Consider the following 110,651-nt stretch of genomic DNA (forward strand, 5'->3'; position numbering starts at 1 on the left):
GAGCTGGAGCTTGCTCGTGCCGAACGCGCTCGCCGGCGTCGCGTCCGTGGGCCTGCTCTACCTCGCCGTGCGGCGGCTGTCCGGTCCGGGCGCCGGCCTGCTCGCCGGGGCCGGGCTCGCGCTGACGCCGGTCGCCGCGCTCATGTTCCGCTACGACAACCCCGACGCCTTCCTCGTGCTGCTGCTCGTCGCCGGCGCGTACTGCGTCGTGCGCGCGCTGGAGCACGCGAGCACGAAGTGGCTGCTGCTCGCCGGGGTCGCGGTCGGGTTCGGCTTCCTCGACAAGATGCTGCAGGCCTTCCTCGTCCTGCCCGCGTTCGTGCTGGCCTACGCGGTCGCGGCCCCGACGTCGCTCGGGCGCCGGATCGGCCAGCTGTTCGCCGCGGCCGGCGCGGTGCTCGTCTCCGCGGGCTGGTGGATCGCCGTCGTCGCGCTGTGGCCGGCGGCGGACCGGCCGTACATCAGCGGCTCGACCGACAACACCGTGCTGGAACTGGCCTTCGGCTACAACGGTCTCGGCCGGATCTTCGGCGAAGGCCGGGGCGGCGGCGGGGGCGCGTTCACGCCACCGTCCGGAGCCGGCGGCCGCGGTTTCGGAGGCGGCTTCGGCGGCGAAACCGGCCTGACGCGGTTGTTCGGCGGCGAGTTCGGCGGCGAAGCCTCGTGGCTGCTGCCCGCCGCGGTGCTCGGCCTGGTCGCCGGATTGTGGTTCACCCGGCGCGCGCCCCGCACCGACCGGACCCGCGCGGCGCTGCTGCTCTGGGGCGGCTGGCTGGTCGTCACGACGCTCGTGTTCAGCTACATGAGCGGCATCATCCACCCGTACTACACGGTCGCGCTGGCCCCGGGGATCGCCGCCACGCTGGGGATCTCCGCGCGTGAGCTCTGGCGTGGCCGGGCGAACTTCGCGGCCCGCGCGGTGCTGGCCGTCATTCTCGCGGTCACCGCGGTCTGGGGCTTCGTGCTGCTCGCCCGGACGCCGGACTGGCAGCCGTGGATCCGCTACGCGCTGCTCGTGCTCGGCGCGGCCGGGGTGCTGGCGCTGCTCTTCGGCGCCGACCGGTTCCGGCGCTTCGGCCCGGCGGTGGCCGTGATCGGCCTCTGCGGCGCGTTGCTCGGGACGGCGTCCTTCACGCTGGCCACGGCGGCGACCGCGCACTCCGGCGGTACGCCGTCGTCCGGCCCGGCTGTCGCGAGTGGACGCGGGTTCGGCGACCGAGGCGGTTTCGGCGAGGGGCAGACCGACACCGCGGTGATCGACCTGCTGAAGAACACGACGACGAAGTGGGCCGCGGCGCAGAGCGGCGCGATGCAGTCGGCCGGGCTGGCGCTGTCGAGCGGACGGCCGGTGCTCGCGATCGGCGGCTTCAGCGGCAGCGACCCGGCACCGACGCTGGCGCAGTTCGAGCAGTACGTCGCCGCCGGCGACATCCACTACTTCGTCGCCGGTGGCCGCGGCGGCTTTGGCGGCGGCCGCGGCACCTCGGGGGAGATCCAGACCTGGGTCGAGCAGAACTTCGCGCCGCGGACGGTCGGGAGCACGACCATTTACGACCTCACAAAATCTGTCGGTTGATCGAAATGCCGACCATTGTTTCCGGCGTGTTAACAGTCGAGGAATCATTCGCGGATCGGGGGCTCGTGCGATATCGGCGGAGGCGTACACCTGTTCGATCGCAGTCTTGGGGAGTGACGCATTCCGAACGATTGTTCACTTCCGGGGAATAGCGCTCGGTGATGATCACGGCGGGACGTAACGACGAGGGACTACAGCCCGTGCAGCTGCACGGGCTCACAACCGCGATCTTGGCCGGGCGGCCGACAGAAAGCCGGTCGTCGAGGACCGTCGAAACCGTCGATGACGCTGGTTGGCCCGGCCGGGGATCACTCGTTTGGCCGCAGGCCCCAGCCATTGTGGTGATCTTGGGGCCCTCGCTAGGCTCTCCGCCGGGTGAGGGACAAGGGGTAGCCGATCCGGTGCGCTGAGGGACCGGATCTCACTGGGTGTGGGTGATCCCTGTCCGCGTTCTCTCATCCGTGACCCGATCAGGCGCGTCTGGAAGAGGGCAGCGATGACTGTGCGCTTTCGGCGCCGCAACACTCCACTTCCCCCGCCTTTTGGAGTTTCGCTGTGACTTCCCGCCCCCGCCGGCTGACGGTGCTCCTGACCTTGCTGACCCTCGCCGCGGTCACCGCGCTTTCCGGCTGCAGCGACAGTTCCGCGAGCGGCAGCGGCGACAAGATCACCCTCGGGTTCAGCGCCTGGCCCGGCTGGTTCCCCTGGCAGGTGGCGCAGGAACAGGGCCTGTTCGCGAAGAACGGCGTGAACGTCGACCTGAAGTACTTCGACAACTACACCGACAGCATCAACGCGCTCTCCAGCGGGGCCATCGACGCGAACAGCCAGACCCTCAACGACACGCTCTCCTCGGCTTCCGGCGGCGCGAAGCTGTCGATCGTGCTGGTGAACGACAACTCCACCGGCAACGACAAGATCATCGCGCGCGACGGGATCACCGCGGTCGCCGACCTCAAGGGCAAGAAGGTCGCGGTCGAGCAGGGGACGGTCGACCACTACCTGCTGCTGCTCGCGCTGCAGGAGGCGAAGCTGACCGAAAAGGACATCGAGCTGGTCAACCTGCCGACCGACGCCGCGGCGGCCGCGTTCGTCGCCGGCCAGGTCGACGCGGTGGGCGCGTTCGCGCCCTTCACCTCGAAGGCCCTCGAGCGCCCGGGCAGCCGCGCGATCTCGACGTCGGCCGAGTTCCCGGGCGCCATCCCGGACCACCTCGTCACGTCGCAGAAGCTGGTCAAGGACCACCCGAAGGACGTCCAGGCGCTGGTGAACACCTGGTTCGAGACGCTCATCTGGATCAAGAACAACAAGGACGCGGCCGTCGGGATCATGGCCAAGCGCGGCGGGGTCTCCGACGCCGACTACAAGTCCTACGACGCCGGCACCACGATCTTCACGCGCCAGCAGAACATCGACGCGTTCACGCCCGGCGTCACCGCGCAGCACCTCGACTTCCAGGCGAACAAGATCGTCGACTTCATCGTCGGCACCGGGCTCGCCCAGCAGCGGCCGTCGCTGGACGGGCTGTTCGACGACCAGTTCGTGAAGGCCGCGCCGCAGTGACCGGTCCGACCCAGCGCACCACCCCGGCGGTCACGGACGGCGACCGGGCCGCCGAGGCGCTCGAGGCCGAGCAACGGCTCGCCGAGGAGCAGGAGGCCGGCCGGGGGCGCCCGGCCTGGGCGCCGCTGCCGCGCCGGGCCGCACCCAAGGCCGCGTCGCCGCTCTTTTCGTTGCGCACGCCCACTTCCGCGCCGACACGCTGGACGCTGGCGGTGCTGTCGTTCGCGATCCCGTTCCTCGCGTGGATCGTGCTGAGCCTCAGCGGGGTCGTCGACTCGACCTTCCTGCCGTCTCCGGCCGCGGTGGTCAAGGCCGGGGCGGACATGGCGAGCACCGGCGAGCTCTTCGACGACCTCTGGGCGACGACCCAGCGGGTGCTCGAAGGCTTCGGCCTCGCCGTGCTGGTGTCGGTGCCGCTCGGCATCCTGATGGGCGCGTTCACCGCGGGGCAGGCGTTCTTCGAACCGCTGATCGGGCTGCTGCGCTACCTGCCGGCGAGCGCATTCATCCCGTTGCTGATCATCTGGCTCGGCCTCGGGGAGCCGTCGAAGATCGCCATCCTCTTCATCGGGACGGTCTTCTTCAACACGCTGATGACCGCCGACGTCGTCCGCGGCGTGCCGCGCGAGCTGCTCGACGTCTCCTACACCCTCGGCGCGCGCCGGGGCGAGGTGCTGCGCAAGATCGTCGTGCCGCATTCGCTGCCGGGCATGATCGACGCGATCCGCGTCAACGCCGCCGCGGCGTGGAACTTCGTGGTCGTCGCCGAGCTGATCAACTCCTCGGCGGGCCTCGGCTACCGGATCGTGCGGGCGCAGCGGTTCCTGCAGACGGACAAGATCTTCGCCGTGCTCGTGGTCATCGGGATCGCCGGGCTGGTCATCGACGTCCTGCTGCGCCTGCTGCGCACGCGCGTCGGGAAGTGGGCGGCATGACGCTGGAACTGCGGAACGTCGCGAAGGACTACCGCGTCCGCGGCCGGGTGACGCGCGCGCTCGACGGCGTCGACCTCGAGGTGCTGCGTGGCGAGTTCGTCTGCGTCGTCGGCGCGAGCGGCTCGGGCAAGTCGACGCTGCTGTCGCTGGTGGCCGGGCTCAGCCGGCCGACCGAGGGCGAGATCGTGCTCGACGGCGTCCCGGTGACCGGCCCCGGCCCGGACCGCGGGCTCGTCTTCCAGGCCGGCGCGCTGTACCCGTGGCGCACCGTCGAGAAGAACGTCGCGTTCGGACTCGAGCTGCTGCCGGTCGACGCGGCCGAGCGCGCCAAGCGCGTGGACTGGTACCTCGCCGAGACCGGGCTCCACGCCGTGCGCAAGTCGCTGCCGAAACAGCTTTCCGGCGGCCAGAAGCAGCGCGTCGCGATCGCGCGTGCGCTCGCCTGTGAACCGGACGTCCTGCTGCTGGACGAACCCTTCGGCGCCTTGGACGTCCAGACCAAAGAGGACATGCAGGTGCTCATCCGCCAGGTGTGGGCCGACACCGGCACCACGGTGCTGATGGTCACCCACGACGTCGAGGAAGCGGTGTTCCTGGGCGGCCGGGTGGTGGTGCTCGCCTCCGACCCCGGCCGGATCGCCGCCGACGTCGAGGTGACGCTGCCCGCCGAGCGGGACCTGGCGGTGAAGCGCGAGCCGCGGTTCCTCGCGCTGCGCGCCCGGATCGAGGACCTCGTCCGGGAGCAGCACCGCGGCCACGTCGGCCGGGTGGCCGTGGACGGGTGAGAACGGAAGACGGGAAGGTGCGGGGATGAGGCACGGCAGGGCGACCGCGGACCGGGCGGGCGGCGGGGGACTCCTCGCCCGGCTCGGCATTCGCGGCAAGCTGAACCTGCTGCTCCTGCCCCCGTTGGCCGCGGTGGTGCTGGTGTCGGTGCCGTTCGTGCTGACCCAGGCGAGCAGCGCGGCGGCCGCGACGCAGTCGGCCACCGTGGCGCGCCAGGCCCAGCAGCTCGGCGGGCTGGTGTGGCAGCTGCAGCGCGAGCGGCTGCTGACGGGCGCGTTCGTGGCGACGCCGTCGGCGAGCCCGGACCAGATGCTCCAGCAGCAGAAGGTGGTCGACCGGACGATCGGCGAGGTCCGCGCGTCACTGGGTGACGACGCTCCCGACGAGCTTTCCGCGGCGCTGACCCGGATCGGCTCGCTCGGCGAGCTGCGGCAGAACGCCGCGAGCCGCGGCGTCGCGCTCGACAGCGTGGCGCGCACCTATCACGCCGTGATCGACGCGGTGATCGACTCCCTGCGCCTGGTCCCGCAGCTCACCAGCGACGCCGAGGGCACCCGGGAGCTGACGGCGCTGGACGCGCTGCTGCGGGCGAACGAGGAAAGCTCGCTGCGCGCCATGGCCCTCATCGTGACCGCCGTGTCGCCGGAAGCCGGCCGGTCCATCCTGGACGACGCGACCCAGCAGGTGCCCATCTTCATCGACCGGTTCGTCAAGCAGGGCGACGACGGTGACGACAGCGAGCGGGCCGCCCTGGTCGTCCGGGTCGAGCAGAGCGACGCCGGCCGGCGCATCGACGACCTGGCCGCCCAGGTCGGCAACCCGCGGGACGCGGCGGGCACCACTCGCTACGTCACCGACGTGCTCGCCGCGGCGGAAAGCCATGCGGGACAACGGAAGATCGTGCAGGAGCGGGCCACCGGCGAGATCGCCGGCTCGGCGACCGGACGAGCCGACGCCGGCACCCGGCTGGCGTGGCTGGTCGGCGTCGGCGCGGGCCTGCTGTTCCTGCTGGTCGCCTTCCTCGCCGTCGCGGTGTCCCGGTCGATCGCCCGGCCGCTGCGGCGGCTGACCACCGCGGCGACGTCGGTCGCCGACCTCGCCGGCACCGAGCTCGTCCGCGTGACCGACACCGAGGAAGCCGAGGAGCAGGTGCCGCGGCTGGCCACCATCGACGTCGTCTCGAGCGACGAGCTGGGCGAGCTGGCCGCCGCGTTCAACCGCGTCCAGACCACCGCGGCCGAGCTGGTCGAACGGCAGGCGCTCACCCGCCGCAACACCAGCCTGATGTTCGCGAACGTCGCCAAGCGCACGCAGAACCTGGTCGGCCGCCAGCTGGCGCTGATCGACGAGGTCGAGCGCAACGAGCAGGACACCCGGCTGCTGGCCAGCCTCTACCGGCTCGACCACCTCTCCACCCGCCTGCGCCGCAACGCCGACAACCTGCTCGTGGTGTCCGGGACGCGCGACGAGACGCGCATCGCCGGCCCGATCGAGCTGTCCACGGCGCTGCGGTCCGCGCTCGCCGAGATCGAGGACTACCAGCGCGTCAAGCTCGGTGTCATCGCGGAGATCCTGCTGTCCTCGGCGCTGGGCGCCGACCTGGTGCTCGTGTTCGCCGAGCTGCTCGAGAACGCGACGTCGTTCTCGCCGCCGGGCTCCGTGGTCGAGGTCGACACGATGTTCCTCGCCGACGGCGCCTGCCTGGTCAGCATCGTCGACCACGGCATCGGCATGACCGAGCAGAAGTTCGCCGAGGAGAACCAGCGGCTCGTCGAGCGCGAACGGCTCGAGCTGGCGCCGACCAGCGTGCTCGGCCTGTTCGTGGTCGGCCGCCTGGCGCGGCGCCACGACCTGGGCGTCGAACTGCTCGCGACGCCGACCACCGGCGGCGTGACCGCGCGGCTGACGATCCCGTCGTCGCTGTTCAGCCACCGCGCGGGAGTGCGCGTGAAGCCGGTGCCGGTGATCCCGGCGCAGGCCGTGCCCGAGGCGCGCCCCGCCGAAGCCGTCGCGGTGTCCACATCGGACCACTCGCCGCCGGTCCCGCTGCCCTCGCCGGCGATCCCGGCGCTCCTCGGCTCCCGCGCCGGCTTCCGGTGGTTCAACCAGCTGGAACCGGTGTGGCCGGACGCCGAGCCGGACGTCGTGGCCGAGCAGGAGGCGCAGAGCCGGGGCGGGCTCAAGCGGCGCGTGCGCGGTGCCCAGCTGCCGAGCCCGGGCACCACCGCGCCGGTGTCGCCGGAGCCGCGGCACGACCCCGAGGCGGCCAAGACCGCCATGGACGGGTTCCAGGACGCCTTCGTGCGGGCCGCCGAGGTCTCCGCGCCGGCGAGCGACGGCGCGTCGCTGCCGGTCCGCGTGCCCGGGGGCTCGGCGATGGCCGCCGAAGCTCCGGTGCCGGCGCCGCGGACCGTCGTCCCGGAACCCGTGCCCGTCCCGGCCGGGATCCCGGCCGCGCCGCAGTCCCGGGACGGCCTGGTCCGCCGGGTTCCCGGGGCCCAGCTCGCCCCCGGCCTGCGTCAGCAGGCCGCCGCGGGCCGGCCGGCCGCCCGGCCCGGCGTGGACCGCGGCAAGCGCGACCCGGCGGCCGAGCGGGCGGCGTTCGACTCGTTCGCCGCCGGCCTGGCCAAGGCGGACGAGATGACGGCGGACAGCCCGCCGCGAGGCGTGGTCGCCGGTCGTGTGACGGAACGAGAAGAAGAGAGCAGGAAATGAGCATCCCCGCAGCTGGTGTCAGCGTCGAAGCCCAGAACTTCAACTGGCTGGTGAGCCGCTTCGCGCAGCACACCGCGGGCGCGATCGCCGCCATCGCGGTCTCGGCCGACGGCTTGCTGATCGCGGTGTCCTCGGAGCTCGAGCGCTCCAACGCCGACCGCCTCGCCGCGATCTCGTCCGCCATGCTGGGCCTCGCCCACGGCGTCTCCGAAAGCCACCCGCTCGGCTCGCCCGACAAGGTGATCATCGAGCTGCAGCACGGGTACCTGCTGGTCTGCACCATCAGCATCGGCTGCTCGCTGGGCGTCCTGGCCAACAAGCAGGCCAGCCTGGGCACGATCGCCTACGAGATGGCCATGTTCGCCAACCGCGCCACCGAAGTCCTGACGCCGGGCCTGATCGAGGAGCTCAAGAACACCGTGGGGTCGTGATGACCGAAGAACCTTCGCTGCTGCGGCCGTACCTGATGACATCGGGGCGCGCCCAGCCGGTCGACCAGAGCCTCGAGATCGAGGCGCAGGTCATGACGTCCCGCCTCGGGGCGGCGTCGCACCCGAAGCTCACGTTCGAACGGCAGGAGATCGTCTCCCTCTGCCGGAGCACCGTGTCGGTCGCCGAGGTGGCCGCCGTGCTCGGCCTGCACATCGGCGTCGCCCGGGTGCTGGTGGCCGACCTCGCCGAGCAGGGCTACGTCGTCGTCCGGCGGCCGGCGAGCAACTCGCACGACCTCGGCATGATCGAAAGGGTCATTCGTGGACTCGAAGCCATTCACTGAACCGGCGGCCCGCCCGCCGGCCCCGGTCAAGATCGTCATCGCGGGCGGCTTCGGCGTGGGCAAGACGACGGCGGTGTCGTCCATCTCGGAGATCAAGCCGCTGACGACCGAGGCGGCGATCACGTCGGTGGCGGCTTCGGTCGACCGCACGGGCCACGTCCCGGGCAAGACCACGACGACGGTCGCCCTGGACTTCGGCTGCATCACGATCGACGACGAGGTCAAGCTGTACCTGTTCGGCACGCCCGGCCAGGACCGCTTCGGCTTCATGTGGCAGGACCTGGTCCACGGCGCACTCGGCGCGCTGGTGATCGTGGACACCCGCCGCATGGACGACTGCTACCCGGCGGTCGACTACTTCGAGAACGCGGGCCTGCCGTTCGTGGTGGCGGTCAACATGTTCGACGGCTCGCTGGGACACAACCTCGAGGACGTGCGGTGGGCACTGGCGGTGAGCGAGGACGTCCCCCTGATCACGTTCGACGCACGGGAGCGGCTTTCGGTCCGGGACGCCCTGCTGGCGGTCCTGCACAACACGTTCAAGAAGGCCCGCGCCCAGGCGGGCGCGGGGGCTTGAAGGCCCGCTGGCCCACCGAGAGTTCTCGGCGGCTACACTGATCCACGGACCCCGCGCGGCGTCCACCCTGTGAACCTCCCCAGGGCCGGAAGGCAGCAAGGATAAGCAGGCTCTGACGGGTGCGCGGGGTCCCCTTCTTTTCGGCTCCGGCTCTCGGGGCTTCGCCCCTTCGCCGGGCCTTCACTTCGTCCTTTTGCCCGGGGGCCGAGCCCCCGGACCCCCACGGTGCCTCTGGTGCGCCCTGGGTGGTCTGCCGTGGCCGCCTCTGGCGTGAGCTGGGTGGTCTGCCGTGGCCGCCTCTGGTGGGAGCTGGGTGGTCTGCCGTGGTCGCCTCTGGTGGGAGCTGGGTGGTCTGCCGTGGCCCTCGCCCGGCTTGGGTGGGCTTCTTCTCAGAACAGGCCCAGCACGTCTTCCGGGGGCTGGGGTGACGGTGGGCGGTCGTCGTCGGTTATCGGGGTGGCCCTGCCTGCCAGCTTTCGCAGCTCCGCGCCCTCCACGCACCTCGTCGGGAACGCCGCCGAGGCCGTCCGGCGGGCGAGCTCCGCCGTCGGCAGCGGTGAGGCCGAGGCTGCGAACACCAGGTTGCCGAAGCGGCGGCCCTTCAGCACCGCCGGGTCCGCCAGCACCAGGACCTCGGGGAACACCTCGCGCAGCGTCGCCAGGAAACGGCGGGCGAACGGGAGGCCCGCGCCGTCCGTGATGTTGGCCAGGTACGTCCCCGGCGGCCGGAGGATCGCCGCGATCGCCCGGGTCGCTTCCAGTGTGGCCAGGCCGCCGGCCAGGGTCGCTCGCTCGAACGCGTCGACCACCACCAGGTCCGCCGTGTCCTCGCGTCTCGTCGTCAGCCCGGAACGGCCGTCCGTCACCCGGACACGTACCCCGGGCACCCGCAGCCCCAGCTGGGCGCGGACCAGCTCGACCAGCTCGCCGTCGGCGTCGAACACCAGCTGCCGCGACCCCGGCCGGGTCACCGCCACATAGCGCGGCAGCGTGCATGCCGCCCCGCCGATGTGCAGCGCGTCCAGCGGGCCCGGCGGCAGCTGGTCCACCACGTCGCCGAACCGGCGGACGTAGTCGAACTCCAGGCTGGCCGGGTCGTCGAGGTCGACGTACGACTGGGCGACGCCGTCCACCGACACCAGCCAGGCGTTGCCGCGGTCGACGTCGCGGAGGAGCTCCGCCGTCCCGAACCTGACCGGGTACCGCCCGGGCACCGGACCGGGCTTTCGCGTGCGGCTCACGGAGTCCGAGGTTATCGGAAACATTCCGACCGGCCCGCCGACAAGGGAGCGGAACGATCATCGATCGAGGGGGTTTTTGCGGGCGAACGCAGTACCGGCGACGAAGTCCGCCGCGCAGCAGGCGCTGGACGGCACCGTCGCCGATGTCCGTGCGTTCCTGGCCACGGGTCAGTACGTCGCGCGGACGCACGACCTGCGCATCCGGGTGGCGCAGACGCTGTCGGAAGGGCCCGAGGTCACGGCGGTCGCGCAGGGCGTCCTGGACGGCCCGGACTCGTACCTGCAGCCGTACCTCGACAACGACCTGGCCAAGGCGCGGGCGCGCGACGCCTTCACCGCGGAGCACGTCGCCAAGGTGAACGCGCTCCTGCTCCAGCTGCCCTGACCCGCACGGCGAAGGTTGTCGGAGGTCCCCGGTAGTCTCGCGGCGTGGCTCTAGCGCTGTACCGCAAGTACCGTCCGGCAACCTTCGCCGAGGTCGTCGGGCAGGAGCATGTGACCGAACCCCTCCGCACGGCGCTGTCCGCCGGGCGGATCAACCACGCCTACCTCTTCTCCGGCCCGCGCGGCTGCGGCAAGACGTCCAGCGCGCGCATCATGGCGCGCTCGCTGAACTGCGCCAAGGGACCGACGCCGGACCCGTGCGGCGAGTGCAACTCGTGCAAGGCGCTCGCCCCCGAGGGGTCGGGCAGCGTCGACGTCACGGAGCTCGACGCCGCCAGCCACGGTGGCGTCGACGACGCCCGCGAGCTGCGCGACAAGGCGTTCTACGCGCCGGCCGAGTCGCGGTACCGCGTGTTCATCATCGACGAGGCGCACATGGTCACCACGCAGGGCTTCAACGCCCTGCTGAAGATCGTGGAAGAGCCGCCCGAGCACGTCATCTTCATCTTCGCGACCACCGAGCCGGACAAGGTGCTGACCACCATCCGCTCGCGGACGCACCACTACCCGTTCCGGCTGATCCCGCCGGGCGCGATGCGCACGCTCCTGGAGAGCAACGTCGCGGCCGAGGGCGTCGAGGTCGAGCCGGCGGTGTACCCGCTGGTCATCCGGGCCGGCGGCGGTTCCGCACGCGACACGCAGTCGGTGCTCGACCAGCTGCTCGCCGGCGCGGGCCCGGACGGCGTTTCGTATTCGCGCGCGGTGGCGTTGCTGGGTGTCACGGACGTCGCGCTGATCGACGACATGGTGGACGCGCTTTCGACCGAGGACGCCGCGACCGTGTTCGGCACGGTCGAGAAGGTCACGGAGGCCGGGCACGACCCGCGCCGGTTCGCGACGGACCTGCTCGACCGGCTGCGCGACCTGGTGCTGCTGCGCGCGGTGCCGGATTCCGCGGGCGGACTGGTGTCGGCGCCGGAAGAAGAGCTGTCGCGGATGGTCGCGCAGTCGGAGCGGATCGGCCTGGCGACGCTCTCGCGCTACGCGGACATCGTCCACAATGGACTCCTGGAGATGCGCGGGGCGACGTCGCCCCGGCTGGTGCTGGAGCTGTTGTGCGCGCGGATGCTGCTGCCGTCGGTGACGGAGGCGGAGAACGCGCTGCTGGCCCGGCTCGAGCGCCTCGAACGCCGCGCGACGCTGGCCGGTGGCGGTGGCGCGCCCGCCGAGGGTGGCGTGGAGCCGCCGATGCGGGCGGCGGCGCCGGATCGGGCGTTTTCCCGGCCTTCGCAGCGCTCGGCATCGGCCGGCCCGGCGCCGGTCGCGGCCCCGGAGCCCGCTCGGGCCGAGCCGGAACCTGCTGCGCCGGCAAAGCCCGCGGACGGCGGCTGGGGCACTTCGCGCACGCCCGGCGGCGCCGCGGCTGCAAGCGCCGATGCTTCGGCGGGGTCTGGCGCTCCGGCGAGCCGGAGCGCTGATGCTGGCTGGGGCGCTTCGCGCACGCCAGGCGGCGCCGCGCCGGCTCCCGCGGCTGCGGGCGCCGATGCCTCGGCACCGGCGGCCCGTCCCCCTGCTGCGGGCAACTCCGCCCAGTCCGCGGACGGCGGCTGGGGCACGCCACGCACCCCGGGCGGCGGCACACCCGCCCCGGCCGCGGCAAGCGCGCCGGAAACCGGCGGCCCCGCTCCGGCGGCCACTTCGGCACCCGCGGCGGCCCCGGCGTCCGGTGGTCTGGATGCCGCCGCGATCCGGAACGTCTGGCCGCAGCTGATGACCGCCCTGCGCAAGTTCACCGGCGGCCGGAGCCTCGAGGCGATGCTCACGCAGGCCACGGTCGCGACCGTCGAGGGGCACGCCCTCACGCTCACCCACAAGTCCGAACCGCTGGCCCGCCGCCTGTCCGACCAGGACAACGCGCGCAAGATCGCCGGCGCGCTGGCGGACGTCGTCGGGGGTGAGTGGCAGGTCCGCTGCGTCCACGGCAACGCCCCGGCCGCGCCCGCCGCGCGCGCGCAGCAGGCCGCGCCCGCGCCGGAACGGTCGTTCACCCGGCAGTCGGCGGCTCCGGCCCCGGCGGCCGCGCCCGCCGAAGCGCCCGCCCGCCCCGCCCCGGCGCCGGCCGCACCCGCCCGGCCCCGAGTGACCACGGCCGAGCCGGACATCCCGCTGCCCCCGGAACCCTCCGACGAGGACGACGAGGACCTCTACAACGAGGACGCCAGCCCCGCCCCGCCACCCCCTCCGCCCCCGCCGGACCAGGACCCGGACGAGCTGGCCCGCAAGCTGATCTCCGACCACCTCGGCGCCCGCCCGCTGGACTGAGCAAAGTCCGTGAATGTCGCATTGAGGGACTTGAAGTCCCTCAATGCGACATTCACGGCTTTCAGCACCCCTCGGGCCGATCCACGTCTGCTCAGGAAGCCAGGTAGGCCTCGATCGCCACCGCGATGGCCGACGCGTACTGCTGGCGGCCTTCCGCGCTGGTCATCCGGGCGGCCTCCGCCGCGTTGCGCATGTTGCCGCACTCGACGAGCACCGACGGCCGCGTCGAAAGGTTCAGGCCGCCGAGGTCCGCGCGGGCCGAAAGGCCGTTGCCGCCGATGTAGTTCGACGTGCTGAAGCCGCTCGTGCGCAGCGTGTCCCGCACGGTCTGCGCCAGCCGCGTCGACGGCGGCCCTTGCGCGGCGTTCAACGGCGGCGACGAGTACGCGACGTGGAAGCCGTTCGCGCCGGCCGCGGTCGAGCCGTCCGCGTGGATGGAGACGACGGCGTCGGCGTTCGCGTCGTTGCCGATCGCCGCCCGCTTGTCGACGCAGGGGCCGACGCCGGTGTCGTCCTGTCGCGTGTAGACGACGCGGATTCCCTTGGCCGTCAACGCTTTCCCGACCCGCTGGGCGACGTCGAAGGTGAACGCGTGCTCGGGGTAGCCGGCGTTGGTCGCGGTGCCGGTCGTGTTGCACGGCTTGGTCTGCCCGCGCCCCGCGGGCACCTGCCGGTTGATCTCCGCCGGGTGCGCGCCGTTCCCGCCGTTGTGGCCGGGGTCGAGCACGACGACCTTCCCGGACGCGGCCGGCGGCGCGGCGGCCGAGGACGGCGGCGGGGAAGGCGACGGGGGCGGTGTCACGGTCGTCGGTGCCGGCGTGACCGTCCGGGTCGTCACGGGAGCGGGCGCGGGAGCGGGAGCTGCCGGGGTGTCTTCTTCGCAGCCGGTGAGCAGCAGGGCACCGGCCAGCAGGAGGGGGACAATCGCGCGTCGCACGGCGACCACGGTGCCACACCCCGGGCCCACCCGTGGCGCGACTACCCTGGCGGAGGACACAGGCGTGCAGAGAGGACCGAGTGCGATCATGGTGCAACCCGGCGGCGGCTTCGACATTTCCCAGCTGATGCAGCAGGCGCAGCAGATGCAGCAGAAGCTCGTCGAGGCCCAGGAGGAGCTCGCCAACACCGAGGTCACCGGCACGGCCGGTGGCGGGCTGGTCACCGCGACCGTCTCCGGTGACAGCCAGCTGAAGAGCCTGCAGATCGACCCGAAGGTCGTCGACCCGGACGACGTCGAGACGCTGTCCGACCTGATCGTGGCGGCGGTCCGCGACGCGTCGGCGAGCGCGCAGAAGCTCACCGAGCAGAAGCTCGGCCCGCTGGCCGGCGGCCTCGGCGGCGGTGGCGGCATGCCGGACCTCGGCGCCCTCGGCTTCGGCGGCTGACGAACTTGTACGAAGGTGTCGTCCAGGACCTGATCGACGAGCTCGGGCGGCTGCCCGGGGTCGGGCCGAAGAGCGCCCAGCGGATCGCGTTCCACCTGCTGGCCGCGGACCCGGTGGACATCTCGCGGCTGCAGGACGTCCTCGGCAAGGTCAAGGAGGGCGTCCAGTTCTGCGAGGTGTGCGGCAACGTCTCCGAGCAGCAGAAGTGCCGCATCTGCCGCGACGAGCGCCGCGACCTCACGGTCATCTGCGTGGTCGAGGAGCCGAAGGACGTCCTGGCGGTCGAGCGCACGCGCGAGTTCAAGGGCCGCTACCACGTCCTCGGCGGCGCGCTCGACCCGTTGTCGGGCATCGGGCCGGAGCAGCTGCGGATGCGCGAGCTGCTCAAGCGCATCGGCGAGGCGGACATCACCGAGATCATCATCGCGACGGACCCCAACACGGAGGGCGAAGCGACGGCGACGTACCTGGTGCGGATGCTGCGCGACTTCCCGGGCCTGAGCGTGACGAGGCTGGCGTCGGGGCTCCCGATGGGCGGTGACCTGGAGTTCGCGGACGAGCTGACGCTCGGGCGCGCGCTCTCGGGCCGCAGGGTGCTCTAAGCGACGTCGAAGCGGCGCAGGTCGTAGAGGTCCATCAGCCTGATCACCTTGTTCGCGTACTCCGGGTCGGTGGCGTATTTCCGCGCCACCGCCCGGATGAACGCGTCCGGGTCGTCGCGCACCGGCAACGCCGCCGCGTAGTTCGACGACGTCGTCAACAGCCGCCCGTAATCGCGGAACGAGTCGAAAACAGACGCGTACGACCGGAAAAACGCATCCACCGGATGACACGGCGCCGGAATGCACTCCGTCGTCGGATACCGGGCACACCGCACCGCGATGGGTCCCGGGCTCGTCGGCGTCACGCACTTGAAGCCGAAGTGGTTCAGCTCGGCCGTCGACAGCTTGCTGCGGCCCCAGTTCGACTCCAGGATCGACTGCGCCACCGTCACCGAGGCCGGGATGTCGTACACCGCGTGGATCGCGCGCGCGATCGGGCCCGCCTCGCCGACGTACGCCTCCTGGAAGCCCGAGGAAAGCGCCGCGTCACGCACCGACGCCTGGTCGATGGGCGGCGGGACCACCGCCAGCAACGCCGCCAGTCCGATGTGGATCATGGCGACACTCTGCCCGGCTCACCCCCGGAGAAACCCGAGGTCACCCGAACGAAGGACTCAGCAGTAGCCGAGCTGCGCCAGCGTGTCCACGACGATCTCGGACGGGTGGTACTTGTCCATCCAGGACTCGCCGCGGCGGTTCTGGTACGTGTCGAGGAAGTTCTGCAGCTTGTCGCCGCGCATCTCCGTCAGCACCACCGTCTCGCCGAGGTGCTGCGGCGTCTCCGTGCGCTCGCGGTGCACCGCGCACGGCAGGCCGAGGTAGTAGCACTCCGCCGAAAGACCACCCGAGTCGGTGACGACGTACTCGGCGCGCGCCACCAGCGGGAGGAACTTCAGGTAGCGCATCTTCGGCTGGACGATGAACTGGTCGTCGAAGATGTTCCCGATGCCCAGCGCGCGGATCTTCTCGCGCTCCGGCGCCCCGGCCATGTACAGGATCGGCATCTTTCGGCTCTGCTCGCGCAGGATCTCCAGCGCCTCGCGGTACTTGTCTGGGCGCGAGACCAGCTCGAAGCGGTGCAGCGTGGCCAGGCCGAACTTCTCCGGCAGGTTCGGCACGTCCAGCGGCTGGTTGATCGCCAGCCGCATCGCGTCGATCGCCGTGTTCGCCTCGGTGTCGACGACCACGCCGCGGGCGTTGCGGAGGTTGTTCACCTCACGCGCGCTCGGCGCGAAGTGGATGTCGACGATCTTCGCCGCGATCTTGCGGTTGAGCTCCTCCGGCAGCGGCGACAGGATGCTGCCCGACCGCGCGCCCGCCTCGACGTGCCCGACGCGGGACTTGAGGATCCGCTTCCCGATCAGCGAGCCGTACGGCGTGGTGAACGTGTCGCCGTGCACCAGCACCAGCGGGGGACGGCCGTCCTCGGTCAGCGCGGCGCGCAGCTCGTGGCGGCGGCTCCACGCGGTGCGCATGACCTGCGCGGCCCAGCCCGGCACCTGCGCCGGCGACTCGAGGTTGTGCGCCTTCTCCTCCGGCACCAGCCAGACGTCGGGCGCCGGCATGTCCAGGTCCGCGAGGACGTCCGCGACCTCGTCGACGTGCTGCGCGGTGAACCAGATCTTCGGCCGCATCCCGCGATCGCGGATCCCGTGGTAGACCGGCGCGATCTTGATCAGTTCCGCGGTGGTGCCGAGAATGAAGGAAATCACCGTGAAGGCCCATTTCTGGTCGGGTGCGGTGGCGCAAGGATACTGGCCGACCCGCCGCGGGGGCCGCCGGGTAGCCTCGGCCCGGTGAGTGCGAACCCGCTCCTCCCCTCGCTCAGCGTCGTGATCCCGGTCTGCAACGAGCAGGACTGGATCGAACGCAGTGTCGGCGCGCTGCTCGCCTCCGCGACGGAGGCCAGCTGGCCGATCGAGGTCGTCGTCGTCGACGACGGCAGCACGGACGCCACCCCCGCGCGGCTCGACGAGCTGCGCGAACGCCACGGCATCACCGTGCTCAGCCAGGCCAACTCGGGCCGCTTCGAGGCGCGGCGGGCGGGGATCGCCAAGGCCGCCGGGAACCAGATCCTGCTGCTGGACAGCCGGGTCGTCGTGGACATCGGCGCGCTGACCTTCCTGCGCGACCAGCTGGTCGACCACCCCGAGCGGACGGTCTGGAACGGCCACGTCAACGTCGCTTCCGAAGACAACCCGTACGCGGGTTTCATGGCCGGGCTGGTGAAGATTCCCTGGCGCCGGTACTGCGCGAATCCGCGCCTGATGTCCTTCGGCATCGAAGAGTTCGACCTGTTCCCGAAGGGCACCGGATTCTTTTCCGCGCCGCGCGCGGTTCTCGAGTCGGCTTCGGACGCTTTCGTTTCCCTGTTCGACGACGTGCGCTTCGCCAGTGACGACACCGGTGTCCTGCGCTGGATCGCCGAGCGGCACCGCATCTTCCTCGCGCCGGAGTTCTCCGCGACCTACCACGGGCGCGAGAGCTTCAAGAAGTTCGCCGCCCAGGCGTACTTCCGCGGGACGACCTTCGTGGACTCCTACCTCGGCTCGCCGGGCCCGGCCCGCAACGGCCTGTTCGCCGCGTTCGGCGTCGGTGTGCTCGGCCTCGGCCTCGCGCTGCGGAAGCCGAAGACGGCCGTGGTGCTCGCGGCCGCCGGGTCGGCCGCGGCCGGGGCGGCCGTGACGCGCTTCGGCGCGACGAACGCGGAGGCCAAGGCCGTCGCGAAGCTGGCCCCGGTCTTCGGCGCCGGCTTCGGCGCCGGTGCCGTCCGTGGCCTCGTCATGGCGCTGCGTGCCCACCGGCGGCGGGGACGATGAGCTCACCGGTGACCCACGAGTCCGACGAAGCCGACGGGCGCAGCCTGGCGAAGGAAACCGGGCGCTCGGCCGGCAAGATCGGCATCTCGCTGCTCGTCGCGATCGCGCTCGGCTACGTGCTGACGCTGGTCGCCACCCGCTGGCTCGGGCCGGAGAACAGCAAGGTCTACCTGTCGTTCTGGGGCATCCTGATGGGCCTCGGCAGCGCGCTGTCCCCGCTGGAGCAGGAGCTGTCCCGCCAGTCCGCGGTGGCCGCGCTCGACGGTGGCAAGGCCGGAAAGCCCGCGCTGCGCGCCCTGACCGTCGGGGCCGCGACCGTGGCGGTCGTCGCCGGGCTGACCCTGGTCGTGCCGGTCCTCTCGGACCGGCTGTACGCGGGGAACACCGCCCTCGGCGTCATCGTGCTCTGCGGGGCGGTCGCGTTCGCCTGCCAGTTCGCCGCCCGCGGCCTGCTCGTCGGGCAGCAGCGGATCAAGCCGTACTCGGGGCTGGTCGTCGCCGAGGCCGCCGTCCGCGTGGTCGTCCTGTTCGGGATCGCCGCCGCCGGCCTCACCGGCGTGACGTCGTTCGCGGTCGCGGCCGCGACCGGCTCGTTCGCCTGGCTGCTGTTCGTCAAGCCGGTCTCCGGGCTGGTCGACCCGCACGCCGACGGTGAAGGCTGGGGGCCGGTCACCGCCCGGATCCTGGTCCTGCTGACCGGCGCCGCGCTGACCGCCAGCGTCATCACCGGCTACCCGGCGATGGTCAGCCTGCTCGCCCCGGGCGGCTCCGACGCCGACGTCGGCGTCCTCTTCGCGACGCTCACCGTGTCCCGGGTGCCGCTCCTGCTGCTTTCCCCGCTGCAGGCGCTCGCGGTGCCGACGGTCGTCCGGCTTTCCGGCACCGAGGAGGGCACACGCCGGCTGCGGCGGCTCCTCGCGCTCGGCGCGCTCGGCACGGTCGCCCTCGGTGTCGTCGGCGCCCTGGTCGGCTGGCTGATCGGACCGTGGCTGGTCTCGCTGCTCTACGGCTCGGACTTCGTCGCCCGGGGCTGGTGGGTGGCGTGGATGGTGTGGGGCGCGGTGCTGCTCACCGCGCTGCAGCTGATGACGGCCGTGCTCGTGGCCCGCAAGGAGGCGAGCAAGGTCCTCGTCACCTGGGCCGTGGTCGCGGTCGCGACGGCGGCGACGCTGCTGCTCGTGCCGGGCGACCCGATCCTCAAGGCGGTCGCCGGGCTGGCCGGGGGGCCCACGCTGGGTCTCGTGGTCGTGTTGATGTTCGTCTTGCGACGTCCGGGCAACGTGCGGCCCGCCCCGGACGTCCCAGTAGGGTGACCCCGGCCGGACCGGGGACAGGAGTCGGCGGGGTATCGCCGGTGAGGTTGGACAGCGGAAAACCATGAACGTACTTCTGGTCGTGCTCGCCTTCTGGCTGCCGGGCCTCGTCTTCGGCGCCGCGATCCGGCTGCGCGGCTGGCTGCTCGCCGCGGCCGCGCCGATCCTGACGTTCGGCATCGTCAGCCTGGGCGTGCCGGTGCTCGGCGGGCTCGGCATCCGCTGGTCGATGCTCGAGGTCGCCCTGTGGACGCTCGTGCTTTCGGTCGCCGGCTTCGGGCTCTCGTTCGCCGTCCTGCGCTTCTCCGCCCGGCGCCACCCGGACTGGGCGGAGAAGGACGCCGCCGCGGCGGCCCCCGCCCGGTCCCTGCGCGAGCACCTGCTGATCGGGGCCGGTGTGCTGGCCGGCAGTCTCGTCGGCATCGTCACGTTCCTGCGCGGCGCCCGCGGCCTGAACCAGGTCCAGCAGGGCTGGGACGCGCCGTTCCACGCCAACCTGGTCCGCTGGATCGCCGAGCACGGCGACGCCCGGCCGTCGACCGTCGGCACCATCGCGAACCTGCCGGACCAGACGAACTACTTCTACCCGGACACCTACCACGCCCTGCTCGCGCTGGTCTTCGACAAGGCCGGCCTGGCGATGATGCCGACGCTGAACATGGGCGCCCTCACGGTGATCCTGTGCGTGCCGATCGGCGTCGCGGCGATGTGCCACGTGTGGCGGATGCCGGCGCTCGCGGTCGCCGCGGCCGCGGCGGTGTCGGCGTCGTTCACCAACTTCCCGTACGACTCGCTCTGGCGCGGCCCGCTCTGGCCCTACGTCGCCGGCGTCGCGCTGATCCCGGTGATGCTCGCGCTCGGGCGCCTGCTGCTGGAGCCGCGCGGGCTCGCCGGCCCGGTCGCGATCGGCATCGGCGTCGCCGGCCTGATCGGCCTGCACACCAGCGTCGCGTTCGTCGTCGTCGTGTACTTCCTGCTGATCCTGCTCGCCGTGCTGTTCCGGTTCGAGCGGATCGACTGGCGCCGGTCGGGGGCCTCGCTCGGGGCCACGGTCGTGCTCGCCGCCGTCTGCGGGCTCCCGCTGGCGTTGCCTTCGCTGTACAACGCGGGTGGCGTGACGAGCGCGTTCTGGGCGTCGGAGGCCACGGTCAGCGGCGGGCTCGGGGAGACCCTCACCTTCTCGCCGATGGCCGCGTTCCCGCAGTGGTGGATCGGCGTGCCCGCCCTGATCGGCATCTTCCTGCTGGTGAAGCACCGCCGGATGCTGTGGATGGTCGCCGCCTACGTCGTGTTCGGCGGGCTGTTCGCGGCCACCGTGTCGCTGGAGACGCCGCTCATCCACACCCTCACCGGCATCTTCTACAACGACCACTGGCGGATCGGCGCGCTGGTCCCGCTGGCCGGCGCGGTCGCGTTCGGCGAGTTCACCGACACCGCCGCCCGCTGGATCGGGCGCAAGGCGGGCGGCCGGCTGCCGAACGTCTCCCCGGCGACGCTCACCACGGTCGGCGTCGTGCTGCTCGTGGTCGTCATCGGCGGACTGAGCCGCGGTGGGTACATCGGCCGCAACGCCGCCCGCCTGCAGCAGAACTACAGCGGCGGCCCGACGGTCAGCAACGACGAGCGCCAGGCGTTCGACTGGCTCGCCGCGCACGTCGCGCCGGGCGAGCGGGTGATGAACGGCAAGGCCGACGGCTCGGTCTGGATGTACGCGCTCGACGGCGTCCAGCCGGTCGAATGGACCTTCTACGGTGCCGAGCTCGACACCCCGGCCGGGTACCTCAGCATCTACCTCGACGACATCGACCAGTTCCCGCACGTGCGGGAACTGCTCACCGACCTCAAGGTGCGGTACGTCTTCGTCGGCAAGGGCAAGGTCACGAAGGACACCAACAGCGGGCCCGGCCTGAGCCACCTCGACACCACGCCCGGCTTCAAGCTCGTCTTCCAGAACCCCGGCGCGTCCGTCTACGAGATCGAAGGCCAGCAGGGCGTCGTCGCGGCTGGTGCGGCTCCAGGGTCCGGGGCCGGTAACCGGTAGTGAAAGGCTAGAGTGATCGCGTGTCCAGCACCTCCGTGACCAGCCGCCGCGTGCTCATCGTGATGCCCGCGCTGAACGAGTCCGCGAGCGTCGCTTCGGTCATCGAGCAGGTGAAACGCGCCCTGCCGGGCGGTGACCTGCTGGTCGTCGACGACGGCTCGGTCGACGACACCGCCAAGCTCGCCCGCGCGGCCGGGGCCGAGGTGGCCCGCCTCGCGGTGAACCTCGGTGTCGGCGGCGCGATGCGCACCGGCTTCCGCTACGCCGCCGCCCGCGGGTACGACGTGGTCGTGCAGGTGGACGCGGACGGCCAGCACGACCCCGACGAGCTCGACGCGCTGCTGCGCGGCCTGGACGACGCCGACATCGTGATCGGCTCCCGGTTCGCCGGGAAGGGCTCGTACAAGGCGAGCGGGCCGCGCAAGTACGCGATGGTCGCGCTCTCGCTCGTGTTCTCGCGGCTGGCGAAGACCAAGCTCACCGACGTCACGTCGGGGTTCAAGGCGATGGGCCCGCGCGCGATCCGGCTGTTCGCCGGCTACTACCCGGCGGAGTACCTCGGCGACACCGTGGAGTCGCTGGTGATGGCCATCCGGGCCAAGCTGACCATCAAGGAGATCCCGGTCGTCATGCGGGAGCGCGCGGGCGGCACGCCCAGCCACTCGCCCGTCAAATCGGCCGTCTACCTGAGCCGGGCCGGGCTCGCGCTGCTGCTGGCGCTCGTGCGCCGCCGGCCCGCGGTCGACTCCTCCGACTCGGCGTAAGGGGAACTGCAATGGACGGTTGGCGCATCCTCAGCATCGTCGTCGCGTGCGTCGTGCTGTTCGTCGTCCTCGAGATGATGCGGCGGCGGAAGCTGCGGGAGAAGTACGCGGGCGTCTGGCTCGTGGTCGCCTCCGGCGTCGTCGTCCTCGCGGTGCTGCCGCAGGCGGCCGAGTTCCTCGCCAAGCACACCGGCGTGCAGACGCCGTCGAACTTCGTCTTCCTCCTCGCCGGCGTCGTGCTGGCCCTGGTGTCGCTGCACCTGTCCACCGAGGTCGGGCACCTGGAAGAAGAGGTGCGCACGTCGGTCGAGGAGACCGCGCTGCTGCGGTGCGAGCTCGAGGACGCCAAGCGCGAGCTGGCCGCCCGGATCACCGAGCTGGAGGCGCGGACCACCGCGCCCGACGACGTCAAAGGGCTTCCCGAGGTCGAGCGCGTCAGCAAGTGACCGGGTGATCGAAGCCCTGCTCGCCGCGCCGGCCCGGTTGGGGGCGGTGCGCCTGCTGGCCGTCGACGGCCCGTCGGGCGCCGGGAAGTCCACACTGGCCGCTCGGATCGCCGCCGGGCTGCGTGCGCGCGGGTGCCGGACCGAGCTGGTGAGCACCGACGCCTTCGCGACGTGGGACGATCCGGTTTCCTGGTGGCCACAGCTGGTCGACGGCGTCCTGAAACCCCTCGCGAACGGCGTCGAAGGCGCTTACCGGCGGATGGACTGGACAGGTGGGGCACCCCGGCCGGGTGAGCTCGTCCGGGTGCCCGTGCCGGAAGTCCTGGTGCTGGAAGGTGTCTCGTGCGGCCGCACTTCGGTAAGACCCCTGCTTTCGCACCTCTGCTGGCTCTCCGGCGGTTCGGAGAGCGCGCGGCTGGCCAGGACAGTGGCGCGCGACGGCGAGGCCGCACGGGCCGAACTGGGCCGCTGGCAACGGTTCGAGCGTGGCTGGTTCGCCGTCGACGGCACCGCCGCGGCCGCCGGTACCCGACTTTCGTCGGAACCGAGCCGTCACGGTGCGTGAACAGACCGCTATGGATCGATCAAGACAAGTCGCCCCGGCCAACACGACCGGGCTAACGTTGGTACCGCCATCTGAGTTAGTGATCCGCCACCAGGCGGAGTGGTCGGCCGCAAATGGTCACAGTCTGTCGTGATTTACGGACACATTGCGGTCAAATCGACGCCCACGTAGCGCGATCGTAACCTCACGTACTTAAGCCTGGGGCGAGTTCCCGCTAGTGTCGGCGAGCACACCGATCGTCCGTCGAGTTCCTGACCGACCGGACGGTGACTTTGAACCCGAACATCTCCCAAGGGGTGCCAGATGCAGCAATTGCGGCTGACCCGAACACGCCGCGTGGCCCTGATCGGGCTCGCCGGCGCGCTCGCGGTTTCGCTGTCCGCCTGTGCGGAATCCAAGCGTGATGAGGGCGCCGGGGGTGGTACCGGAGGCACGATGATCTTCGGTGCGGCCGGTAACCCGAAGATGTTCGACCCCACGTTCAACGACGAGGGCGAGACCTTCCGGATCACGCGGCAGATCTACGACACGCTGATCCAGAACAAGCCGGGCACCGCCGACCTCGAGCCTTCTCTCGCCGAGAAGTGGGAGTCGAGCAACGAGGGCAAGACCTGGACGTTCTCCCTCAAGTCCGGCGTGAAGTTCTCCGACGGCACCCCGATGGACGCCACGGCGGTCTGCTTCAACTTCGACCGCTGGTACAACATGAAGGGCGCCGCCGCCCAGAGCCAGATGATCTACTACGGCGACGTCTTCGAGGGCTTCGCCAAGAACGAGGGCGACGCGAGCGGCGACCCGGTCTACAAGAGCTGCGAGGCGAAGGACCCGACGACCGCGGTCCTCAACCTGAACAAGGCCAAGGGCGCGTTCCCGGCGGCGTTCACGCTGCCGTCGTTCTCCATCGAGAGCCCGACCGCCCTCAAGCAGTACAACGCGGACCAGGTCACCCAGAGCGGCGACTCGTTCACCTACAGCGAGTACGCGAACAAGCACCCGGTCGGCACCGGCCCGTTCAAGTTCGAGAGCTGGGACCAGGCCAAGGGTGAGATCACCCTGGTGCGCAACGACACCAGCCCGTCGCCCGCGAAGCTCGACAAGCTGATCTTCAAGGTGATCCCGGACGAGAACGCCCGCAAGCAGGCGCTCAAGGCCGGCGACATCAACGGCTACGACTACCCGAGCCCGGCGGACTACGGCCTGCTGCGCAACGACGGCGAGCAGGTGCTCATCCGCCCGTCGTTCAACGTGCTGTACCTGGGCATCAACCAGGCCAACAACCCGAAGCTCAAGGACGTCAAGGTCCGCCAGGCGCTGGCCTACGGCATCAACCGCGAGCAGTTCGTGAAGTCGAAGCTGGCCGAGGGTTCCGAGGTCGCGACGGAGTTCGTCCCGAAGGTCATCTCGGGCTACACCGACGACGTCACGAAGTACCCGTACGACGTGAACAAGGCGAAGAGCCTGCTCAAGGAAGCCGGCGCGGAGAACCTCACGCTGAAGTTCTACTACCCGACCGAGGTCAGCCGGCCGTACATGCCGAACCCGGCGGACACCTTCACGGCGATCTCCGAGGACCTCAAGAAGATCGGTGTCACGATCGAGGCCCACGCCGAGCCGTGGAACGGTGGCTACAAGGACGACGTGCAGAAGGCCGGCAAGCAGGACCTCCACCTGCTCGGCTGGACCGGTGACTACAACGACGCGGGCAACTTCGTCGGCACGTTCTTCGGCCGCGAGAAGAAGGAGTTCGGGTTCAACAACCCGGAGCTCTTCGCGGCTCTGAGCGCGGCGGACGCTTCGCCCGCCGGTGACGCTCACGCCAAGGCGTACCAGGAAGTCAACAAGAAGATCATGGACTTCCTCCCCGCCATCCCGATCGCGTACCCGACCCCGGCCATCGTGGTCGGCCCGAAGGTGAAGGGTCTGGTGGCGAGCCCGCTCACCGACGAGCGCTTCAACACCGTGACCGTGAGCTGACGAAGGATTTCAGCCAAAGGCAGGGGGTGGGTGCTACCGCACCCACCCCCTGCGCCTGATCCCGGGCTGGCAACAAAGGACTGCAAGTGCTCCGTTTCCTCGTGCGTCGGCTGCTACAAGCGATCCCGACGCTCTTCATCCTGTCCATCCTGGTCTTCGCCTGGCTCCGGTCCCTGCCCGGTGGTCCCGCCGCCGCCCTCCTGGGCGACAAGGCGACGCCGGAGAAGATCGCCAACCTCAACCACGTGCTCGGCCTCGACCAGCCGATCTTCGTGCAGTACTTCGGATTCCTCGGCCGGGCGCTCACCGGCGACTTCGGCAACTCCCTGGTGTCGACCCAGCCCGTGATGGGCGAGATCGTCACCTTCCTGCCGGCGACCATCGAGCTCGGTCTTTCCGCGATGATCATCGCGATCGTCATCGGCATCCCGGCCGGCTACCTGTCCGCGCGGTACCGCGGCGGGCCGGTTGACAACGGTGTCATCGTGCTGAGCCTGATCGGCGTCGCGGTGCCGGTCTTCTTCCTCGGCTACATGATGCAGGACCTCCTGGCCGCGCCGCTGGGCCTGCCGTCCCAGGGCCGCCAGGCTGCGGGGCTCGACGCCACGGCGATCACGAACTTCGCCATCCTCGACGGCATCATGACGAGCGAGTGGGACGCCGTCTGGGACGCGATCAAGCACCTGATCCTGCCCGCGTTCGCCCTCGCCACCATCCCGCTCGCGGTGATCACCCGGATCACCCGCGCGTCGGTGCTGGACGTCCTCAACGAGGACTTCATCCGCACGGCCAACTCCAAGGGCCTGACCCAGCAGGTGGTGCGCACCCGGCACGTCCTGCGCAACGGCCTGCTGCCGGTGGTCACGACCATCGGCCTGCAGACCGGCGCGCTCCTCGGCGGCGCCGTGCTGACCGAGCGGGTGTTCAACTTCCGCGGCCTCGGCTTCCTGCTGGCCGAAGGGATCGAACGGCGTGACTACCCCCGGCTGCAGGCACTCCTGCTGTTCGGTGCCGTGGTCTACGTCCTGGTGAACATGCTGGTCGACATCTCGTACGGGATCATCGACCCGAGGGTGCGTGTGCGATGAACACTCTGCTCAACAAGAAGAAGGAACCGATCGACAAGCTCGCCGCGGCGAGCGGGCGCAGCCTCGGTGCGGACGCCATCCGCCGGATGCTGCGCAGCCCGGTCGCGATCACCGGCGCCGTCATCACCGGCGTGTTCCTCATCGTCGCGATCTTCGCGCCCCTGCTGGAACCGAAGGACCCGGACGTCCACTACCTCGGCGACCAGATCCGGCCGAACTTCATCCCGGGCGCACAGGCCGGGTTCCCGCTCGGCGTGGACGACTTCGGCCGCGACTTCCTGTCGCGGCTGATCGCCGGCGCGCAGCAGACGCTGATCGTCGGGGTGCTCGCCACGATCGTCGGTGTGATCATCGGTGTGATCATCGGTGGTCTCGCGGGCGCGTTCGGCGGCTGGGTCGACACCGTCCTCATGCGACTGGTCGACGTCATGCTGTCGTTCCCGTCGCTGCTGCTGGCCATTTCGATCGCGGCGCTGTTCGCGAAGCCGAGCCAGTGGACGGTCATCCTGGCCGTGTCGATGATCGGCGTGCCGATCTTCGCCCGGCTGCTGCGCGGTTCGATGCTGTCGCAGCGGGACGCCGACCACGTGCTGGCGGCGACGTCGCTCGGGGTCAAGCGCGGGGCGATCGTGTTCCGGCACATGCTGCCGAACTCGCTCGGCCCGGTCATCGTGCAGGCGACCCTCACGCTGGCCACTTCGATCCTGGAGGCCGCGGCGCTGTCGTTCCTCGGTCTGGGCGACCCGGACCCGTCGCGGGCGGAGTGGGGGCTGATGCTGGGCAAGGCCTCGCACCAGTTCCTCGACGTCCGCCCGGAGCTCGCGTACTACCCGGCGATCGCGATCATCATCGTGGCGCTCGGGTTCACGCTGCTCGGCGAGTCCCTGCGTGAAGCCCTCGACCCGAAGAACAGGCGGTGAGAAACCATGGCACTCCTTGAAGTCCGTGACCTGAAGGTCGACTTCGTCCGCCGTGGCGAGCGGCCGTTCACCGCGGTGGACGGCGTCAGTTTCGACGTCGAACCGGGCCAGACCGTCGGCCTGGTCGGCGAGTCCGGCTGCGGCAAGTCCGTGACGTCGCTGGCGATCATGCGGCTGCTGGCCCGGCGCGGCAACAAGGTCAGCGGTTCGGTGCGCTTCGAAGGCACCGACCTGCTCAAGCTGTCCGACAAGGACATGCGCGACCGCCGCGGCCGCGACCTCGGCATGGTGTTCCAGGACCCGCTGTCCTCGCTGAACCCGGTCATCCCGATCGGGCTGCAGATCACCGAGGTGCTGGAGCGCCACCGCGGGATGTCCCGCAAGGCGGCGACGGCCGAAGCGACGGACCTGCTCGACAAGGTCGGCATCCCCGACCCGTCGCGCCGGCTTTCCGAGTACCCGCACCAGCTTTCCGGCGGGATGCGGCAGCGCGCGCTGATCGCGATCGCGCTGGCGTGCCGGCCGCGGCTGCTCATCGCGGACGAGCCGACCACCGCCCTGGACGTCACCATCCAGGCGCAGATCCTCGCCCTGCTGCGGGAACTGGTGCAGGACACCGGCACCGCGCTGATCATGATCACGCACGACCTCGGTGTGGTCGCCGGGCTGTGCGACGAGGTCAACGTGCTCTACGGCGGCAAGATCGTGGAGCGGGCGCAGCGGCACCAGCTGTTCGCCGAGCCGCGGCACCCGTACACGCACGGCCTGCTGGCCTCGATCCCGCGGCTCGACGCGGGCCGCGGCGAAAAGCTGGTGCCCATCCGCGGTTCGGTGTCCGACAACATCCCGTGGGACCACGGGTGCGCCTTCGCACCGCGCTGCCCGAACGCGCTGCCGGTCTGCCGCGAGGTCCAGCCGCAGCTGGCGCCCGACCAGGGCGGCCTGCTGCGCTGTCACAACCCCGTGCGGCCGGCGGTCGCGGCGGGAGGAGGAGCCCGATGACCCGTCCTGCTGGTGACGTGCTGCTCGAGGTCAGCGACCTCAAGGTGCACTTCCCGATCAAGAGCGGGGTCGTGTTCGACCGGACGGTCGGCCACGTCTACGCGGTCGACGGTGTCGACCTGTCCATCCGCCGCGGCGAGACCTACGGCCTGGTGGGCGAGTCCGGGTGCGGCAAGTCGACGCTGGGCCGGGCGATCCTGCGGCTCAGCGAGCCGACCGCCGGTTCGGTGGTCTTCGACGGCACCGACGTCGCCAAGCTGAAGGGTGAGGAACTGCGGAAGGCCCGGCGCCGGATGCAGATGATCTTCCAGGACCCCCTGTCCAGTTTGGACCCGCGGCAGTCGGTGGAGTCGATCCTGCTCGAGGGCATGCACGCGCACGGCCTCGACAAGGACAAGGAAGCCACCCAGCGGCGGCTGCGGCAGCTGCTGTCCGCGGTCGGCCTGCCGGAGACGTCGCTGCGGAAGTACCCGCACGAGTTCTCGGGCGGGCAGCGCCAGCGCATCGGCATCGCGCGGGCGCTGGCGGTGGAGCCGGACCTGATCGTCGCCGACGAGCCGGTGTCCGCCTTGGACGTTTCGGTGCAGGCCCAGGTGGTGAACCTGCTGGAGGACCTGCAGGACCAGCTCGGCCTGACGTACGTGGTGATCGCGCACGACCTCGCGGTGGTGCGGCACATCTCCGACCGCATCGGCGTGATGTACCTCGGCGCGCTGGTCGAGGAGACCGACGCGGACTCGCTGTACCGGGAACCGCTGCACCCGTACACGCGGGCGCTGCTGTCGGCGATCCCGGTGCCGGACCCGCAGGTGGAGGACACCCGCGAGCAGATCCTGCTCGCCGGTGACCTGCCTTCGCCGGCGAACCCGCCGTCGGGCTGCCGCTTCCACACGCGCTGCCCGTGGAAGCAGGCGAGCCTGTGCGACACCGACCGCCCGCAGCTGCGCGAGATCGGCGGCGGTCACCGGGTGGCGTGCCACTACGCCGAGGACATCCGCGACGGGCGCATCCAGCCGCACGAGGTGAAGGCGGAGCTGGTCGAGCTCACCGGGGCGCTGAACCCCGACCTGGGCCCGCCGGACGTCGGAACGTCCGCCGAGATCCTCTGAGGTTCTCTTCGGGTGACCGGCCGGGATTCGTCCCGGCCGGTCACCTTTTTCACGGCTTGAGGTCGAGCGCGGCGCTCATCGTGGCGTCCATGTAGAACGGCGTCGAGTCGTGCACGTGGGTGATCCGCCACTCGCCGTCCTGCTTGCGGAAGCCGAGGGTCGAGCGGAACCACAGCTCGAACGGCTGCGGCATGCCCTTCGGCGTCGTCGAGAGCCGGTTGAGGGCGTGGCTGAAGGCGACGTCGCCACCGACCGTGACCTCGAGGTCGCGGACTTCGTACTCGATCGGGCCGTCGAAGCTCGCGAACCAGGCCTTGCGGGCCTCGACGTCTTCGCCGTGGTGCACCAGCGGCGGGGCCAGGGTGAACGCGCGGAGGTCCTTCGCGCTTTGTGCGGCGAGCGCTTCGGCGTCACGCTCGGTCATCGCCGTCGCGCGGGCGGCCACCAGTTCGCGAATCCGCTTGTCGTCCTGCTCGGTCATGCCATCCTCCTGGGGTGTGGTTGCCTGTCGGAGGGGACGTAGGCGCCGCCACGCGGATTTCGACATCGACCGGGAGACTTTCGTGAAATACGTGGTCCTGATCTACGGCAACCCCGAGTCCCGGGCGGCTTGGGAGGGGATGAGCGCCGAGCAGCGGGCCGCCGGGCTGGCCTACTACCAGCAGCTCAGCGACGACCTCGACGCGTCGGGCGAGCGCATCGTCTCCGAGCGGCTCGCCTTCCCCGAGCTCACCACGCAGGTCAGCGTGGGCGAGCACGGCACGACGACGACCGACGGGCCGTTCGCCGAGGCCAAGGAGTTCCTCGCCGGCTTCTACCTGCTCGACTGCGAGAGCCGCGAACGCGCGATCGAGATCGCGGCGCGGATCCCCGAAGCCGCGTTCGCGGTGGTCGAGGTGCGGCCGGTGATGGGGCTGCGGTGATCGTCGACCTGCTGCGCACGCTCGCGCCCGAGGTCCTCGCGGCGGTCGTCCGGCGCTACGGCGATTTCGAGGCCTGCGAGGACGCCGTCCAGGAGGCGCTGCTGGCGGCGTCGCAGCAGTGGCCGGCTTCGGGCATCCCGGATCACCCGAAGGGCTGGCTGATCACGACGGCGTCCCGGCGTCGCATCGAGCAGTGGCGCAGCGAGACGGCCCGGCAGCGGCGTGAAGAAGCGGTGGCGCTGGCCGAGCCGCCGGACCCTTCGCCGGTCGCGGTGGACGACACGCTGACGTTGCTGCTGTTGTGCTGCCACCCGTCGCTTTCGCGGGATTCGCAGGTGGCGTTGACGCTGCGCGCGGTCGGCGGCCTGACGACGGCGGAGATCGCCCGCGCGTTCCTCGTCCCGGAGGCCACGATCGGCCAGCGGATCAGCCGCGCGAAGCAGAAACTCCGCGGCTCGCGCCTCACCCGGGACGGCGGTCCGGAGCGGCTGGCGGCGGTGCTGCAGGTGCTGTACCTGATCTACACGGAGGGCCACACGGCGAGTTCGGGCGACGAGCTGAACCGCGTCGAGCTGACGACGGAGGCGATCCGCCTGGTCCGCAGGCTGAGCGCGGAGCTCCCGGACGACGGCGAGGTGACGGGCCTGCTGGCGTTGATGCTCCTGACGGACGCCCGCCGGCCGGCCCGCGTCTCCCCGTCGGGCGCGCTGGTCCCGCTGGCGGACCAGGACCGCACACGCTGGAACCGCCCCTTCATCGAGGAGGGCATCTCACTGATCACGGGCGCGTTGTCGACTTCCCCGGTGGGGCCGTACCAGCTCCAAGCGGCGATAGCGGCGGTCCACGCCGAGGCCCCGACGGCCGCCGAGACGGACTGGGCCCAGATCCTCACGCTGTACGACCTGCTGCGGGTGGTGGCGCCGGGGCCGATGGTGACGTTGAACCGGGTGGTGGCTTTTGCGCAGGTCCATGGGGCGCAGGCGGGTTTGGCGGAGCTGGCGGGCGCGGAGTTGAAGGAGCACCACCGGGTGGACGCGGTGCGGGCGCACTTGCTGGAGTTGTCGGGCGATGTGGCTGGGGCGAGGGAGGCGTACTTGGTCGCCGCTGGGCGGACGTTGAGCCTGCCGGAGCAGGCTTACCTGCAGTCACGGGCCGCGGATCTGACGCCTTGACCGCTGGGCCTCGCCCTATCCCTGGTGTTGGCGTGGTCGCGGTGTCTTGAATGACTCATTCACCTCGTCGGACGCCATGAATGAGTCATTCAAGACGTTCGGTCCTGGCCAGCCGGGACCCAGCTGCGCTTTCCGACATACCGCGGCGCTGCCTGGGCGGGTTGTTTCCGGGCTTGGGGCGAGCCTGTGGCGCCTGCGCATCGACTGAGCGAACGCGCGGTCGCGCCGCCGAGACGCTGTGAAAGACCCCGTTCACCTCGTCGGACGCCATGACGGGTCTTTCAGGACATTCGTCCGCCGTCGACTGTGGGCCCCCCGTCCGCGCCATCCCGGCCCCACCGAAACCCCGCCCTTCCCTGGCAGGGTTCCGGCAATGTCTTTGGCCTGATTGCAGGGCGGGCACGACCCTCGTTGATCATGTGAGTGTCTAGGTCCCATGATCGTGTGAGAGAGCCGTGCCCGCTGACCTGCGAAAACATCTGGCCGAGGTGCCTGATCCACGAGATCGGCGTGGTGTGCGGCACCCGATCGGCTCGATTCTGGCGCTCGCCGCCGCAGCGGTCGTGGCGGGAGCCCAGTCGTTCACCGCGATCGGCGAATGGGCCGCCGACGCACCTCAGCCAGTCCTAGCCGCTCTCGGCGCCCGGTTCGATTCCCTTCAGAACCGGTACACAGCACCCGATGAGGCCACCGTGCGCCGCGTGACCGGACGGATCGACGGCGACATCCTCGACGACGTGATCAGCAACTGGCTCGCCGGACACGACACCAGCAACACCGACCCGCCCTGCTCGGAATACCTGCCTGAACAGCACAAAGACTTTGCCGGAACCCCGCCCTTCCCTGGGGGGCGTGCCCACGTCCAGTCTATCGGTGGCAACCGACCAAACCCGCAGGTCGACGCCCACCATCCGAAGTTGTCCACATGGGGGTGAACCCTGTGGACAACTCCGGCACCGGGCAGACCCGCCCCACCTGCGGGAGGATCACCTCATGCAGGTCACCGTGCTGGGGGCGTCAGGGCGAACCGGGATCCACGTGGTCCGCCTGCTCGCCGCGAGAGGTCACCAAGTGCGCGCCGGCCTGCGGAGCCGGCAGCGGGCCGATGTCCTCCGGGACGAACGCGCGAAAACCGTCGTCGCCGATGTCACCGCCGATCGGGATGAGCTCGTCGAAGCCCTCAAGGACTCCGATGTCGTCATCACCACCATCGGCGCGCCCGATCCGGAACCCGAGTCGGTGAACCTCGTCGACCGGGACGGGGCCATCGCCGCCATCCGGGCCGCCGAAGTCGCCGGGGTGCCGCGCTTCATCCAGCTCTCCGCGCAGTTCGCCGATTCACCCGATCAGGGCGACCGGCTCGTGCGGTCGATCCTGCTCGCCAAGCAGGTGTCCGACAGCGTCCTGCAGAAGTCCGCGCTGACCTGGACCATCGTCCGGCCCGGGACGCTCACCGACGGCCCCGCCACCGGCCGCGTCAAGGTCGCCGGCCACCTCGAACCCGGGCGGATCACCCGGCGGGACGTCGCCGCCGTGCTCGTCGGGGTCCTCGGGGAGCCGCTCACCGAGAACCGCGGCTTCGACGTCGTTTCCGGGGATTTCCCGGTCGGTCCGGCCCTCGCGACACTCGACTGACCCCGACTCAAGTCGTACCCCTGGCAATACCTGAGTAGGCCGCGCCCGGCGCACTTCCCCCGGTACCCTGCGGAAAGCAGATTTCCGAACGCGCAGGGGGTACGGGCAGTGCACATCGACCAATGGCTGGAGGCGATCCCGCCGCTCTCGGTGTACCTGATCGTCGGCGCGGTGATCATGATCGAAAGCCTCGGCATTCCGCTGCCCGGCGAGATCGTGCTGGTCAGCGCGGCTTTGCTGGCCTCGCAGCACAGCAACCTGAACCCGCTGTGGATCGGCGTCCTGGCCAGCGCCGGCGCCATCATCGGCGACAGCATCGGGTACTTCATCGGAAAGACCGGTGGTCAACGGCTGTTCGCCTGGGCCGGCCGGAAATTCCCGAAGCATTTCGGCCCGACGCACCTCGCCAACGCCGAACGGATCTTCAACAAACGCGGTGTGTGGGCCGTCTTCCTCGGCCGGTTCATCGCGTTCCTGCGCATCCTCGCCGGCCCGCTCGCGGGGTCACTGCGCATGCACTACCCGAAGTTCCTGCTGGCGAACGCGGCCGGCGGCATCGTGTGGGCGGGCGGCACGACCGCGGCCGTCTACTACCTCGGCGTGGTCGCCGAAGAGTGGCTCGGCCGGTTCTCCAAGTTCGGCCTGGTCGCGGCGGTCGTGATCGGCGTCGTCGTCTTCTTCGTCATGAAGAAGCGGCTCGGCCGCAAGCACGACGACGCCGAGACGGCCACCGTCGAGGAGAAGCCGGTCAACGAGCCGACGGTCTAGACCGCGACGAGCTCGCGCTTCCGAGCCGGCCGCAGCGACCCGAGCAGCACCCCACCGATCACGACGACGGCAGCGCCGACCTCCAGCCAGGTCGGCCGCTCGCCGAGCAGCAGGAACGACGCCGTCAGCCCGACCACCGGCACGAGCAGCGAGAACGGCGAGACGACGCTCGCCGGGTTGCGCCGCATCAGCGTCGTCCACACGCCCGACCCGACGACGGTGCCGATCAGCACGACGTAGGTCAGGCCACCCAGCGCCGTCAGCCCGGTCGGTGTCCCGAGCGTCGTCAGCGAGCGCCACTGCGCGGCCGGCCCTTCCATGACCAGGGAAAGCGCGAACATCGGCAGCGGCGGCACCACGGACATCCACAGCGTGAAGTGCAGCGGGTTGTCGGGCTCGGCCTTGCGCGTGCTCAGGTTGCCGAACGCCCAGCTCAGCGCGGCCAGCAGCGTCAGGAGCATCGGCAGCAGGGCCGCGTGCCCGGACTGCTGCCACGCGATCGCGACCATCCCGGCGACGGCCAGCGCGATCCCGGCCAGCTGGTGCGGCGTGACGCGTTCGCGCAGGAAGACGGCGCCGAGCAGCACCGTGAACGGCGCCGACGCCTGCAGGACCAGCGAAGCGAGCCCGGTCGGCATCCCGGTGTCCATCGCGATGAACAGGAACGCGAACTGCCCGGTGCCGAAGCCGAGGCCGTAGCCGAGCAGGTGCCGCACCTTCACCTTCGGCCACGGGACGAACAGGATCGTCGGCACGGCGATCACGGCGAACCGCAGCGCACCCGCGAACACCGGCGGGAACTGGCCGAGCGTGGCGTGGATGGCGAGGAAGTTCAGGCCCCAGAGGACGGCGACGAGCACGGCGAGCAGGCGGTCACGGGTGGGCATGCCTCCACTCTGTCAACGGCCATCGTGAAGGACCAGCGATATTATCTGCACGGACCTTGTAGCCGGACTTCACATATGCTGGGTCCGTGGATCTGGGCCGGTTGCGCACGCTGCGGGAGTTCGCCGACCGCGGGAGCGTGACGGCCGCGGCCCGGGCGCTGCACTGCACGCCGTCCGCGGTTTCCCAGCAGCTGCGGGCCCTGCAGGGCGAGGTCGGCCTGCCGCTCACCGAGCCGGCCGGGCGGGGACTGCGGCTGACCGACGCCGGCCGCGCGCTGGTCGCCCGCGCCGACGAGGTGCTGGCCGCGCTCGATCGCGCCGAGTCCGAACTGGACACCTACCGCAGCGCGCCGCGCGGGCGCGTGCGGATCGCGATCTTCCAGTCGGCCGGGCTGATGCTGCTGCCCGGCCTGCTGACCCGCGTCGCCGGGTACGAGGGGCTGGAGGTCGACGTCCGCGACGTCGACATGACGCCGTCCGAGGTGCCCGGCCTGGTCGCGGACTACGACATCGTCGTCGCGCACCGGGACGAGCACGCGCCGGAGTTCGACGCCGGCCGCCTCGACGTCGTGCCGCTGCTGCGCGAACCGCTCGACGTCGCGCTCCCGGCCGGGCACCGGCTGGCGAGCCGGCGCCGCGTCGAACTGGCGGACCTGGCCGACGAACGCTGGATCAGCGTCGACTTCGGCTTCCCGGTGGACGACGTGCTGCGCTCGCTGACCATCCGCACCGGCGTGCGGCCGGTGGTGGTGCAGCGGATCAACGACTTCCGGATCACCGAGCGGCTGGTGGCGGCCGGGCACGGGATCGCGCTGCTGCCGCGATACACGATGGACACCGGGCGCGGGCGCGGCTTGGTCGCGCGGCCGCTGGCCGGGATCCGCGCGGCGCGGCTGGTGGAGGCGGTCTGCCGCACCGGCGCGCTGCAACGTCCGGCCGTGGCGAAGGTGATCGACGAACTGCGCGCGGAGGTCGCTCAGCTCACGGCGTGACCGCGGAGGTAGGCCAGCGCGATGCCCAGCGCGTCCTCGAGAGCCGTGATGTCCTGCCGGAGGTGGGCCAGCAGCAGTCCACCTTGGACGGACGTCATCGCCGCCTGCGCCAGCCGCGCCGGGTCGGCGTCGGGACGCAGCTCTCCCTTGTCCCGCAACGTGGTCAGCCCGCGTACCAGGTGGGACTCCCACGTCCGGTAGGCCTGGTCCACCAGCGGCGCGAGCTTCGGGTTGTCGCCGACCTCGCCGGCGAGGTTGCCCAGCGGGCAGGCGATCGGGCCGCCCGCGCGCCGCTGGACGTCGAGCAGCTGCTCGGTCCACGTCTCGAAGTCCGCCCAGGACGTCAGCTCGAAGATCGCGGGCTGGTTGGCCAGGATCTGCTCGAGGTACCGGTCGATCACGGCCTCGACCAGCTGGTCCTTGTTCTTGAAGTAGTGGTACATCTGCGATTTCCCGGCCCCGCTGGCGGCCAGCACCTTGTCGACGCTCGTGCCCGCGACGCCGTCCACGTACATCAGCTGGGCCGCGGCGTCGACGATCGCGTCGCGCGTCCGTTTGCCGCGCGGGGTCGAGGCGGCCGCTTGCATCTCCATGTACCGAATAGTACAGTCGGCCTCACTGTACCAATCAGTACAAGAAGTTTGGGGGAACCAAATGACGCTCGAAACCGCCCTGACCGGGTTGAACGACCAGCTCCGGGCCGCCCTGCCGCCGGAAATCGCCGAGGTCCTCGACGCGGATCGGCGCCGTGCCGCCGGAGCGAAGTTCGCCGAGGTGGGCGCCGAGATCGAGGACTTCGAGCTGCCCGGCGCCGACGGGACGCCGACGAAGCTGGCGGAGCTGGTCGCCCAGGGGCCGGCGGTGCTCGTGTTCTACCGCGGCCAGTGGTGCCCGTACTGCAACCTGACCCTGCGCGCTTATCAGCAGGAAGTCGTCCCTGAGCTGGGCAAGTACGGCGCAACGCTGGCCGCGATCAGCCCGCAGCGCCCGGACGGCTCGCTGCCGGTGGAAGACCTGGAGTTCCCCGTGCTCTCGGACGCCGGCAGCACGGTCGCGCGGGGGCTCGGGCTGAGCTACCCGGTGTCGGCGCCCGTGCGCGAAGCCATGCAGACGCTCGGCACGGACCTCGAAAAGGTGAACGGCACCTGGGAGCTGGTCCACCCGGCGGTGCTCGTGGTCGACCGGGACCGCGTGCTCCGGTTCGTCGACGTCCACCCGGACTTCGTCACGCGCACCGAACCCGCGGAGATCCTCGAAGCGCTCAAATCGCTTTAGCGCCACGCTTCACGCCGTAGGTGATCACCGAACCCAGGACCAGCGCCACGCCCAGGGAGACCAGCATGCTGATCCCGGGTTCGGTGATGATCTGGCCGCCGGCGTAGCCCAGGAAGGCCACGTAAGACGTCCAGAGCGTGACGCCGACGGCTGACGCGGTGAAGAACTCCGCCATCGGCCAGCGGAGCGAACCGGCGAGCAGGGCGCCGACCGTCCCGCCGGACGGCAGCCAGCGGGCGACCACCAGCACCGGCCGGGGGTGGCGCTGCAGCCGTCCGTCGAGCCAGCCGATGCCGGCGGCGATCTTCTTCCGCCGGCTCAGCCGGTTCAGCGCCGCCCGGCCACCGAACCGGCCGAGGGCGTAGAGCGCCTGGTCGGAGACCAGGCACCCGGCCGAGGCCACGGCGATCACCAGTGCCAGCGACGTCCCGCCCTGTGCCGCCGCGACGCCCATGCCGAGGATCGTCACCTCGGTGGGCAGCAGGGGCACGAGCGCGACGACGAACAGCACCAGCAGCCCCGCCGTAGTCGCATCCACACCTCCATTAACCGCCTGCCGGGCGCGGAAACTCCGGATCACGGAGGACTCACAGCAACCCGACAGGCGGCCCACAGGTTCAGCGGTTGGCGCGGTTCACCGCCGAGACGACCGCGCGCAGCGACGCCGTGACGATCGACGGGTCGATGCCGATGCCCCAGAACACCCGGTCCGAGATCGCGCACTCGATGTACGACGCGGCGCGCGCGTCGTCGCCCGGCGAGAGCGTGTGCTCGGAGTAGTCCAGCAGGCGCAGGTCGAAGCCGACGGTCGACAGCGCGTCGAAGAACGCCGCGATCGGGCCGTTGCCGCGGCCGGTGACCTCGTGCTCGTCGCCTTCGACGCGGACGGTCGCGGTGATGTCGTACTCGCCGTCCCCGTTGTCCTGGACGTGCTGGCGGACCAGCTCCAGCGGCGTCTTCAGCTCCAGGTACTCGGCCGAGAAGGCGTTGTACATCGTGGCCGGGTCGACCTCGCCGCCCTCGGTGTCGGTGTAGCGCTGGATGACCTTCGAGAACTCGATCTGCAGGCGCCGCGGCAGGTCGAGCTGGTGCTCGGCCTTCATGATGTAGGCGACGCCGCCCTTGCCGGACTGCGAGTTCACGCGGATGACGGCCTCGTACGTGCGGCCGACGTCCTTCGGGTCGATCGGCAGGTACGGGACCTCCCACGGGTACTCGTCCAGCGGCACGCCCTGCTTGTCGGCGGCGTCCTTCAGCGCGTCGAGGCCCTTGTTGATCGCGTCCTGGTGGCTGCCGGAGAAGGCGGTGAACACCAGGTCGCCGCCCCACGGCGAGCGCTCGGGCACGGGCAGCTGGTTGCAGTACTCGACGGTCCGCTTGATCTCGTCCATGTCGGAGAAGTCGATCTGCGGGTCGATGCCCTGGCTGTAGAGGTTCATGCCCAGCGCGACCAGGTCGACGTTGCCGGTGCGCTCGCCGTTGCCGAACAGGCAGCCTTCGATCCGGTCGGCGCCGGCCTGGTAGCCCAGCTCGGCGGCGGCGATCCCGGTGCCGCGGTCGTTGTGCGGGTGCAGCGACAGGATCACCGAGTCCCGGCGGTCCAGGTTCCGGGACATCCACTCGATCGAGTCGGCGTAGACGTTCGGCGTCGCCATCTCGACCGTCGCCGGCAGGTTCAGGATCACCGGCTTCTCGGGCGTCGGCTGCCAGATCTCGGTGACGGCGTTGCAGACCTCGAGCGCGTAGGACAGCTCGGTGCCGGTGTAGGACTCCGGCGAGTACTGGAAGCGGAAGTCGGTGTCCGGCTGCTTCGCGGCCAGCTCGACGACCATTTCCGCGGCCTGGGTCGCGATCTTCTTGATGCCCTCGCGCTCCTCGCGGAAGACCACGCGGCGCTGCAGGATCGAGGTCGAGTTGTAGATGTGGACGATGGCCCGCGGCGCGCCTTCGAGGGACTTGAAGGTCCGCTCGATCAGCTCGGGACGGCACTGGGTCAGCACCTGGATGCTGACGTCGTCCGGGATGGCGTGCTCTTCGATGATCTCGCGGACGAAGTCGAAGTCGGTCTGGCTCGCGGCCGGGAAGCCGACCTCGATCTCCTTGTAACCCATGCGTACGAGCAGGTCGAAGAACTTCCGCTTGCGCGCGGGCGACATCGGGTCGATCAGGGCCTGGTTGCCGTCCCGCAGGTCGACGGCGCACCACAGCGGCGCGCGGTCGATGCGCTTCGTGGGCCAGGTGCGGTCGGGCAGGTCGATGTTCTCGACGAGGTCGTACCAGGGGCGGTAGCGGTGGACCGGCATGGACGTGCCGCGCTGGGTGTTCCAAGCGGGCTGGTCAGCGGGCGCGGGACGCGAAGGCTTGCGGATCTTGCTCATGGTTTTGAGGGTGTCTCCAGCTAGACGGGTGCGACCGGCACCACGAAGCCCCGCGACGGGGAGCCGGTCCGGTCAGGCCCCGTCGCGGCAGCGAAGCAGGAGAGCACGCGCCACGACTCCACCATAACCAGGGAACACCGCACGGGGAAAGCCGGGCGTCTCCTCCTGGGGGTTACCTGTGGGTAGCAATCGGACGGTGCCCGTGCGAAACTTCGAGCATGGGTGAGCACACGGAGTCGTCTTCGACGTCGTCGGCGTCGTCGGAGGAGACCGAGGTCTCCCGCCGGGCCCCGGTCGACTGGCGCGCCACGGGCGGCCGGATCGCCTCGATCGTGGCGTCGATCGTCCGCTGGGTGGGGCTGATCTTCGCGGCGCTGCTGGTGATCCACGTGATCTTCACGGTCGGCTCGGCCAACCCGGACAACGGCATCGTCTCGTTCGTCAAGTCCTGGGCGGACGGCCTGGCGCTGGGGTTCAGCGACCTGTTCACCCCGAGTGACGCGAAGCTGCGAGTCCTGGTGAACTACGGCATCGCGGCGATCTTCTGGCTCGTGGTGTCCGGGGTACTGGCGAAGATCATCCGCCGGGTGGGCGGCGCTTCCTGATTCCGCGGTGATCACGATCGGCGCACTCTCGTAACGCACTGTCGCCGCCGGGCCAGGGCTCTTCGCGTGGGTTCCGTTCGTCCACGCCGCGGTGCGGCTCGGCCGGAAGCCGCTCTACGCGCGCGCCGCCGTCTTCGGAGCGGCCGCCGCGGTCATGTCCACGCTGCTGTCCCTCTCTCCGAAGGACGCCGCGGGCAAGACGGTCGGCACCGCGGGCAACCTGCTCACCTGGGTTGCTGTGGTCATCGGCCTCGTCGTGGTCGCGGTCGCCTGCGTGCAGCAGGCCAAGCTGCGCCGCGAAATCCTCCGCCACGTTCCCGGCGAGCGCCTTGACGGCCCGGATCCGGCCGTCGCCGCCGCGCTGGCCGCGCGGGAGCGCCGCACCGAAGCCCGGAAGCTCGTCGCCGAGGAGCCGCTCATCGCGCGTGACCTCCGGATCGGCCGTCCCGACCTGGTGCGGGACTACGACGACGGCGGTCTGGTCGACCTGAACAACGCGCCGGCGGAGGTGATTGCGTCGGTTTGCGGGCTCGATGCCGCTACCGCCGAAGCCATCGTCGACATCAGGACGACCGTCGGCGGGTTCAGCGCCGTCGACGACGTCAGCACCGTGGTGCCCTTCACGGCGCTGGACCGCGTGCGGGACCGGGCCGTCGTCCTGCCGGGCTAGAGGGCCGGCGTGCCCCACTGGCCGGTGAACGCGAACTCCTCCAGCGGGATCCGCTGCCGCTCCGCCTTCTCGCGCTCCACCCGCCAGTCCTCCTCCAGCACCTCGGGCGCGGCCGGCTTCCCCACCGCGATCGCCACCTTCGGTACCGCGTCGTCCGGAAGGCCGAAAGACGCGCTCACGTCGGGAGCGGAAAACCCCGCCATCTGGTGCGCGACCAGGCCCAGCTCCACCGCCTGCAGCACGAGGTTCTCCGACGCCAGCCCCAGCCCGTACTCCGCGTACGGCACCGAACCCTTCGCGTTCGTCGTCACCATCACGCCGATCAGCAGCAGGCTCGCCCGGTGCGCCCACGCCCGGTTGCCCGAGTTGAGCGTCGCCAGGATCGCGTCGAACGACGGCGTCCCGCGGAGCCCCACCAGGTAGCGGGCCGGCTGGGTGTTGCCGAACGACGGGGCCCAGCGGGCCGCCTCCAGCAGCGCCCTCACCTGCTCCGGGCCGACCGAAAAAGACGCGTCCAGGGCCCGCGGGCTCCACCGCTCGGCCATCAGGGCAGCGATCGGGACGCTCGTCACAGCTGGCTTTCGCACGATCTTGACGATACCCAGGCGTGCGCTGCATCACTCGGGAGGAAGGGCTCCGCGCATTTCGTTGGTGTTACGGAAGATTTACTTCCGCACCGTCCGCGCACGGGCCCCGCCCCACGTCAAGAGGGTGGCGGGCCGCTGGAGCCCCGGTAGGCTCCTTCTCAAATATGGGACGCGGGGGCTCCTCGGTGCCCACCAGGGAGCAGACCCGGCCCGTCTAGGAGGTTCGGGCGTGGCCCTCGTGGTCCAGAAGTACGGCGGATCGTCGCTGGAAAGTGCCGACCGGATCAAGCGCGTCGCGGAACGGATCGTCGCCACCAAGAAGGCCGGCAACGACGTCGTCGTGGTCTGCTCCGCGATGGGTGACACCACCGACGAGCTGCTCGACCTGGCGCAGCAGGTCAACCCGGCGCCGCCGGAGCGGGAGATGGACATGCTGCTCACCGCGGGTGAGCGCATCTCGAACTCGCTGGTCGCCATGGCTATCGCGGCCCAGGGTGCCGAGGCCTGGTCGTTCACCGGTTCGCAGGCCGGCGTCGTCACGACGTCGGTGCACGGCAACGCACGCATCATCGACGTCACGCCGAGCCGGGTCACCGAGGCCCTCGAGCAGGGTTACGTCGCGCTGGTGGCGGGCTTCCAGGGCGTCGCGCAGGACACCAAGGACATCACCACGCTGGGCCGCGGTGGCTCGGACACCACGGCCGTCGCGTTGGCCGCCGCGCTGAACGCCGACGTCTGCGAGATCTACTCCGATGTGGACGGTGTGTACACGGCCGACCCGCGGGTGGTGCCGGACGCGAAGAAGCTCGACACCGTGACCTACGAGGAGATGCTGGAGCTCGCCGCCAGCGGGTCGAAGATCCTCATGTTGCGGTGCGTCGAATACGCGCGCCGCTACGGCGTCCCGATCCGAGTGCGCTCTTCCTACAGTGACAAGCCGGGCACGACGGTGACCGGTTCTATCGAGGAGATCCCCGTGGAACAAGCCCTGATCACCGGTGTGGCGCACGACCGCTCCGAAGCGAAGATCACGGTCACCGGGGTACCGGACCACGCCGGTGCCGCGGCCCGGATCTTCCGCGTGATCGCCGACGCCGAGATCGACATCGACATGGTGCTGCAGAACGTGTCCAGCACGGTGTCCGGCCGCACGGACATCACCTTCACGCTGTCGAAGGCCAACGGCGCCAAGGCGGTCAAGGAACTGGAGAAGGTCAAGGCGGAGATCGGCTTCGAGTCGGTGCTCTACGACGACCACGTCGGCAAGGTTTCGCTGGTCGGCGCCGGGATGCGCTCGCACCCCGGTGTCACGGCGACGTTCTGCGAAGCGCTGGCCAACGCCGGCGTCAACATCGAAATCATCAACACCTCGGAAATCCGGATCTCGGTGCTGATCCGCGACGCGCAGCTCGACGACGCCGTGCGCGCGATCCACGACGCGTTCGAGCTCGGTGGCGACGAGGAAGCTGTGGTCTACGCGGGGAGTGGTCGCTGATGGCGGACGGGTTGCGGGTCGGGGTGGTCGGCGCGACCGGCCAGGTCGGCGCGGTGATGCGCAAGCTGCTGGCGGAGCGGGAGTTCCCGATCGCCGAGCTCCGGTACTTCGCTTCGGCGCGCTCGGCGGGTTCGACACTGCCGTGGCGCGACACCGAAGTCACGATCGAAGACGCGTCGACGGCGGATCCGTCCGGTTTGGACATCGCACTGTTCTCCGCGGGCGGGTCGACGTCGAAGGCGCAGGCGCCGCGGTTCGCCGAGGCGGGCGTGACGGTGATCGACAACTCCTCGGCGTTCCGGATGGACCCGGACGTGCCGCTGGTCGTCAGCGAGGTCAACCCGCAGGCCATCAAGGAAGCGCGGAAGGGGATCATCGCGAACCCCAACTGCACCACCATGGCCGCGATGCCGGTGCTCAAGCCGCTGCACGACGAGGCCGGGCTGGTCCGGCTGGTGGCGTCGACGTACCAGGCGGTGTCCGGCAGCGGGCTGGCCGGCGTCGACGAGCTGGCGGGTCAGGTTCGCGCCGCCGCCGAGCACGCGGCGCTGCTGACCCACGACGGCGCGGCGATCGACTTCCCGAAGCCGGAGAAGTACGTCCGGCCGATCGCGTTCAACGTCCTGCCGATGGCCGGGTCCATTGTGGACGACGGTGAGCTCGAGACGGACGAAGAGAAGAAGTTCCGCAACGAGAGCCGCAAGATCCTGAGCATCCCGGGGCTGGGCGTGTCGTGCACGTGCGTGCGCGTGCCGGTGTTCTCGGGGCACTCGATCTCGGTGAACGCGGAGTTCGCGCAGCCGCTGACGCCTGCGCGGGCGACGGAGCTGCTGGCGCACGCGCCGGGCGTCGAGCTGTCGGAGGTCCCGACCCCGCTGCAGGCGGCGGGCAACGACCCGAGCTACGTCGGCCGCATCCGCGTCGACCAGGGCGTCGAGGGCGGCCGCGGGCTGGCGCTGTTCATCTCGAACGACAACCTGCGCAAGGGCGCGGCGCTCAACGCCGTGCAGATCGCGGAGCTGATCGCCCAGTCCTGACGCCGAGCGTTCCGAAGGCCCCTCGCCGCGGGTGGTGAGGGGCCTTCGCCGTGTCATGCTCGGGTCCATGGGCGTGACACGGCTGATCCTCGCACCGTCCGACTCCGGCCGCCGCGACTGGCGGATGGGCGCGGGCCCCACCGACCTGCTCCGCCACGGCGCGGCCGAACGGCTCGGAGCCGAGGTCGTCACGGTGGCGGAGAGTGGTTACGAAGAGGTCCAGCGGGCGGTCGCCGAGCAGGTCCGGCGCGCGGTCGCGGACGACGTGGCCCCGATCGTGCTGGCCGGCAACTGCGGTGCGTCGGTGGGGGTGGTGGCCGGGCTGGCGGCGAGGGATGACCTGGCGGTGGTGTGGCTCGACGCGCACGGCGACCTGAACACGCCGGAGACGACGACCTCGGGTTTCGTGGACGGCATGGGCCTGGCGATGCTCACCGGCCGCTGCCGGACGACGGTGCCCGGGTTCCGTCCGGTACCCGACGAGCACGTCTTGCTGGTAGGAGCCCGCGACCTCGACCCGGCGGAGCGGGCGGTGCTGGACGAGTCGCGCATCCGCCTGCTGCCGGCCCGGGCGGCCGAGGTAGCGGCGGCCGGGTTTCCGCCGCGGGTACGACGGGTGCACCTGCACGTGGATTTCGACGTGCACGACTCACGGCTGGTCGGCAGCGCGAATTCGTACGCGGCCTCGGACGGCCCGGACGCGGCGGAGGTCCGGCACATCGTCGAGGCGGTGAGTGCGAGGTGGCCGGTGGTGAGCGCAACGTTCGCGGCTTACGACCCGGCTTGTGACGGTGACGGCGGAGTGCGGGCGGCGGCGTTGGAGCTGATCGAGCTGACCGGCACGGTGCTGACGTGACCGGTCACTGCCTCCACAGTGGACGATCGGAAATCGCCTTGTCCGATCGGCCGTCACCGGTCATCCTTGGCCCGCAAGCAATTCAGGGGAGGAATCATGTACACCGCTGTCGAAGGGTCCCGCGTCCCGATCCGGATGTGGGCGGACCCCGCCTCGGTCGAAGACCAGGCCATGCGGCAGCTGCACAACGTCGCCAACCTGCCGTGGGTGCACGGTGTCGCCGTGATGCCCGACGTGCACTACGGCAAGGGCGCCACCGTCGGCAGCGTCATCGCCATGCGGGACGCCGTTTCGCCCGCCGCTGTCGGGGTGGACATCGGGTGCGGCATGAGCGCCGTTCGGACGTCGCTCACCGCGAGCGATCTCCCTGATGACCTCGGCAAGCTGCGCCGGCGGATCGAAAGCGCCGTTCCCGTCGGCTTCGGGCTGCACAAGACGCCCGTGAACCCCGCGAAGGTGCACGGCGTCGGCGGCTGGGACGCCTTCTGGAAGGGCTTCGGCGAGCTGCACGCCGGCGTCCAGGAGCTGCACGACCGGGCCGCGCGCCAGATCGGCAGCCTCGGCGGCGGGAACCACTTCATCGAGGTCTGCCTCGAAGAGGGCACCGGGCAGGTCTGGCTGATGCTGCACTCGGGTTCGCGCAACATCGGCAAGGAGCTGGCGGAGCGGCACATGGCCGTCGCGCGCAAGCTGCCGCACAACGCCGACCTGCCCGACCGGGACCTCGCGGTGTTCGTCGCGGGCACGCCGGAGATGCGGGCGTACCGGCGCGACCTCTTCTGGGCGCAGGACTACGCGGCGCGCAACCGCGCCACGATGGTCGCGCTCGTGAAGCAGGCGCTGAAGGACGTCGTCCCGCAGACGACCTTCGACGACGCCATCTCCTGCCACCACAACTACGTCGCCGAGGAGACCTACGACGGGGTCGAGCTGCTCGTCACCCGCAAGGGCGCGATCCGTGCCGGATCGGGTGATCTCGGGATCATCCCGGGCAGCATGGGGACCGGTTCGTACATCGTCCGCGGGCTCGGGAACACCGCGTCCTTCGAGTCGGCGTCGCACGGTGCCGGGCGCCGGATGTCGCGGAACAAGGCCAAGAAGCTGTTCACCGCCGACGACCTCGCGGCGCAGACGGCCGGCGTCGAGTGCCGCAAGGACTCGGGCGTCGTCGACGAGATCCCGGCGGCGTACAAGGACATCGATGCGGTGATCCAGGCCCAGACGGACCTGGTCGAGGTCGTGGCGCACCTCAAGCAGGTGGTCTGCGTCAAGGGCTGAGCGGTACCTTGGCGCCATGACGAGGGGTGGAACGACGGCCGCGCTGCTGGCCGGGGCCGCACTGCTGCTGAGCGGGTGCGGCCAGGTCAGCGACGCGGTCGACCAGGGGTCGAAGACCGCGGACAAGGTGGGCGCGTGCACCGAGGCGCTCGGGCTGGCGGACCTGAACCCGCTGGTCGACCCGGAGAAGCTCAAGGCCCGCGCCGCGGACAAGGAGAAGCGGCTGCGGGAGCTGGCGGGCGACGTCCAGGACCAGGACGTCAAGAACGCGCTGCTGGGCATGGCCGGTTCGTACGTCGAGGTGCAGAAGGAACGCATCGAGGACGCCGGCGTGGTGGCCCAGTGGGTGCAGCGCAACGTCAAGAAAATCGACGCGCTCCGCGTGGCCTGCGGCGGCTAGCGCTGGTCAGAAGTCCGTGAATGTCGCATTGAGGGACTCTAAGTCCCTCAATGCGACATTCACGGCTTTGCGCGGAAGCCCCCTGATCACTCGCGAACGGCGGCAGCGGCCGCCAGCGCGGTGTCCGGGTCCGCCGCGGGTTCCGGCGCGCGGCGGTACAGCAGGCCGGCCGCCGCGACGACCAGGCCGCCCAGGCCCGCCGCGGCGAAGCCCCACGCCGGGCTCGAGTGGTCGATCGCGAAGCCGACCACCGGGCTGCCCAGCGCCAGGCCGAGCCGCGTCGACGCGTCCTGCAGCCCCATCGCCTCGCCGCGGACCCGCGGCGGGGCGATCCGGCTGACCGTCTCGGTGGTCGCCGCGAGCGTCGGCGCGCAGACCAGGTTCGTCGGGATCAGCACCAGCATCAGCAGCCACCACGGCTGGTCGGCCAGGCCGACCGGCACCACCAGCAGCGCGAGCAGCAGCATCAGCAGGCCCTGCGGCAGCGACTTCTTGACGGCGCCGTGCACGATGCCGCCGGCGATCGACGCCACGCACATCACCGCGATCACCAGCCCGGTCACGCCGATGTCGCCGTTCGCGCGCAGGGCCGCGAGCGTGGCCAGCTCGGTGCCGACGAGCACGAACAGCGCGCCGGCGGCGATCAGCAGCGTCGCCACGAGCCGGCCGGTCAGCCAGCTGCGCAGCGGCGGCCGGGTCGTGGACGCACCCGGCTCGACGGTTTCGCGGATCGGCGGGTTCACCAGCCAGATCAGGAAGGCCGTGCCGCCGAACAGCACGCCGAGCGCGGTGAGCGTGAAGGTCGGGGAGAGCGTCGTGATCGCCGCGATCCCCACCGCGGGGCCGATCATGAACGTCGCCTCGATCGAGATCGTGTCGAGCGAGTACGCCGCACGGCGCTCTTCGACCGGGACGAGCGCGGCCAGGACCTGCCGCGCGAGCGAGCCCGCCGGCACCGAGAGCATCCCGGCCGGGATCGCGACGGCGGCGAGCGCCGCGTAGGGCAGGTGCGGTGCGGCGACCCAGAACACCGTCGTGCCGATTCCGCAGACGGCGACGATCGGGCGCAGGCCGTAGCGGTCCAAGCAGCGCCCCAGCAGCGGCGCGCCGAGCGCCATGCCGAGGGTGACGCCGGCGCCGACCAGCCCGGCGGCGCCGTAGCCGCGACCGAGCCCGGTGACGATGTACAGCGTCATCAGCACGCCGTTCATGGTCATCGGCAGCCGCGCCAGGAACATCAAAGCCATCGTCGAGGGGACGCCGGGGACGGAGAGCACCCGGTGGTAGGGCTGCAGAGGCACGTCCCCGATGAGAACCCAAGGTGGTACGCGCGTGCAACTTATTTCCCGTCACTCGCCCCGCGCTGGCCCTCGCATATTATGAGAGTTACTATCATTTGGCAGTGACTATCAACTGGGGGTTTCGGTGACACAGATCTATCCACGCAGGTGGTGGGCGCTCGGCGCGCTCGCGGTGAGCCTGCTGACCGTCGGACTCGACCTGACCGTGCTGAACGTCGCCGTGCCGACGCTCGCCGTCGACCTGGGCGCCACGACCACGCAGCTGCAGTGGTTCGGCAACGCCTACACGCTGGCGCTGGCCGCGCTGCTGCTGCCGGCGGGCCTGCTGGGTGACCGGTTCGGCCCGAAGAAGCTGCTGCTCGGCGCGCTCGCGCTGTTCGGGCTGGCCTCGCTGGGGTGCGCCTACGCCGATTCGGCAGGCCAGCTGATCGCGGCGCGCGTCGTGCTCGGCGTCGGCGCCGCGTTCCTCATCCCGCTTTCGCTCTCGCTGCTGAACATCCTGTTCCCGCCGGAGGAGAGGGCGAAGGCGCTGACGACGTGGGTGATGGCGACCTTCGTCGGCATCCCCCTCGGCCCGCTGCTCGGCGGCTGGCTGCTCGACCACTTCGCGTGGGGCTCGGTGTTCCTGATCAACGTTCCGCTGACCGTGGTCGGCCTGGTCGCGGTGCTGTTCCTGGTGCCGCTCACGCCCGGGTCGGGACGCGGCGCGATCGACTTCGCGGGCATCGCGCTCTCGGCGGCCGGGCTGGTCGCGCTGACCTACGGCTTCGTCTACGCCGGCGAGCACGGCTGGACCGACCCGGCGACGTACGGCCTGCTCGGGCTCGGCGCGGCGGTGCTCGCGGTGTTCTGCCGGGCGCAGACGCGGACGGCGACGCCGCTGACCGACTTCGCGCTGTTGCGGGAGCCCCGCTTCGTGTGGGGCGCGGTGCTCGCGACGATGGCGTCCTTCGCGCTCATGGGCCTGATGTTCGTGCTGCCACAGCTGTTCCAGGCGGTGCAGGGGGCCGACGCGCTCGAGACCGGCGTGCGGCTGCTTCCGCTGATCGGCGGGATGCTGGTGTCGGCGAAGATCGCCGAGAAGCTGGTCGCCGCCGTGGGCGTGCGCGTGGTCGTGACGGCCGGGTTCGTGCTGCTCGCGGCCGGGCTGGCCTGGGGTTCGACGACGTCGCCGTCGGACGGCTACGGCGTCACCGTGGCTTGGGAGAGCGTGATCGGACTGGGTACCGGGTGCACGCTGACGCCGCTGATGTCGATGGCGATGGGGGCGCTCACCGAGGGCCGTTCGGGTGCCGGCTCGGCGCTGATCCAGGTGTTGCGCCAGGTCGGCGGCACGATCGGCGTCGCGGTGCTGGGCACCGTGCTCAACGGCGTCTACCGCGCCGGCGTCGCCGTCGACGGCCTGCCCGCGCCGGTCGCCGACGCGGTGCGCGGCAGCGCGTCGGGCGCGGTCGCCGTCGCGGCGAAGCTCCACCTGCCCGCGCTCGCCGGCTCCGCGCGGGCCGCGTTCACCGACGGCATGGCGGCGACGCTGTGGGTGTGCGCCGGGCTGGCCGTGGCCGCGGCGCTGCTCGCGCTGCTGTTCCTGCCCAGGCGGACGGCGGCCGGGGGCCGGCGGCGAGAATCGGAGCATGACGTCGTCGCGATCTGAGTCCATGGGGCTGCGGGAACGGAAGAAGGCCAAGACGCGGGCCGCGATCCAGCGGCACGCGTTGCGGCTGTTCCGGGAGCAGGGCTACGGCGCGACGACGGTCGACCAGATCGCGGCCGCGGCGGAGATCTCGCCGAGCACCTTCTTCCGGTACTTCCCGACGAAGGAGGCGACGGCCCTCTACGACCCCATCGACCCCGTCTTCATCGAGGCCGCGATCGGGCAGCCGGCCGAGCTGAGCCCGATCGGGGCGTTGCGGGGGGCCGTGCGGGTCGTCCTCGGGCAGCTGTCCGAGGACGAGATCGAGGACGTGCGCCGGCGGCAGCTGCTGGTGTTCCGCGAGCCCGAGCTGCGCGGCGCGATCATGGACCAGTTCGCCGAGGGGATCGACCTGATCGCCGGCGTGGCCGCGCGGCGCACGGGCCGGGCACCGGACGACTTCGCGGTGCGCAACTGGGCCGGGGCGGTGGTCGGGGTGCTGCTGTCCACGTTCGTCCAGGCGGCGGCCGATCCCGACGCCGAGTACTTGCCGGCCCTCGACAAGGCGCTGGTCCACTTGGACGCGGGCCTGCCGCTCTGACGGTTTCCGGAATTGATTTCGCATTCCGGCCGCGGCCAGGGGTAACCGTGTGGGTGGCGGTGCGAGCGTGGGGGACGCCCCGAGTGGAGCAGTCCCGACGCGCGGTCCGACGGAGTGATGAAGCCAAAAGATCACCGTTTACACCCGCGTGAGTGACCCAAGCGCTCCACAGTGGACTCTGGCTACCAGCGGTGACGGCGAGAATCGATCAGATGATCTTCGGGGGGACGGGCAAGGTTTCGACGTTAATCAATTGCGGGCCAGTTCGACGCCTTCGCATCCGGCACGTAAGGGTTAGAAAACGTCCCCAACCGGTGATCGGGTGGCTTATCTCCGATACGGCGAGTACCGATTTAACCCGTCAGGTCCCGAGCCAGGAGGTAGGAAATGAAAGGTAAGTTCGGGCGATCCGTCGCCCTGGTAGCCGCAAGCAGTCTGCTGGCGGTCGGAATGGCGGGGATCGCTTCGGCGAGCCCGGACGGGGGCAAGGGTTCCTCCAGTACCCAGGCCCTCGCCGCCCAGGTGCTCCAGATGCGTGACGACCTGACCAAGGTGGCCTACGCGGGCAACGTCGGTGCCACGCGCGCCGACCTGGGGCAGATGAGCCCGGTCCTCGCGGACATCGCCGCCGGAAAGCGCTACACCGTCCAGACCGACACCGAGCAGCTCGCCGGCCTGGCCAAGGGCCGGGCGGACGAGTCCGGCCGGCTCCTGACCGACCCGACGGCCAAGGCGCGCCAGCTGCCGCCGCTTCCGCTGCCGATCCCGTCGCTGCCGGACCTGCCGGGCCCGCTGAAGATCGTCAGCGACCTGGTCAAGGCCCTGCTCGCCGCCGTCACCGGCATTTTGGGCGGGCTCCTCGGCGGGCTGCCGGTGCCGCCGCTTCCGGTGCCGGTGCCGCCGCTGCCCACGTCATAGTCCGACCACTGAGAACAGGGGGACCCGGAGCCCGGCCGCGGACATTTCTCCGCGCCGGGCTCCGGGTTCGTTTCCGCCGGCGCCCGCTCAGTCCCGTTTGGACAGACCCTGCCGCAGCGCGCCCGCCATCTCGGCCAGCGCTTCGCGGAACCGGGTGCCGACGCCGGTGAAGTTGATGAACCCGTGGATCAGGTCGTCGTGCCGGCGCAGCGCCACGTCGACACCCGCCTCGCGCAGCTTCTCCGCGTACGCCTCACCTTCGTCGCGCAGCGGGTCGAAGCCCGCCGTGACGACCAGGGCGGGCGGCAGGCCGCTCAGGTCGTCCGCGCGCAGCGGGGAGAGCCGCGGGTCGGTCAGGTCCGTGCCCTCCGGCACGTAGTGGCCCTCGAACCACTTCATGTGCACGTCGGTCAGGAACAGGTCCTCGGCGAACAGGTCCTGCGAGCGGTAGCGCCGCGCGAAGTCCGTCGCCGGGTAGATCAGCAGCTGGAACGCCGGCACCGGGCCGCCGCGGCGCACGGCCTGCTGGGCCGTCACCGCGGCCAGGTTGCCGCCCGCGCTGTCCCCGCCGACGGCGATCCGCGCCGGGTCGGCGCCGAGGTCACCCGCCTTCGCCACCGCGTACTCGAACGCCGCGAGCGCGTCCTCCGCGGCCGCCGGGAACGGGAACTCCGGCGCGAGCCGGTACTCGATCGACAGCACCCGCACCCCGGCGTGCTTGGCCAGGAAACGGACGGCGTTGTCGTGGCTCGCGCGCGTGCCGATCACCCAGCCACCGCCGTGGAAGAACACCAGCAGCGGCGACTTCTCGGGCAGCCCGACCGGCGTGTAGAGCGTCGCCGGCAAGTCGCCATCCGGCGTCGGCACCGCGATCTCGCGCACGGAGACGGGCTCGATCGGCTTGCCGCTGACCAGGTGCCGCCCGGTGTCGAGCAGGGCGCGCGACCGCTCCACCGAGCCCTGCACCAGCTCGGCACCGGCGAGTTTCTGCAGCCGGAGCAGGAGCTGGGCGTCGAGCGCGAGGTCCTGGCCGTCGAGGCGCACCGGGCGGCCCGCGACCGCCCGCCGCAGCGGCGCAGGCAGCCAGAACGTGAGCTGGGACGCCGCGGCCTGGACCCGGACCGGGAGCGGGATCGCCATCGTTGCCTCCTGAGCGTCGGTGCCGCCGGGGATGTTACTTGCCAGTAGGTAACAGGTCCAGCTGTGACGCGGGCCTCGGTCCCAAAGTCTGGATATCCACTTAAGTGGAGGGGTTAGCCTGGAAAGCGTGACTTCAGCCAGGACGATCAACGTGCTCGGGATCGGCGGCTCTCTGCGCGAGGGCTCCCAGTCCGAACGCGCTCTGCAGATCGCGCTCGCCGGGGCGGCCGAAGTCGGCGTCCGGATCCGGATGCTCACCGGCCCGGAGCTGGTGCTGCCGTTCTACGACGCGGGCGAGCCCGACCGCGACGAACGCGCCACCACGCTCATCGAAGCCGTGCGGGAGGCGGACGGGCTCATCGTCGTCTCGCCGGGCTACCACGGCGCGCTCTCCGGCCTGGTCAAGAACGCCCTGGACTACGTCGAGGACCTGCGCGACGACCAGCGTCCCTACCTCGACGGCCGCGCGGTCGGCCTGGCCGCCGTCGCCTACGGCTGGCAGGCCGCGGTGACGACGCTCGAGCAGCTCCGCACGATCACGCACGCATTGCGCGGCTGGGCCACCCCGCTGGGTGGTTCGATCAACTCGGCCGAGACCAAGTTCGACGAAGGCGGCGGCGCGTCGGACGAGAAGAGCGTCCGCACCCTTCGCCTGATCGGGCGCCAGGTCGCCGAATTCGCGGTGACGCGCGCCGGATGAGGATTTCGGGGGTGCCGGGTGGCGGAGCCCCCGGCCCCGATTCAACACAGACGTTTCCCCGGGGGACCGCCGGGTAGCCGATCGACGTGATGCCTGCCATGTGGGGGCACTGTTCCGCGGGTGCGGGATGTTGTGCCGAGTGAGACGCTCGCTGTGGAGTGTCCGCGAACGAAGGCAGGCTGAGCATGGGTCAGGCGATCTACACCGCGGTGGCGACGGCACGCGGCGACGGCCGCAACGGCGAGGTGACCTCGTCCGACGGCGTCATCGACGAGTCGCTGGCCATCCCGAAGGAGATGGGCGGCCCCGGGGGCGACAAGACCAACCCCGAGCAGCTCTTCGCCGCCGGCTATTCGGCCTGCTTCCACAGCGCTCTGCAGCTGGTCGCGCGCCAGGCCAAGGTCGCGCTGCACGACTCCACGGTGACCGCGGAGGTCAGCGTGCTCAAGCAGGACGCCGGCTTCGGTCTCGGTGTCGCGCTGAACGTCTCGCTGCCGGGCCTCGAGCAGGCCCAGGCCGACCAGCTGGTCGAGCAGGCCCACCAGGTGTGCCCCTACTCGAACGCGACCCGCGGCAACATCGAGGTCGCGCTCTCCGCCACCGTCTGAGTCCCGCTTCCGTACGAGTCCGAGGAAAGGAACACCAGAGATGAGCAAGTCTCCGATCAAGAGCCCGCTTTCCGAGGCCGACAAGGAGATCACCGGCAACGCCCTCCAGGCGACGCTGGTCGACCTGGTCGACCTGTCCCTCATCGCCAAGCAGGCGCACTGGAACGTCGTCGGCGCGAACTTCCGCAGCGCGCACCTGCAGCTCGACGAGCTGGTGAACACCGCGCGCCAGTACGTCGACGAGGTCGCCGAGCGCGCCAACGCCATCGGCATCTCGCCGAACGGCAAGGCCAAGACCGTCGTCGAGAGCTCGGGCGTGCCCGAGTACCCCGACAACTGGCAGTCCGTGGAGTCCACGGTCGCGGCGATCGTCGACATCCTTTCGGCGCTCATCGAGCGGCTGCGGGCCCGCATCGACGAGACCGACAAGAGCGACCTCGTGACGCAGGACCTGCTGATCGAGATCACCCGCGCGCTCGAAGAGGCGCACTGGATGTGGCAGGCCCAGCAGGCCTGATCTTTTTCCGCGCAAAGGGGCCGTTCCGGGTGGAACGGCCCCTTTCGCGTCTGCCGAACCCCGGGTTTCGCAGTACGTTCGGCGGCATGGTGCTGCATCAGGGGAAGACGGACCGCCCGGACCGCGTGGGCGGCACGAATCCGATGTACGCCGGGGCGAACCCGGCACTCGCGGCGGGCTTCGTCATGCCGCACGACAAGCTGCTCGACAGCTCGCTGCCGCCGGACACGGCGCTGCAGCTCGTGCGCGACGAGCTGATGCTCGACGGCAACGCGCGGCTCAACCTCGCCACGTTCGTCACGACGTGGATGGAGCCGCAGGCCCGCGAGCTGATGGCCGAGTGCGTCGACAAGAACATGATCGACAAGGACGAATACCCGCAGACGGCCGAGCTGGAGCGGCGCTGCGTGAACATCCTCGCCGACCTGTGGCACGCGCCCGATCCCGCCGACATCATGGGCTGCTCGACGACCGGTTCGTCCGAGGCGTGCATGCTCGCCGGGATGGCGTTGAAACGGCGCTGGTCCCGGCTCGGCCGCACCGGCAAGCCGAACCTGGTGATGGGCGTCAACGTCCAGGTGTGCTGGGAGAAGTTCTGCGAGTACTGGGAGGTCGAGCCGCGGCTGGTGCCGATGGACGGCGATCGGTACCACCTGACGGCCTCCGAAGCTGTCGCCCGGTGTGACGAAAACACGATCGGCGTCGTGGCGATCCTGGGTTCGACGTTCGACGGCAGCTACGAGCCGGTCGCGGAGATCGCCGCGGCCTTGGACGCGCTGGAGTCGCGGACCGGCTGGAACATCCCGGTGCACGTCGACGGCGCTTCCGGCGCGATGGTCGCGCCGTTCCTCGACCCCGACCTGGAGTGGGACTTCCGGCTGCCGCGGGTGGCGTCGATCAACACGTCGGGCCACAAGTACGGGCTGGTGTACCCGGGCGTCGGCTGGGTGCTCTGGCGGGACAAGGCCGCGCTGCCGTCCGAGCTGGTGTTCAACGTGAACTACCTCGGCGGTGACATGCCGACGTTCGCGTTGAACTTCTCCCGGCCGGGCGCCGAGGTCGCGGCGCAGTACTACACGTTCGTGCGGCTCGGCCGCGAGGGATTCCGCGCGGTGCAACAGTCTTCGCGCGACGTCGCGACACATCTGTCGTCGGGTGTTTCGGAGCTGGGGCCGTTCGAGCTGCTGACCCGCGGTGACCAGCTGCCGGTGTTCGCGTTCACGACCCGCGCGGACGCGGGCTTCGACGTGTTCGACGTGTCACGACGGCTGCGCGAGCGAGGCTGGCTGGTGCCGGCGTACACGTTCCCGGAGAACCGGACGGATCTGGCGGTGCTGCGGATCGTGGTCCGCAACGGCTTCACGCACGACCTCGCCGACCTGCTGCTGGCCGACCTGAAGCGCCTGCTGCCCGACCTGGAGAAGGAGGGCGGCCACCCGAAGGACCCCGCGAAGGCGACCGCCTTCCACCATTAGTGCCAGGACTTGGCGCGGGCGTACTGGTCCGGCCAGCGGACCTCCGCGCCGAGGGTGTTCGCCGCCCGGAGCGGCCAGTGCGGGTCGCGCAATAGGGCGCGGGCCAGGAACACGGCGTCCGCCTCGCCGTCGGCGATGATGTCCTCCGCCTGCTGCGGGTTGGTGATCATGCCGACCGCGCCGGTCGGGAGGCCCGTCTCGGCGCGGATCCGCTCGGCGAACGGGACCTGGTAGCCCGGGCCGACCGGGATGTCCGGGTTCGGGGTGTTGCCGCCGCTGGAAGCGTCGATCAGGTCGATGCCGCGCTCGGCGAGGAGCTTCGCGAGGCGGACGGACTCGTCGAGCGTCCAGCCGTCGTCCGTCCAGTCCGTGGCCGACAGCCGCGCGAACAGCGGGACGCCGGTCGTGGCGCGGACCGCGTCGGCGATCTCCAGCGCCAGGCGAGTACGGCCCTCGAAGTCGCCGCCGTAGCGGTCGGTGCGGGTGTTCGACAGCGGGGACAGGAACTGGTGCACCAGGTAGCCGTGCGCGAAGTGCAGCTCGAGCAGGTCGAACCCGGCGCCGATCGCTCGCCGGGCGGCCGCGGCGAACGCGTCCGGGAGGGCGCTGACCTCGTCCGTGGTGAGCGGCCGCGCCGGGGCGTACGGGCCGAACGGCTGCGCGTCGGCGCCGACGCTCTGCCAGCCACCTTCCGACGCGGGCACGCTGCCCGGCCCCTCCCACGGCCGCCGCGTCGAGCCCTTGCGGCCGGCGTGACCCAGCTGCATGCCGATCGCGGTGTCCTGCCGGTGGACGAAGGCGACGATCCGGCGCCACGCCGCGGCCTGCGCCTCGGTCCAGATGCCGGTGTCCTGCGGGCTGATCCGCCCTTCGGGCACGACGGCGGTCGCTTCGGTCATGACGAGCCCGGCCCCACCGGTGGCGAACTGGCCGAGGTGGACGAGGTGCCAGTCGTCCGGGACGCCGTCGGTCGCGGAGTACTGGCACATCGGCGACACCCACGCGCGGTTCGGCAGGGTCAGGCCGCGGACGGTGATCGGGCTGAAGAGTCGGCTCACCTCCTGATCAACGACACGTGCCCGGCGTCTCTTCCCGTCGCCAGGGCGGGTACCGCCGAGTAACGTCGACCACATGGGTGTCGCTGCTGACGAACGCCAGGCATTGAGCTCGCTCCTCCAAGACCTCGGGCCCGACGCGCCCACGCTGTGCGAAGGCTGGACGACGCGGGATCTCGCCGCGCACCTCGTCGTGCGTGAGCACCGGCCGGACGCCGCGCCGGGGATCCTGGTGCCCGCGCTCGCCGGGTACACGCAGAAGGTGCAGGACCGCTACGCCGCCAAGCCGTGGGCCGCGCTGGTCGAGCAGGTCCGGCAGGGTCCGTCGAAGTTCTGGCCCACCGCGATCGGCCCGCTCGACGAGCTGACCAACACCGCCGAGTTCCTCGTCCACCACGAAGACGTCCGGCGTGCGCAGCCGGGCTGGGAGCCGCGGCCCGCCGACGCCACCCGGGACGCCGCCGCGTGGAAGTCCGCGAGGCAGGCCGCCAAGCTCAACCTCCGCAAGGCGCCGGTCGGGGTGACCCTGCGCACGAAAGACGGCCGGGAGGCCGCGGTCAAGACCGGGCCCGACCCGGTCACGGTCGTCGGCGAGCCGGTGGACCTGCTGCTGTTCGTCTTCGGCCGCGACGCCGTGAACCTCGGCTTCGAAGGCGACGCGGCCGCGATCAGCCGCCTGCAGTCGGTGAACCGGGGGCTCTAGGCTGCGCGGCATGCCGATGATCAGCGTTGCCATGTTCCCCGGCCGCACGCCCGCCCAGAAGAGCGCCCTGGTCCGGGAGCTGACGGACGCGTTCGTCCGCACCTGCGGCGGCAAGCCCGAGGGCGTCCAGGTGACGCTCGTCGAAATCGGCGCCGACCACTGGGCCACCGGCGGCGTCCTGCACTCCGAACGCTGAAAGTCCGTGAATGTCGCATTGAGGGACTCAGAGTCCCTCAATGCGACATTCACGGACTTGCGGGTCAGCGCAGGCCGAGGACCCGCTGGGCGAAGTTGACCTCGATCGACGTCTGCTTGATCGTCTCCGCGATCACCAGCGAGCCGTGGCCGGCGTCGTACCGGTAGAACTCGTGGTGCAGGTCGCGGCCGCCGAGCCGGTCGAGGTAGTTCTCGATCTGGCGGATCGGGCAGCGCGGGTCGTTGTCGCCGGCCAGCACGAGCACCGGCGCCGTCACGGCGTCGACGTACGTGATCGGCGAGCACTCCGAATACACCGCCGGCACCTCCTCCGGCGAACCGCCGAAGAGCGCCCGGTCGAACGAACGCAGCTGCTCCATCTCGTCCTCGTACGCGGCGACGTAGTCGGCCACCGGCACCCCGGCGACGGCCGCCGCCCACCGCGCCGGCTGGGTGCCGATCGCCAGCAGGGACAGGTAACCGCCCCACGAAGCGCCGTTCACGACGCACTTCGCCGGGTCGCTGAGTCCGGTTTGGACGGCCCAGTCGTGGACCGAGGCGACGTCCTCCAGCTCGGTCAGCCCGGGCCGGCCCTCGATGGCGTCGCGCCAGGCCGAGCCGTAGCCGGTCGAGCCGCGGTAGTTGACCTCGACCACGGCGAACCCGGCGTCGAGCCAGGTCGCGCGGTAGGCCGAGAAGCGGTCCTCGTCCGCGGCGTGCGGGCCGCCGTGCAGCGAGAACACCGTCGGCAGCGGACCTTCCGGCGCGTCCGAAGGCCGGGACACCAGCGCGTGGATCCGGCCGCCGACGCCTTCGACGAACGCGTCGGTCACCGGCTCCGACCCCGGCGCGCGCTCACCCGGCGGCTCGAGCAGCACCGAGTCCGTGCCGTCGGTGCTCCGCGCGCGGACCGCGGCCGGCTCGGCGGCGCTGGACCACGAGTATTCGACCGTCCCGTCCGGACGGACCCCGGCGCCACCGATGCGACCGGCCGGAGTGTCCACAGAGGACAACTCGGCCGTGTCGAGGTCGTAGCGGTACAACGAACTGCGGCCTTCGTGGAAGTGGACGACGAGCAGAGCGCGCGCGTCCGGGTACCAGCCCGCGACGACCTCGCCGGGCAGGTCGAGCTCGAGCTCCGTCTCGGAGTCGTCCCGGACGTCCCAGACGAGCAGCTCCTCGCGGCCCCGGCGTTCGTGCAGCACCAGCAGGCGCTGGTCACCCGGCAGCGGGGAGAACTCGAGGGCGGTCAGGCCCTTGCCCTCGCCGTCCCACTTGTCGGCCACCGTGGCGAACCCGTCGGCGGCGAGCACCCGCAGGGCGGGGTGGCGCGAGTCGCCGTGCTCGGAGTGGGAGATCGCGATCAGGCTTTCGTCGCGGGACATCGACGCGATCCCGGCGTCGTCCGCGTGACTGTAGAAGCGGTGCGTCTCGCCGCCGATCCGGGCGAACAGCTCGCTGCCGTCGTCGGTCGAGACGCCGACCGCGATGATCCCGGCGCCGATCTCGAGGCCGGCCGGGTAGCCGTCGTGGACGTCCGGCACGGCCTTCTCGGGCTTGCTGCCCTCGGTCGCGGCGAAGGGCTCGCGCACCCACGAGCCGAACTCGTCGCCGTCGGTGTCGTCGAACCACCAGAGCCACTCGCCGTCCGGGGACGGCGTCGCGTGCAGGGTGCCGTTCGGCCGGTCGGTGACGCGGCGGTGCTCGCCGGTCGCGCGGTTCCAGGCGTAGACCTCCCAGACGCCGCTGGCGTTGGAGACGTAGACGTTGGCGTCGGGGGCGTCGCGGGCCCAATCGGGCGTGGAGATGCGGGGGGCGTGGAAGCGGGCGCGCCAGCGGGCTTCGGCTTCGGCGTCGTCGAACAGCCGGTCCGGGACCACCGCGGGCGGGAATTGCTTGGCTGACTGCGTGCTCACCCCTCGATCCTGCCACCTTCTGGCCGTACTGTGTGCGGGGTGCTGGAGGGTTACGCGCCGGGCTACGGGCGAGACGCGGTGTCGATGATGTCCGCGCGCACGGCGGCCGAGCGCGCGACGTTCGCCCAACCGCTGTTCAAGCCGGGGATGTGGGTGGTCGACCTCGGCTGCGGTCCGGGCTCGATCACCCTCGGGCTGGCGGCGGAATCGCGCGTGACGGGCGTCGACGTCGACGCCGGCCAGGTCGCGATGGCCCGCGACGTCGCCCGCCGCGCCGGAAGGTCCACAGTGGACTTCGTGGCGGCGTCGGCGTACGAACTGCCCTTCGCCGACGCGAGTGTGGACGTGGCCTTTTCCCACGCGTTGTTCGAGCACCTGGCCGCACCTTCGGACGCGCTGGCGGAACTGCGCCGCGTGCTGAAACCGGGCGGCCGGCTGGCTTTGTCCACTTCGGACTGGAGCAAGGCCCGCCTGCGGCCGAAGACGGCGAACGTGGACGCGGCGTTGAGAGGGCACTACCTGCTGCGCCGCCAGGCGGGCGGCAACCCGTTCGCGGGCCGGGTGATCGCCGAACAGTGCGCGGCGGCGGGGTTCACGGAGATCGTGTCGAGAGCCCGGTACCGCTCGGACATGAGCTACCGGGACCTGGCGAAGTACGTGGAGGCACGGCTCGAGGCGGCGATCGCGGAGCCGGGCCGCGACCGGGACCAGCTGGCGAGCGCGGCGCGTTCGGCCGGGGTGTGGACCCGCGGCGGCGACGGCGATTTCAGCCAGTGCTGGGTCGAACTGACCGCGACCCGCTGAAACCAGAAGAGCCGGTGTCCGAAGACACCGGCTCTTACTCGTCGGGGTGGCGGGATTCGAACCCACGACCTCCTCGACCCGAACGAGGCACGCTACCAAGCTGCGCCACACCCCGAGGTACTGCTTAACGGGTCGTGGAGAAGTCTAGCGGACGGTGTCGCGGGCTTTACGGCGGGCCGTCTTACGGGGCTCGACCGCTCCCGAACCGCGCGGGACCAGCGTCAACAGGCTCGCCTCGGGCGGGCACGCGAACCGGGCCGGCGCCCACGGCGACGTCCCCAAGCCGGCCGAAACGTGCAGCCACATGTGCGCGCCCCAGCGCGAGGCGCCGCGGGCGCGGGTGCGATCCAGCTCACAGTTGGTGACCAGAGCGCCGTAACCCGGGAGCCGGAGCTGGCCGCCGTGGGTGTGGCCCGCCAGGACCAGGTCGTAACCGTCCGTGGCGAACGTGTCGAGCACCCGCGGCTCGGGCGAGTGCGTCACGCCGATGCGGACCGCCGCGCCGCTGTCGGCCGGGCCCGCGATGTCGGCGTAGCGGTCGCGGCGCAGGTGGGGGTCGTCGACGCCGGCCGCGAAGACCGCCTGCCCGCCGACGTCGATCGTGCGGCGGACGTGCGTCAGGTCGGTCCAGCCGTGCTCGACGAACGCCGCGCGCAGGTCGCGCCACGGCAGCTGGACGCCGTGGATGCGCTTCTTCTTTCCCTGCGGCATCAGGTAGCGGGCCGGGTTCTTCGGTTTCGGCGCGTAGTAGTCGTTGCTGCCGAAGACGAACACCCCGGGCCGGTCGAGCAGCGGGCCCAGCGCGCGCAGCACGGACGGGACGGCCTGCCGGTGCGACAGGTTGTCGCCGGTGTTGACGACGAGGTCGGGCTCGAGCTCGTCGAGCGCGGCGACCCAGCGCTGCTTGCTGTGGTGGCTCGGCAGCATGTGCAGGTCCGAGACGTGCAGGATGGTGAACGGCCTCGACCCGGGCGCCAGCACCGGGAGCTGGGCGGTGCGCAGGGTCCAGTGGCGGCGTTCGATGCCGACGGCGTAACCGAGGGTCGCGGCGCCGAGGGCCAGCGTCCCCGCGGCGAGGCGTGCCGCCGTTGCCCCCGACGTGGATTTGTTACTGAGCGTGCTCACGAGGTCCAGGATACGTGCTCAACGGTTGGGTGACTTCGCCGCCGTTACGGGGAACCTGCCGCTTAGCATTTGCGTCGGCCCGATGAAGGGTCGTTTCGGGGGTTCCGGGTGGCGGAGCCCCCGGCCCGGGGCGAAGCCCCGGTTGTCACGGGTTTCAAGCCGGGGGGCTTGGGGAGAACGATGGAGCAGTTCGGGCCGTACCGGATCGAGGGCCTGCTCGGCCGCGGTGGCATGGGCGAGGTCCACCGCGCCTACGACACGGCGCACGACCGCGTCGTCGCGCTGAAGCTGTTGTCCGGGCCGAACGCGGGCGACGACGCCTTCCGCGCGCGGTTCCGCCGCGAGTCGCAGATCGTCGCGCGGCTGCGTGAGCCGCACGTGATCCCGATCCACGCGTACGGCGAAATCGACGGGCAGCTGTACCTCGACATGCGGTTCGTCGAGGGCAAGGACCTGAAGGAGTTGCTCGAGGACGGGCCGCTGACGCCCGAGCGCGCGGTCGGGATCGTCGAGCAGGTCGCGGGCGCGCTCGACGCCGCCCACGAAGACGGCCTGGTGCACCGCGACGTCAAGCCGTCCAACGTGCTCGTGACGAGCAGCGACTTCGTGTACCTCGTGGACTTCGGCATCGCGCGGTCGATGACCGCCGAGGGGACGTCGATCACCGGCACCGGCAACGTGATCGGCACGCTCGACTACATGGCGCCGGAACGCTTCGGCGACGCGCCGATCACCGGGCTCGTCGACGTCTACGCGCTCGCGTGCGTGTTCTTCGAGTGCCTCACCGGACACCGCCCGTTCCCGGCGGACGGCGCGGCCGCGCAGATGGGCGCGCACCTGAACGCGTCGCCGCCGGTGCTTTCGCAGGAGCGGCCGGGCTTGCCGGCCGCGCTGGACGCGGTGGTGGCGCGCGGGATGGCGAAGATCCCGGCCGACCGGTACCCGACGGCGGGAGCGTTCGCCGACGCCGCCCGGGCGGCCGTGAACGCGCCGGCGCCGCCGCTCCCGACGTGGCAGCAGACCCTGCCGGGTCCGGTGACCCCGCCGCGGCCCACCCTGGCCGCGCCGCCGCCGACCCTGGCCGCGCCGCCACCCACCTTCTCCGGGCCGATCCCGCAGCAGCACGCGGCACCGCCCCCGATGACCCCGCCGCGGCCGATGCCCGCCGCGTCCTACCCGGGGCCGACGACGGGACCGCGGCCGTTCACCGGCCCGTCGGGCAAGCTCGCCCCGGCCCCGGGCAGGCCGCCGAAGTCCCAGCGCAACCGGTGGATCGCGCTGTGCGCCGCGCTCGCCGGGGTGGTCGTGGTCGCGCTGGTGATCACGTACCTGGTGACCAAGGACAACACGACGCAGACCGGCGGCCCGGGCCCGCTGACGCCGGTGACCGTCGACGCCTCTTCGTCCTCGCCGGCGCCCGAGACGACGAAGTCGACGCCGCCACCGTCCACTTCGGAACCGAAGCCGGCGCACGACGAGAAGCTGTATGCCGCGCTTCCCGCCGTCTACAAGCAATACATGTGTGAAGACGCGGCCGTGCCGCCCGGTGCCGTCGCCGCGGTCGAGTGCGGGGACTCGAACGTCGGGGACGTCAAGGCGGGCAACGTGGTGTTCCCGCAGCCGACCGGGGCGAAGTTCCTGCGCTTCGCCGACGCGGCGTCGCTGGACCAGTGGTTCAAGGCCATCGTCAAGGAGCAGGGCCTCACCCGCAACGACGCCCAGGGCGCCTGCCGCCCGTTGAAGGTGCCGAAGATCTGGGGCACGTACTACCGCGCGGAAACCCCGGCGCCGGTCGCCGGCGACTACCTGACGTGCTTCCTCGGCGACCCCGCCCAGCTGGTGTGGACGGACACGAAGAAGCTCATGGGCGGGGTCCTGCTGTCCACGAAGGCCACGAACAACGACCAGCTGGACCAGCTGTACTACTGGTGGAACATGGAGATCCTGTCCGACATGCCCGGCCGCTGACCGAGGGGAACCGACCGTGGCGACGATGACCGACGCGATGCGTGAACTGGCCCGCCCGGAATTGCTGATGACGACGGTTTCGGCTTGAGCCGGACAACGGAAAGGGGGCCGCGCGTGTCGCGCGGCCCCCTTTCCGTTCCGCCGTCCCCGTTACCGGGCGCCACCGCCCATGTATTGCGGATCCGGTGGCGGTAGCTCCATTCTCGGCTGGCCTTCCATGATGTTCTTCATCGCGCCGAACCACGTGCGGGCCGGGGCCTTGCCACCGAAGATGTTCCCGCTGCCGCAGACCCGGACGTTGCCCGGTCCCGCGTCACAGATACCACCTTGGCCGCCGCCGAACTTGAACGTCATCGCCGCGCCCGCCAGCTGGGGCGTGCCGCCGACGAACGTCGCCGAGACGTTGCCCTGCGTCGTGCCCGTCTTGCCGATGATCGGGCGGTCCCACTTCACCGCGCTCGCCGCGCCGGCCGACGTGCCGCCGGTCTGGTCGTCCTTGCTCATGCCGACCGCGAGGGTGTTGGCCAAGCCCTCGGGCACCGCCTGCTCGCACGGGGCTTCCTTGATCGGCACCGGCGCGCCGTTGCGGTCGGTCACCGCGGCGATCGGCGTCGGCGGGCACCAGACGCCGCCGGACAGGATCGTCGCCGCGACGTTGCCCAGCTCCAGGCCGCTCAGCGGGCTGAAGCCCAGCGTGAACGCACCGAAGCCGGGGTTGTTGCCCCGCGGGCCGTACAACTCGGCCTGGCTGAGCCGTTTGTTCTCCGACTCGGCCTTCGGGTCGACCGTGCCGCCGCCCGCGTTGCTCGCCATCGTGTCGCGCATGCCGAGCCGCCGGGCCATGTCGATGCCCGGCGCGGTGCTGCCGAGCCGGTCTTCCAGTTCGACGAACGCGGTGTTCGGCGAGGTCGCGAGCGCCGTCTGCAGGGTCGCGCCCTGGGCGATCCGGCTGTAGTCACCCGCGTTGCCCACGCAGTACCAGCGCGAGCGCAACGGCGGCCCGGTCTGCGGGCAGTTGTTGCCACCACCGGTGAACACGTGGGACACGTAGGTGTCCGGCACCTGGACCGGCGAATAGATCCCCGCCACGCCCTTTTCGAGCGCCGCGGCCGAGGTGAAGATCTTGTACGTCGACCCCGCGCCACCGGTGTTGTAGACGCCGGTGGGCAGCGCATACGTCGTCTGGCCGGCCTCCTGGTCCTGGCCGTAGTCGCGGTTCGCCGCCAGCGCGACCACCTCGTGCCGGTCCTTGCCCGGTTTGATCAGCGACAACGTGTTCGCCACGTACTTCTGGGTCTTGTTCACCTGCGCCTCCGCCGAGACCTTCGCCTCGTGGTTGGCGCGCTCGTCCAGCGTGCTCTTGATCGTGTAGCCGCCGGTGTAGAGCTGGTCCTTGGTCATCCCGCCGGCCTTGAGCAGGTAGTCCTCGACGTACTGGCAGAAGAACCCGGACTCCGGGCCCGCGCCGATGCAGTTGGCCGCCGGCTTGGCGGGGAAGTCCGGCACGACGCCCAGCGGCTCGCCCTTGAAGCGGTCGGCGTCGGCCTTGGCCAGCTTCTTGTTCTCCACCATCCGGTCGAGGACGAGGTTGCGGCGCGCGGTGGCCTTGTCGGCGTGCTTCCACGGGTCGTTGTTGATCGGGTTGTTCACCAGGCCCGCCAGGAGCGCGGCCTGCGGCACGGTCAGCTTCTCCGGCGTGGTGTTGAAGTACGCGTGCGCGGCGGCGCCGATCCCGTAGATCTGCCGGGAGAACTCGACGATGTTCAGGTAGCCGGCCAGGATCTGCTGCTTGCTCAGCTTCGTCTCGAGCTGGATCGCGATCCGCGCTTCCTTGAGCTTGCGGGCGACCGACTGCTCCTGGGCCTTCTTCTGACCGACCTGGTCGGTGCGGTAGACCACGTTGATCAGGTAGTTCTTGACGTACTGCTGGGTCAGCGTGGAGGCACCCTGGGTGTCGGCGCCCGTGCTGTTGCTGACGGCGGCGCGCAGCGTGCCCTGCCAGTCGACGCCGTGGTGGTCGTAGAACCGCTTGTCCTCGACCGAGACCAGGGCCCACTTCATGGCCTCGTTGATCTGGTTCTCGTTGACCGGCAGCCGGTACTGGTCGTACAGGGTCGCGATCGGCTTGCCCGTGCTGTCGGTGACCGTCGTGACCAGCGGCGGCGGGATGTCGGCGAGATCCGAGGACGTCTTCTCCACCGTCTCGCTGGCCTGGTTGGACATGACACCGGCGGCCCCCACGACCGGGAAGAGCATGCCGGCGACGAGCACCCCCGCGAGCAGGCAGAGGCCGATGAGCTTGAACAAACCATCCGCTTTTCGCACGAGGGCCAGGCTACCCGGAGTGAGTCAGGCGCCGGTGACGCCGTGTCTCCGGAGGTGTGAATTCAGTGACAAAACCGACCCCCTTCGGTGACATCTGGTAACGGAAGGCATTCTAGGTCTCGACGGGGGGAACCGAGGGCCCCTACAGTCCGTCAACGTCTCACGAAGACAAGCCGTCGGATGGATCAACGCGAGTGGGAGCTCGCCTGGACCGAACGGCGGCACCGGCACCGGGGAGGTGCCCGGAACCGACGTGAGCAGAGGGAGACACGCTCGCGGGGGGCAGGGAGCGCAGTGCCTTTCCCCCGCTGGTGCGTCGATCACCAGGGTAGGGAGCTGGGGGTATGGAAACCAACCAGTCGAGCTGGCGAATGAACGCGTCCTGCCGGGACGCCGATCCGGACGGCCTGTTCGTCCGGGGCGCGGAGCAGAACCGGGCCAAGGCGGTCTGCATGGGCTGCCCGGTCCGGACGGAATGCCTCGCCGAAGCACTCGACGGCCGGATCAACTTCGGCGTGTGGGGAGGCATGACCGAGCGGGAGCGGCGGGCGTTGCTGCGCCGCCGCCCCGACGTGGTCAGCTGGGCGGAGCTGCTCGAGGCGGCCAAGAGGGACGCCTTGGAGCGAGTCGAAGTCGGCTGACCAAAGCCGTCACTTTCTTGGGGAAAGTTCCGCGTAGGCCCCTCGGCGACGCATCTTTCCCTAGGAAAGTGCGGCTTTGCGCCGCAAAGCCGACGGCCTCTAGCCGGCGAGCTTCACGCCGATGTCGCGCAGGCCCTCGAGGTCGTGCACGTCACCGGCCAGCGCGGGCACCCGGGCCAGTGCCACCTCGGGGTGCGCCCGGGTGAACCGCGCGAGCAGCCGTTCCTCGCGGGCGGCGAGGTCGACGCGGTCCGCGTGCAGCCGCAGCACCGCTTCGGCCAGGGGGGCGCCCTGCAGGGAATCGGCCGCCGTGCGCGCCTCCGAGCCCGACAGCTTGGCCAGCACCGGGTGGGTCCGGTTCGCGATCAGCCCGGCCAGCGGCATCGACTCCGACGACAGCCGCTCCACGAAGTAGGACGCCTCCCGCAGCGCGTCCGGCTCCGGCGCGGCCACCACCAGGAACGACGTCCCCGACGAGCGCAGCAGCTCGGCCGTCTTGCGCGCGCGCTCGCGGAAGCCGCCGAACATGCTGTCGAACGCCTGCATGAACGCCGACGCGTCGGTCAGCAGCTGGCCGCCGATGATCGTCGACACGGCCTTGGCGAACATCGAGAACCCCGCGTTGACGACCTTGCGCAGCCCCCAGCCACCGGCCTTCGCCGGGCCCGTCAGGAGCCGGATCATCCGGCCGTCCAAAGCGGACGACAGCCGCGTCGGCGCGTCCAGGAAGTCCAAAGCGGACCGGCTCGGCGGGGTGTCGACGATGATCAGGTCCCAGTCGGCGGTCGCCGCGAGCTGGCCCAGCTTCTCCATCGCCATGTACTCCTGCGTGCCGGAGAACGACGTGGAAATGGTCTGGTAGAAGGGGTTCTGCAGCAGCTGCTCGGCGCGCTCGGGGCCGGCGTGCACACGCACCATGTCGTCGAACGTGCGGCGCATGTCGAGCATCATCGCCCACAGCTCGCCCTTGGGCTCGAACCCTTCGACCTTCACCTGCTTCGGGTGGTTGCCCAGCTCGCGCAGGCCGAGCGCCTGCGCCAGGCGCCGGGCGGGGTCGATCGTCAGCACGACGGTCTGGCGGCCGCGCTCGGCCGCGCGCAGCGCCAGCGCCGCGGCCGTGGTCGTCTTGCCGACGCCGCCGGAGCCGCAGCAGACGATCACGCGGCTCTCGTCGAGCAGCGCGTCGATGTCGATGGTGGTCACAACCGCACCCCCTGGTCGGTCAGGGCCTCGGCCAGGTCGTAGAGGGCCGCGACGTCGACTCCGTCGGTCAGGTCCGGCAGCTCGAGCGTCGGCAGGTCGGCCTCGGCGAGCTGCTCGCGCGCCCGCTGCTCGGCGGCGACCCGCACGGCGTGCTCGACGGTCTCCTCGACCAGCGCGTCCAGGGTGTCCTCCGGCAGCTTCAGCCCGGCCGACGCCAGCCCGGAGCGGACGCGCGAGGCGTCGACGCGCCCGTCCGCGGCGGCGGTCACCGAGCGGGCGGGCAGCCGCGGCGGCCGGACCCGGTTGACGAGCACCGCGCCGGGCCGCAGGTCGGCGCCGTCCAGCTCGGCGACGGCTTCGAGGGTCTCGCGGACCGGCATCTCCTCGAGCAGCGTGGCCAGGTGGATCACCGTCTCGCCGGAGTGCAGCAGCCGCACGACGCCTTCGGCCTGGCCGCGGATCGGGCCGGTCTTCGCGAGGTCGGTCAGCGCCTTGGTGACGTCGAGGAACTTGACGACCCGGCCGGTCGGCGGCGAGTCGACGACGACGGCGTCGTAGGTGTGGCGCCCGTCGGACTCGGTGCGGCCGACGCACTCCTTGATCTTCCCGGTGAGCAGGACGTCCCGCAGGCCCGGCGCCAGCGTGGTCGCGAACTCGATCGCGCCCATCCGCCGCAGCGTCCGGCCGGCGAAGCCGAGGTTGTAGAACATCTCGAAGTACTCGAGCAGCGCGGCTTCGACGTCGATGTGCAGCGCGCGCAGCTCGCCCCCGCCGGGGACGGAAGCGATGCGCTGCTCGGCGTAGGGCAACGGCTCGGTGTCGAAGAGCTGGGCGATGCCCTGGCGACCCTCGACCTCGATGAGCAGCACGCGCCGGCCTTCGCGGGCGAGCGCGAGCCCGAGCGCCGCGGCGAGCGTCGTCTTGCCGGTCCCGCCCTTGCCGGTGACGAAGTGCAGCCGGGCGCGGGCAAGCTCGTCGGTCCAGCCGGCATGGGAAGTGGTCACTTCTTCACCCTAAACCGGCCCTCAGCTGGCCAGCAGCATGACGCTGACCGCAGCGGCGACCACCGCGACGAGCGCCCAGGCGACGAGCCCGGGCAGCACGGTGAGCATGAGCACACCCAGGACGACCAGCAACGTGAAGGTGATCACCCCGCCGAGGGCGACCTGGCCGGAACTCTGCGTCCGGTCGCGCACCTTGGCCATCACGACGAGCACCAAGGGCAGCCCGGCCACCGCGAGCAGGGCCGTCGCGATCACGCGCCACGTTTCCACGGGGCAACGCTAGCGGTCACCGAAGCGCCCCAATGTGGCCTTCGGTGCGTCAGACGCAACCAGGGCCACATTGGGGCGCTTGGGCCGGCGTGAGATAGACCACACTCCGGCGCGTCGCGCACGGTTTTCCGGCGGCCGTCCCCGGCGGCCTTGCCCGCTTGGCTACGCTCCCGGTTCATGAGCGCCACCAAGTGGGAGTACGCGACCGTCCCTCTGCTGATCCACGCCACGAAGCAGATCCTCGACCAGTGGGGCGAGGACGGCTGGGAGCTGGTCACGGTACTGCCGAACCCGACGGGCGAGCAGCACGTCGCGTACCTCAAGCGTCCGAAGGGCTGATCCGCGTGAGCTGGAGCGAACGGCTGAAGGAGCTCGGCATCGAGCTGCCCGGCGTGGCCGCCCCGCTGGCCGCCTACGTGCCCGCCGTCCAGAGCGGCCGGCACGTCTACACCTCCGGCCAGCTGCCCTTCGTCGACGGCGTCCTCGCCGCGACCGGCAAGGTCGGCGCGGAGATCAGCCCCGAAGAAGCGAAGGGCCACGCCCGCACGTCGGCGCTCAACGCGCTCGCGGCCGTGCACGCGCTGGTCGGCATTGACAACGTCGCGCGGATCGTCAAGGTTGTCGGCTTCGTGGCTTCCGCGGAAGGCTTCACCGGCCAGCCCGCGGTCGTCAACGGCGCGTCCGAGCTCCTCGGCGAGGTCTTCGGCGACGCGGGCATCCACGCCCGCTCGGCCGTCGGTGTCGCGGAGCTGCCCATCGGCTCGCCGGTGGAGGTCGAACTGATCGTGGAGGTGCAGTGATGGACCCGGACATCGAGCAGTCCACCCACGAGCTGCTGCTCCGGCTGGCCGGGCGGCTGCCCGACCAGCTGCTGTGGCGGTTCCGCGACTGGCTCGGCGAGGGTGCCATGGGCACGCTCGCCCGGACCCTGCCGAGGTCTTTGCTTAAGCACAGGATTGACCTCGACCAAACGGAGTACCGCCTGCTCGTGGCCGGGCTCATCCCGCACGGCGCCGACTGGCACCAGGTCAGTTCGACGCTGGGGGTAGACGACGTCTCCGAGAACCGGTACACATTCACGTCGAGTGCGCCCGAATGGGTTAACTCGGTCGACTCCGTGTCCGTGTTGATCCACGCAACGTTGCGAGGACGCCCGGACGTGGGGGAAGTGCGGCAGAGCTGGCGGCACGTCGGTGTGGTCGGACAGGGCACCGCGAAGCGCGTCCTGCTGATCACCGCGCTGAACGGTCTGCCGAGGTTGACCGGCGAACTGCAGCGGGTGCTGCGCGTTCTGGGCGACGAAGAGCCCAGCGTCGAGGTCATCCCGCCGCGCTTCGACCTGCCGGGTTACCACCGGGCCGCGCTGGCCGACTCAGAGCTGGTCTGCGTGGGCGCGGTGACGGGGAATCGGCTAGTAGCCGCATAACGCTCGCCCGCCAGCGAGCTGGGAGGGAGCAAGGCAATGGTGGAGGTCCACGACGGCCCGCCCATGGACGGGTTCTCGGTGCCCCTGCGCCTGCACAACCTGTTACTGGCCCTGGCGGGCCGGATCGACGACAGCGCACTCACCGAAGCACGTGAGCTGATCGCCCGGGCGCACATCGACGAGGCGGTCGAGCTGACCACCGGCACGCTCATCGCGGGCCGGATCCCGGTCAGCTCCGCCGAGCAGCGGGAGCTGGCGCTGGTGCTCGAGATGAGCCGGTCGGACGCCACGCTGGCGAACGACCTGCTGGTCGACGAGGCCGAGCCGGTCAGCAACCACCGGTTCAGCGGCGAGAACTCCCCGGAGTTCGGCATCGCCGAGGCGCTCGACCGGACGCTGCAGGTGCTGCCGGACGTCCGTTCGGTGCACGCGGTGTGGCGCAACACACCGGCCGGCAGCGTGCCGGGCGCGCTGCCGCAGCGCGTCGTGCTCGTGGAGCTGGGGCCGGACGGCAACCCGCCGGCCGTCGCGTTCCGCGTCGACACGGCGCTGCGCCGGGCCGGGATCCACTCCGTCGTCGAGGTCAGCGGTCCCGGTGTCGCGCACTCCGAGTACCACCAGGCCGCTTCGGCGGCCGCGTCGCCGGCCTGGGTGACCGGGACCACGACGTCGTCCGCGTCGGTGTACCGGCCGGAGCCGGTCAAGGCGCCGGCCGTGGTGGCGCCGGAACCGGTCGCGGAGTCTTCGGGCAGCCGGCACAGCATCCGGTCGAGCACCGCCACGACGACCCCGCCGGAGCCCGTCGCCCCGGTGGTGCCGATCGTGTCGCCGCCGCCCGCCCCGGAGCCGCCGCGCCAGTCGCGCGCGGAGCGGTCCTCCGAACGGTCCGAGACGCGGGCCGAGCGCACCGCCGACCTGACCCCGGCGGAGGTCGCGCAGCTGCGGCAGGCGCTGGCCGAAGACCCGGAGAAGGGCCGCGAGATCGCCGCGGGCAAGCCGTCGATGCACGAGGTCGTCGAGCTGCCCGCGCTGGACTTGGACGACCCGAGCTTGAGCGAGCGCGACCGGGCGCTGCTGCGCGAGCTGCACGCGGAGCTGGCCGAGCGCGAGCGGGCCGAGGCGGCGAAGATGCGGCTCAACGGCGCTTCCCGTTCCGGCGGCGACCAGCGCGGCTGGACCGCACCCTAGGTTCGTCCTGTTCGAAGGCGGCACTTTCCCGTGAAAGTGCCGCCTTCGCCGTGTCCGGGATGCCACAACTGCGCGACGGGACGTCGGGGTCCGGAGGTATGTTGCCCGGGTGGATCAGCCCAAGGAGTTCGTCTTCGACATCCCCGTCGGCGCCGGGGTAGCGACCCGCGCCAACGCCGGCGGGCCGCCCGCCGTCCCCAAGGACGCGGCCACCGTGATCCTCGTCCGGGACGGCGCCGACGGCGTCGAAGTGTTCCTGCAGCACCGGGTCAAGGGCATGCCGTTCGCGGGCGGGATGACCGTGTTCCCGGGCGGCGGGGTCGACCGGCGCGACGCCGACGCGTCGGTCGCGTGGGCCGGCCCGGAACCGTCGTGGTGGGCTGCCCGGTTCGGCTGTGACGAAGCCCTGGCGCGGGCATTGACCTGCGCGGCCGTGCGCGAGACGTTCGAGGAGTCCGGTGTGCTGCTCGCCGGCAGCGCGGACGCGGTGCTCACCGACGTCACGTCGTACGCGGCCGCCCGCCAGGCCCTGGAGACGCGCGAAGTCTCGCTCGCCGGGTTCCTCGCCGGCGCCGGGCTGACGCTGCGGGCCGATCTGCTGCGGCCGTGGGCGCACTGGATCACGCCCGAACAGGAGCCGCGCCGCTACGACACCCGGTTCTACGTCGCGAAGCTGCCCGAAGGCCAGGAGGCGGACGGCGCGACGTCGGAGGCGTCGAGCTCCGGCTGGCAATGCCCCGAGGACGCCATCGCCGACGCGCGCGAAGGCCGCCGGATGCTGATGCCGCCGACCTGGCTGACGCTCAGTGAGCTGGCGGAGTTCGCCACGGCCGACGACGTGCTGGCCGCGCCGCGCGAGATCGTCCGGATCGCCCCGACGCTGATCCGGGAGAACGACCACGTCCGCGTCGTGCTGGAGAAGCGATGAGCGCCCCCGCGTACGGCGTGCTGCGCCGCGTGTCCGAGACCGCTTCGGTGCTGCTGGAGAACAACCCGTCGTCGATGACGCTCGAAGGCACCAACAGCTGGGTGCTGCGGGCGACGCCGTCGAGTCCGGCCGTGGTCGTCGATCCGGGCTACCGCGACCTCGAACACCTCGAACTGCTGGCCGGGGTCGGCTCGGTGGAACTGGTGCTCCTCACGCACTTCCACCCCGACCACGCCGAGGGCGCGCCGTGGTTCGCCGAACGCGTCGGCGCGCCGGTGCGGGCCTTCGACCCTTCGCTGTGCGTCAACGCGTCGTCTTTCGCGGACGGTGACGTCATCTCGGCCGGTGGTCTCGCGATCCGCGTGCTGCACACCCCGGGGCACACCGACGACTCGGTGTCGCTGGTGCTCGACGGCCAGGTGCTGACCGGCGACACCATCCTCGGGCGCGGCACCACGGTGCTGCACGACCTCGGCGACTACCTGCGTTCGCTGCGGAAGCTGATCGAGCTCCCGGCGGGCACGCTGGGGCTGCCCGGGCACGGTCCGGAGCTCCCCGATCTGCCCGCGACCGCGCGCGAGTACCTTGCCCATCGGGAACAGCGGCTCGACCAGGTGCGTTCCGCCTTGAAGACGCTCGGTGCCGACGCCACCCCGCGCCAGGTCGTCGAGGTCGTGTACGCCGACGTCGACCGGGCGCTGTGGGCGCCCGCCGAACTGAGCGTGCAGGCGCAGCTGGACTACTTGCGGTCGGAGGAACAGGGATGAGCAACGTCGAGGTCGAGTTCTACTGGCGGCCGGGCTGCGGGTTCTGCGCCGCGCTCGACCGGCCGATGTCGAAGAGCGGCTTCAACATCCGGAAGATCAACATCTGGGAGGACCCGTCTGCGGCCGCGCGCGTGCGCGAGGTCGCGAACGGGAACGAGACGGTCCCGACCGTGATCGTCGGGTCGACCGCCATGGTCAACCCCTCCTTCGCCGAGGTCGAGGCCGCGGTCAAGGCCGCATCGGCCTGATCCCTTCCCACGCCGGGCTGGGCCGCTTTCCGTGCAGGAAGGCGGCCCAGACCTCGCGCAGGCCGGTTTCCGCTTCGAGGCCCTTCGGCGCGCCTTCGAGCATCGGCGCGTCCCAGACGTCGTGGGTGCCGAAGAGGAACGGGATGTCGATGCAATGGCACGCCCGGAACGGGTTGCCCGGCGCTGCCCAGTCGAAGCGGTAGACGAAGGCGTCGAGTTTCTTCGCGAGGCGCGGGATGTCGCCGGCGAAGAAGCTGTCGTTCGCGGCGTCGACCGTTTCCTGGGGCGCGTCGGGCGCGAAGGCGCGTAGCTCGTCGCGCGTCCAGCTGATGAGTGCCGGGCCTTCCGGTGCCGCTTCGAGGAGGTCGTCCGCGACGAGATCTCCGTCGGCGACCAGCTGGAACGGCACTTCCAGTGAGCCGGGCTTCGCGGTCTTGGCCGCGACGGCCAGCTGGGCTCGGAGCAGCTTCTCCACTGGTGCGGTGCGGAGGTCTTCGCCGAGTTCTTCCCGCAGCAGCCGGCTGTTCTCGGCGGCTTCGTCCCATGTGGACGGTCGTAAGCCGAGAGGGGCGCTTTGCAGGGCGATCCGCTTGACGAGACCTCGGGCGCGCGGTGCCGACCACAGGGTGAGCGTCGACTGCGCGCCGGCCGACTGCCCGCCGAGGGTGACGTCGGCGGGGTTCCCGCCGAACGCGGCGATGTTGTCGCGGACCCACTCGAGCGCGACGAGCTGGTCGGCGATGCCGAGGTTGGGCGGGATTCCCGGCGCGCTCAGGAAACCGAGGGCGCCGAGCCGGTAGTTGAGCGTCACGACGACAGCGTCGGCTTCGCGGGCCAGGCGGGTGCCGGTGTACCAGACCTGCCCGCCCGAGCCGCTGGAGAACCCACCGCCGTGGATCCACACCAGCGCCGGGCGGCTCCCGGTGGTCGACGGCGTGAAGACGTTGAGCGACAGGCAGTCCTCGCTCTGCGGCAGGGGCATCGGCCCGAGGGCGTGCTCCAGGCGTGACGGCGGTTGCGGCGCGGCGGGGCCGGGTTCCAGCGCGTCCCGGACCCCGGTCCACGGCCTCGGCGGCACGGGCGCTTCGAAGCGTTTCGCCGTGGCGTAAGGGATTCCCCGGAAGGCGCCTGCTTCTCCGCGGATCCTGCCGGTGGTGGTTTCGACGATCATCGTGCCTCCTCGAAGTACACAGCGGCGCTTCCGGCGTCTTCGGCGCGGACGAAGAAGCCGTTCCGGTGGGTCTTGGCCGGGACGTGCTCCTCGATCAGCTTCCGCGCTTTCGTCAGATCCGCAACCACGACGCCGTGGGCCGCGAAGTACGGCAGCGTTTTCGGGGTCTCACCCGGCAGGACGGTGTCGAGGTCGCCGACGCCGACGATGTCGACAAGTCGCTGGCTGTTGGTGATCACGTCGTAGCGCTGCTGATACCGGCCGACCTCCCCGTCGGGGACGACCAGGACGATCCCGGCCACGCCGCGGGCGCCGTTGGGGTGGCCGAGGTAGCGCGGCTGGTGGACGTACTCCGGGGTGAGGTGCTCGGCGGTGTGGAGGATGCCCTCGGGTGTCCGGTCGCGGCGGATGTGGACGCTGCGGAAGCGCGCGGTGCGGGTGCCTTCGGGCAGCTCGACGTCGCGTTGCAGCTTCAGCACCCCGGACGTCGAAAGGCCGGCTTCGCTGAGCCGTTTCGACGCCTCTTCGGAGTCGCCGACGCCGAAGGAGCAGCCGTGGAGGCCGTCGCCGCGGGCGTCCAGGATCGGCAGCACGCGCCAGGGGTCGCCGGCGGCTTCGTCGACGATGCCGATGAGCTCGAGAAAGGAATCGCCGAAGTAGGCGCACCGGTTCGCGGTGCAGCTCGGGACCGGTTCGCTCCGGTCGCTGGCGGCCGCGAAGTGCCGCGACGGCGGGCTGAGCGTGAAGCCGAGCTGTTCGTAGCGCTGCCAGGCTTCGGCGTGGTTCCTGGTCAGGAAGACGGTGTGGTCGATGTTCATGCCTTCAGCGTGGAACCGCTCTTCGTTTTCTTCCGTCTGCCCGCGAATTGTGCCCGGAATCCGACACTATCTAGGCTTCGCTGGTGGAATCCGGCCTGCTCGACGACCTCGACCGCCGCCTGGCGCACGCGTTGCAGCTCGACGGGCGGGCGTCGTTCAGCACGATCGCGTCGGTGCTGGGGGTCTCGGACCAGACGGTGGCGCGCAGGTACCGGAAGCTGCGGTCGTCCGGGGTGCTGCGGGTGGTGGGTGTCCCGGAGGCAGCGCCCCTGGGCCAGGCTCATTGGCTCGTGCGCCTGCGGTGTGTCCCGGACGCGGCGGCGGCGATCGCGGCCGGCCTGGCCCGGCGGCCGGACACCCAGTGGGTGAGCTTGATGTCGGGTGGCACGGAGATCGCGTGCTTCGTCCGGGCGCCGCTGCGGGAGGAGACGGACGGGTTGTTGCTGGGGCAGCTGCCGCGGACCCCGCGAGTGGTGTCGATGACGGCGTACCGGATGCTGCGCCGTTTCGCCGGCGGCCCGGCCGGCTGGTCCGGCCGCTCCAGCGCTCTGTCGGATGCGCAGATTGCCGCGTTGCGCCGTTCTCCTTCCGGGGCTCCTTACCGTCCGGAGCCGGGCGACTTGGGTCTCTTCACCGCCTTGGCCAACGACGGTCGAGCCGACATGTCGACATTGACGACGGCCTCGGGCCGCTCGGAGTCGACGGTCCGCCGGCGCCTTTCGGTGCTGTGCGCATCGGGAGCGCTGTACTTCGACGTGGAGGTGGACGCGGCCCTGCTGGGCTACCCCCTGACGGCAACGCTCTGGCTGACCGTGGCGCCCTCGGCCTTGGAGTCGACGGGCCGAGCGTTGGCAACGCACCCCCAGGTCGCCTTCGCGGCGGCGACAACAGGCCCGGCGAACCTGGTGGCGAACGTGGGCTGCCGCGACGACGCGGCGCTGTACTCGTATCTGGCCGACGATTTGGGTGGGTTGGCGGGAGTCCAGCAGGTGGAGACGGCCCCGATGATCCGCACGTTGAAACGCTTCGGCACCGTGGCACCGGTGTAGCAGGATCACGCCGGCCGGCGACTCACCGCCTGTGGACGACGAGCGCGCGATCGACTTCGTACTGAACGGCGAGCAGCACCGACTGAGCCGCGCACAGGTGCTGAGCGCGGCGGCGCGGCGCTGACCGTGCAGGAGTTCACCAGAGGGCCGGCTGCGGACGTGGCCCTGATCGAGCCGGCGGAACTGCTGGAGGTCGGCTGACTCAGCGTGCCAGCATCGGCATCAGGTAGTACGTCAGCTCCACCTCCCCGGGCTCCGCGGCTCGCAGGATGCACGCCCGCATCCCCGGCTGGATCGCCAGGGTGATCCGCGAACCGGTGAACGCCTGCAGTGCGTCCAGCAGGTACCTCGCCTGGAACGACGGGGAGGTCCGGCCGCCGCTGACGTCCGCCTTCAGTGTCTCCTCCGCTTCGCCCGTGTCCTGGCGTGTGCTCGCCAGGCGGACCTGCGCGTCGCCGACTTCCAGGGTCAACACCCGCCTGTCTTCGGCGTACACCCCGACGCGGCGGACCGCGGCCGCCAGCGCGTCCGCGTTCAGGGTCACCGTCGTGTCGACCGCGCCCGACGGGATCGAGTCCTCCGACAGGAACCCCGCGTCGAGGACCGCCGTGCCGACCAGGCCGCCCGGCCAGCTCAGGCCGAACCGGCCCGGGCCCGCGTGCAGGCCCACCACGCCCGTTGCCTGACGAGCCGCCTCGGTCAGCAGCGTCGCCGGGACCAGTACGTCCAGCGAGCCCGGCGTGCGCAGCGGCAGCCGGGCCACCGCCATCCGGTAGCGGTCGGACGCCGTCAGCGTCAGGCGGTCGGCTGCCTGGACGCGGACGCCGGTGAACAGCGGCAGCGGGTCGTCCTTGGACGCCGTTCCCGCGACGATCCGCAGCGCCGACGCGAACGCCGCACCGTCCACTTCGGACACCCGCGGTGGCTCGGGCGCCGGCAGTCCGGCTTCCGCCGAAAGCAGGGGGAGCGCGAAGCGGGCGTTGTCGAGCCGCAGGGCCAGCCGGCTGCCCTCGACGACCAGGCGGACCAGGTCGGTGTCGAGCATCTTCAGCGTCTCGGCGAGGGGCGCCGCGGGGACGGCGACCGCGCCGTCGGTGTGGGTGGTCGCCGGGCAGTCGAACCGGACGGCGAGATCCGGATCGCTCCCCGCGACCGTCAGCCCGGCCGCGTCCGCCCGCAACCGCAGGCCGGCGCGGGCGGGCAGCAGCCGAGAAGCAGCGGAGACGGCCGCTGAGAGGCGGTGGGCAGGCGCGGTGACGTCCATGCCACGCAAGCTAGCGGCGACCACCGACAAAAACCGGGACCGGCCGCGGCAGACCTACCGGCCCGCGCCGACCAGCTCCGCCTGCGCCGAAACAGGCTGTGGCTCCCGAACCGTCCCCCGCAGCAGCCACACGACCACCGCGAGCACCAACCCGGCCCCACTCGCCGCCAAGAACGCCACGCTCGGGCCGGCGTGCTCCACCACGTACCCGCTGATCGACTGACCCGCGGCGAGCCCCAGCGTCACCGCCGTCAGCACCCAGCCGAACGCCTCCGCGGCGGTCCCGGAAGGCGCCACCAGCTCGATCGCCGACGAGTGCGCCGTCGACTGCGGGGTGATCAACGCGCCCGCCAGCAGCATCATCAGCGCCAGGCCCCACAGCGACGACGGCCACGCGAGCAGCGCCACCAGCGCCCCGAAGGCGCCGAGCAGCGCCGGCAACCGCAGGCCCATGCGGCGCGGCCACGGGCGCAGGCTGTACGCCACACCGAACGCCACCGAGCTCAGGGACCACGCCGAAAGCAGCAGCCCGCCGAACGACGGAGAGCCGGCCTCGGTCGCCGACGCCGGGACCGCGACCTCGACGAACCCGATCACCACGCCGAAGCCGAGCGCGGCCAGCGCCAGCGTCCGCATGCCCGGGCTCGCCAGCGCGCCCAGCAGCGAACCACCGGATCCCGGAGCGGCCCGCCAAGCCCGCACCGCCGGGCTCAGCGCGAACAGCACCGCGCCGGTGAACTGCAGCGCGACGCCCAGCACCAGGCCCGTGCCCGCCCACGGCGCCAGGACCAGCAGCCCGGCCACGCCGGGACCGAGGATGAAGAACACCTCCATGCTGATCGCCTCGTACGAGAACGCCGCGTTGCGCGCGCCGCCCGGAGGCAGCAAGCGGGCCCACAGCGCGCGGGACGCCGAGCCGACCATCGGTTCCGACAGGCCGGTCAGAAAGCCGAACGCGACCAGCACGGCCGTGGACGCGTGCGACTCGATCGCGGTCACCAGCGCGGTCATCGACAGCGCCAGGAGCAGGGCGACGACGAGCAGCGGCCGCGTCGGGCCGAACCGGTCGATCAGCCGGCCCTGGATCACCGCGCCGACCGACACCCCGACGAGTGAACCGGCCGAGACGAGTCCGGCGGCGGCGAAGGAACCCGTCTCGCGCTGGACGTAGAGCAGCGCCGAGATGCCGATCATGGCGATCGGCAGGCGGGCGAGCACGGACGCGAAGGCAGGCCGCCGGGCCGCGCGGGTCGTCAGCGCGCTGCGGTAGTCGGCCAGAGACGTACGACCTTCAGAGTGGGACACGCGTACCAGTATGCCGCAGAGTGGTACGTCGGTACCAGTTATTTGCCGGTCAGGTGCGTCACCGGGAGACGGGAGGTTGGGCCCGTGAGGTCTCGATCAGGTAACACTCCCGATATTCTCCGTGGGCTCGTGCAACAAAACCGCCGGCACGGCGTCCTTGAGAGTGAATGGCCTTGAATTCGTGGGTATGGGCCGTGATGGTTGAACAACAGCAGAGAACCCAGCTCCCTCCGGCGTATGGGTCGGGGCCTGACCCGGAGGGCGGGGAGCGCGGATCGTCGGGGGATGGTCCGCGCGACAAACGAAGAGCCGGTGCGCCACGTCGGGGGTGGCGCCCGGCTCTTTGTTTTGGTAACGAACGTCGAAGGCCCCCTCACCCAGGGTGAGGGGGCCTTCGACGTGAGAAGACTCAGCGAGCTCGGCGGGCGAGCCGCTCCGGGTCCAGGATCAGCACGCTCTTGCCCTCGAGCCGCAGCCAGCCGCGGTGCGCGAAGTCGGCGAGCGCCTTGTTGACGGTCTCGCGCGAAGCGCCGACGTACTGGGCGATCTCTTCCTGCGTCAGGTCGTGCGTGACCCGCAGCAGGCCCGCCTCCTGGCTGCCGAACCGCTGGGCGAGCTGCAGCAGCGCCCGCGCCACGCGGCCGGGGACGTCGGTGAAGATCAGCTCCGCGACCATGTTGTTCGTCCGGCGCAGGCGGCGCGCGACCACGCGCAGCAGCTGCTCGGCGATCTCCGGGCGGGTCGAGATCCACTGCCGCAGCGCCGGGCGGTCCATGGTGACCGCGCGGACCTCGGTGACGGTGGTCGCGCTCGACGTCCGGGGGCCGGGGTCGAAGATGGACAGCTCGCCGAACATGTCGGACGGGCCGAAGATGCCCAGCAGGTTCTCGCGGCCGTCCGGGGACTTGCGGCCGATCTTCACCTTGCCGGACTGGATGATGTACAGCTTGTCGCCGGGTTCACCCTCGTTGAAGATGACATGGCCGCGGGGGAACTCCACGGATTCCAAGGTCTGGGCCAGCGCCTCCGCCGCTGCCGGCTCCACACCCTGGAAAATGCCCGCACGGGCCAGGGTTTCATCCACCTCGGGTGCCTCCTCGTCGAGAAACGTTCACGCCCTCCCGTGGCGGAAGGGCGTGACGCCGATCACTTGCGCGTCAGTCTAGGGCGTACTCGCGAGATCGCCTGTCGGACGCGCGCGCCGGCCAGATGATCTCGTTCGAACGTGGAGCCTAACTCCGCACGCGTCGCGCGCGTAGCCTGGCTGCCCGTCCGCCCAGCCTACGCAGCCGGAACAGCTCCAGCGCGCGGCCGATGCCGTGCCCGTAGAGCGCCCTGACCTCGTTGGGCTGCGCCTGCTCGAGGAACTCTTCGACCTCGTTCTCCTGCACCGCGACGTGCTTGAGCCTGCTTTCCACGCGCTCCATGAAGAGCGCGAAGAACATGATCACCAGGGGGACCAGGATGACGAACCAGACAGTCATGACCGGACCCCAAAAGTTTCAGTGGGAAGCATCTACTCCAGATCCTCGCTCATGGCGGCCGGGAAACTGCGCCGAGGTGGTGCTCTGGCGTGTCGGTCGTCCACCGGTGCACTGACCGGCTCGTCCGACGGCGCCCGTAGGCTATCGGGGTGCCACCTGCCACCACGAACGCCCCCCGTGAGGGCGCTGGTGAAAGCCGGTTAGCTCTGGTGAGACGCGCCAGGCGGATGAAGCGTTGCCTCGACGACGTGTATCCGGACGCCCACTGCGAGCTCGACTTCACCACTCCGCTGGAACTCCTCGTCGCGGTCGTCCTGTCCGCGCAGACCACCGACGTCCGGGTGAACCTCGTCACGCCCGCGCTGTTCAAGCGCTACCGGACCGCCGCCGACTACGCGGGTGCCGACCGCACCGAGCTGGAGGAATACCTCCGCAGCACCGGCTTCTACCGGGCCAAGGCGAACTCCGTGATGGGCCTCGGCGCGGCGCTCGTCGAGCGGTTCGGCGGCGAGGTCCCCGCCAAGCTCGACGACCTCGTCACGCTGCCCGGCGTCGGCCGCAAGACCGCCAACGTCGTGCTCGGCAACGCCTTCGACGTCCCGGGCATCACCGTCGACACCCACTTCGGCCGGCTGGTCCGGCGCTGGGGCTGGACGGCGGAGGAGGACCCGGTCAAGGTCGAGCACGCGGTCGGCGAGCTGATCCCCCGCAAGGAGTGGACGATGCTCTCGCACCGCGTGATCTTCCACGGCCGGCGCGTCTGCCACGCCAAGAAGCCCGCCTGCGGTGCCTGTCCGCTGGCCAGGGACTGCCCGTCCTACGGCACCGGCCCGACCGGGTTCGAAGAAGCCGCGAAGCTGGTCAAAGGCGTCGAAAAGGACCACATCCTGGCGCTCGCGGCACCCCGGTGACGACCGTCACCAAATGGGCGCTGGCCGCCGCCGTGCTGGCGGTGGCGCTCATCGTCGCGCTGCTGCCTCGCGGAGGTGGGGACAGCGCCGCGAAGCCGTCCGATGACGCCGCGGCTCTGGCCCCGGCCCGCTCCGCGGCGGAGCTCCAGCCGTGCCCCGCGGCCGGTCCCGCACAGCCGGTGAAGCAGCTCGAAGGCGTCCGGGCCGACTGTCTCGGCGACGGCTCGAGCGTCGACGTCGGCAAGGCTCTCGCCGGTGCTCCGGTGCTGGTCAACGTGTGGGCGTCGTGGTGCGAGCCGTGCCGGACCGAGCTGCCCGTGCTCCAGGAATACGCGAAGCAGCGGGGTGCCGTGCGCGTCCTCGGCGTCCAGGTCCAGAGCCCGGCGAAGGACGGCTTGAACCTGCTGGCCAAGCTGGGCGTGCACCTACCGTCGGTGTTCGACGGGGAAGGGGCGAGCGGGCCCGTCCGGGCGGCCCTGAAGGTACCGCCGCGGCTCCCGGTGTCCTACTTGGTCACCGCGGCCGGCGAGGTGCGGTTCATCGCCAACCCGCCGACGTTCGGGAACACTGACCAGGTGCGCGCGGCAGTCGAGGGAGCATCGTGATCGGACCACTGGTCGAGCCGGAGTCGGTGCCCGAGTGGCTCCGGCCGCTGGTCAAGGTGAGTGCCGAAGTCGATTCGAAGACGTTCACGCGGTTCAGCCCACCCGAGGACGCCTACACGCGGCCTGCGGCCGTGCTCATCCTCTTCGGCGAGCGTGAGGCCGACGGCGAGCCCGACGTCCTGCTGCAACGGCGGGCCGACACGCTCGGCTCGCACGCCGGGCAGGTCGCGTTCCCCGGCGGCGGCGCCGAGGACGGCGACGACGGCCCGGTCGGCACCGCGCTGCGCGAGGCCGAAGAGGAGACCGGGGTGGTCCCCTCCGGCGTCCGGCCGGTCGCGGTGCTGCCGGAGCTGTTCGTGCCGGTGTCGAAGTTCGCGGTGACGCCAGTGCTGGCGCACTGGGCCGAGCCGTCGCCGGTGCACGCGGTGGACCCGGGCGAGACGGCGTCCGTCGCCCGCGTCCCCATCGCCGACCTGGTCGACCCGGCCAACCGGTTCATGGTCAAGAAGGCCGGCATGCCCTGGAAGGGCCCGGCCTTCGAGGTCGGCGGCCTGTTCGTCTGGGGGTTCACGGCCGGGTTGCTGTCCGTCCTGCTCGGCCTGGGAGGCTGGGAGCGCGAGTGGGACACCGGCGACGTCCGGGACCTCGACGAAGCGCTGGCCGCGTTCCAGGCGCGACTGCAAAGCGGTGTCGAACCGGGGCTTCGCCCCGGGCCGGGGGCTCCGCCACCCGGAACCCCCTCGGGCGAGGAGTGAAGCGGTGAACTGGGTCGATGTGCTGGTGTTGCTGCTGGCCGTGCTGGCGGCGGTGTCCGGCGCATACCAGGGTGTGATCGTCGCGCTGCCGTCGCTGGTCGGCGTCGTGCTCGGCGCGCTCGCCGGGATCAAGCTCGCGCCGGTCGTCGTCTCCTTCTTCGACGACCCCGTGTGGAAGGTCGCCTTCGCGGTCGCGACCGTGGTGTTCCTGGTCGCCTTCGGCGAGGCGCTCGGGGTCTACGTGGGGCGCCGGCTGCGCCAGAAGATCAACCCGGACAAGCTGTCCGGCGTCGACAAGACGCTCGGCGCGGTCGTGCAGGCCCTCGTCGTCTTCGTCGTGGCGTGGCTGATCGCGACGCCGCTGACGACCGTGTCCGCCGTGCCCTGGCTGGCCAAGGGGATCAACGGCTCGGTGGTGCTCGGCAAGGTCAACGACGCCATGCCGGAAGCCGCGCAGGGCTTCCCGAACCAGCTGCGCAAGCTGCTCGACGCGTCCGGCTTCCCGTCCATCGTCGACCCCTTCCAGAAGGCCCCGACGGCCGACACCTCGCCGCCGGACCCGGCGCTGCAGAGCAGCGGGACCGTCCAGCAGCTGCACGGCAGCGTCGTCAAGATCCGCGGCAGCGCCAGCTCGTGCTCGCGGTCCCTGGAAGGCAGCGGGTTCGTGATCGCGCCCCAGCGGGTGATGACGAACGCGCACGTCGTGGCCGGCACCGACACCGTCGGCATCGAGACGACGCAGGGCGACTACCCGGCGCGCGTCGTCTACTTCAACCCGGAGGTCGACATCGCGGTGCTCGCCGTGCCCCGGCTGCGGGCCCCGGCCCTGCAGTTCGCGGCCGAGACCGCGCGGGCGAGCGACAGCGCGATCGTGCTCGGGTACCCGCTCGACGGCCCGTACCGGGCGACGCCGGCGCGCGTGCGCGGCCGGATCAACCTGCGCGGCCCGGACATCTACGACGCCAACACCGTGCAGCGGGACGTCTTCACGGTCCGCGCGGAGATCCGCAGCGGCAACTCGGGCGGCCCGATGGTGACCCCGGACGGCCAGGTCATCGGCGTCGTCTTCGGCGCGGCGGTCGAGGACCCGGAGACGGGCTTCACGCTCACGGCCGAGCAGGTGCGGGCGGAGGTCGACGCGGCGCCATCGCAGACGACGAACGTGTCCACCGGCTCCTGCGCCGCCTAACGCCCGTAGCGCAGCGCGAGGCCGTCCAGCAGGGCCCGCATGCCCGACTCGAAGATGTCGTCCAGGACGAGGTCGTAGCCGTTGCCCCCGAGTTCGCGCAGCATCTTGGCGAACACCGGCCTGCCGGTGGTCATCGCCTCCAGCGCCGGGGCCTGCCGGTCGATCCACTGCTCCTCGGACAGGCCGGACGAGGCCAGCGCGCTCTGCTCGCGTTCGAGATGAATCGCGATGCCCTGGACGTAGCTGAAGAACAGGACGTGCAGGTCGCACAGCGTCGCGGCGTCGACGTCCAGCTCGGACAGGGCCGCCAGTGCCCACTCGCCGTGCAGGCCGAGGTTGCGCAGCGCCAGCGGCCGGGTGAGCGGCGCGAGCTGGGCGAGCCACGGGTGCCGCTGGTACAGCGACCAGAGCGTCCGGCCGCCGAGCGTCAGGCGCTCCCGCCAGTCGCCCTGCGGGGTCGCCGGGTAACCGCGTTCGCCGAACGCCGCATCGGCCATCAGCATGACCAGGTCGTCCTTGCCGGTCACGTACCGGTAGGGCGCCATGGCCGCGACGCCGAGGCGAGCCGCGACCCCGCGCATGGACACCGCGGCCAGCCCCTCCGCGTCGGCGATGTCGATCGCCGTGCGCACGATCCGGTCGCGCGTCAGGCCGTGGTGGCCGCCGCCGCGGCGTTCCCGGGCCGCGACGACCGTGCCCGACCGCGGCTCCGCGCGCACGACGCCTTCTTGGCTCAGCAGGGCCAGGGCCTTCGCCGCCGTCGCCAAGGCGACGCCGTGGTCAGTCGCGAGCCGCCGGGTCGAAGGCACGCGCGCGCCCGGCGGCAGCTCCCCGCGCACGATGCGGTCGCGCAGCTCGTCGGCGATAGCCACGTACTTCACGGGTTCCCCCTGATCTAGCACAGGTCGCCATCTGTACTAGTACAGAGTTGGCCTTCAAGCTGCGTGAACTCCACTGTGACGTTCAGCAGCGTACGACTCTGGAGGGAACATGCGAAACGTCCTGATCTCCGGCGCCGGTGTCGCCGGCGGCACCCTGGCCTGGTACCTGGCGGGCGCGGGCTTCGCCGTCACGGTGGTGGACCGGGCGCCCGGCCCGCGCAGCGGCGGGCAGGCGATCGACGTGCGCGGGGCCGCGCTCGACGTCGTCGACCGGATGGGCCTCGGCGACCGGATGCGCGCGGTGCGCACCCGGATGCGGGGGATGTCCATGGTGGACGGGGACGGCCACGAGCTGTTCCGGTCCGAGGAGTTCGCCCTGAGCAGCGGACGGCTCGACAGCGACGACTTCGAAATCCTGCGCGACGACGTCGTCGCGATCCTGCACGAGGCCACCGACGCCGAGTACGTTTTCGGCGACTCGATCACCGCGCTGACCGAGGAAGCGCACGGCGTGCGGGTCGAGTTCGCCCGCAGCGGTTTCCGAACGTTCGACCTGGTCATCGGCGCGGATGGGCTGCACTCGGCCGTCCGGCGGCTGGCCTTCGGGCCGGAAGAGGAGTTCATCCGCCACCTCGGCCAGTACCTGGCGATCTTCCCGGCGCCGAACTTCCTGGGCCTCGAAGACTGGCAGGTCTGGTTCCGGCACGAGGAGACCGGCGGCGTCGCCTACCCGGTGCGCGGCAACAGCGAGCTGCGCGTGACGCTCGGCTTCGGCTCGGAGCCGTTGCCGCGGCTGGCCGTCCCGGAACAGAAGAAGCTGGTCGCCGAGCGGCTCGCCGGCGTCGGCTGGGAGGTGCCGAAGCTCCTCGAAGCGATGGCCGAGGCGGAGGTGTTCTACTTCGACGCCATGGCGCAGATCCACGTCGATCGCTGGTCGGCCGGCCGGATCGCGCTGGTCGGCGATGCCGGTTACTGCGCCTCGCCGTTGTCCGGGCAGGGGACGAGCCTGGCCCTGGTCGGCGCGTACGTCCTCGCCCAGGAGCTGGGCCGCGCGGAGCACGAAGCCGCTTTCGCCGCTTACGAGAGCCGGATGCGGCCCTTCGTCGAGCTCAACCAGGCGCTGGCCACGGAGAACCCGACCGGCGGTCCGGCGGAGGAGTCCACCGAGCGGGCGAAGAACGCCATCGACCTCACTTGAGAAAGTCCACCAGGGCGGCCGAAGTACGGTCGGGCGCCTCGAGGTGGGGGAAGTGCCCGACGCCGGGCCAGAGCTCCGGCTCGGCGTGCGGGCCCGCCCAGCGCACGGACGACGTCGCCGTCTCGGGGAGGATGCAGGTGTCGTCGGCGCCGTGCAGCTGCAGCGTCGGGGCGGTGATCCGGCCGCCGACGGCGTCGGTGAACCGGCGGCCTTCGCCGCGGAACTGCGCGCGGAACGCCCAGCGGTAGTACTCGAGCGCGCTGTGCGCGACGCCGGGCACGAGCATGGCGTGCCGGAACTCCTCGACGCTGTCGGAGAAGTCCGAAGTGGACCGCCACCGGCTGCCGGCCCAGCCGCCGAAGAGATCCGCGACGGCCTGGGCGTCGTCCTTCAGGAGCCACTTCTCCGGCGCCATCGGCACCTGGAACCGGAAGAGGTGCCCGGTCGCCCGTCCCTGGCCGCGCCACGGGCGGGCGGCCCCGGACCGCAGCGCGAGCGGGTGGGCCGCGCCGATCGCCGTCACCGACGACACGAGCCGGGGGTGCAGGGACGCGACCGTCCAGGCGAGCATGCCGCCCCACGCGTGGCCGACGAGGTGCGCCCGGCGCGCCCCGAGCGACTTGATCAGGCCGCCGACGTCCCCGGCGAGCGTCCACGCGTCGTAGCCGCGCGGCGGCTTGTCCGAGTCGCCGTAGCCGCGCAGGTCGACGGCGACCGCGCGGAACCCCGCGTCGGCCAGCGCGCGCAGCTGGTGGTGCCAGGTCCACCAGAACTCGGCGAACCCGTGCAGCAGCACCACGACGGGCCCCTCGCCGAGCTCGGCGACGTGCAGCCGGATGCCGTTCGCGGACACGTCGCGATGAGCCCACGGGCCGTCGAGCCGGACGCTCGACGGGTCGGGGGACGCGGGCACCGCCTCAGTCGCGCGTGGTGGTCAGGTCGGCGTCGGGCGCCTTCTGCGGCTTCAGCGCGGCGGCGGTCTCCTTGACGCTGGCGATCGTCCGCTCGGGTGCCTTGAACTTCTTCACCTTGCGGTAACCGAGGAACCCGGCCCCGCCCGCGACGAGCAGCATCACGGCGAACACGATGCCGAACGCGCCCCAGCGGTGGAGGGAGCGGAACCAGTCCGCGAACCCTTCGGCCAGGAAGAAAAAGAAGAAGAACGAGCTGTACAGGAGGACGGTCAGCGCGATCAGGAAGTAGACGGCCCCCTTGAGGCCCTTCTTCACCTCGCCGACCAGCTCGGACTTCGCGAGCTCCATCTCGGCCCGGACCAGGGTCGAGATGTGCTGGGTCGCGTCGCCGACGAGCCTGCCGAGCGACTGGTCGCCGGGGACGTCGGTGTCGGAGGACAGCGGGAGGTAAGGCACGGCCCCCACGCCGTCGGGGCCGGTGCGTTCGTGCTTGGGGCTGCTCACCGGGTCATCGTGCCATGACGCCCTGGAGCGGGCGCGGCGGAGTCACCGAGTGTCGGCGATCAATCCGTGTCGGCGTGCGCCCGGCTCCGTTTCAGCAGCATCACCGCGGCCAGCAGCGAAGCCAGCGCGGACGCGATCAGCACCGCCGCCTTCGCGAGTTCGCTCGCGTCGCCGGGCAGCGCCAGCTCCGCGATCAGCAGGCTGACCGTGAACCCGACCCCGCCGAGTACCGACAACGCGCCGAGGTCGCGCCAGCCCACGTCACGCGGTTTCTCGGCGACCTTGAACTTCACCGCGAGCCAGCTCGCCCCGAAGATCCCGACGACCTTGCCGCCGAGCAGCCCGGCGAGCACCGCGAGCGGCAACGCCGTCGTGAACACCTTGCCGAGCGAGTCGCCGCTGACCGAGATCCCGGCCGCGAACAGCGCGAACACCGGCACGGCCACGGCCGCCGACCACGGCTGGAGCCGGTGCTCGAGGCGCAGCGCGGGTGCTTCGGCCTCACCTTCGTCGGCGCGGACGCGGGTGAGCAGGCCGAGCGCGACGCCGGCGATCGTCGCGTGGACACCCGCCGAATGCACCGCGACCCAGGTGACCAGCGCGAGCGGCACGTACAGCCACGGCGTCCGGACGCGGCGGTGCTGCAGGAACGCGTACAGCGCGAGCGCGGCGACGGCGACGGCCACCGCGACCAGGTCGAAGCCGGTCGTGAACAGCACGGCGATGACGATGATCGCCCCGAGGTCGTCGACGACGGCCAGCGACAGCAGGAACACCCGTGCGCTCGAGGGCAGGTTCGACGCGGTCAGCGCCAGCACGCCGAGCGCGAACGCGATGTCCGTGGCCACCGGGATCGCCCAAGCGCGGTCGATTCCCGTCGTCCCCCAGCCGACGCCGAGTGCGACGACCGCGGGGACGACCATGCCGCCGACGGCGGCGGCGACCGGCAGGATCGCCTGCTTGAACCGGGACAGCTCGCCGATGACGAGCTCGCGCTTGAGTTCGAGCCCGGCGACGAAGAAGAACAGCGCGAGCAGGCCGTCCTTCGCCCAGTCGCCGATCGTCAGGTTCAGGTGCAGGAACTCCGGGCCGAGCCGGAAGTCGCGCAGCGCGTGGTAGCTGTCGCGCAGCGGGGAGTTGGCCCAGAGCAGGGCGATCGCGGTCGCGCCGAGCAGGATGAGCCCGCCGGTGGTTTCGGTGCGCAGGTAGCGCGCGAACTCGGTCAGAGGGCGGGACACGGGCGGCTCCTGGGGTCGCTGATCACTGTTGCCGACCAGCCTTCCCGGCGCACCTTGGTGTCACTTTAGTCCCTCTTTGTCACAGATTGTCATGACCGCCGTCACAAGGGGTGTCGGTGGTAGGTCACCGGATGTGCTCATAGCATGCCAAGCGACAACGAAGTCCGAGACGAAGGAAGACGACAGTTGTGAGCACCTCAACCGAGGTCCAGCAGGACACGAGGTTCTTCGGGCACCCACGAGGGCTGGCGAACCTCTTCGGCGTGGAGATGTGGGAGCGCTTCTCCTACTACGGGATGCTCGGCATCCTGCCGATCTACCTCTACTACCGGGTCGAACAGGGCGGCCTGGGCCTGGCGCAGGAGTCCGCGCTCGGCATCGTCGGCGCGTACGGCGGCCTGGTCTACCTCTCCGCCGTCATCGGCGCCTGGGTCGCCGACCGGCTGCTCGGCTCCGAACGGACGTTGTTCTACAGCGCCGTGCTGATCATGATCGGCCACATCAGCCTGGCGCTGCTGCCGGGCCTGACCGGGATCGGCATCGGTCTCGTGTGCGTCGCGGTCGGCAGTGGCGGGCTGAAGTCCAACGCGACGGCGATCGTCGGCACCCTCTACGCCGAAGGCGACGAGCGGCGCGACGCCGGCTTCACGATCTTCTACATGGGCGTCAACCTCGGCGGGTTCGTCGGGCCGCTGCTGACCGGGCTCGCGCAGACGGAGGTCGGTTTCCACCTCGGCTTCGGCCTCGCCGCGATCGGCATGGCGCTCGGCCTGATCCAGTACACCTTCGGCCGCAAGAACCTCGGCGAGAAGGCCCGGGAGATCCCGAACCCGCTGCCGTCGTCCCAGCGCGCGCTGGCGATCGGCGCCGCCCTGCTGCTGGTCGCCGCGATCGTGGTGCTGGTGCTGACCGGCGTCGTCAACCCGGGCAACCTGGCCGACGTCGTCGTCGTGGTGGTCGGCGTGATCTCGGTGATCTACTTCCTCGTCATCCTGACCAGCCGCAAGATCACCGGCGACGAGCGCAGCCGGGTGTTCTCGTTCATCCCGATGTTCATCGCGAGCGCGGTGTTCTTCTCGCTCTACCAGCAGCAGTTCACGGTCGTCGCGGCCTACACCGACCAGCGGCTCAACCGGAACCTGTTCGGCTGGGAACTGCCGGTGTCCTGGGTCAACTCGATCAACCCGGTGTTCATCATCGTGTTCGCCCCGGTGCTGGCGGCGCTGTGGACGAAGCTCGGCGAACGCCAGCCGTCGACGCCGATGAAGTTCGTCCTCGGCACCGTGCTGATGGGCGCGGCGTTCCTGCTGTTCCTGCCGATGGTGGGCAGCGGCAAGAACGCGAGCCCGATGCTCGCGATGGTCGGCATCCTGTTGGTCTTCACGATCGCCGAGCTGTGCCTCTCGCCGGTCGGGCTGTCGCTGTCGACGAAGCTCGCGCCGGAGGCGTTCCGGACGCAGATGGTCGCGCTGAACTTCCTGTCGATCTCGTTCGGCACCGCGATGTCCGGCAAGCTCGCCGAGTACTACTCGGTCGACGACGAGACGCCGTACTTCAGCACGGTCGGCGGGGTCGCCATCGGTGTCGGCGTGCTGCTGTTCCTCGGCATCCCCTTCATCCGCAAGCTGATGAAGGGCGTGCATTAGCTAGCCCACGGTGACGCCGAAGATCACCCCGACGAAGTAGGTCACCACCATCGTGAGGGCGCCGACGCCGACGTTGCGGAGGATCGCGCGCCCCACGTTCGCGTCGCCGAGCCTCGCGCTGACCCACCCGGTCAGCGTGAGGCCGACGACGACCGCGGCCGCGCACGCCCACACCCGCAGGGAGACGCCGGCCCAGGCGATGGACAGGATCGGCAGCAGCGCGCCGACCGAGAACGCGAGCAGGGACGCCCAAGCGGCCTGCCACGGGCTGGTCAGGTTGTCCGGGTCGATGCCGAGTTCGGCCTCGGCGTGCGCCTGCAGGGCGTCCTTTTCGGTCAGCTCGCGAGCGACCTGGCTTGCCAATTCGGGCGAAAGCCCCTTTTCCTCGTAGATCTCGGCGAGCTCGCGCTCCTCGGCCTCCGGCATCGTCTTGAGCTCCTGCTTTTCCAGCCGGAGCAAGGCCTGTTCGGTGTCGCGCTGGGTGCTCACAGACACGTATTCCCCGCCGGCCATGGAAAAGGCGCCGGCGACGAGCCCGGCGATTCCGGCGGTCAGGATCGTGGTGGTTTCCGTGGTCGCACCGGCGACGCCGACGACGATCCCGGCGACGGACACGATCCCGTCGTTCGCCCCGAGAACCCCGGCCCGCAGCCAATTCAGCTTCCCGCCCACTCCCTGGTGCGGTTCGTGGGCGTGCTGCACGGCGGTTTCGGTCACGGGACAAGTGAAACACGAACCGGGAACCATGGCGAGATGCGAATTCCCGGTCAGGTTCGCCTAATTGAAGACTGCCTTGCCTAAGCCGGTCCTGTGTGGACTCTCAGCGATCCTGGGCCATCATGGGCGGCATGGACGAGCAAGTGTGGCAGCCGCTGGTGACGGTCGAGGGCCTGTCGCTCCAGGGTGGTGAAGGCCGGTTCCGCCTGCTGGAGACGGCCGAGAGCGGCCTGGCGTACCTGATCCACTACCCGGCGGGCGTGTCATCACCGACGCACGCACACGACCACGACAGCATCGTCTACGTCCTGTCGGGCAAGCTCCGCGGCGCGGTCGACGGCGTCGAGGCGGTGCTGGAACCGGGGGACTCGGTGCTGCACCCGCGCGGGGTGGCCCACCACGTCGAAGCGCTGACGGACGCCATGTGGGTCGAGTTCAAGTCACCCCTGCCGGCCCACCCACCCCTGGCCTGACCCGCTCATCAGGAGCCGCAAATGCGACCCGAGCCGACGCGCGACGAGGTGCGGAAGGTGCTCGAAGACCTCGCCGCGGGAACGCTGACTCGCGCCGAAGCCGACGATTGGGCACGCCCGTGGATCACCGAAGAAGCGGGAGATGTCCAGGACGAGCTGGTCTGGGACGCGATCGGCTGGCTGTTCGGTGCGGATTCGATGGTCGGTCCCGATGAGTACCTCTACGGGCCACTCGACTTCCAAGCCTGGCTGGACGCCTTCGACGCTCGCTCGAAGGACGGCTGACCCTTCAACGGCCGTGTCGACCCCGCAATCACGCGAGTCGACTGTCCAGGCACGCGAGCCGACCCTCCAGGTATGCGAACCGACCCTCCAGGTACGCGAACCGACCCTGAAGAGCGGAAACGCCCGGCCCCGCTCGAAGCGGAACCGGGCGCTTCCCGGAGTGAAGCCTCAGGCGTCCAGCTCGGCGAGGGCCTGCTTGGCCTTCTCGAGCTCGGCCTCCAGCGCGGCGACCTTCGCGGCCTGCGCCTCGCGGGCCTGGTTGATCACCTCGTCGATCGGGCCGGACAGGTCGGAGTGCAGCTCCTTCGCCGCGCGCGACACCGCGGCGGCGGGGATCTCCAGGCCCTTCGCGACCCACTTGGAGCCGTTCTTCAGCTCGGCCTGCCACTCGCCGTCGGCCGTGCCGGTGACGGTCAGGATCAGCTCGACCGTGCGGGTCTTCTTCGCCGTCGACGCGGTCGCCGCACCCTTCGGGCGGCCGCGCTTGGGCTTGGGGGCCTCTTCGGCGGCGGGCTCGGCCGGAGCCGGGTCCTCCGAAGCGGCCGGGGACGCGGACTCGGTGACGGCCGCCTCGTCGGTGGAAACCTCCGGAGTCGAAGCCGGAGCCGAAACCGGGGCCTCGGTCGAAGCCGAAGCCGTTTCCTCGTCGTGCGTCAGGACATCCACGGTCATCGTCGTGTCGTCTCCTTGCCCGGGAAGGGGGTGTGGTTCGCGGCACAGTGTAGAACATGCGTTCGAAGTGTGCCGCTCGGGGGGGTTCATGAAAGAACCCTCCCGGCGCGAAGCCGGAAGGGCTCTGACAAGAGGAACGCTAGCTCACTCCTCGGTCTTGCCCGACTTCAGGCCCGACGAGATCAGGTCCATCACCGACGAGTCGGCCAGCGTGGTGACGTCGCCGACCTGCCGGTTCTCCGCGACGTCGCGCAGCAGGCGGCGCATGATCTTGCCCGAACGCGTCTTCGGCAGCTCCGGCACGACCATGATCTGCCGCGGCTTCGCGATCGGCCCGATCTCCTTCGCGACGTGGTTGCGCAGCGCCTGGATGGCCTCCTCGCCGCCGTCGACCGCGTTGCCGCGGAGGATGACGAACGCGACGATGCCCTGGCCGGTCGTCGGGTCGGTCGCGCCGACGACCGCGGCCTCGGCCACCGTCGGGTGCGAAACCAGCGCCGACTCGACCTCGGTCGTCGAGATGCGGTGGCCGGACACGTTCATCACGTCGTCGACGCGGCCCAGCAGCCAGACGTCACCGTCGTTGTCGTACTTCGCGCCGTCGCCGGCGAAGTAGAAGCCCTGGTCCTTGAACCGCGACCAGTAGGTGTCCCGGAAGCGCTCCTCGTCGCCCCAGACACCGCGCAGCATCGACGGCCACGGCTTGTCCAGCACCAGGTACCCGCCGCCGCCCGGGCCGACCTCGGTGCCGGTGTCGTCGACGACCTTCGCGGAGATGCCCGGCAGCGCCTTCTGCGCGGAACCCGGCTTGGTCGAGGTGACGCCCGGCAGCGGGGAGATCATGATCGCGCCGGTCTCGGTCTGCCACCACGTGTCGACGATCGGCGTCTTGCCCGCGCCGATGTTCTCGCGGTACCAGATCCACGCCTCGGGGTTGATCGGCTCGCCGACCGAACCCAGCACCCGCAGCGACGACAGGTCGTACTTCTCCGGGATCTCCGCGCCCCACTTCATGAACGTGCGGATCAGCGTCGGCGCGGTGTAGTAGAGGGAGACCTTGTACTTCTGGATGATCTCCCAGTGCCGGCCCTCGTGCGGGGTGTTCGGCGTGCCTTCGTAGACGACCTGCGTGACGCGGTTGGCGAGCGGGCCGTAGACGATGTAGCTGTGGCCGGTGATCCAGCCGATGTCGGCGGTGCACCAGTAGACGTCTTCACCGGCCTTGTGGTCGAAGACGTTGTGGTGCGTGTACGCCGTCTGCGTCAGGTAGCCGCCGGAGGTGTGCAGGATGCCCTTCGGCTTCCCGGTCGTCCCGGACGTGTAGAGGATGAACAGCGGGTGCTCGCTGTCGAAGGCCTCGGGAGTGTGCTCTTCGGACTGTCCGTCGACGAGCTCGTGCCACCACAGGTCGCGGGAGTCGGTCCACGGGACGTCGCCCTCGAGCTGGTCGCCGGTGCGCTTCACGACGATGACCTTCTCGACGGTCTCGGCGCCTTCGAGCGCTTCGTCGACATTGGCCTTCATCGGCGCGGCCTTGCCGCGGCGGAACTGGCCGTCGGAGGTGATCACGATCTTCGCGGCGGCGTCGTCGACGCGGGCCCGCAGCGCCGTCGGCGAGAAGCCGCCGAAGACCACGTTGTGCAGCGCTCCGATCCGCGCGCACGCGAGCATCGCGAAGATGGCCTCGGGGACCATCTGCAGCTGGATCGCCACGACGTCGCCGGCGGTGACGCCCAGCGACGCGAGTGCGTTGGCGGCCTTGGAAACCTCGGTCTTCAGCTCGGCGTAGGTGATGTCCCGCGTGTCACCCGGCTCGCCGACCCAGTGGATCGCGACCTGCTCGCCGTGCCCGGACTCGACGTGCCGGTCGACGCAGTTGTACGCGACGTTCAGCTTGCCGCCGACGAACCACTTCGCGAAGGGCGCATTGGTCCAGTCCAGTACCGTGGTCCACTTCGTGTCCCACGTCAGCCGCTCCGCCTGCTTCGCCCAGAACGCTTCGCGATCGGCGTCCGCCTCGGCGTAGAGATCGGCCTTCGCGTTGGCCTGGCCAGCGAATTCGTCACTGGGCGGGAAGGTTCGGCTCTCGGTGAGCAGGTTGTCCAGGGCTGGGGACTGCTCGGTCATGGTTGCAAGGCCTCCTGTAGTGCGCCGACATGACGGCTAGCGGCACGCTAGCGACGTTAGTCCGCCTTGTAAAAGGTTGCACCCACGTTGCCCGGTCGTTTCACCGAGGCAGGCGAGCCGCGGTGACTAAGCGTTCGTTCATCCGGGCCTTCGCCGCCGGCCACTCCGGTGCCAGCATCGAATAGGTGACGGTGTCGCGCGACGACCCGTCCGGCCGGATCCGGTGCGCGCGCAGCACGCCTTCGCGAAGCGCGCCAAGCCGTTCGATGGCGCGTTGCGAGCGCAGGTTGCGGATGTCGGTCTCCCAGCAGACCCGTTGCGCGTCAAGGGTTTCGAACGCGTACGTGAGGAGAAGCAGCTTCGATTCGGTGTTCAGCCCGGTGCGCTGCCAGTCCGCGCCGATCCACGTGTGCCCGATCGACAAGATCCGGTGCTTCTCGACGACCTGGTAGTACGACGTCGTCCCCGCGACGCGGCCGGACGTCACGTCGATCTGCGCGAAGGGCCGCCGGTCGGGGTCGGCGAGCGCCTCTTCGACCATCCGCTCGGCCGCCGGAAGATCCCCCGGCTGCCGGATGCTCAGCCACGTCCAGATGCCCGGGTCGGCACCGGCCTCGAGCAGGCCCTTGGCGTGCTCGGGGGTCAGCGGCTCCAGGCGGACGTGCTCGCCGGACAGGGTCGGTCGGGTGCTCCAGTCGCTCACGTGATCACCGTAAGCGGTGTATTGGCTTCCTCTGATAGCCAATTTCCGAGCATTTCCGAAGTCCACTTCGGCGTTGCCTATGCTCGGCTGACCACGACGAAGGGCGAGATCGATGGCCGAAGAGCGGGAAGAGCTGAGCTGGGAGCTGTTCGGCACGGCGGGCCGTGAACTGGCTCACACCATCGCCGAAGACGGCTTCGCGCCGGACCTCATCCTGTCCATCGCGCGCGGCGGGCTGTTCGTCGCCGGCGCGCTCGGCTACGCGCTCGACGTGAAGAACCTGCACGTGATGAACGTCGAGTTCTACACCGGCGTCGACCAGCGCCTCGACCTGCCGGTGATGCTGCCGCCGGTGCCCAACGTCGTCGACCTGACGAGCAAGAAGGTGCTGATCGCCGACGACGTCGCCGACACCGGTGCCACGCTCAAGCTGGTGCGCGACTTCTGCGTGGAGCACGTCGCCGAGGTGCGCTCGGCCGTCGTCTACGAGAAGCCGCATTCGACGGTCAAGTGCGAGTACGTCTGGCGGCACACCGACCGCTGGATCAACTTCCCGTGGTCGGTGCTGCCGCCCGTGGTCTCCCGCGAAGGCCAGGTGCTCGATGCCTGATCCGCTCAAGCCCCTCCTCGACCTCGAAGGCGTCGCGGCGGCCGCGAAGTCCGCGCAGGACGCCGTGTTCGCGGTGCACCGCCTCCCCGCCAACCTGCGCGGCGGCGCGGCGACGGCGGCCGAAGCGTCGGTGCGGGCGGCCCGAGCGTCCGCCGGCATCGAAGGCGCCAACCCGGAACTGCCCGCCGACGGCGCGGTCGACGACCCGATCCTCGCCGGCTCGCTGCGCGTCGCGGAGACGTTGGAGACGCTGCTCCCGACGTGGCGCCGGGCCCCGATGCAGGCGCTGGCCCGGCTGCACGTCCTGGCCGCGGCGGACCTCGTCGACGACCCGGATGCGTTGGGGCGCCCGCATTCCGGCGGCGGTCGCCTGGAGATGCTCGCTCAGCTCGTGACGGGCGCGACATCCGTGCCGGGTCCGGTCCTGACCGCAGTCGTGCACGGAGAACTGTTGGCGCTCAAGCCTTTCGGCAGCGCGAACGGCGTGGTCGCGCGGGCCGCTGCGCGGCTGACGATGGTGGCGACGGGCCTGGACCCGAAAGCCCTGAGCATCCCCGAAGTCGCGTTCTTCCGCCGCGTGCCGCGTTATCTCGAAGCGGCCGAAGGATTCGCGAGCGGGGAGCCCGAGGGCGTACGCGCGTGGCTGCTCTTCTGCTGTGAAGCGTTCGAAGCGGGCGCGCGCGAAGCGAAGAGCATCTCGGACGCGGCCTCCTAACCGGACAGTTTCGCCGACCACTTCTCTTCGATCCGCCCGAACCGCCACACCGCCAGCGCGACGACCCACGTCAGCACGAACAACCCGACGATCCCGAAGCCGACGTAGTCCAGGTTCACCGAGGCGATCGCGGCCAGCGGTCCCGAGGTGATGTTCAGCTTCTCGGCGAGGATCGACACCAGCTCGATCGTGCCGATGACGAACGCGACGGCGACCGACAACGTCGTCACCGTGATGTTGTAGAAGATCTTGCGCACCGGCTTCGCGAACGCCCAGCCGTAGGCGAAGTTCATGAAACAGCCGTCCACGGTGTCGAACAGGCTCATCCCGGCGGCGAACAGGATCGGCAGCACGAGGATCGCGTACCAGGGCAGGGCGAACGTGGCGGCGCCGGCGGCGAGCACCAGCAGGCCGATCTCGGTCGCGGTGTCGAAGCCGAGGCCGAACAGCAGGCCGACGGGGTAGATGTGCCACGGCTTGCGCACGGACTTCGTCGCGCCGCGCAGCAGGCGGTTCAGCACCCCGCGGTTGTTCAGCTGGTGCTCCAGCGCGGCCTCGTCGAACTCGCCGTGGCGCATCCGCCGGAACACCCGCAGGATGCCGATCAGCACGACGAGGTTGAGGATCGCGATCACGTACAGGAACACGCCGGACACCGACGTCCCGATGACGCCCGTCGCGTCGTGCAACGCCGATGAGCCGTCCTCGACCTGCCCGGCCAGCGCGCGGACGCCGAGGGAGAGCAGCAGGCACAGCGCGAAGACGATCGTCGAGTGCCCGAGCGAGAACCAGAACCCGACCGACAGCGGCCGCTGGCCGTCGGCCATCAGCTTGCGCGTGGTGTTGTCGATCGCGGCGATGTGGTCGGCGTCGAACGCGTGCCGCATGCCGAGCGTGAACGCCGTGACGCCGAGGCCGATCCCGAAGACCCCGGACGCGCCCAGCGCGTAGTGGCGCGGTGCGACGAAGACCGCCAGCACCACCCAGCCCACGACGTTGAGCAGCAGGATGAACCCCGCCATCCCGCCGATCGACACCCACTCGCGGCGCGAAAGCCCGCGCCGCGAGTCCTCTGTGCCCGCCATCGCCCACCGCCTTCTCTCATCTGAGAGGTTAGACAGGTGAACAGATGAATATCTAGCTGGCGCGCGCCCGCACCAGGTCCAACGCCTTCCGGACGTGCCCACCGGAAGCGTGCAAAGCCTTCGTCGCGCTCTTCACGTCTTCCCCGGACAGCAGGTGCACCAGCGCCACCTTGAGGTCGCCCCCGGCCTCGGTGAGCGCGTCCGAGCAGTCCGCCATCGTCATGCCGGTGGCTTCCTGCAGGATGCGGATGGTCCGGCCGCGCAGCTTCGCGTTGGTGGCCCGCATGCTGACCATCAGGTTGGAGTAGGTCCGGCCGAGCTTGATCATCGTCGCCGTGGAGAACGACGTGAGGATCATCTTCTGCGCCGTGCCCGCCTTCATCCGGGTCGACCCGGCGATCGCCTCCGGACCGGTGTCGACGGCGATGAGCACGTCGACACCCGCCGGCTTGGCGGCCTTCGGGTTGCCCGAAACCAGGCCGGTGCGGGCGCCCTGGCGCGACGCGGCCAGCAGCGCGCCCAAGACGTACGGCGTCCTGCCCGACGCCGTCAGCCCCAGCACGAAGTCGCCCGGCTGGACCATGGCGGCCAACTCGGCCGCGCCGGCCCCGTCGTCGTCCTCCGCGTTTTCGACGGCTTGGCGCAGTGCGCGCTCGCCGCCGGCGTGGTGCGCGATGAACCAGTCCGCCGGCACGTTGAACGTCGGCACGAGCTCGGCCGCGTCCAGCGTGGCCAGGCGCCCGGACGTCCCCGCGCCGACGTAGTGCACCCGGCCGCCGGACCGCAGGGCGTCCACCGCGTAGTCCACCGCGCGTGCCACCTGCGGCAGCACCTCGGCCACGGCGCCGGCGACCGTGCGGTCCTCGGCGTTGATCGCGCCCAGGATCCCCGCGGTGGACATCAGGTCGATGTCCGTGGTGCGGGGATTGCGGGTCTCGGTCGGCGAATCGACGTGCACCGCCTGTGTCGGGACGGTCATCATGCGCCTCACTTTTTCCGTCATTACTTGCCGGTTTCCCGCGGACGGCGACGGCCGTCCGGCCTGACCCCCAGGCGATGCGAGCCGACGGCGTCCCGGGTGGCGTCCAGGGCGTTGACCGACGCGTCCATGTGCCGCTGCGCGACGCCGATGAACAGGCAGTCGATGACGGTGAGCTGGGCGATCCGGCTCGCCGTGGCCCCCGAACGGAACGTGGTTTCCCGCGCTGCCGTGGTCAAAACGTAGTCGGCGACCTCGGTGATGGGGGACCGCGGGAAGTTCGTCACGGCGATGGTGACCGCGCCGTGCTCCCGGGCCACCCGCAGCGCCTCGACGGTGTCGGTGGTCGCGCCGGTGTGCGAGACGCCGATCGCGACGTCGCCCGGGCTCAGCACCGCGGCCGAGGTCAGCATGATGTGCGTGTCCGACCACGCGAAGCACACGCGGCCGATGCGGTGCAGCTTCTGCTGCAGGTCCGCGGCGACGAAGGCGCTGGCGCCCACGCCGTAGACGTCCGCGCGGCCGGCGCTCGCGACGACCTCGATCACGCGCTCCAGCGTGGCGACGTCGAGCTGGTCGGCCGTCTCTTCGACGGCACGCGCGTCGGCGAAGCTGACCTTCCCGATGACGGCCGCCAGGTCGTCGTCCGGGCCGATCTCGCCGCCGAGGTTGCGCGTGCTGCGCGCCTCGGTCCGCGCGGTGTCCGCGGCCAGCGCGATCCGCAGCTGCGGATACCCGCCGACCCCGACGGCCTTGCAGAACCGCGTCACCGTCGTCTCGCTCGTGTTGGCGGCCAGCGCCACTTCGGTGATGCTGCGTCTCGCGACGTGCGCGGGATCCTCCAGCACCACCTTCGCCACGCGCTGCTCGGCGCGGGCCAGGCCGGGGAGCAAGGACCGGATCCGGACCAGCGGGCTGGAGTCCGCGTCCCGCACGGTCGTCTGGACCGATACGGGCTCGGACGGTGCCGTGCCGACTACGGATTCGGTATCACTCACCGTCGGAAAGTTACTAACCGTTGGCATCTGCGACAAGGCTACCCACACCCTTCAGTCTCATCGCAACCCATCCGTGTCTGCGGATCTGGATTTGCGATTAATCACTGACCAGAAAGTCGCCAACCAGGTCGGTCTTGTTAACGAGGTCAAGCTAACGACTTGGCAACTTAGTGTCGCGGTGCAAACGGCAAGCAGACGGTTAACTGGGCCGGAAGTTGGACGGTGAGCGACAGGGCCGTCACCTTGAGCTCAACTGCCAACCCTCTGCGACGAAAACGGCGGGGTTCCGTTCACCGTCGAGGAGTGATCGGCCGCTCTCGGTGACTTTCACACCGTCGACCGAAACCCCTCGGCCTGTGTAGTTCGGGTCGGTGCTGTAACGCCAGCGGAGGCTGACGGACGCGCCTCGGGGCAACGCCCCGCTCGCCTTCCACCAGGCACGGTGCCCGTGTCCGGAGAGCGACGTCACATCTCCGGAGGGTGCGCCCGGCCCGGAAACCGCCAGCGGGACTGGTTGCCAGTTCACCCCGTCGGTCGTGGCCTGCAGCTGTAATGGATCAGTACTTCCCTCGGTGTCCACGAAGGCGTAGAAGGACACCCGCGCTTGATCACTTTGCGTAGTAAAGGGCCGGGTACTCAGCGTCGCGACGCTCGCGTTACCCAGCGTGCTCGTCCACGCGTCCTTCCCGACCTGCGGCTTCACGGCCATGGCCCGCGCCAGCGACGTCGCCCACACCTGGCGCGCGGTGTTGATCGAGCCCCAGCTCCGGCTCGGGTGCACGCGGTTGGTCAGCAGGATCGCGAAGGACCGCGACTCGGGGTCGATGACGAGGGTCGTCCCGGTGAAGCCGGTGTGCCCGGCGGTGACCGGGGAGGCCAGCGCGCCCATGTACCAGGGCTGGTCGAGCTCGAAGCCCAGGCCGTGCGCGTCGTCGGGGAACTGCTGGTTGTAGTTGGTCAGCATCATCTGCCGCACGGTGTCCTCGCCGAGGATCCGGTGCCCGCGGTAGCTGCCGCCGTTGAGCATCGTCTGGGCGAGGACCGCCATGTCGTTCGCGGTGCTGAACACCCCGGCGTGCCCGGCGACGCCGCCGAGCGACCACGCGTTCTCGTCGTGCACGCTGCCGCGGACCATCCCGCGCGGCGGGGTGGCCTCGTACTCGGTCGCGGCGATCCGGTTCAGCTTCGACGCGGGCGGGTTGTACCCGGTGTCGACCATGCCCAGTGGCGCGGTGATCCGGTCGTGGACCACCTTGTCCAGTGGCTTCCCGGTCAGTTTCTCGACGATGAAGCCGAGGGTGAGCAGGTTGATGTCGGAGTAGAGGTAGGTCGTGCCCGGCTTGTTCTTCAGCGGGCTGTCGAGCACCGCCTGCCGGCGCGACGGGATGTCGGGGTAGCCCGCCCACAGTGATGGGATCGGGTCGGCGTCGAACCCGGAGACGTGCGTGAGCAGCATCTTGATCGTGATGGCGGCCTTGTCGCCGGTGGCGAACTCCGGGAAGAACCGGCTGACCGGGGTGTCGATGGTGAGCTGACCGCGTTCGACGAGCTGCAGCACGGCGATCGAGGTGAACAGCTTCGAGATCGACGCCATGTCGAAGATGGTGTCGTTGCGCATCGGGACCTGCTGCTCGGCGGGCAGTTCGGTGCCCGCGGCGTCGGCGTACCGCAGCGCGCCGCCGACGGCGTACCGGTCGACGACGACGCCGTCGTGGGCCAGCAGGCCGACCGCGCCGGAGAAGTGCGGGTGCCCGCTGGCGTCCGGCTTCGTCCAGCTCGCGAGGAAGTCCTCGGCGGCCTTGATCGGCGCCGGGTCGAGCCCGGCTTCCTTCGGTTTGCCGTCGCGCAGGGTCGTCCACGGCGAGGCGAACCCCTGGTGCGGCCGGTCGAAGCGGCCCGCGTCGTCGTGGCGTCCGATGGCGCTGGCTCCCGAAGTCAAGGTGGTCAGCGCGACCAGCACTCCGGTGGCCGCGGCGAGGACCTTCCTAGCACGCACGAGTTCTCCCTCAGCGGTAGAGCAGGTAGCGACGACGTTTCCGGTCGAACTCGGCCAGCTCGGCCCGCCAGGCGCCGGTGACCTCGTCGACGCCCGCGCCGGCGTCGACCATGGTCCGCAGGCGATCGGACCCGGAAAGCTTGTCGATGTAGTTGTCGGGGCGCCACGCGAAGACGTCCGGGTGCAGCGCCTTCGCCGTGACGAGCATGGCGACCGCGGTGCGGATCGCGTCGAAGGCCCGCGGGTCCCCGACGCCGACCTGCACGCCCCCGCAGGCCTGGTTGACGAACTTGCCGAACGTCGGCACGAAGTAGATCTCGCGGAACTTCGCCCCGGGAAGCTGCAGGTCTTCGAGCTTCTCGCGCCAGCGCCAGTCGAGCCCGGGCGCGCCGATGATCTCGAACGGCCGGGTCGTGCCGCGGCCTTCGGAGAACACCGTGCCCTCGAACATGCCGGTGCCCGGGTAGACGAGCGCCGTGTCCGGCGTCGGCATGTTCGGGCTCGGCAGCACCCAGTTCAGCCCGGTCTGCGCGAAGAGCGTGTCGCGCTGCCAGCCGCGTACCTGGACGACGTCGAGGCGCTCCAGCTTCACGCCTTCGCCCGGCAGGAACTCTTCGGCGAAGAAGCGGGCCAGCTCGCCGACGGTCATGCCGTGCTGCTGGACGATCGGCTTCTTCCCGATGCCCGAGGCGAACTTCGGGTCGAGCAGCGGGCCGGCCGCCCGGCCGCCGATCGGGTTCGGCCGGTCGAGCACGACGAAGGCGGCTTTGACCTGCGCCGCGGCCACCATCGCCGTGTAGAGCGACCAGATGTAGGTGTAGAAGCGCGCGCCGACGTCGGCGATGTCGAAGACGACCGTGTCGACGCCTGCCTTGGTGAACAGCGAAGCGAGCTTCGTCGCGTCGGCGCCGTACGCGTCGTACACCGGCACGCCGGTGCGCGGGTCGGTGTAGTCGCCTTCGGAGCCGCCGGCCTGCGCGCTGCCGCGGAAGCCGTGCTCGGGCCCGAAGGCCGCGACCGGCCGCACGCCGGCCGCGACCATCGAGTCGACGATGTGGTCGCCGTTCAGCAGCACGCCGGTCGGGTTCGACAGGACGCCGAGCTTTCGGCCCGTGAAGGACCGCCAGCCCTGCGCGGCCAGCTGTTCGGCGCCGGTGAGGACGCGGCCGGGGTGGGCTTGGTCCTGGGCCTGTTGCCGGAACTGGGGCTCTGGCTGGGCCCCGGCGACGGCCGAGCCGCCCACCAGGGCCGGGACCGCCAGCGCACCCGCGCCGAGGAAGTGGCGCCGGTTCAGGTTCACCAGGTCAGCCCGTGGCCGAAGGGGTACTTCACGGTGTGCACGTCGGTCCCCGCCGGGATGTCGACCGGCAGCTTCCCGATCGGCTTGGTCTCGCCGAGGATCACCTTGGCCAGCGCTTCCAGCGTCGGCCCGATGTAGCCGTAGGTCGCCAGCCAGGTCTTCACCGTGGACGCGTAACCGGCGTCGTAGGGGATCTGCGCGGCGACCGCGACAACCGGCTTGCCGGTGGCCTGCAGGGCGTCGAGGAGCTTGGTCTGCAGGGGGAAGCCGCCGATGTTGTTGGTCAGCACGACGACGAGGTCGACGTTCTTCGCGGTGGCGACAGCTTGGGCGATCTGGGCGTCCGTCGGGGCCTGACCGGTCTGGTACGCCGTCGCGGCCGTGCCGTGGGCGGTCAGCTTCTGCGCGAGCGTCACCGTCGTGGAGGCGCCCCAGCCGGTCACGAGCGTCGTGGCGGGCTTCTGCTTCAGCGGCAGGAGACCGGCGTCGTTCGCGACGGCCGTGATGCCGCGGTCGGCGATGTCCTGCGCGGTCGCGAGGCTCGACGGCGTCCCGACGGTCTTCATCACCCGGTTCGCGTCGACGAACGGCGAGAACAGGATGCCGCTCTTGAACTTCAGCTTCAGCACGCGCAGCACGCTCTGGTCGATCCGCTGCATCGGGATCTCACCGGACTTCACGGCGGCCAGCACGGAGTTGATGGCGACGTCGAGGTGCACCGGCATGAGCAGCTGGTCGACGCCGGCCTTGAGCGCGAGGACCGGGATCTCGGCGTCGCTGTGCAGCTCGCGCACGCCCTGCATCTCGAGGGAGTCGGTGATGACGACGCCGTTGTAGTGCAGCTCGTTGCGCAGCTTGCCGGTGACGATCGGCTTCGACAGCGTCGCGGGCTCCAGCGACGGGTCGAGGCTCGGGAACTGGATGTGCGCGGTCATGATCGAGTCGACGCCGGCCTTGACGGCGGCCTTGAACGGCGGCACGTCGGTGGCCCGCCACTGGTCCTCGGTGCTGTCGATGCGCGGCAGCCCGGTGTGGCTGTCGGTCGGGGCGGCGCCGTGGCCGGGGAAGTGCTTCGAGGTCGCCGCGACGGACTTCTGGAAGCCCTTGATCTCGGCGGTGACGAAGTCGCTGGCCAGGCCGGGTTGTCCGGCGAAGGACCGGACGCCGATGACCGGGTTGACGGGGTTGGAGTTGACGTCCGAATCGGGCGCGAAGTCCTGGTTGATGCCGACGGCCCGCAGTTCCTGGCCGAGGATCGTGGCGGCCTTCGTCGCGCGGCCGGTGTCGCGCCCGGCCGAGATGGCCATCGCGTTGGGGAACTCGGTGGCCGGCGCGCCCATCCGGGTCACCGTGCCACCCTCCTGGTCGGCGGCGATCTGCAGCGGGATGTGCGCCCCGCTCGTGATGGCCGCTTTCTGGAGGCCGTTCGACAGCTTCGCGACCTGCGTGGGGTCGTCGAAGTTGTCGCGGGTGTCGTTGTTGAAGTAGATGACGCCGCCGAGGTGGTACTTCCGGACCGCCTGAGCCGGGGTGTCGACGCCGAAGTCCGCCTGGTTCTTCGGGTCCACCTCGTCGGCCGACTTGCCGTTCACCCAGGTGACGAACAGCTGCCCGACCTTCTGCTCGAGCGTCAGCCCGCGCAGCGCCTGCGTTGCCGCGGCCTCCGCCTGCGCGTCCATGCTCACCCGCGGCGCACTCGCCGCGGTCGCGACACCCACACCGGTGAGGGCGAGCACCCCCGCGACGGGCAGGGCGAGCGCATGGAACCTCCGATTTCGGGTCGTCACGACCAGCCTCCCAGAAAGTTGCGGGCGCCCGGCGGACGTCAGAAGTCCACTCGGAAGCGCCAGTATCGGGAAGCTACTCACCGAATCCGTCGATGTCCATCGACCGACCGCACCAACGGACCGTTCGTACCCGGATCGGTAAGAAAGTCGCCGTTCGCAAAGTGCAAGGCCCCGAGCCCCGGCCCGCCGGTCCCGTCTCCAATCACGCGAGTTCCGTCCCCGCTCACGCGTGATGCCCCTCCAATCACACGTGATGCCCCTCCAGACACGCGTGAAGCCCCGCTGATCACGTGTGATGCGCCGATTCCGCGTTCCCCGGTGAAAGTTCCGCGCCCGTACCGGCGCGTCCGGCCCTCGGCATAAAACGAGGCGGCGCCCGTGGCCCTGGGGCCAACGGGCGCCGCCTGCAAGCGCGAACTTCTCGGGCGACCAAGCGTGCAACTCTGGTCGTACCTACATGGACTCGGCGTGTGGCGTCCCACTACGCAGTCCCTAGACGACGAGCCTCCCGCGGCGCGCTGCGCGTGGGTACCCGGAGTCCGCGCACGGAGATTTGCCGGGGTGGAACAGGCTTCTCTTCTACCTGCTCCCTGGCCGACCAAACGTCCGCACCTACTTTCTACGCCGTGAGCCCGGTCACTTCAAGTGCGCGGACGGGTGCACCGGTACAGAGGCTGGATCGGGTGACACGGGCACCCTCCGCGACGGACAATTCGGGGCTGGGCCAAGCAAAAGCGGAGGCCGTACGGCCGTGTGGGTGGCGGTCCGGGCGGCTACCTGGACCGACGGCGACGATTGAGGCCGTACCAGGTCGCTCCGGCCGCCATCGCGCCGACGCCGAGAGCCACCATTCCCGCCGATCGCGTCGGGATCCGGCTGCGCAGCGACATCGGGCGGTCGAAGGCCAGGATCGGCCAGCCGCGGTCGAGGGCCTCACGCCGCAGGAGCTTGTCCGGGTTGACCACGTGCGGGTGCCCGACGACCTCGAGCAGCGGGATGTCGGTGCTCGAATCGGTGTAGGCGAAGCACTCCGCGAGGTCGTAGCCGTGGGTCGCGGCGAGCTGCTTCGCGGCGACGGCCTTGTTGGCGCCGTAGCAGTAGAAGTCGACTTCGCCGGAGTAGCGCCCATCCACGATCTGCATCCGCGTGGCCACGCTCCGCGTCGCGCCGAGCATTTCCGCCACCGGCGCGACGACCTCCTCGCCGGTCGCCGACAGCACGATGACGTCGTGCCCGTCCTCCCGGTGCCGCGCGATCAGCTCCGCCGCCTCCACGTACACGAGCGGGTCGACGACGTCGTGCAGGGTTTCGCGGACGATCGACGAGACCTGAGCGACGTCCCAGCCGGCGCACAGCGCGGAAACCTCGGCCCGGAGCCGTTCGGTCTTGTTCTCGTCGGCGCCGGCGAGTGAGAACACCAGCTGCGCGTAGGCACTGCGCAACGCGGCGCGCCGGTTGATCAATCCTTCTTTCAGCAATGGTTTGCTGAACGCCAGCGCGCTCGATGAGGCGATGATCGTCTTGTCCAGGTCGAAGAACGCGGCCACCGCGTGCTCCGGGCCCGGCTTCCGGATGCGCGGCAGCGCGCTGCTCGGTTCGGCCACCTGCCCAGGATAGGAGCTTGATCGCGGCGCGTCCCGTTGATCCACCACCCGCGTGCCGTGTCGGGCGGAAAATCCATGACAGGAAGGCACTTCCGGGGCGCTGTGCCGTTATCGAACTGTGTGCCTCGCCCGGCGCGCGAACCGGCCACCGGCGGAGTTACAGTGAGGGAGCCCGGTGTCCAACCGGGCCGGTTCAGTCCGACCCCCCGGGGCTGAACCCACGGCGGCCCCCGTCCCTCCCCCCTGGCGGGGGCCGCCCTCTTAACCTTCCTCTTGCCTTTCGGTTCGCGCCCTCGGTGCGGGGCGTCTTGCCTTCCGCTTACCTTTCTCGATTCCGTTTTCCCCAGGCCGGATCATCGTTTCTTCGGCGCGGGAAATCTTCGGACGCGGGCATTCTCCGCGTTTTCGCGTCGCACGTGCGTCGCGGGCGGGCGCGATCCTGCCACAGCGCACCGACAGAACCGGCCCGCGAGCCGTCCGCGGGACGGCAGTTGTCCACAACGCCCCGGTTGTCCACAGCCGCCCGCCCGACCCGTTGCGCCCCCGTGCCCCCCACCGCGACGGTGGAACCCGGGCCACCCACGGCCCGCACCGACGACGGGGGAGAAACGCATGACGGGGGAACGACCGATCGTGGTCGCCGCGGACGAAACCGTGCTCGACGAAATCCTGCGCGTGGCCGCGGTCGCGGGCTGCGAGTTCGACCGGGCACCGGACCTGACGGCGGCCCGGGCGCACTGGGCCCGGGCTCCGCTGGTGGTCCTCGACGAGGAAGCGGCGCGGCTTTCGCCCATCCTGCCCCGGCGGGGTGGCATCCTGCTGGTCTGCAAGGGCAGCCCGGGGACACGGACGTGGGAGCACGCGTTCCGCGTCGGCGTCGAGCGCGTGATCTCGTTGCCCGACGAGGAGACGGAGCTCGCGAGCGCCTTCGCCGACGTCGTCGAGACCCCGGCGGAGGAAGCCGGCCTGGTTCTCGCCGTGGTCGGCGGCCGGGGCGGCGCGGGCGCGTCCGTCTTCGCCGCGACACTGGCGCTGGCGGCCGACCGGGAACCGGGTGGCGCCCTGCTGGTGGACTGCGATCCTCTGGGCGGCGGTCTGGACCTGTTGCTGGGCTTGGAAAAGACGCCCGGACCGCGCTGGTCGGAGGTGCGGCTGAGCGGCCGCATGTCGGTACCGGCGCTGGCGGCGGCGCTCCCGCAACGGCGACATCGCGGCGGCAGCCTGCCGGTGCTGGCGTGCGGCCGGGAGGGCGAAGGCCCGGCGGCCGAGTCCCTGTCGGCGGTCCTCGCGGCCGGCCGCCGCGCGGGGCGCACGGTGATCTGCGACCTCCCGCGCACCCTGGGCGACGCGGCCGCGGAAGCGGTCACCGTGGCCGACCTGGTGGTGCTGGTGGTGCCCGTGGAGTTCCGCGCCTGCATGGCGGCGAAGCAGGTGCTGCGGCCCCTGTCGCAACTGACGGCCCGCCTGGGCGTGGTCGCGTGTGGACGGTCCCGGGCCGGCGTCTCGCCCGTCCGGACGGCAGGTCTCCTCGGCCCGCCCCTGCTGGCGTCGATGGCTCCGGAGCGGGGCCTGCCGGTGGCGATCGAACGCGGCGAGTTCCCGGCCAAGCCGTCCGGTCCGCTGGCGACGGCGGCCGCGGACGTCTTGGCGGTGGCCCGCCGCGAGGCCCGGGCTGCGGCCCGATGAGCGCCCGGCTCCGCCCGCCGGGCGCCCCGATCAGGGTGGCCGAGCTCCTGCTGCCCACGGTCCTGACCCTCGCCGGCCGCGGCCCGGTGAGCGCGGCGAACTTCCTGGCCGTGCTCACCGGCACCCGCGTGACAGCCGGCCGCACCAAGACCGAGGCGGCGAACCGATGACCACCGACTTCGTGGACCGCGTCCGCAACCGGCTCGCCGGCGACCGCCGCCAAGCCGATCCGGTCGCCGTCGCGACGGCGGTCCGCGCCGAAGCCGGTGGCGCGCTCGGCCACGACGCGGTGCTCGACGCGGCCCGCCGAGCCCGCGACGAGTTCGTCGGCGCCGGTCCGCTGGCACCGCTCCTCGAGAACCCGTCGACGACCGACGTGCTCGTCACCGGCCCGGACGAGGTCTGGACGGACGGCCCGGACGGCCTGACCCGCACCGGCATCGCGTTCGACGGCGAAGAAGCCGTCCGCCGGCTGGCCCAGCGCCTCGCGCTCGCGGCCGGCCGCCGGCTCGACGACGCACAGCCCTATGTGGACGGCTGGCTGCCCGGCAACGGTCCCCACGGCCGCATCCGGGTCCACGCCGTCCTTCCCCCGGTCGCGGCCGGCGGCACGTGCCTGTCCCTGCGCGTGCTCCGCCCGGCTACGCACGATCTCGCGGCGCTGCAAGAGCTCGGGGCGTTCGACGCGAAGGGCGCGGATCTGCTGAAGACGGTCGTGTCGCGGCGGATGGCGTTCCTCGTCACCGGCGGCACCGGCGCGGGCAAGACGACGCTCCTCGCCGCGCTGCTCGGCGCGGTCGACCCGGCCGAGCGGATCGTCTGCGTCGAGGACGCGGGCGAGCTGCAGCCCGCGCACCCGCAGTTCGTCAGCCTCGTCGCCCGTCCGGCCAATGTGGAGGGTGCGGGCGCGGTGGGCCTGCCGGAGCTGGTCCGCCAGGCGCTGCGCATGCGTCCCGACCGGCTGGTGGTCGGCGAGGTCCGCGGCGCCGAGGTCGGCGCCCTGCTCACGGCGTTGAACACGGGCCACGACGGCGGCGCGTGCACGGTCCACGCGAACTCGCCGGCCGAGGTACCGGCCCGCATCGAGGCACTGGCGGCACTCGGCGGCCTCGGTCGCGAAGCGGTGCACAGCCAGCTCGTCGCGGCGATCAGGGTGGTCCTCCACATGCGCCGCGAGCCCGGCGGCCGACGCCGGCTCGCGGAGGTCGGCGTGCTCCGCGCGGAACACGGCCGGGCACGAGTGGTGCCGGTGTGGCGCGCGGGCCGCTGGACGGTCGACCGCCACCTCTTCGTCACGACGGGAGCGATCGCGTGCTGATCCTGCTGCTGGTGCGCATCTCCTTGCTGCTGAACATCTTCCCGCGCCGGAGAAGGAGCCCGCGATGATCACGGCGTGGTTCCCGCTCTGCGTGGGGGCGGCCCTGGCGTGCTGGCCGGCGGCACCGACCCGGCTCCAGGCGGCGGTCGAGCAACCTGCGACGGTCCGTGTCCCGGACGTGTGGGCCGTGGTCCGCTGGCTGCTCCCGGCGGCCCTCGCGGGCTTGCTCGCGGGACCCGGGGGCGCGATCGCCGCGGGCGTGCTGACCCTGGCGTGGCGCCAGGAGCGCCAAGCCCACCGCCGGGCGACCGCGGACCTCGAGGTGGCGGCCCACACGGCAACGGCGTTGCGCACGATGGTGTCCGAGCTGCGCTCCGGCGCCCACCCGGTGACCGCGGCGGAGGCGGCGGCGGAAGTCGTCCCGGCGGTAGCGGACGACCTCCGCGCGCTGGCGACGTCGGCCCGCCTCGACGGCGAGCTGCGGGCTCCGGCCCTCCCGGAACTGGCCGCGGCCTGGACCCTGGGCAGGCGCTACGGCCTGCCGATGGCCGACGTCCTCGACGCGGCCCGCCGCGACGCCGAAGCAAGCCTGACGTTCGCCCGCCGAACGCGCGCGAAGCTGGCCGGCCCCCGGGCGAGCGCGGCGGTGCTCACCGGCTTGCCCGCCTTGTGCGTAGTGCTCGGCCAAGCAATGGGCGCCTCTCCGTTGTCCGTCCTGACGGGGAGCTCGCCAGGCCAGCTGTTGCTGGTGGCCGGCAGCCTCCTGCTCTGGGCGGGAACGGCGTGGTGCCGCGCTCTGACAGGCCGGGTGCGGATCCGATGAACGCCACCGCGCTCTGTTTCTCTCTCGACGGCTTTGTTACATGGCTGGGGAAGCCCACGCGCAGCGCCCTCGCCGGAGAAGGGCGGTCCCAGTGAACGCCACCGCGCTCCTTTTTCCTGCCGGCGGCTTTGTTGCATGGCAGTGGGAGTCCACGCGTCGCGTCCTCGTCGGAGAAGGGCGGTCCCGGTGAACGTCACCGCGATCTGTTTCTCTGCCGGCGGCCTTGCCACATGGCTGCGGGAGTCCAAGCGTCGGGCTTCCACCGGAGAAGGGCGGTTCCGATGAACGCCACCGCGCTCCTTCTCTTCGCCGGAGCCCTCCTCACCTGGCCGAGCGACTCCGCCGCAGCACGGCGCTTCACCTGGCTGGCCGGCAGCGCGAGCCCGGAGCCCCGCGAATGGCCCCGGGCAGTCGCGCCCGTCGCAACCACCCTGGGCGGGGTATCGATGGCGGTGCTCATCGGCGGGCTGCCGGGAGCGGTCGTAGGCGGTCTGATGGCTGCTGGCGGCTGGTGGGCGATCCGCCGCACCCGGCGGCGGCGAGCACCCACCGTCGACCTGGCGGCCAAGCTCCGGCTCGCCCACACGCTCGATCTCCTCGCGGCGTGCCTCCGCGCGGGGCTACCGGTCGCCTCGGCGCTCGATGCCGCGGCCGCCACCGCGCCGGCCGCGGCAAGCGCGGCACTGCGCTCGACCGCCGGCCTCCTCGCGCTCGGCTCCCGCTCGGAAGAGGCGTGGGCGCCGGTGCAGGCCGTCCCGGGCCTCGGGGAACTGGTGGCAGCCGCGATCCGGGCGTCCCGTTCGGGCGCGGCCTTCGCCGCGGCCGCCGCCGACCTCGCCGAACGGTTCCGCGAGGAGTTGGCCACCGAGGCGGAAGAGCGTGCGGAACGAGCCGGGGTGGCACTGGCGCTGCCGGTCGGCCTCCTCTTCCTGCCGGCCTTCTTCTGCCTGGGCGTGCTACCGGTCGTCCTCGGCCTGGCCGCCCGTCTCGGCCCCCTCTTCTGACCACCGACAAGTACTGAAGGGAATCCCATGCGCGCGTCCCACCGCAGGCCCGGCTCCGACGACGGATCCACAACGGTCGAGTACGCGATCGTGACGGTCGCCGTCGCGGCTTTCGCGGCTGTCCTCTACGGCCTCCTCACCGGCGAATCGGTCGTCTCGTGGCTGACGAGCCTGGTCATGAAGGCCCTGACGGTGCCGTCGTGAGCCGCGAAGACGAAGGCGCGGTGACGGTCGAAGCGGCACTCGGCCTGGCCGGCCTGACCGTGGTGACGGTCCTGCTGGTCGCGGGCCTCACGCTGCTGACGAGCCAGCTGCGCTGCA

114 protein-coding genes, 1 tRNA gene and 1 other RNA gene (2 of these 116 cut by a window edge) are annotated in these 110,651 nt (G+C 70.9%); 75 read left to right on the plus strand and 41 right to left on the minus strand.

Annotated features, from left to right (window positions below):
• The 9 genes from ACZ4TR_RS03530 to ffs form a co-directional block, all read left to right on the plus strand.
• Window positions 1-1,576: the 3' portion of a glycosyltransferase family 39 protein gene (locus ACZ4TR_RS03530; protein ID WP_465285593.1), read on the plus strand. Its footprint begins 299 nt before the window's first position; 1,576 of the gene's 1,875 nt are visible here — the last part of the coding sequence; its start codon lies off the left edge, out of view; it ends in the stop codon at window positions 1,574-1,576.
• 555 nt (window positions 1,577-2,131) lie between these two features.
• Window positions 2,132-3,139 (plus strand): ABC transporter substrate-binding protein, encoded by a 1,008-nt coding sequence (locus tag ACZ4TR_RS03535; protein ID WP_465285594.1) that lies wholly within the window; start codon window positions 2,132-2,134, stop codon window positions 3,137-3,139.
• On the plus strand, window positions 3,136-4,074 hold the full coding sequence (locus ACZ4TR_RS03540; RefSeq protein WP_465285595.1) for an ABC transporter permease: 939 nt from the start codon (window positions 3,136-3,138) through the stop codon (window positions 4,072-4,074). The genes ACZ4TR_RS03535 and ACZ4TR_RS03540 overlap by 4 nt, the downstream gene beginning before the upstream one ends.
• Window positions 4,071-4,859, plus strand: coding sequence for an ABC transporter ATP-binding protein (locus ACZ4TR_RS03545; protein ID WP_465285596.1), 789 nt, complete (start codon window positions 4,071-4,073; stop codon window positions 4,857-4,859). Before ACZ4TR_RS03540 ends, ACZ4TR_RS03545 begins: the two co-directional genes overlap by 4 nt.
• A 25-nt stretch (window positions 4,860-4,884) precedes the next feature.
• On the plus strand, window positions 4,885-7,575 hold the full coding sequence (locus ACZ4TR_RS03550) for a sensor histidine kinase (RefSeq protein WP_465285597.1): 2,691 nt from the start codon (window positions 4,885-4,887) through the stop codon (window positions 7,573-7,575).
• The gene (locus tag ACZ4TR_RS03555) at window positions 7,572-8,006 is read left to right on the plus strand and encodes a roadblock/LC7 domain-containing protein (protein WP_284747416.1); all 435 of its coding nucleotides are present in this window, start codon (window positions 7,572-7,574) and stop codon (window positions 8,004-8,006) included. The genes ACZ4TR_RS03550 and ACZ4TR_RS03555 overlap by 4 nt, the downstream gene beginning before the upstream one ends.
• Window positions 8,006-8,350: a DUF742 domain-containing protein gene (locus ACZ4TR_RS03560; RefSeq protein ID WP_364512978.1), complete on the plus strand. Its 345-nt coding sequence runs from the start codon at window positions 8,006-8,008 to the stop codon at window positions 8,348-8,350. The genes ACZ4TR_RS03555 and ACZ4TR_RS03560 overlap by 1 nt, the downstream gene beginning before the upstream one ends.
• Window positions 8,328-8,927, plus strand: coding sequence for a GTP-binding protein (locus ACZ4TR_RS03565; RefSeq protein ID WP_364512783.1), 600 nt, complete (start codon window positions 8,328-8,330; stop codon window positions 8,925-8,927). Before ACZ4TR_RS03560 ends, ACZ4TR_RS03565 begins: the two co-directional genes overlap by 23 nt.
• A gap of 43 nt (window positions 8,928-8,970) precedes the next feature.
• Window positions 8,971-9,065: signal recognition particle sRNA small type (gene ffs, locus ACZ4TR_RS03570), an RNA gene on the plus strand.
• A gap of 251 nt (window positions 9,066-9,316) precedes the next feature.
• On the opposite strand, the gene ACZ4TR_RS03575 is transcribed toward ffs, so the two are convergent.
• The gene (locus tag ACZ4TR_RS03575; RefSeq protein ID WP_465285598.1) at window positions 9,317-10,192 is read right to left on the minus strand and encodes a spermidine synthase; all 876 of its coding nucleotides are present in this window, start codon (window positions 10,190-10,192) and stop codon (window positions 9,317-9,319) included.
• 52 nt (window positions 10,193-10,244) lie between these two features.
• Between ACZ4TR_RS03575 and ACZ4TR_RS03580 the strand changes: the two genes are divergently transcribed.
• Both ACZ4TR_RS03580 and ACZ4TR_RS03585 read left to right on the plus strand, forming a co-directional pair.
• Complete coding sequence (locus ACZ4TR_RS03580) at window positions 10,245-10,553, plus strand: ALF repeat-containing protein (RefSeq protein ID WP_465285599.1); 309 nt, start codon at window positions 10,245-10,247, stop codon at window positions 10,551-10,553.
• Between the two features lie 44 nt (window positions 10,554-10,597).
• Window positions 10,598-12,874, plus strand: a complete 2,277-nt coding sequence (locus tag ACZ4TR_RS03585; protein ID WP_465285600.1) for a DNA polymerase III subunit gamma and tau — start codon at window positions 10,598-10,600, stop codon at window positions 12,872-12,874.
• 91 nt (window positions 12,875-12,965) lie between these two features.
• Here the strand turns inward: ACZ4TR_RS03585 and ACZ4TR_RS03590 are convergent, their stop codons facing one another.
• Window positions 12,966-13,820, minus strand: coding sequence for an N-acetylmuramoyl-L-alanine amidase (locus tag ACZ4TR_RS03590; RefSeq protein ID WP_465285601.1), 855 nt, complete (start codon window positions 13,818-13,820; stop codon window positions 12,966-12,968).
• Window positions 13,821-13,899: 79 nt separating this feature from the next.
• Here ACZ4TR_RS03590 and ACZ4TR_RS03595 point away from each other — a divergent pair, with 79 nt between their 5' ends.
• Complete coding sequence (locus tag ACZ4TR_RS03595; protein WP_155549341.1) at window positions 13,900-14,259, plus strand: YbaB/EbfC family nucleoid-associated protein; 360 nt, start codon at window positions 13,900-13,902, stop codon at window positions 14,257-14,259.
• Between the two features lie 5 nt (window positions 14,260-14,264).
• Entirely contained in the window at window positions 14,265-14,861 is a 597-nt protein-coding gene (gene recR, locus ACZ4TR_RS03600) for a recombination mediator RecR (RefSeq protein ID WP_328612972.1), read from the plus strand.
• Here the strand turns inward: recR and ACZ4TR_RS03605 are convergent.
• Both ACZ4TR_RS03605 and ACZ4TR_RS03610 read right to left on the minus strand, forming a co-directional pair.
• Window positions 14,858-15,418 carry a glucosaminidase domain-containing protein gene (locus ACZ4TR_RS03605; RefSeq protein ID WP_465285602.1) on the minus strand — a complete coding sequence of 187 codons (561 nt, stop codon included), beginning with the start codon at window positions 15,416-15,418 and terminating at the stop codon, window positions 14,858-14,860. The two genes, recR and ACZ4TR_RS03605, sit on opposite strands and share 4 nt — an antisense overlap.
• Window positions 15,419-15,475: 57 nt before the next feature.
• On the minus strand, window positions 15,476-16,573 hold the full coding sequence (locus ACZ4TR_RS03610; protein ID WP_364512770.1) for a UDP-N-acetylglucosamine 2-epimerase: 1,098 nt from the start codon (window positions 16,571-16,573) through the stop codon (window positions 15,476-15,478).
• Between the two features lie 84 nt (window positions 16,574-16,657).
• Between ACZ4TR_RS03610 and ACZ4TR_RS03615 the strand changes: the two genes are divergently transcribed.
• From ACZ4TR_RS03615 to ACZ4TR_RS03665, 11 genes are all read left to right on the plus strand, one after another.
• On the plus strand, window positions 16,658-17,680 hold the full coding sequence (locus ACZ4TR_RS03615; protein ID WP_465285603.1) for a glycosyltransferase family 2 protein: 1,023 nt from the start codon (window positions 16,658-16,660) through the stop codon (window positions 17,678-17,680).
• Window positions 17,677-18,993: a polysaccharide biosynthesis protein gene (locus ACZ4TR_RS03620; protein ID WP_465285604.1), complete on the plus strand. Its 1,317-nt coding sequence runs from the start codon at window positions 17,677-17,679 to the stop codon at window positions 18,991-18,993. The genes ACZ4TR_RS03615 and ACZ4TR_RS03620 overlap by 4 nt, the downstream gene beginning before the upstream one ends.
• Window positions 18,994-19,057: 64 nt before the next feature.
• A complete protein-coding gene (locus ACZ4TR_RS03625) occupies window positions 19,058-21,034 on the plus strand; it encodes a DUF6541 family protein (protein WP_465285605.1) in 1,977 nt (658 codons plus the stop codon).
• Window positions 21,035-21,096: 62 nt separating this feature from the next.
• Window positions 21,097-21,798 carry a glycosyltransferase family 2 protein gene (locus tag ACZ4TR_RS03630; RefSeq protein WP_465286280.1) on the plus strand — a complete coding sequence of 234 codons (702 nt, stop codon included), beginning with the start codon at window positions 21,097-21,099 and terminating at the stop codon, window positions 21,796-21,798.
• Between the two features lie 11 nt (window positions 21,799-21,809).
• Window positions 21,810-22,244 (plus strand): DUF2304 domain-containing protein, encoded by a 435-nt coding sequence (locus ACZ4TR_RS03635; RefSeq protein ID WP_364512758.1) that lies wholly within the window; start codon window positions 21,810-21,812, stop codon window positions 22,242-22,244.
• A 4-nt stretch (window positions 22,245-22,248) separates the two neighbouring features.
• Window positions 22,249-22,809, plus strand: a complete 561-nt coding sequence (locus tag ACZ4TR_RS03640; protein ID WP_465285606.1) for a uridine kinase family protein — start codon at window positions 22,249-22,251, stop codon at window positions 22,807-22,809.
• A 303-nt stretch (window positions 22,810-23,112) separates the two neighbouring features.
• Window positions 23,113-24,783 (plus strand): ABC transporter substrate-binding protein, encoded by a 1,671-nt coding sequence (locus tag ACZ4TR_RS03645; RefSeq protein WP_364512753.1) that lies wholly within the window; start codon window positions 23,113-23,115, stop codon window positions 24,781-24,783.
• An 86-nt stretch (window positions 24,784-24,869) separates the two neighbouring features.
• Window positions 24,870-25,871: an ABC transporter permease gene (locus tag ACZ4TR_RS03650; RefSeq protein ID WP_364512750.1), complete on the plus strand. Its 1,002-nt coding sequence runs from the start codon at window positions 24,870-24,872 to the stop codon at window positions 25,869-25,871.
• The gene (locus ACZ4TR_RS03655) at window positions 25,868-26,791 is read left to right on the plus strand and encodes an ABC transporter permease (RefSeq protein ID WP_465285607.1); all 924 of its coding nucleotides are present in this window, start codon (window positions 25,868-25,870) and stop codon (window positions 26,789-26,791) included. Before ACZ4TR_RS03650 ends, ACZ4TR_RS03655 begins: the two co-directional genes overlap by 4 nt.
• Window positions 26,792-26,797: 6 nt before the next feature.
• On the plus strand, window positions 26,798-27,793 hold the full coding sequence (locus tag ACZ4TR_RS03660; protein ID WP_465285608.1) for an ABC transporter ATP-binding protein: 996 nt from the start codon (window positions 26,798-26,800) through the stop codon (window positions 27,791-27,793).
• Complete coding sequence (locus ACZ4TR_RS03665; RefSeq protein WP_364512741.1) at window positions 27,790-28,902, plus strand: ABC transporter ATP-binding protein; 1,113 nt, start codon at window positions 27,790-27,792, stop codon at window positions 28,900-28,902. The genes ACZ4TR_RS03660 and ACZ4TR_RS03665 overlap by 4 nt, the downstream gene beginning before the upstream one ends.
• A gap of 49 nt (window positions 28,903-28,951) precedes the next feature.
• On the opposite strand, the gene ACZ4TR_RS03670 is transcribed toward ACZ4TR_RS03665, so the two are convergent.
• Complete coding sequence (locus ACZ4TR_RS03670; protein WP_465285609.1) at window positions 28,952-29,383, minus strand: YybH family protein; 432 nt, start codon at window positions 29,381-29,383, stop codon at window positions 28,952-28,954.
• Between the two features lie 82 nt (window positions 29,384-29,465).
• Between ACZ4TR_RS03670 and ACZ4TR_RS03675 the strand changes: the two genes are divergently transcribed.
• From ACZ4TR_RS03675 to ACZ4TR_RS03695, 5 genes are all read left to right on the plus strand, one after another.
• Window positions 29,466-29,825 carry a YciI family protein gene (locus tag ACZ4TR_RS03675; RefSeq protein ID WP_364512735.1) on the plus strand — a complete coding sequence of 120 codons (360 nt, stop codon included), beginning with the start codon at window positions 29,466-29,468 and terminating at the stop codon, window positions 29,823-29,825.
• Window positions 29,822-30,997 carry an RNA polymerase sigma factor gene (locus ACZ4TR_RS03680; protein WP_465285610.1) on the plus strand — a complete coding sequence of 392 codons (1,176 nt, stop codon included), beginning with the start codon at window positions 29,822-29,824 and terminating at the stop codon, window positions 30,995-30,997. The genes ACZ4TR_RS03675 and ACZ4TR_RS03680 overlap by 4 nt, the downstream gene beginning before the upstream one ends.
• Before the next feature lie 455 nt (window positions 30,998-31,452).
• Entirely contained in the window at window positions 31,453-31,932 is a 480-nt protein-coding gene (locus tag ACZ4TR_RS03685) for a transposase family protein (RefSeq protein WP_465285611.1), read from the plus strand.
• Between the two features lie 58 nt (window positions 31,933-31,990).
• On the plus strand, window positions 31,991-32,632 hold the full coding sequence (locus ACZ4TR_RS03690; protein WP_465285612.1) for an SDR family oxidoreductase: 642 nt from the start codon (window positions 31,991-31,993) through the stop codon (window positions 32,630-32,632).
• 108 nt (window positions 32,633-32,740) lie between these two features.
• Complete coding sequence (locus tag ACZ4TR_RS03695) at window positions 32,741-33,400, plus strand: DedA family protein (RefSeq protein ID WP_364512729.1); 660 nt, start codon at window positions 32,741-32,743, stop codon at window positions 33,398-33,400.
• On the opposite strand, the gene ACZ4TR_RS03700 is transcribed toward ACZ4TR_RS03695, so the two are convergent.
• Window positions 33,397-34,287: an EamA family transporter gene (locus ACZ4TR_RS03700; protein WP_465285613.1), complete on the minus strand. Its 891-nt coding sequence runs from the start codon at window positions 34,285-34,287 to the stop codon at window positions 33,397-33,399. The genes ACZ4TR_RS03695 and ACZ4TR_RS03700 overlap by 4 nt on opposite strands.
• 86 nt (window positions 34,288-34,373) lie before the next feature.
• Here ACZ4TR_RS03700 and ACZ4TR_RS03705 point away from each other — a divergent pair, with 86 nt between their 5' ends.
• Window positions 34,374-35,279 carry a LysR family transcriptional regulator gene (locus ACZ4TR_RS03705; RefSeq protein ID WP_465285614.1) on the plus strand — a complete coding sequence of 302 codons (906 nt, stop codon included), beginning with the start codon at window positions 34,374-34,376 and terminating at the stop codon, window positions 35,277-35,279.
• On the opposite strand, the gene ACZ4TR_RS03710 is transcribed toward ACZ4TR_RS03705, so the two are convergent.
• Window positions 35,264-35,872, minus strand: coding sequence for a TetR/AcrR family transcriptional regulator (locus ACZ4TR_RS03710; protein WP_465285615.1), 609 nt, complete (start codon window positions 35,870-35,872; stop codon window positions 35,264-35,266). The two genes, ACZ4TR_RS03705 and ACZ4TR_RS03710, sit on opposite strands and share 16 nt — an antisense overlap.
• Before the next feature lie 61 nt (window positions 35,873-35,933).
• Here ACZ4TR_RS03710 and ACZ4TR_RS03715 point away from each other — a divergent pair, with 61 nt between their 5' ends.
• Window positions 35,934-36,554, plus strand: a complete 621-nt coding sequence (locus ACZ4TR_RS03715; RefSeq protein WP_465285616.1) for a peroxiredoxin-like family protein — start codon at window positions 35,934-35,936, stop codon at window positions 36,552-36,554.
• On the opposite strand, the gene ACZ4TR_RS03720 is transcribed toward ACZ4TR_RS03715, so the two are convergent.
• Window positions 36,541-37,092 carry a DedA family protein gene (locus tag ACZ4TR_RS03720; RefSeq protein ID WP_465285617.1) on the minus strand — a complete coding sequence of 184 codons (552 nt, stop codon included), beginning with the start codon at window positions 37,090-37,092 and terminating at the stop codon, window positions 36,541-36,543. The two genes, ACZ4TR_RS03715 and ACZ4TR_RS03720, sit on opposite strands and share 14 nt — an antisense overlap.
• Window positions 37,093-37,171: 79 nt before the next feature.
• Window positions 37,172-38,932, minus strand: coding sequence for a 2-isopropylmalate synthase (gene leuA, locus ACZ4TR_RS03725; protein WP_364512715.1), 1,761 nt, complete (start codon window positions 38,930-38,932; stop codon window positions 37,172-37,174).
• A 218-nt stretch (window positions 38,933-39,150) separates the two neighbouring features.
• On the opposite strand from leuA, the gene ACZ4TR_RS03730 reads away from it, so the two are divergent.
• On the plus strand, window positions 39,151-39,537 hold the full coding sequence (locus ACZ4TR_RS03730) for a hypothetical protein (protein WP_465285618.1): 387 nt from the start codon (window positions 39,151-39,153) through the stop codon (window positions 39,535-39,537).
• Between the two features lie 91 nt (window positions 39,538-39,628).
• Window positions 39,629-40,207, plus strand: coding sequence for a ComEA family DNA-binding protein (locus ACZ4TR_RS03735; protein WP_465285619.1), 579 nt, complete (start codon window positions 39,629-39,631; stop codon window positions 40,205-40,207).
• Here ACZ4TR_RS03735 and ACZ4TR_RS03740 read toward each other — a convergent pair.
• Window positions 40,204-40,794, minus strand: a complete 591-nt coding sequence (locus ACZ4TR_RS03740; protein WP_465285620.1) for a nitroreductase family protein — start codon at window positions 40,792-40,794, stop codon at window positions 40,204-40,206. The two genes, ACZ4TR_RS03735 and ACZ4TR_RS03740, sit on opposite strands and share 4 nt — an antisense overlap.
• Window positions 40,795-41,023: 229 nt before the next feature.
• Between ACZ4TR_RS03740 and ACZ4TR_RS03745 the strand changes: the two genes are divergently transcribed.
• From ACZ4TR_RS03745 to ACZ4TR_RS03765, 5 genes are all read left to right on the plus strand, one after another.
• Window positions 41,024-42,289: an aspartate kinase gene (locus tag ACZ4TR_RS03745; protein WP_465285621.1), complete on the plus strand. Its 1,266-nt coding sequence runs from the start codon at window positions 41,024-41,026 to the stop codon at window positions 42,287-42,289.
• Window positions 42,289-43,326, plus strand: a complete 1,038-nt coding sequence (locus tag ACZ4TR_RS03750) for an aspartate-semialdehyde dehydrogenase (RefSeq protein WP_465285622.1) — start codon at window positions 42,289-42,291, stop codon at window positions 43,324-43,326. Before ACZ4TR_RS03745 ends, ACZ4TR_RS03750 begins: the two co-directional genes overlap by 1 nt.
• A 67-nt stretch (window positions 43,327-43,393) precedes the next feature.
• Window positions 43,394-44,182 carry an arginase family protein gene (locus ACZ4TR_RS03755; protein WP_465285623.1) on the plus strand — a complete coding sequence of 263 codons (789 nt, stop codon included), beginning with the start codon at window positions 43,394-43,396 and terminating at the stop codon, window positions 44,180-44,182.
• A 96-nt stretch (window positions 44,183-44,278) separates the two neighbouring features.
• Window positions 44,279-45,460, plus strand: coding sequence for an RtcB family protein (locus tag ACZ4TR_RS03760; RefSeq protein WP_465285624.1), 1,182 nt, complete (start codon window positions 44,279-44,281; stop codon window positions 45,458-45,460).
• A gap of 16 nt (window positions 45,461-45,476) precedes the next feature.
• A complete protein-coding gene (locus tag ACZ4TR_RS03765) occupies window positions 45,477-45,860 on the plus strand; it encodes a hypothetical protein (RefSeq protein WP_465285625.1) in 384 nt (127 codons plus the stop codon).
• Between the two features lie 86 nt (window positions 45,861-45,946).
• Here ACZ4TR_RS03765 and ACZ4TR_RS03770 read toward each other — a convergent pair whose 3' ends face one another.
• The gene (locus ACZ4TR_RS03770) at window positions 45,947-47,098 is read right to left on the minus strand and encodes an MFS transporter (protein ID WP_465286281.1); all 1,152 of its coding nucleotides are present in this window, start codon (window positions 47,096-47,098) and stop codon (window positions 45,947-45,949) included.
• A gap of 187 nt (window positions 47,099-47,285) precedes the next feature.
• Between ACZ4TR_RS03770 and ACZ4TR_RS03775 the strand changes: the two genes are divergently transcribed.
• The 3 genes from ACZ4TR_RS03775 to ACZ4TR_RS03785 all read left to right on the plus strand — a co-directional run bounded on the left by ACZ4TR_RS03775 (window position 47,286) and on the right by ACZ4TR_RS03785 (window position 50,310).
• Window positions 47,286-48,812 (plus strand): DHA2 family efflux MFS transporter permease subunit, encoded by a 1,527-nt coding sequence (locus ACZ4TR_RS03775; protein ID WP_465285626.1) that lies wholly within the window; start codon window positions 47,286-47,288, stop codon window positions 48,810-48,812.
• The gene (locus tag ACZ4TR_RS03780) at window positions 48,793-49,392 is read left to right on the plus strand and encodes an acyl-CoA-like ligand-binding transcription factor (protein ID WP_465285627.1); all 600 of its coding nucleotides are present in this window, start codon (window positions 48,793-48,795) and stop codon (window positions 49,390-49,392) included. Before ACZ4TR_RS03775 ends, ACZ4TR_RS03780 begins: the two co-directional genes overlap by 20 nt.
• Window positions 49,393-49,779: 387 nt before the next feature.
• The gene (locus ACZ4TR_RS03785) at window positions 49,780-50,310 is read left to right on the plus strand and encodes a hypothetical protein (RefSeq protein ID WP_465285628.1); all 531 of its coding nucleotides are present in this window, start codon (window positions 49,780-49,782) and stop codon (window positions 50,308-50,310) included.
• An 87-nt stretch (window positions 50,311-50,397) separates the two neighbouring features.
• Here ACZ4TR_RS03785 and ACZ4TR_RS03790 read toward each other — a convergent pair whose 3' ends face one another.
• Complete coding sequence (locus ACZ4TR_RS03790) at window positions 50,398-51,450, minus strand: alpha/beta hydrolase (RefSeq protein WP_465285629.1); 1,053 nt, start codon at window positions 51,448-51,450, stop codon at window positions 50,398-50,400.
• A 151-nt stretch (window positions 51,451-51,601) separates the two neighbouring features.
• Here ACZ4TR_RS03790 and ACZ4TR_RS03795 point away from each other — a divergent pair, with 151 nt between their 5' ends.
• The 4 genes from ACZ4TR_RS03795 to ACZ4TR_RS03810 all read left to right on the plus strand — a co-directional run bounded on the left by ACZ4TR_RS03795 (window position 51,602) and on the right by ACZ4TR_RS03810 (window position 54,750).
• Entirely contained in the window at window positions 51,602-52,150 is a 549-nt protein-coding gene (locus ACZ4TR_RS03795) for an NADPH-dependent FMN reductase (protein WP_465286282.1), read from the plus strand.
• Between the two features lie 185 nt (window positions 52,151-52,335).
• On the plus strand, window positions 52,336-52,758 hold the full coding sequence (locus tag ACZ4TR_RS03800; RefSeq protein WP_465285630.1) for an organic hydroperoxide resistance protein: 423 nt from the start codon (window positions 52,336-52,338) through the stop codon (window positions 52,756-52,758).
• A 40-nt stretch (window positions 52,759-52,798) separates the two neighbouring features.
• Window positions 52,799-53,275, plus strand: a complete 477-nt coding sequence (locus tag ACZ4TR_RS03805) for a Dps family protein (protein WP_364512677.1) — start codon at window positions 52,799-52,801, stop codon at window positions 53,273-53,275.
• An 86-nt stretch (window positions 53,276-53,361) separates the two neighbouring features.
• Complete coding sequence (locus tag ACZ4TR_RS03810; protein ID WP_465285631.1) at window positions 53,362-54,750, plus strand: glutamate decarboxylase; 1,389 nt, start codon at window positions 53,362-53,364, stop codon at window positions 54,748-54,750.
• Here ACZ4TR_RS03810 and ACZ4TR_RS03815 read toward each other — a convergent pair.
• On the minus strand, window positions 54,747-55,808 hold the full coding sequence (locus ACZ4TR_RS03815; protein ID WP_465285632.1) for an NADH:flavin oxidoreductase/NADH oxidase: 1,062 nt from the start codon (window positions 55,806-55,808) through the stop codon (window positions 54,747-54,749). The genes ACZ4TR_RS03810 and ACZ4TR_RS03815 overlap by 4 nt on opposite strands.
• A gap of 73 nt (window positions 55,809-55,881) precedes the next feature.
• Between ACZ4TR_RS03815 and ACZ4TR_RS03820 the strand changes: the two genes are divergently transcribed.
• Together ACZ4TR_RS03820 and ACZ4TR_RS03825 are read left to right on the plus strand one after the other, a co-directional pair.
• A complete protein-coding gene (locus ACZ4TR_RS03820; protein WP_465285633.1) occupies window positions 55,882-56,508 on the plus strand; it encodes a TIGR03085 family metal-binding protein in 627 nt (208 codons plus the stop codon).
• Window positions 56,509-56,518: 10 nt separating this feature from the next.
• Entirely contained in the window at window positions 56,519-56,704 is a 186-nt protein-coding gene (locus ACZ4TR_RS03825) for a tautomerase family protein (RefSeq protein ID WP_086859558.1), read from the plus strand.
• Window positions 56,705-56,768: 64 nt separating this feature from the next.
• On the opposite strand, the gene ACZ4TR_RS03830 is transcribed toward ACZ4TR_RS03825, so the two are convergent.
• The gene (locus ACZ4TR_RS03830; protein WP_465285634.1) at window positions 56,769-58,619 is read right to left on the minus strand and encodes a S9 family peptidase; all 1,851 of its coding nucleotides are present in this window, start codon (window positions 58,617-58,619) and stop codon (window positions 56,769-56,771) included.
• A gap of 39 nt (window positions 58,620-58,658) precedes the next feature.
• Between ACZ4TR_RS03830 and ACZ4TR_RS03835 the strand changes: the two genes are divergently transcribed.
• A complete protein-coding gene (locus ACZ4TR_RS03835; RefSeq protein ID WP_465285635.1) occupies window positions 58,659-59,423 on the plus strand; it encodes a methyltransferase domain-containing protein in 765 nt (254 codons plus the stop codon).
• 41 nt (window positions 59,424-59,464) lie between these two features.
• On the opposite strand, the gene ACZ4TR_RS03840 is transcribed toward ACZ4TR_RS03835, so the two are convergent.
• Window positions 59,465-59,538, minus strand: a tRNA-Pro gene (locus ACZ4TR_RS03840).
• Between the two features lie 29 nt (window positions 59,539-59,567).
• The gene (locus ACZ4TR_RS03845) at window positions 59,568-60,548 is read right to left on the minus strand and encodes a metallophosphoesterase (RefSeq protein WP_465285636.1); all 981 of its coding nucleotides are present in this window, start codon (window positions 60,546-60,548) and stop codon (window positions 59,568-59,570) included.
• 180 nt (window positions 60,549-60,728) lie between these two features.
• Here ACZ4TR_RS03845 and ACZ4TR_RS03850 point away from each other — a divergent pair, with 180 nt between their 5' ends.
• Window positions 60,729-62,516, plus strand: a complete 1,788-nt coding sequence (locus tag ACZ4TR_RS03850; protein WP_465285637.1) for a serine/threonine-protein kinase — start codon at window positions 60,729-60,731, stop codon at window positions 62,514-62,516.
• 150 nt (window positions 62,517-62,666) lie between these two features.
• Here the strand turns inward: ACZ4TR_RS03850 and ACZ4TR_RS03855 are convergent, their stop codons facing one another.
• Window positions 62,667-64,841: a transglycosylase domain-containing protein gene (locus tag ACZ4TR_RS03855; protein WP_465285638.1), complete on the minus strand. Its 2,175-nt coding sequence runs from the start codon at window positions 64,839-64,841 to the stop codon at window positions 62,667-62,669.
• Window positions 64,842-65,185: 344 nt separating this feature from the next.
• Between ACZ4TR_RS03855 and ACZ4TR_RS03860 the strand changes: the two genes are divergently transcribed.
• On the plus strand, window positions 65,186-65,482 hold the full coding sequence (locus tag ACZ4TR_RS03860) for a WhiB family transcriptional regulator (RefSeq protein ID WP_364512652.1): 297 nt from the start codon (window positions 65,186-65,188) through the stop codon (window positions 65,480-65,482).
• Window positions 65,483-65,581: 99 nt separating this feature from the next.
• Here ACZ4TR_RS03860 and bagB read toward each other — a convergent pair whose 3' ends face one another.
• Genes bagB through ACZ4TR_RS03875 form a run of 3 tightly spaced genes read right to left on the minus strand, consistent with a single transcriptional unit; the run spans window position 65,582 to window position 67,959 of the window.
• Window positions 65,582-66,685 carry an ATPase BagB gene (gene bagB / locus ACZ4TR_RS03865; RefSeq protein WP_465285639.1) on the minus strand — a complete coding sequence of 368 codons (1,104 nt, stop codon included), beginning with the start codon at window positions 66,683-66,685 and terminating at the stop codon, window positions 65,582-65,584.
• Entirely contained in the window at window positions 66,682-67,689 is a 1,008-nt protein-coding gene (gene bagA, locus ACZ4TR_RS03870) for an ATPase BagA (RefSeq protein ID WP_465285640.1), read from the minus strand. The genes bagB and bagA overlap by 4 nt, the downstream gene beginning before the upstream one ends.
• A gap of 21 nt (window positions 67,690-67,710) precedes the next feature.
• Window positions 67,711-67,959: a hypothetical protein gene (locus ACZ4TR_RS03875; RefSeq protein WP_465285641.1), complete on the minus strand. Its 249-nt coding sequence runs from the start codon at window positions 67,957-67,959 to the stop codon at window positions 67,711-67,713.
• Window positions 67,960-68,136: 177 nt separating this feature from the next.
• Between ACZ4TR_RS03875 and ACZ4TR_RS03880 the strand changes: the two genes are divergently transcribed.
• From ACZ4TR_RS03880 to ACZ4TR_RS03910, 7 genes are all read left to right on the plus strand, one after another.
• Entirely contained in the window at window positions 68,137-68,298 is a 162-nt protein-coding gene (locus ACZ4TR_RS03880; protein ID WP_086679227.1) for a DUF4177 domain-containing protein, read from the plus strand.
• A 5-nt stretch (window positions 68,299-68,303) separates the two neighbouring features.
• The gene (locus ACZ4TR_RS03885; RefSeq protein ID WP_465285642.1) at window positions 68,304-68,759 is read left to right on the plus strand and encodes a RidA family protein; all 456 of its coding nucleotides are present in this window, start codon (window positions 68,304-68,306) and stop codon (window positions 68,757-68,759) included.
• Entirely contained in the window at window positions 68,759-69,385 is a 627-nt protein-coding gene (locus tag ACZ4TR_RS03890; RefSeq protein WP_329054235.1) for a hypothetical protein, read from the plus strand. Before ACZ4TR_RS03885 ends, ACZ4TR_RS03890 begins: the two co-directional genes overlap by 1 nt.
• Before the next feature lie 36 nt (window positions 69,386-69,421).
• Window positions 69,422-70,573, plus strand: a complete 1,152-nt coding sequence (locus ACZ4TR_RS03895; protein WP_364512640.1) for a hypothetical protein — start codon at window positions 69,422-69,424, stop codon at window positions 70,571-70,573.
• Window positions 70,574-70,682: 109 nt separating this feature from the next.
• Window positions 70,683-71,501 (plus strand): NUDIX hydrolase, encoded by an 819-nt coding sequence (locus ACZ4TR_RS03900; RefSeq protein WP_465285643.1) that lies wholly within the window; start codon window positions 70,683-70,685, stop codon window positions 71,499-71,501.
• Window positions 71,498-72,268, plus strand: a complete 771-nt coding sequence (locus ACZ4TR_RS03905) for an MBL fold metallo-hydrolase (protein WP_465285644.1) — start codon at window positions 71,498-71,500, stop codon at window positions 72,266-72,268. The genes ACZ4TR_RS03900 and ACZ4TR_RS03905 overlap by 4 nt, the downstream gene beginning before the upstream one ends.
• Window positions 72,265-72,516, plus strand: a complete 252-nt coding sequence (locus tag ACZ4TR_RS03910; RefSeq protein WP_364512631.1) for a glutaredoxin family protein — start codon at window positions 72,265-72,267, stop codon at window positions 72,514-72,516. The genes ACZ4TR_RS03905 and ACZ4TR_RS03910 overlap by 4 nt, the downstream gene beginning before the upstream one ends.
• On the opposite strand, the gene ACZ4TR_RS03915 is transcribed toward ACZ4TR_RS03910, so the two are convergent.
• A complete protein-coding gene (locus ACZ4TR_RS03915; RefSeq protein WP_465285645.1) occupies window positions 72,497-73,687 on the minus strand; it encodes a carboxylesterase family protein in 1,191 nt (396 codons plus the stop codon). The two genes, ACZ4TR_RS03910 and ACZ4TR_RS03915, sit on opposite strands and share 20 nt — an antisense overlap.
• The gene (locus ACZ4TR_RS03920) at window positions 73,684-74,505 is read right to left on the minus strand and encodes a VOC family protein (RefSeq protein WP_465285646.1); all 822 of its coding nucleotides are present in this window, start codon (window positions 74,503-74,505) and stop codon (window positions 73,684-73,686) included. Before ACZ4TR_RS03920 ends, ACZ4TR_RS03915 begins: the two co-directional genes overlap by 4 nt.
• A gap of 83 nt (window positions 74,506-74,588) precedes the next feature.
• Here ACZ4TR_RS03920 and ACZ4TR_RS03925 point away from each other — a divergent pair, with 83 nt between their 5' ends.
• Window positions 74,589-75,554 carry an Lrp/AsnC family transcriptional regulator gene (locus tag ACZ4TR_RS03925; RefSeq protein WP_465285647.1) on the plus strand — a complete coding sequence of 322 codons (966 nt, stop codon included), beginning with the start codon at window positions 74,589-74,591 and terminating at the stop codon, window positions 75,552-75,554.
• Window positions 75,555-75,756: 202 nt separating this feature from the next.
• Here the strand turns inward: ACZ4TR_RS03925 and ACZ4TR_RS03930 are convergent, their stop codons facing one another.
• The 4 genes from ACZ4TR_RS03930 to ACZ4TR_RS03945 all read right to left on the minus strand — a co-directional run bounded on the left by ACZ4TR_RS03930 (window position 75,757) and on the right by ACZ4TR_RS03945 (window position 79,607).
• The gene (locus ACZ4TR_RS03930; RefSeq protein WP_465285648.1) at window positions 75,757-76,818 is read right to left on the minus strand and encodes a DNA polymerase III subunit beta; all 1,062 of its coding nucleotides are present in this window, start codon (window positions 76,816-76,818) and stop codon (window positions 75,757-75,759) included.
• 54 nt (window positions 76,819-76,872) lie between these two features.
• Entirely contained in the window at window positions 76,873-78,123 is a 1,251-nt protein-coding gene (locus tag ACZ4TR_RS03935) for an MFS transporter (RefSeq protein ID WP_465285649.1), read from the minus strand.
• A 409-nt stretch (window positions 78,124-78,532) separates the two neighbouring features.
• Entirely contained in the window at window positions 78,533-79,207 is a 675-nt protein-coding gene (locus ACZ4TR_RS03940) for a Crp/Fnr family transcriptional regulator (protein ID WP_003081747.1), read from the minus strand.
• A gap of 148 nt (window positions 79,208-79,355) precedes the next feature.
• Window positions 79,356-79,607 (minus strand): hypothetical protein, encoded by a 252-nt coding sequence (locus ACZ4TR_RS03945; RefSeq protein ID WP_013230551.1) that lies wholly within the window; start codon window positions 79,605-79,607, stop codon window positions 79,356-79,358.
• A gap of 227 nt (window positions 79,608-79,834) precedes the next feature.
• Between ACZ4TR_RS03945 and nth the strand changes: the two genes are divergently transcribed.
• The 4 genes from nth to ACZ4TR_RS03965 are packed head-to-tail and all read left to right on the plus strand — an operon-like array spanning window position 79,835 to window position 83,067.
• Window positions 79,835-80,518: an endonuclease III gene (gene nth / locus ACZ4TR_RS03950; protein ID WP_364512968.1), complete on the plus strand. Its 684-nt coding sequence runs from the start codon at window positions 79,835-79,837 to the stop codon at window positions 80,516-80,518.
• Complete coding sequence (locus tag ACZ4TR_RS03955; RefSeq protein ID WP_465285650.1) at window positions 80,515-81,123, plus strand: TlpA family protein disulfide reductase; 609 nt, start codon at window positions 80,515-80,517, stop codon at window positions 81,121-81,123. The genes nth and ACZ4TR_RS03955 overlap by 4 nt, the downstream gene beginning before the upstream one ends.
• The gene (locus ACZ4TR_RS03960) at window positions 81,120-81,878 is read left to right on the plus strand and encodes an NUDIX hydrolase (RefSeq protein WP_465285651.1); all 759 of its coding nucleotides are present in this window, start codon (window positions 81,120-81,122) and stop codon (window positions 81,876-81,878) included. Before ACZ4TR_RS03955 ends, ACZ4TR_RS03960 begins: the two co-directional genes overlap by 4 nt.
• 4 nt (window positions 81,879-81,882) lie before the next feature.
• The gene (locus ACZ4TR_RS03965; protein ID WP_364512608.1) at window positions 81,883-83,067 is read left to right on the plus strand and encodes a MarP family serine protease; all 1,185 of its coding nucleotides are present in this window, start codon (window positions 81,883-81,885) and stop codon (window positions 83,065-83,067) included.
• Here ACZ4TR_RS03965 and ACZ4TR_RS03970 read toward each other — a convergent pair.
• Window positions 83,064-83,948 carry a TetR/AcrR family transcriptional regulator gene (locus ACZ4TR_RS03970; RefSeq protein ID WP_465285652.1) on the minus strand — a complete coding sequence of 295 codons (885 nt, stop codon included), beginning with the start codon at window positions 83,946-83,948 and terminating at the stop codon, window positions 83,064-83,066. The two genes, ACZ4TR_RS03965 and ACZ4TR_RS03970, sit on opposite strands and share 4 nt — an antisense overlap.
• A gap of 109 nt (window positions 83,949-84,057) precedes the next feature.
• Here ACZ4TR_RS03970 and ACZ4TR_RS03975 point away from each other — a divergent pair, with 109 nt between their 5' ends.
• Window positions 84,058-85,146, plus strand: coding sequence for an FAD-dependent monooxygenase (locus tag ACZ4TR_RS03975; RefSeq protein WP_465285653.1), 1,089 nt, complete (start codon window positions 84,058-84,060; stop codon window positions 85,144-85,146).
• Here the strand turns inward: ACZ4TR_RS03975 and ACZ4TR_RS03980 are convergent.
• Genes ACZ4TR_RS03980 through nhaA form a run of 3 tightly spaced genes read right to left on the minus strand, consistent with a single transcriptional unit; the run spans window position 85,139 to window position 87,802 of the window.
• The gene (locus ACZ4TR_RS03980; protein WP_465285654.1) at window positions 85,139-86,059 is read right to left on the minus strand and encodes an alpha/beta fold hydrolase; all 921 of its coding nucleotides are present in this window, start codon (window positions 86,057-86,059) and stop codon (window positions 85,139-85,141) included. The genes ACZ4TR_RS03975 and ACZ4TR_RS03980 overlap by 8 nt on opposite strands.
• A gap of 4 nt (window positions 86,060-86,063) precedes the next feature.
• Window positions 86,064-86,564 (minus strand): phage holin family protein, encoded by a 501-nt coding sequence (locus ACZ4TR_RS03985; RefSeq protein WP_364512596.1) that lies wholly within the window; start codon window positions 86,562-86,564, stop codon window positions 86,064-86,066.
• Between the two features lie 59 nt (window positions 86,565-86,623).
• On the minus strand, window positions 86,624-87,802 hold the full coding sequence (gene nhaA, locus ACZ4TR_RS03990) for a Na+/H+ antiporter NhaA (protein ID WP_465285655.1): 1,179 nt from the start codon (window positions 87,800-87,802) through the stop codon (window positions 86,624-86,626).
• Window positions 87,803-87,990: 188 nt separating this feature from the next.
• On the opposite strand from nhaA, the gene ACZ4TR_RS03995 reads away from it, so the two are divergent.
• On the plus strand, window positions 87,991-89,448 hold the full coding sequence (locus tag ACZ4TR_RS03995) for a peptide MFS transporter (RefSeq protein ID WP_465285656.1): 1,458 nt from the start codon (window positions 87,991-87,993) through the stop codon (window positions 89,446-89,448).
• On the opposite strand, the gene ACZ4TR_RS04000 is transcribed toward ACZ4TR_RS03995, so the two are convergent.
• On the minus strand, window positions 89,449-90,165 hold the full coding sequence (locus ACZ4TR_RS04000) for a VIT1/CCC1 transporter family protein (RefSeq protein WP_465285657.1): 717 nt from the start codon (window positions 90,163-90,165) through the stop codon (window positions 89,449-89,451).
• 119 nt (window positions 90,166-90,284) lie between these two features.
• Here ACZ4TR_RS04000 and ACZ4TR_RS04005 point away from each other — a divergent pair, with 119 nt between their 5' ends.
• Together ACZ4TR_RS04005 and ACZ4TR_RS04010 are read left to right on the plus strand one after the other, a co-directional pair.
• On the plus strand, window positions 90,285-90,638 hold the full coding sequence (locus ACZ4TR_RS04005; RefSeq protein WP_465286283.1) for a cupin domain-containing protein: 354 nt from the start codon (window positions 90,285-90,287) through the stop codon (window positions 90,636-90,638).
• 21 nt (window positions 90,639-90,659) lie between these two features.
• Complete coding sequence (locus ACZ4TR_RS04010) at window positions 90,660-90,923, plus strand: hypothetical protein (protein ID WP_465285658.1); 264 nt, start codon at window positions 90,660-90,662, stop codon at window positions 90,921-90,923.
• Window positions 90,924-91,091: 168 nt separating this feature from the next.
• Here the strand turns inward: ACZ4TR_RS04010 and ACZ4TR_RS04015 are convergent, their stop codons facing one another.
• From ACZ4TR_RS04015 to ACZ4TR_RS04025, 3 genes are all read right to left on the minus strand, one after another.
• Window positions 91,092-91,595 carry a DUF6319 family protein gene (locus tag ACZ4TR_RS04015; protein ID WP_364512578.1) on the minus strand — a complete coding sequence of 168 codons (504 nt, stop codon included), beginning with the start codon at window positions 91,593-91,595 and terminating at the stop codon, window positions 91,092-91,094.
• A gap of 144 nt (window positions 91,596-91,739) precedes the next feature.
• Window positions 91,740-93,722, minus strand: coding sequence for an acetate--CoA ligase (acs, locus tag ACZ4TR_RS04020; RefSeq protein ID WP_364512575.1), 1,983 nt, complete (start codon window positions 93,720-93,722; stop codon window positions 91,740-91,742).
• Between the two features lie 100 nt (window positions 93,723-93,822).
• Window positions 93,823-94,425, minus strand: a complete 603-nt coding sequence (locus tag ACZ4TR_RS04025) for a GNAT family N-acetyltransferase (RefSeq protein WP_465285659.1) — start codon at window positions 94,423-94,425, stop codon at window positions 93,823-93,825.
• Between the two features lie 112 nt (window positions 94,426-94,537).
• Here ACZ4TR_RS04025 and ACZ4TR_RS04030 point away from each other — a divergent pair, with 112 nt between their 5' ends.
• Both ACZ4TR_RS04030 and ACZ4TR_RS04035 read left to right on the plus strand, forming a co-directional pair.
• A complete protein-coding gene (locus ACZ4TR_RS04030; protein WP_465285660.1) occupies window positions 94,538-95,035 on the plus strand; it encodes a phosphoribosyltransferase in 498 nt (165 codons plus the stop codon).
• The gene (locus tag ACZ4TR_RS04035) at window positions 95,028-95,750 is read left to right on the plus strand and encodes a Fic family protein (RefSeq protein ID WP_364512567.1); all 723 of its coding nucleotides are present in this window, start codon (window positions 95,028-95,030) and stop codon (window positions 95,748-95,750) included. The genes ACZ4TR_RS04030 and ACZ4TR_RS04035 overlap by 8 nt, the downstream gene beginning before the upstream one ends.
• Here the strand turns inward: ACZ4TR_RS04035 and nicT are convergent.
• From nicT to ACZ4TR_RS04070, 7 genes are all read right to left on the minus strand, one after another.
• The gene (gene nicT / locus ACZ4TR_RS04040; protein ID WP_465285661.1) at window positions 95,747-96,835 is read right to left on the minus strand and encodes a Nickel transporter NicT; all 1,089 of its coding nucleotides are present in this window, start codon (window positions 96,833-96,835) and stop codon (window positions 95,747-95,749) included. The genes ACZ4TR_RS04035 and nicT overlap by 4 nt on opposite strands.
• Before the next feature lie 52 nt (window positions 96,836-96,887).
• Window positions 96,888-97,817: an N-acetylmuramic acid 6-phosphate etherase gene (locus ACZ4TR_RS04045; RefSeq protein ID WP_465285662.1), complete on the minus strand. Its 930-nt coding sequence runs from the start codon at window positions 97,815-97,817 to the stop codon at window positions 96,888-96,890.
• Window positions 97,818-97,837: 20 nt separating this feature from the next.
• The gene (locus ACZ4TR_RS04050) at window positions 97,838-98,812 is read right to left on the minus strand and encodes a MurR/RpiR family transcriptional regulator (protein WP_465285663.1); all 975 of its coding nucleotides are present in this window, start codon (window positions 98,810-98,812) and stop codon (window positions 97,838-97,840) included.
• Window positions 98,813-99,050: 238 nt separating this feature from the next.
• A complete protein-coding gene (locus ACZ4TR_RS04055) occupies window positions 99,051-100,772 on the minus strand; it encodes a serine hydrolase domain-containing protein (RefSeq protein ID WP_465286284.1) in 1,722 nt (573 codons plus the stop codon).
• 46 nt (window positions 100,773-100,818) lie between these two features.
• Window positions 100,819-102,108, minus strand: coding sequence for an exo-beta-N-acetylmuramidase NamZ family protein (locus ACZ4TR_RS04060; RefSeq protein ID WP_465285664.1), 1,290 nt, complete (start codon window positions 102,106-102,108; stop codon window positions 100,819-100,821).
• The gene (locus ACZ4TR_RS04065) at window positions 102,105-103,844 is read right to left on the minus strand and encodes a glycoside hydrolase family 3 protein (protein ID WP_465286285.1); all 1,740 of its coding nucleotides are present in this window, start codon (window positions 103,842-103,844) and stop codon (window positions 102,105-102,107) included. Before ACZ4TR_RS04065 ends, ACZ4TR_RS04060 begins: the two co-directional genes overlap by 4 nt.
• An 824-nt stretch (window positions 103,845-104,668) precedes the next feature.
• The gene (locus ACZ4TR_RS04070; protein ID WP_364512553.1) at window positions 104,669-105,499 is read right to left on the minus strand and encodes an HAD family hydrolase; all 831 of its coding nucleotides are present in this window, start codon (window positions 105,497-105,499) and stop codon (window positions 104,669-104,671) included.
• Window positions 105,500-106,111: 612 nt separating this feature from the next.
• Here ACZ4TR_RS04070 and ssd point away from each other — a divergent pair.
• The 7 genes from ssd to ACZ4TR_RS04105 form a co-directional block, all read left to right on the plus strand.
• Window positions 106,112-107,185, plus strand: a complete 1,074-nt coding sequence (gene ssd, locus ACZ4TR_RS04075; RefSeq protein WP_465285665.1) for a septum site-determining protein Ssd — start codon at window positions 106,112-106,114, stop codon at window positions 107,183-107,185.
• On the plus strand, window positions 107,182-107,355 hold the full coding sequence (locus ACZ4TR_RS04080) for a hypothetical protein (protein WP_465285666.1): 174 nt from the start codon (window positions 107,182-107,184) through the stop codon (window positions 107,353-107,355). The genes ssd and ACZ4TR_RS04080 overlap by 4 nt, the downstream gene beginning before the upstream one ends.
• Complete coding sequence (locus ACZ4TR_RS04085) at window positions 107,352-108,503, plus strand: TadA family conjugal transfer-associated ATPase (RefSeq protein ID WP_465285667.1); 1,152 nt, start codon at window positions 107,352-107,354, stop codon at window positions 108,501-108,503. The genes ACZ4TR_RS04080 and ACZ4TR_RS04085 overlap by 4 nt, the downstream gene beginning before the upstream one ends.
• Window positions 108,504-108,567: 64 nt before the next feature.
• Window positions 108,568-109,326, plus strand: a complete 759-nt coding sequence (locus ACZ4TR_RS04090) for a type II secretion system F family protein (protein ID WP_465285668.1) — start codon at window positions 108,568-108,570, stop codon at window positions 109,324-109,326.
• A gap of 281 nt (window positions 109,327-109,607) precedes the next feature.
• The gene (locus ACZ4TR_RS04095) at window positions 109,608-110,330 is read left to right on the plus strand and encodes a type II secretion system F family protein (protein WP_465285669.1); all 723 of its coding nucleotides are present in this window, start codon (window positions 109,608-109,610) and stop codon (window positions 110,328-110,330) included.
• A 27-nt stretch (window positions 110,331-110,357) separates the two neighbouring features.
• The gene (locus ACZ4TR_RS04100) at window positions 110,358-110,534 is read left to right on the plus strand and encodes a DUF4244 domain-containing protein (protein ID WP_465285670.1); all 177 of its coding nucleotides are present in this window, start codon (window positions 110,358-110,360) and stop codon (window positions 110,532-110,534) included.
• A gap of 20 nt (window positions 110,535-110,554) precedes the next feature.
• Window positions 110,555-110,651, plus strand: partial view of a TadE family type IV pilus minor pilin gene (locus ACZ4TR_RS04105; protein ID WP_465286286.1) — the start only. 239 nt of this gene lie beyond the right edge of the window; 97 of the gene's 336 nt are visible here — the first part of the coding sequence; its start codon is at window positions 110,555-110,557; the stop codon falls past the right edge of the window.

It is taken from the genome of Amycolatopsis sp. NPDC028719 (assembly GCF_055565395.1).

Bases quoted from the DNA above. Each gene is read 5' to 3' on its own strand.
- ACZ4TR_RS03850 (WP_465285637.1), top strand. From the start codon at position 60,729: ATGGAGCAGTTCGGGCCGTACCGGATCGAGGGCCTGCTCGGCCGCGGT.
- ACZ4TR_RS03750 (WP_465285622.1), top strand. From the start codon at position 42,289: ATGGCGGACGGGTTGCGGGTCGGGGTGGTCGGCGCGACCGGCCAGGTC.
- ACZ4TR_RS03645 (WP_364512753.1), top strand. From the start codon at position 23,113: ATGCAGCAATTGCGGCTGACCCGAACACGCCGCGTGGCCCTGATCGGG.
- ACZ4TR_RS03605 (WP_465285602.1), bottom strand. From the start codon at position 15,418: ATGATCCACATCGGACTGGCGGCGTTGCTGGCGGTGGTCCCGCCGCCC.
- ACZ4TR_RS03780 (WP_465285627.1), top strand. From the start codon at position 48,793: ATGACGTCGTCGCGATCTGAGTCCATGGGGCTGCGGGAACGGAAGAAG.
- ACZ4TR_RS03975 (WP_465285653.1), top strand. From the start codon at position 84,058: ATGCGAAACGTCCTGATCTCCGGCGCCGGTGTCGCCGGCGGCACCCTG.
- ACZ4TR_RS03760 (WP_465285624.1), top strand. From the start codon at position 44,279: ATGTACACCGCTGTCGAAGGGTCCCGCGTCCCGATCCGGATGTGGGCG.
- ACZ4TR_RS04095 (WP_465285669.1), top strand. From the start codon at position 109,608: ATGAACGCCACCGCGCTCCTTCTCTTCGCCGGAGCCCTCCTCACCTGG.
- ACZ4TR_RS03825 (WP_086859558.1), top strand. From the start codon at position 56,519: ATGCCGATGATCAGCGTTGCCATGTTCCCCGGCCGCACGCCCGCCCAG.
- ACZ4TR_RS03905 (WP_465285644.1), top strand. From the start codon at position 71,498: ATGAGCGCCCCCGCGTACGGCGTGCTGCGCCGCGTGTCCGAGACCGCT.
- ACZ4TR_RS03550 (WP_465285597.1), top strand. From the start codon at position 4,885: ATGAGGCACGGCAGGGCGACCGCGGACCGGGCGGGCGGCGGGGGACTC.
- ACZ4TR_RS04090 (WP_465285668.1), top strand. From the start codon at position 108,568: ATGATCACGGCGTGGTTCCCGCTCTGCGTGGGGGCGGCCCTGGCGTGC.
- ACZ4TR_RS04100 (WP_465285670.1), top strand. From the start codon at position 110,358: ATGCGCGCGTCCCACCGCAGGCCCGGCTCCGACGACGGATCCACAACG.
- ACZ4TR_RS03545 (WP_465285596.1), top strand. From the start codon at position 4,071: ATGACGCTGGAACTGCGGAACGTCGCGAAGGACTACCGCGTCCGCGGC.
- ACZ4TR_RS03910 (WP_364512631.1), top strand. From the start codon at position 72,265: ATGAGCAACGTCGAGGTCGAGTTCTACTGGCGGCCGGGCTGCGGGTTC.
- ACZ4TR_RS03920 (WP_465285646.1), bottom strand. From the start codon at position 74,505: ATGAACATCGACCACACCGTCTTCCTGACCAGGAACCACGCCGAAGCC.
- ACZ4TR_RS03880 (WP_086679227.1), top strand. From the start codon at position 68,137: ATGAGCGCCACCAAGTGGGAGTACGCGACCGTCCCTCTGCTGATCCAC.
- ACZ4TR_RS03810 (WP_465285631.1), top strand. From the start codon at position 53,362: ATGGTGCTGCATCAGGGGAAGACGGACCGCCCGGACCGCGTGGGCGGC.
- ACZ4TR_RS03700 (WP_465285613.1), bottom strand. From the start codon at position 34,287: ATGCCCACCCGTGACCGCCTGCTCGCCGTGCTCGTCGCCGTCCTCTGG.
- ACZ4TR_RS04035 (WP_364512567.1), top strand. From the start codon at position 95,028: ATGCCTGATCCGCTCAAGCCCCTCCTCGACCTCGAAGGCGTCGCGGCG.
- ACZ4TR_RS03595 (WP_155549341.1), top strand. From the start codon at position 13,900: ATGGTGCAACCCGGCGGCGGCTTCGACATTTCCCAGCTGATGCAGCAG.
- ACZ4TR_RS03710 (WP_465285615.1), bottom strand. From the start codon at position 35,872: ATGGAGATGCAAGCGGCCGCCTCGACCCCGCGCGGCAAACGGACGCGC.
- nth (WP_364512968.1), top strand. From the start codon at position 79,835: ATGAAGCGTTGCCTCGACGACGTGTATCCGGACGCCCACTGCGAGCTC.
- ACZ4TR_RS04085 (WP_465285667.1), top strand. From the start codon at position 107,352: ATGACCACCGACTTCGTGGACCGCGTCCGCAACCGGCTCGCCGGCGAC.
- ACZ4TR_RS03625 (WP_465285605.1), top strand. From the start codon at position 19,058: ATGAACGTACTTCTGGTCGTGCTCGCCTTCTGGCTGCCGGGCCTCGTC.
- ACZ4TR_RS03660 (WP_465285608.1), top strand. From the start codon at position 26,798: ATGGCACTCCTTGAAGTCCGTGACCTGAAGGTCGACTTCGTCCGCCGT.
- ACZ4TR_RS03790 (WP_465285629.1), bottom strand. From the start codon at position 51,450: ATGGCGATCCCGCTCCCGGTCCGGGTCCAGGCCGCGGCGTCCCAGCTC.
- ACZ4TR_RS03670 (WP_465285609.1), bottom strand. From the start codon at position 29,383: ATGACCGAGCAGGACGACAAGCGGATTCGCGAACTGGTGGCCGCCCGC.
- ACZ4TR_RS03655 (WP_465285607.1), top strand. From the start codon at position 25,868: ATGAACACTCTGCTCAACAAGAAGAAGGAACCGATCGACAAGCTCGCC.
- ACZ4TR_RS03765 (WP_465285625.1), top strand. From the start codon at position 45,477: ATGACGAGGGGTGGAACGACGGCCGCGCTGCTGGCCGGGGCCGCACTG.
- ACZ4TR_RS03860 (WP_364512652.1), top strand. From the start codon at position 65,186: ATGGAAACCAACCAGTCGAGCTGGCGAATGAACGCGTCCTGCCGGGAC.
- ACZ4TR_RS03665 (WP_364512741.1), top strand. From the start codon at position 27,790: ATGACCCGTCCTGCTGGTGACGTGCTGCTCGAGGTCAGCGACCTCAAG.
- ACZ4TR_RS03730 (WP_465285618.1), top strand. From the start codon at position 39,151: ATGGGTGAGCACACGGAGTCGTCTTCGACGTCGTCGGCGTCGTCGGAG.
- leuA (WP_364512715.1), bottom strand. From the start codon at position 38,932: ATGAGCAAGATCCGCAAGCCTTCGCGTCCCGCGCCCGCTGACCAGCCC.
- ACZ4TR_RS03800 (WP_465285630.1), top strand. From the start codon at position 52,336: ATGGGTCAGGCGATCTACACCGCGGTGGCGACGGCACGCGGCGACGGC.
- ACZ4TR_RS03630 (WP_465286280.1), top strand. From the start codon at position 21,097: ATGCCCGCGCTGAACGAGTCCGCGAGCGTCGCTTCGGTCATCGAGCAG.
- ACZ4TR_RS03770 (WP_465286281.1), bottom strand. From the start codon at position 47,098: ATGTTCCTGGCGCGGCTGCCGATGACCATGAACGGCGTGCTGATGACG.
- ACZ4TR_RS03820 (WP_465285633.1), top strand. From the start codon at position 55,882: ATGGGTGTCGCTGCTGACGAACGCCAGGCATTGAGCTCGCTCCTCCAA.
- ACZ4TR_RS03575 (WP_465285598.1), bottom strand. From the start codon at position 10,192: ATGTTTCCGATAACCTCGGACTCCGTGAGCCGCACGCGAAAGCCCGGT.
- ACZ4TR_RS03690 (WP_465285612.1), top strand. From the start codon at position 31,991: ATGCAGGTCACCGTGCTGGGGGCGTCAGGGCGAACCGGGATCCACGTG.
- ACZ4TR_RS03755 (WP_465285623.1), top strand. From the start codon at position 43,394: ATGGGCGTGACACGGCTGATCCTCGCACCGTCCGACTCCGGCCGCCGC.
- ACZ4TR_RS03915 (WP_465285645.1), bottom strand. From the start codon at position 73,687: ATGATCGTCGAAACCACCACCGGCAGGATCCGCGGAGAAGCAGGCGCC.
- ACZ4TR_RS03785 (WP_465285628.1), top strand. From the start codon at position 49,780: ATGAAAGGTAAGTTCGGGCGATCCGTCGCCCTGGTAGCCGCAAGCAGT.
- ACZ4TR_RS03930 (WP_465285648.1), bottom strand. From the start codon at position 76,818: ATGGACGTCACCGCGCCTGCCCACCGCCTCTCAGCGGCCGTCTCCGCT.
- ACZ4TR_RS04030 (WP_465285660.1), top strand. From the start codon at position 94,538: ATGGCCGAAGAGCGGGAAGAGCTGAGCTGGGAGCTGTTCGGCACGGCG.
- ACZ4TR_RS04010 (WP_465285658.1), top strand. From the start codon at position 90,660: ATGCGACCCGAGCCGACGCGCGACGAGGTGCGGAAGGTGCTCGAAGAC.
- ACZ4TR_RS03635 (WP_364512758.1), top strand. From the start codon at position 21,810: ATGGACGGTTGGCGCATCCTCAGCATCGTCGTCGCGTGCGTCGTGCTG.
- nicT (WP_465285661.1), bottom strand. From the start codon at position 96,835: ATGGCGGGCACAGAGGACTCGCGGCGCGGGCTTTCGCGCCGCGAGTGG.
- ACZ4TR_RS03895 (WP_364512640.1), top strand. From the start codon at position 69,422: ATGGTGGAGGTCCACGACGGCCCGCCCATGGACGGGTTCTCGGTGCCC.
- ACZ4TR_RS03560 (WP_364512978.1), top strand. From the start codon at position 8,006: ATGACCGAAGAACCTTCGCTGCTGCGGCCGTACCTGATGACATCGGGG.
- ssd (WP_465285665.1), top strand. From the start codon at position 106,112: ATGACGGGGGAACGACCGATCGTGGTCGCCGCGGACGAAACCGTGCTC.
- ACZ4TR_RS03715 (WP_465285616.1), top strand. From the start codon at position 35,934: ATGACGCTCGAAACCGCCCTGACCGGGTTGAACGACCAGCTCCGGGCC.
- ACZ4TR_RS03620 (WP_465285604.1), top strand. From the start codon at position 17,677: ATGAGCTCACCGGTGACCCACGAGTCCGACGAAGCCGACGGGCGCAGC.
- ACZ4TR_RS03555 (WP_284747416.1), top strand. From the start codon at position 7,572: ATGAGCATCCCCGCAGCTGGTGTCAGCGTCGAAGCCCAGAACTTCAAC.
- ACZ4TR_RS03945 (WP_013230551.1), bottom strand. From the start codon at position 79,607: ATGACTGTCTGGTTCGTCATCCTGGTCCCCCTGGTGATCATGTTCTTC.
- acs (WP_364512575.1), bottom strand. From the start codon at position 93,722: ATGACCGAGCAGTCCCCAGCCCTGGACAACCTGCTCACCGAGAGCCGA.
- ACZ4TR_RS04015 (WP_364512578.1), bottom strand. From the start codon at position 91,595: ATGACCGTGGATGTCCTGACGCACGACGAGGAAACGGCTTCGGCTTCG.
- ACZ4TR_RS04080 (WP_465285666.1), top strand. From the start codon at position 107,182: ATGAGCGCCCGGCTCCGCCCGCCGGGCGCCCCGATCAGGGTGGCCGAG.
- ACZ4TR_RS04045 (WP_465285662.1), bottom strand. From the start codon at position 97,817: ATGATGACCGTCCCGACACAGGCGGTGCACGTCGATTCGCCGACCGAG.
- ACZ4TR_RS03805 (WP_364512677.1), top strand. From the start codon at position 52,799: ATGAGCAAGTCTCCGATCAAGAGCCCGCTTTCCGAGGCCGACAAGGAG.
- ACZ4TR_RS03890 (WP_329054235.1), top strand. From the start codon at position 68,759: ATGGACCCGGACATCGAGCAGTCCACCCACGAGCTGCTGCTCCGGCTG.